The organism is Candidatus Microthrix subdominans (assembly GCA_016719385.1).
GTDB lineage: Bacteria > Actinomycetota > Acidimicrobiia > Acidimicrobiales > Microtrichaceae > Microthrix > Microthrix subdominans.
On sequence record JADJZA010000007.1, the window covers coordinates 1 to 115,343 of the forward strand.

Genomic DNA, 115,343 nt, shown 5'->3' on the forward strand with positions numbered 1-115,343 from the left:
CATTGGTGTGGACGAGGCGATCGAGCTGTCGCTCGTGGCCGGCAACGACATGGCGCTGTTCTTCGGCGGGCCCGGCGACCCTTTGAGGGTGCTCGACCGGCTGGAGGGAGCGGTCGCCGACGGCCGACTGTCAGCCGACCGGGTTGACGAGGCGCTGGAACGGGTCATCACGCTGAAGGCCTCGGGGGCCTGCCTCGGCTCGGCTTGAGGAGGATGAGATCGTTCAGCTCTCGGTCAGCCCGCCCGCAGGCCGATGCGGTCGAGCAGCCTGGTGGTCGGTGTTGCTCTCTTTCGGGGTTCTCGGCCGGGAGCAGGCGCTCGCCGTAGAAGATGCTGTCCGCGCCGCATTGCGGTGAACGCAGAGGCCTGGAGCTCGTCGCACATCGAGGTGCGGCCGGCGCTCAGGCGAACTGTCGAGGCGGGCATCATCAACCGGGCGACTGCGACACCCGTGCGCACGAACTCGAACGGGTCGAGCGTCCCGCCGTCCGGCGAGCGGCGCAGCCCGGCGACCCGGACCAGCTCGTTGATCGGCACGGACTCGGGGTGGGGGGCCATGTTGGCGAGGGTGTCTGAGCAGCTCGACGCGATCGGCCCGGGTCTCGCCCATGCCGACGATGCCGCCGCAGCACACCTTGACGCCGGCTTGGCGGACGTGGCCGAGGGTGCGCAGGCGGTCGTCGCAGGTGCGGGTGGTGATGATGTCGGCGTAGCGCTCGCGGCTGGTGTCGAGGTTGTGGTTGTAGGCGTAGAGGCCGGCGTCGGCCAGCGCCTCGGCGTGGTCGTCGCCTCAGCATGCCCAGGGTCATGCAGGTCTCCAGCTCCAGCGCCTTGACGTCCTCGGGATCATGGCGCTCACACGCTCGATGTCGCGGTCCTTGGGCGAGCGCCACGCGGCGCCTCCATGCAGAACCGCTGGGCACCGGCCTTTGCCCTGGTGGGCGGCGGTCAGCATCTTTCGGTGTCCATCAGCGTTTCAAGCTCAGGCCGGTGTTGTACTGGGCGGCCCAGGCAATAGGCGCAGTCCCCGGGCAGTTCCCGGTCTTGATCGACAGCAGCGTGCTTCCAGCTGCATGGCGTCGGGTTCGCGGCGGCGACGGTGGGTGCCTGCGCCCGCCACAGCAGGTCGGTCAGCGGCAGCTCGAACAGGGCGGTCACCTGGTCGGCGGTCCAGTCGGTGCAGGTGGTCCGCGGCGCCGGTCGGTGCGGCGCTCCTCCGACGTGGTCGCGCCGGGGACATCGTCGAGGGGTTCATCAAAGTCGGTCACCGCGAAAGTGTCGCGGTCTTTGCCTCGCCGATCCAACCCTGTGATGACATGGCCCGATGAGCGATTTATCGAAACCAGCGCCCCATCCCGACCGGCCTCACCTTCACATCATCCGAAAGAGGTCTGGGAGGCCCAGAAGGCGAGCGGTTCCTATCAGCCCAGAGGCGTCTGTCGACGAGGGTTTCGTGCATGCGACGAACGACCCGGGAGACCTTTGCTGATCCCGGCTAATGAGCACTATCTGGCCGACGATCGACCCTACGTCTGCCCTCGCCGATCGACCTGAGCCGGGTGACCGGCGAGGTGCGTTTTCGACGCCGACCCGCTGATCTACGCCCGCACATTCCACAGCCGGTGCCGGTCGATTCGATCACCGAGGTAAGAAACGCTGAGCGCGATTCCAGCGGCGCCTTCACCGGCTTTCGGCTCCGCCATGAGACAGCTGACGGCCCGATTCGTGCACTATGCGCATGACTCGAGTCACATCTCGGTTCCAGATGACGTGGCGGAGGTCATGCGAAATGCGAGAGGTTGATGTGCGCATGCCCTCTCTTCAGATTCGACGATGTTCCAGAAGACGACCATCGACGCTTGAAGGCGTGCGCAGGCCATGGAGGGCCGATCGGTGTCCGAGCATGCGCTGATGGTGCCCAGGTGACCGCTGGATCGGCCTACCGTCGATGAGTTCACTGGCTTTGAACGGCGCAACGCACTGGGCCGAACTTGGAAATGGATGCGGCCGCCTGAATTGCGAGCTGCGTGACGCCCGGTGATCGTTCTCGACGCATCGGCCGTTGTGGAGCTGGTCCGGACCGAACGGGGTCACCAGTTGGTGACGCCATTGCAAGGATCGGTCGCTCCATGTGCCCGGAGCTGATGGTCGCCGAGGTCGGGTCCGTGCCCGCCGCCTTGAGGCTCAGGGCACGTCAGCGAAGCGAGTGGGCGCCGATCACTCTGAGACGGTTTGCGGGCAAATGCCTGCCGAACGATACGGACACGATGTCCTGATGGGGCGAGCCTCGAGTTGCGTTCACAATCTCGCCACGTGCAACGACGCCGTCTACGTCGCCCTGGCGGAGTCACTGGCAGCAACGCTCCTCACCTTCGATTTCCCGGGTCTGGCCGGCGCACCTGGTCACCGTGCCGACATCGTGGTGCCGTAGTCGGAGACGGCTACAGCGGCACTTCGCTACGGCGGCGTCAAGCTCAAGGTGAGTTGGTCGCCCCCTTGCGGAGTTCCCTGACCGCTTCACTGGCCTGCGAGGTGGGCGTATGCCGCGAGCGAGGGCTCGCCGGATTTGGCGCTGGATGTTCGGGATCCTCTCGGATCATCCCGAACGGTGGTCAGCCGGCGCAAGTAACGCGTCGATGAGCTGGCGCTCGACTTCGAGTTGAGGTTGGGACGAGCAACAAGCGTCGTGGTAAGCGGGCAATGATTCGTCCCCGTTCATCGGGGACGCGACGCCGCCGAGCCAATCCCGCACGTCGGTCCAGCGCCACAGCGGTGACCGGCCTCGATGCGCCGTGCTGGTTCGGGAAATCCCCGAGCTGTTGGCATCTCGCTTGATCCAATGATTGACGGCTTATGGCTGCGGCCAGTTCGCTCGGCGATGTCGGCCTGGGAGACAAGCTCCCTCACCCTCAACTCGCAGGACCCGAATACCCGCCACCGTCTCGGCCTGAGCGGTAGCCGAAGCAATGGCCCGAGCAGGGTAGGGGCGTCACGGTCGACATCGCCGCGCCGGATGCCCGTCGAATGCTGTGACGGCGGCATCGTCGAGTCCAGCTTCAAGAGCAGGTCGCTGGTTGCCTCATCGATAGGCCGATTGAGAATCAGAACGAAGTTGTGTGTTGTCAGGGCACGTCCTCCGCTTCACCTTGAGAGGATACCCACCCAGTAGACACCGTCAACCGACCCCTTAGCGCTGGCCTACCGGCGGCTTCGTATCGGCAGCATCAAGCAGCTGCTTCTCCATGGCCATGGTGAGAAGCAGTTCCCCTTGTCTTCGAACTTGTCGTTGACGTCGCCGGCGATTGTTGAACGCCATCTGACCTGGAGGATCGCGGGCGGGTTTGGACAGCTTGGGTGAGGACGGGGTGGTCCAAGTGGAGCTGTCGTCGGTGTTGGGTGGTTGAGGCTGGTCGAGTTCTCGACCCACACCACGTTCGGACGCGCGGTCGAGGCGAACACGTACCGCTTGTTCGTCAGGTTTGAGACCGTCGGCCACAGGGGTTGTGAAGCTTCGGGCTGCGGGCTCATCCGCGCGGAACGGCTGGGCAGCGTTGCGGATGACGCTGAACATGCCTGCGACCGCCTGAAGCTCCGTTCCCGGCCGCTCCAGCCTGCTGACGTAGTACGACGCACGTGCGAACCGGTCGCTCGCCAGGGTGGGATCCCGGGATGGGCTGGTCCCCACCCAGCCCGGTAATCATCTTGGCCAGCTCGAGCTGCTTGTCGTAGGTCGTCGAGTTCGTCATGACGACGTAGTCCCGGCTGTGGAACACCTTCGGCTTGCCCTCGCGGTACTCGATGATGCACGAGTCGCCGGTGGCGTCGCCGAGGGCGAGGTGGATCGCCGGAGGCTTGCCGCCGGTGGGGTCGATCATCTGGACGACCTGGACGTCGGTGGACTGCACCCATGCGGCGACTTCGTCGACGGTGGCGAAATTGTCGGTGCTGCCCAGACTGCTGGCTGGTGCGTGCGGTCTGGAGTGCCGTAATCGGACTCCGCCAACCACACGTGCCCCGCAAGGCCAGCTTCGTTGAGACCGTGGACGGAGATCATGTCGAACGCGCCCGCCACGACGCTTCCGTACTTCGACGTCCACGTCAGCGCACCGTTTACACCGTCTCTCTCGAGATGCCGCGGCTGTGTCCACAGGTTCGTCATCAGGTCTTCGTGGAAGTCCATGTTGGGGCCAACGATGACCGCCCGTTGGCGTCGGGCCACACCACTCGCGTGCACATGTTCGTTGCTCTTTTCTTTAGGTTGTGACCGGTTGGCCGGTGCTGAATTCCACCTGGGCAAGGTTGTGTTTCGAGAGCTGAGCAACGGTCGTCAGCCCTCCCACTCCCGAGTTCGAACCCCGATTGGAGATTTGGCGTTGACCACTTGTGTCCGTTCCGGCTGGTCCGCTGACAGTCGCGAGATCGAGGACTTCGGCGCTGGAGTGGGCGCCCTTGCTTCCCGGGCGATGGTCGCTTGGTGTCCCCGACAGGAATCGAACCTGTGGCCTACCGCTTAGGAGGCGGTCGCTCTATCCGACTGAGCTAACGGGGCGAGGATGGGGCCGGTTGGGAACGTGGGGAGTAGACCCCGCACGTGCTTGCCGGTCCGGCTGAACGCTCAATCCTACGGTGCGCGGTTCAGGCGGTTGGTAGCCCGTCCCATGGCCGGCCCTTCGATTGGCTCTCCGTAGTCGGACAGGAGAATGATGCACGCGTCGGAATACGCATAACGGATCGGGAGTTTATGAAAACTTCACCAGTTGGTCTGACCGTGCCTCGACTGGCGGCGGTGGTCCTTGCCGCCGTGATGGCACTCTCCGGTTGCGGCGGTGACAACGAGAGCGCCGACGAAACCGTGGCCCCGGCGTCCGAGACCCCGGAACAGTCCGAGGCGCTCGACACCGATGTGCCCGACCTCCTGCAGCCTCTTCACACCCGAGGATTTCCAGGCGCTCACGGGCGAGAAGGCGGGGGAACCCGAGGTCGACGAGGCGATGGGCGCTCTCCGCGGCACCTGCACCACCAGCGCCGAAACTGGGCTTCCACTGGTGCTGATCGCCGCCTACAACGAGCCCGACCGGCACTCCACGCTGGACATGGTCGACGCCGAACCGGTCGATGACCTCGCGACGGAGGCGTACTGGAACGACACCCTCGGCCTCGTCATCCCGCAGGAGGGCAAGGACTGGTACCTGCAGGTGGCGGTTAAGGGCGAGGACGACGACCGGGCAGCCTCGGTACAGGTCGCCGAGATCGCCCTCGACCGGCTCAATGGGTGACGCTGGCGTCACATCGACCTGAGCGCTCCGGCCATCGTTCCTCGACGACCTGAGCGGCCTAGCGCTACTCCGGTTCGAGGACGTGGAAGCGCCGGCCGGAGATCTCGTCGGCAGTGATGGCGACGTAGCGGTGCTTCCCCCCGGTCTCCCACGGGAACAGGGGCAGATCCTCGGCGTGGATCAGATCGTCGACCGTGTGGTACTCGCGGGCTTGGCCTTTCACGACGACGCTCCAGGCAACGCCGCTCTCGGCGTCGACGTGGTCCACCTCGTAGGCGACACCGGTGCCCAGCACCGCTGCGGCCAACTTGGTGCCTGGGTCGGTGCGAAACACGATCTTGCGCTTCTCGATCACATGGTTGACCGGGAAGATGTCGGGATGCTTGCCGATCGCCACAGCAAGGCGGCCGGTCCGCTCCCTGGCGAGCAGCTCCCAGCACTTCTCCTCGCTCAGCTCTTCGGTTCCTTCGGCCACGTTGCCAGTCATCTGGGCGGTCCCCTCGCTCGTTGCTTGATCGGCTCCCCCTTTGGTCTACCAGCAACGACGGCGCCGCGGCGCCGCAGGTGTCGGTCGGGCCAAGATGGGAGCCATGCACGTCGAGCCCGGCATCGCCGAACGCCGTATCCGCAACCTGTTGGACCAGCGCATCCGTCCTGCCATCTACGGTCCGGGCTCGCCGCTGAGCGTCACCGCTCACCACGTCGAGGGCGAACCCATCGGTGTGGCGGAGGCAGAGCGGGCCGACTATCTCCCTTTTGCGGTGGGCGACCCGTGGGGGCCGCCGTGGGGCACCTCGTGGTTTCGGTTCTCTGGCACGGTGCCCAAACACCTGGCCGGCCGCCGGGTGGAGGCGATCATCGACCTCGGGTTCATCCGTGGTCAGGTCGGCTTCAACGCCGAAGGGTTGATCTGGCGAGCTGGGGCCCCGCTTCACGGGCTGCATCCGGAGCGTCAGTGGAGCTTGATCAGCCAGGAGGCCCGGGGCGGAGAGCGGGTCGACCTGCTGGTGGAGGCGGCCGCCAACCCGTTCGTCAACCTCAACGTGGTGACCGACCTGGGCGACCTGGCGACCGCCCCGACCTCGCCCCAGTACCGGCTGGCCCGTGCCGAGGTGGCTCCCCTCAACACCGAGGTGTGGCACCTGGTGTTGGAGATCGACTTTCTGCTTCGCCTCGGCTGGCAGCTGGACGCCGGCGCCGGCTCGCGGAAGCTGCGGATGCTCCACTCCTTGGGGCGGGCGGCAGATGCCCTCGACCTGGCCGACATCCCCGGGTCGGCGGCGGATGCACGGGCCGAACTGGCTGAGTTTCTCAGCCTCCCGGCGTCGGCATCGGAGCACCGGGTGACCGCCATCGGCCACGCCCACATCGACACCGCCTGGCTGTGGCCGCTGCGCGAGACCCGCCGCAAGTGCGCCCGGTCGTTCTCCAACTCACTCGACCTGATCGCCAACAACCCGGACTACCGCTTCGGCTGCTCGCAGGCGGTTCAGTACCAGTGGATGATCGACGAGTATCCGTCGGTGGCCGACGGCATCTCCGATGCGGTCGAGGCCGGACGGTGGGTGCCCCTCGGCGGCATGTGGGTGGAGGCCGACGGCAACCTGCCCAGCGGCGAGGCGATGGCCCGCCAGTTTCTGCACGGCCAGCGGTTCTTCCGCGAGCACTACGGCGTCACCTGTCGCGAGGCGTGGATCCCCGACGTGTTCGGGTACCCGGCGTCGCTGCCGCAGATCTTCGCCCTCGGTGGGGCCGACACCTTCGTCACCCAGAAGATCTCCTGGAACCGCACCAACACGTTCCCCCATCACACGTTCCTGTGGGAGGGGCTGGACGGCACCACGATGCCCACCCACTTCCCGCCCGCCGACACCTACAACTCCGAGATCGACCCGGGCGAACTGGTGCCCGCCGCACGCCGGTTTGCCGAGCGTTCGGTGGCCAACCGGTCGCTGCTGCCCTTCGGCCACGGCGACGGCGGTGGCGGGCCCACCCGGGAGATGATGGCCCGCATCAACCTGGCGTCCGACCTGGAGTCGGTGCCGCGGGTGCAGGTGGGCTCGCCCGAGGAGTTCTTCGTCGACGCACTCGCCGAGCTACCCGATCCGCCCCGCTGGGTGGGCGAGCTGTACCTGGAGATGCACCGGGCCACCTACACCGCCCAGGCCAAGACCAAGGCGGGCAACCGTCGAAGTGAGGCGTTGCTGCGCGAGGTGGAGTGGTGGGCGATCGCCGCCGCCGGTGGGCGCCCCGACGCCACCTACCCGTACGAGGAGCTGACCGCACTGTGGCGGGAGGTGCTGACCCTCCAGTTTCACGACATTCTGCCCGGCAGTTCGATCGCCTGGGTCCATCACGAGGCCGAGGAGAGCTACCAGCGGATCATCGGAAGATGCGAGGAGATGATCGCCGGCTCGTTGGCCAGGATCGCCGGGAATGGTGCGGCCACCATGGCGCAGGCCGACAGCCGGCGGGTCGACGGTGGTACGAGTGCGGACTCGGTGGGCGTGCTGCTGGCCAACCCCGCCCCACATGTTCGGTCCGGAGTGCAGGTGGTCGACTGGCCCGACGACGTGACCGTCCCAGCCCTGGCGCAGGGCCTGGCCGACGGGCGGGTTGCCGTCGAGGCGGACCTCCCGGCCGGTGGCTGGGCGTTGGCCCCGGCCGCAAGCGATGTCGAAGTGGCTGCACCTGCGACGGGTCCCGGCAGCGGCGCAACAGGCGCTGACGGTTCCTCGGGCGACCCGGTAGCTGTTTCCTTGACCGCCGCAGCGGACGGCGGCGGGGTGATGACCAACGGTCTGCTCACGCTGAGCTGGGACGGCGACGGTCTGGTCACCTCGTTGCTCGACCACCGGGTGCCCGGCGACCGGGAGGCGCTGTTGGCGGGGGGGCGGGGCAACGTGTTGGAGCTGTCCGACGACGTGCCGCTGGACTACGATGCCTGGGATCTGGAGGCGTACTACGCCAACTCGACCGTTGCCCTCACGGACGCCGACCGGGTGGAGGTGACCGACAGCGGGCCGCTGGTCGCCTCGCTGACGGTGACCCGTCGCCACGGCGACTCGACGTTCACCCAGACCCTCTCGATGACGGCGGGCTCAGCCCGCATCGATATCGCTTACGACATCGGCTGGGCCGAGACCCAGAAGGTGTTGAAGGTGGCCTGGCCCGTCGACGTGCACACCCACGACGTGGCCTCCGAGATCCAGTTTGGGCACGTCGTGCGGCCGGTTCACCAGAACACCAGCTGGGACGCGGCCCGCTTCGAGTTCTGCGCCCACCGCTGGATCGACGCCTCCGAGCGCGGCTACGGCGTGGCGCTGCTCAACGACGCCAAGTACGGTCACGACGCGCTGGGCGGCACGCTGCGCCAGACGCTGCTGACCGCCTCGACCTACCCGGACCCGGCCGCTGACAAGGGGCGTCACCGGTTTACCCTGGCGGTGCTGCCCCACCTGGGCGACCTGGTCGACGGCGAGGTGGTCGCCGAGGGCTGGCGCCTCAACAACCCGGTGCGGGCAATCCCGGTTGGGATCGGTACGGATGGCCTCGGCGGCGACGGACCGCTGGTGCCGGTGACCTGTGAGATCCCGGGCGTGACGATCGAGGCGGCGAAGGCCGCCGAGGATGGCTCCGGCGACCTGATCGTCCGTCTGGCCGAGGTGCACGGCGCCCGCTCGGCCGCCACGCTGACCCTGGGCGCCTCGGCCGCATCGGTGCTGGTGTGTGACCTGTTGGAGGACGAGATGGCCGCCGACGACCCTCGCCGAACGGGCACCTCGGCCCACCTGGTCGACGACACCACCGTCGAGGTGGCGTTGCACCCGTTCAAGGTGCTGACCCTGCGCCTGCCGGGATGACTGCGGCCGTTTCGGCGGCACAGCCGCACCCGCACCCGGGCGGGGGTCAGTAGGTCGACCCGGCCTCTGCCGTTTCCAAGGCGCCATCGACGATGCGGACGGTGCGGTCGCCGTAGCCGAGCACCCGCTCGTCGTGGGTGACGATGATGGCTGCCACCCCGCGTCCCTTGATCTCCCGTTCGAGCAGGTCCATCACCTGCTTGCCCAGCTCCGAGTCGAGCGACGACGTCGGCTCGTCCACCAGCACCAGCGAAGGGTCGTTCATCAACGCCCGGCCAATGGCCACACGCTGCTGCTGACCGCCCGAGAGCTGACCGGGCATGCTGTCGCCCCGTTTGCCCAGGCCGAGCTCGTCCAGCAGCTCGGCGGCGCGGTCCTTGGCGTCGCCGTCGATGCGGGACCCGCCAAACTGGCGGACGACCAGCAGGTTCTCTCTGGCGGTCAGGAACGGCACCAGGTTGACCGACTGGAAGACGAAGCCCACCTGATCCCGCCGGAAGTTGGCCAGTTCCTTGTCGTTCAGGTCGGTGATCTCGGTGCCGCCCACCCGCACGCTGCCCGACGTTGGGCGAAGCAATGCGCCGGCGACAGTAAGCAGCGTGGTCTTGCCCGATCCCGATGGGCCGACGAGCAGCATCATCTCGTCGTCCTCGACGGTCAGGCTGACGTCGTCGAGTGCAACAACCTGGGCCTCGTCGGTCCCGTAGACCTTGCGGGCCTTGTCCAGTTCCAGTGCGGGCATAGCGCTATCCAATCGCTTCAGCAGGATCGATACGGAGGACTCGGCGCAGCGTGAAGAGGCTTCCGAGCAGTGCGCTCAACAACACGCCTACGCCCGTTTGGAGCATGCGGTTGGGGACCAACCTCACGGGCAGCGTGGCGGGGAGCAGGTTGACGAAGACGACGCTCAACGCAAAGCCCAGCGTTACCGCGATGACGCTGACGCACACCGCTTGCAGCGAGATGCCGGCGAGCAGATCGCGCGTGCGGGCGCCGAGTGCCTTGAGCACGGCGTAGAGGCCGACCCGCTCAAGCGTGATCAAGGTGAAGAACAGCGCAACCACCATCAGCGTGACCACGAAGGTGACGCCGATGATGCCCTCGAACGTCGACGACTGCTGCTGGACGACGGGCAGCGCCAAGACCACCTCGTCCGGCGTGGCCACGTCGAGGCCCTCCTGGTCGCCGAGGTGGGCGGCCAGCTTGGTGAGCCGAGTCTGATCCAACCCTGCATCACTGGGCTGGACGACCAACGCCTGGTTAACCCCCGCCGGCAGCAGCGAGGCAGGGTTGGCCGCTCCGACCACCTCTCGCCAGCGTTTGGAGGACAACCACACCGTCGGGGACCCCTGGGAGAGGTCGTCGACGATCCTTGCCACCTTGACCGGCTCCGACGTGGCGCCGAGTAGCAGCGTGTCGCCGACCCCAACGTCGTTGCGGTTTGCCAGGGCGCTGTCGATCACCGCTGCGCCGTCCGCGGGCGGGGCCGGCAGCACATCGGTCGCCAGGTCGTAGCCGAACAACACGATGTCGACGATCCGGCCGTCGGGATCTTCGGCGGTAGAGGCGATCTGGTTGAGCGCACCCACCTTGGTCACGCCGTCGGCCTTCGCCAGCGCGTCGGCCTGCTTTGTGTCGACGCGGGACCGCTGAATCAGCAGGTCGCTCTGCTGAGAAAAGACGAGCAACCGCCCCTCGTGGGCGCGGTACGGGCCGGTCTGGTTGAGCTCCAGCCCGTCGAGAAAGCCGCCCAGCACGACCAGCAGCACCACGAGCATGGTGAGCGCGCCGCCGACCGGAAGGAATCGCCCGGGCCGACGCATCAGCTCCCTGATGAAGATCCTCATGTCCGGATCCCCCGGTTGGTGGTCGCGTTGATCGGGTCGATGGCGAGCACCCGTCGCACCGCTCCGACCGAGGCCACCAGCCCGAGCACCAGGATCACGCCGACGGTGAGCGCAGCGGTCGACAGCTGGAGGCCCGCCCCGAACACGTCGCGGGTGAGGGCCAACAGCCCGGCGGTGACCGCGGAGCCGATCAACGCACCGAGCCCGACCACCACCAACACCTGGATGAGCACCGACGCAATCACGTCGCGGCTGCTGGCGCCGACTGCCCGCAGAAGGACGAGGGCATCCTCCTTCTGAACGGTGAGGATGAGGAAGAACACGCCGGTGACGAGCGCGACGACGATGTACAGCAGCAGATACAGGATGGAAAACGACTGCGTGATCTGGCCGACGCCCGGCAGCGCAGCGACCGCCTCGCTTCGATCCAACGCCTCGATCCCGTCGATCGATTTGGTCAACGACCGGGCAACCTTGGCCGGGTCGGCACCCTTCGCCACCTTGACCCCGATGAGGGAGGGCGCCACGTCGACCGGCCTGCTGGCCCGTGCCTGCGACGCCGCGACGTAGTCCTCGTAGGGCACGTACAGGGTGGGCAGCACGTTGAAGGCCGCATCGTCTGCGGTGCCGACCACCTTGAAGCTGACGCCTTCCACCTTGACCCGCTGGTCGATCTCGACCGGGCTGTCGAAGGACGAGCCGCTGAACAGTGCCTCGCCCTGCGCCGACGGAAGCCGTCCATCGGCGATGTTGGCCGGCACCGACGGGCCGGAGGGATCGCCGCCGACCAGTTGCACGTCGATCTCGGCATCGGCCGAGGAGGAGCCCTCGACCGTTCCCGTAAACACGCTCAGGCCGATCGGCGAGGTGGCCGCCACGTCCGGCGCCGCTGCCACCTCGGCTTCGACCTTGGGCGACAGGATGCTCGTCGCCGGGTTGCTCCGCGCCTGAACGTCGTAGACGAACACATCGGCCGACGACGACTCCAGGCCACCGGTCAATCCGCTCGTCAGAGTTCCGGCCACGGCCTGGAAGAACAGCAACAGCAGCACGAGCAGGGCCACGGCCATCGTCAAGAGCGAGAACCTGCCGAAAGATCGACGGATCTCCTTGAACGCTACGAACATGGGGTCGGATCACTCACGGGGTCTCGCATCGCTCCAGGGTGTCGTAAGGCCGACGTCGGATTTGGCTTCATATGGGTCTACACGACGCCAGGGCGGCTCGAAGACACAGTTGAAGAAACCAGACCTCCAGCGGGGGCGCTCACCGATGATCGAGGTCCGCTCCATGATGCGTACGTCGGGAAGTAGTCCGACGACGCGTCGTGCCGCACGGCCCGGTCGTGGCTGACGAAGAGTCGGTTGAACTGCACCAGCTTGCGCCCGGTGTTGGGGTGGGTGCGCACCACCGGGTGCTTGACGGCCGGGTACTGCTCGCGCATCTCGTCGTCGTCGGGGTCGGCGGTCAGGTCGAGGCCGGACAGCTCGGCGTCGATCGTGACGCCGACCGGCGTGGCATCGAACACGCGGCGTCCAGCCGAGCAGTTCACGTGCCTTGGTGGTGTCGACGATCGACGGTTGCGCAACCGCCTCCACCCAGTCGGTGATCGGCGGGAGCAGCGAGCTTCCCGGGAGCGCCGTCAGCCCCCGAGCCACGGTTCTGGCCACGACACCGGGGATCGGCACCGGGGTGAGGCCGAGCTCGCGGACGAAGTCGGCACCGGTCACCACGCCGTCGCCGGCGATGTTGTAGGCCCCGGGTTGGCGGCGCCCACGATGCATCGCACCAGCGCGGTGCCCACGTCGGTTTCGTGGATCAGCTGCATCGGGATGGTCGGGACGGGGATTGGCAGGGGCACGCTGGCGCGGTCGAGCGCAGCGGTGCCCACGCGGCCGAGGGCGGCGACCAGGCCGGGCAACTCCTTGGCCCCCAGCGTGTGAGGCCCAACGACGATCGGCGGACGCAGCAGGTAGAGGGCCAGCTCGGGGTGTGCGGCCGCCTCCTCGCCGATCAGGTGCTCCAGCTCCGCCTTCTCCTGGGCGTAGAACAGCCGGTCGGCCGGGCGCACCGGCCAGTCCTCGGTCATCGGCGTGGGGTTGTCGTGGTGGAACCCGTACGCCGCCACCGACGAGGCGTAGACGAACCGCCTGGCGCCGGCGGCGGCCGCCGCTCGAAAAGCGTTGAGGGTGCCATCGACGTTGATGGCGCGGATCGCCTCCCGGGAGGCGGATCCGGTGATCATGAAGGCCAGGTGGACCACCACGTCGGCCCCGCCGAAGGCCTCCTCCAGCGCGCTCGCGTCCCGCACATCGCCCCGCCGGTAGGCCATCTTCGTCCAGTGGTGCGCCGCCGGATCGAAGGGCCGGCGTGCCACGCCGACAACCGCCTCGATGCGGTCGTCCGCCTCGAGCAACGGCATCAACCCAAAGCCGAACGTGCCGGTCGGCCCGGTGACCGCCACGGTCAGCCCGGGCTGGGTCGATTCTGATGTCCGGGCGCCGTTGGCCTTCGACCCGCTACCCGGTGGGCGACTGGCCATGTGGGCACCCTACCGAGCTGGCGGCGGGGGCGATCGGCGAAACCGACGTGTTCAGTGAGCTGTCACTACTCCAGAAGGAAGCGAAGGGCTCGGTCGAGTGCTCCCACTGAGGACGTATCTAGAGCGCCCTCGACAGCGATCGACGTAACAGCCACGCCCCCAGCGGCAAGAGCACAGCGGTCATGGCGAGCAGCACGCCGAGCTGGGGCAGCACATCGCTGATGGTGCCGCCGCGCCGCTGGATCTCGGAGTAGGCCTCGTAGGCCCAGTGGTGAGGGGTCAGCGCCGAGACCTTCATCAGACCATCGGAGAACAACTCGAGCGGAAGCATCGACCCGCCGAGCGCAGCGACGACCAGCCCCAACCCGATCCCAACACCGTTGGCGGCGTTGGCGTTGTCCATCAACGAGCCCAGCACCATCGCCGCCGATGCGCTGACCGCAGCGAACGCCGCGACCACGCAGGTGGTGGCGAACGGATCGCCCCAGTCGACACCGAAGAGGACGGCGGTGCCGATGACCATGTAGATGCCCTGCCCGAACGCGATGCCGAATCGGCCCAGGGTTTCGCCCCCGATGACCTGCACCGAACTGACCGGGGCCGACAACTGGCGACGGGTGACGCCCAACTCGCGGGACTGGATCAGCATCCCCGAGCCGGTCAACGCGGTAAGAAAGATGAACAGCGACAACTGCTGGGCGGCACCCAGGTCGAACTGCCCAAGGCCGGAGAACTCCTCACCCAGGTCGCCGTCGACCAGGTCGACGCTCAACGTCGGTCCTGCGTCCTCGGCCGCCGTCAGGGCCCGCTCGACCTCTTCCGGCTCGACCTGCTGGGCTTGAAGGGCGTCGCTCGCAGCCCGGCGCAACGAGAGCGAATCGAGCACCGACCTGACCGTGGCCGTCGTTGCCTGGCCACCGGCCTGGCTGCCGGGGATGATCGTGATCTCCACGGGTTGTTGCGCCGACCAGCGGGTCTCATCGTCGGGGTCGACGATCACGGCGGCGTCGGAGCGCCCGCGGGCGACAACCTCCTTAGCCCGAGCTGCGTCGTCGCTGCGCTCCACCGCAATTCGCTGGTCGTCCAGCGCCGAGGCGAGGCGGTCGGACAGCGGCCCGGAGCCGGTCAAGATCAGGCGTCCCGCAGCTCCGGAGTCGCCGAACTGCAGGCCGATCGCAACGACGAGGAGCATCGGGAGGACGAGCACGAAGAAGTAGTTGGAACGATCCCGGAAGTACCGCTTCAGCGCGATGCCGGCGATGGCGACGACCGGCCTCATGTCAGCATCCGGTGCAGGTGGCGATCGCGCTGACGGGAACGAGCGCTCATGTGAGCGCCGTGTCATCGCCGAGGGCCATCGAGATCGCCAGCGCACCCACCCCAAAGGCGGCGAACACCGCCAGCGGCCCACCGAGGTCGGCGACCTGTCCGCCACCGCTGGTGATGCCCAGGCCCCGGATGAACGCGGCTGTCGGCGTCAGGTCGGAGATTCGGCCCAGCAGGCCAGATCCGGTGATCGGGAAGAACGACCCGCCGAGCACGCCCATCAGGATGCCGATCATCGCATTGGCCCCTTGTGCCTGCTCAGAGGTTCGCGCCACCCGGGTGATCACCAGCACCAGGCTGGTGACGGCGACGACCGCAGCGACGATGACCACGCCCACCGGGATGATGTCGCCAAAGCGCACACCGAAGAACAGCGAACCGGCGCCGAGCAGTACCGACGTGGCGACCACCCCGAGGATGAGGCTGACCAGCACCTTGGACAGGATGATCGAGCGGGGTGGAAGCGGCATCGAAACCAGCCGCACCAGCGTGCCCTGCTCGCGTTCGGCGATGTAGGCGATCACACCGAACCCGACCGTGAAGAACATGAACAGTGCCGCCTGGCCAGCGACCAGATAGCCCTCCATCGTGAGTTGTTCGTCGGACGCGGCGCCTTCCTTGGCGGTCAACACCGCTGGGGCCTGTGCGACAGCCTGAGCCACCTCGGGCAGCTGGGAGGTGGAAAGCCCCACCGCCGAGCCGGCGCTCGCCGCCTGGGCGCTGGCGGCCACCCGCTTGAGGTAGCTCGACACGATCGAGTCGACCACGCTGGCCTCCAGGCCGCCTTGGCCGAGCTGCAGGACCTTCACCTCCGGCGATCCGCCGGTACCCACAGCTTCGACGAACCCGGTCGGAAACACCACCCCGGCGGTGATCGACCCCGATTCCACTTTGGCTGACAGCCCGTCGGCCTTGGCCGGCGGCACCAAGGTTGCGGCGATGTCGAGGTCGTCGATGCTCGACAGCACACCCACCAGGCCCTCGGCGATCTGATCGCCGGGTTCGGCTGCCACGATCACCGTGATCTTTCCCAGCGACTCGGAGGATCCCAGCCCAGAGAACAACAGGTTGAACACGAACATCAAGATGATGGGCACCGCAAGGCCAAAGATGAGCACCGACCGGTCGCGCACCCGCTGTCGCAGGTCGCTGAGCGCCATCGTCCATACAGCCGATGCGTCCAAGGTCAGTTTCGCAGTGCTCGGCCGGTGAGGTTCAAGAACACCGATTCGAGGTCGGGGCGAGCCACCTCGACGTCGGTGATCGACATCCCCGACGCGCTGGCGATTCCGACGATCTCCGCCAGCGCGGCCGGGGCATCGAGGACGATGAGGTCGATGCTTCGACGGTCGTTGGCGACCGAGCGCACCGGATCAAGTGATGCGAGCGCGTTGGTCACCCCGTCGAGGTCGCCGGTGCCCTCGAGGTGCACCCGATCTGTCTCGCCGGTCAGCGCCAGCAGCTCATCGCGTGTTCCCTCGGCCATCATGGCGCCATGGTCCAGGATGCCGATGCGGTCGCACAGCCGTTCGGCCTCCTCCATGTAGTGGGTGGTGTACAGCACGGACATACCCTCGCCGGCGAGCGCCTCCACCGCTTCGAGGATGGAGTTGCGCGACTGCGGGTCGACCCCGACCGTGGGCTCGTCGAGGATCAGGAGCTTTGGCTGGTGCAGCAGCCCGATGCCGATGTTGAGCCGCCGCTTCATGCCACCCGAGTACTCCTTGGTGAGGTCACCGGCCCGATCGGCCAGGCCGATCACCTCGAGCACCTCGTCGGTGCGTCGCTTCAGCTCGGCTCCCCTCAGCTTCTCCAGCCGCCCGAAGAAGTTGAGGTTCTCCCGGCCGGTCAGGTCGGGGTAGATGGCCAGCTCCTGGGGCACCAGCCCGGTCATCGCCTTGACAGCCACCTGTTTGGGGCCGACGCGCTGGCCCCCGAGGCGAATCTCGCCGCCATCGCACGACAGCAGTCCGGCGACCACGGAGATAGCAGTGGTCTTGCCGGCGCCGTTGGGGCCGAGCAGGCCGTAGGTCTCGCCCTCCTCGATGCGAAACGAGACGTCGTCGACCGCAACCAGGTCGCCAAATCGACGTACCAAGCCATCGACGCTGAGTACCGGTTCGGGCATGCGAGCAGCCTTTCTCGCGTGTGAACGCCACATGTTGTCAGACGGAACGCCGGTCGGGGCGCGAGAAGCCGGTTGCCCACCGCTAGGGTCATCGAGGTGAACGACAATCCAGGGCCGGGGACGGGGCGGAGCACGGGGCAAAATGGGAGGGACCACGACGCTCTGGTTCGGGCTCCCATTATCGTGGTGCGGGTACTGGGCTACCTCACCTACGCCTACCTGATCGTCGTCGAAGTGATACTCGGGCTTGCTTTCATCCTGCGCCTGCTCGGGGCCAACCCGACGAGTGACTTCGTGACCTGGATCTACCGGAGCGCCGACCGGGCGATGAACCCTTTCCGCGGCATCTTCGAACCGATTCAGCTCGGAACCAGCAGGCAGGCGGTCCCGGCGGTCTTCGACACCTCGTTCTTGTTTGCAATGCTGATCTACGGGATCGTCGCCATCGTCATCCATATGGGGCTGACCTGGCTCGGCGGTCAGATGCATCGCCTCGACGCCAACCGAGTGCGACAGGAACGCCTGGACGCCTACAGCGACGCTGCGGAGAGCTACCGCAGTGAGCGGCCCGACGTCATGTCCCAACGGCCCGACGTCATGTCCCAGCCCGCCGATGACCCCAACCCGACCACCCCCTACCAACGGTGAGCGGCCTGTCCAGCGGTGCAGTGCGCACCGCCACCATTGTGGTCCTGGCGGTCGTCGGCGCACTGGCGCTGACGTCGTGTGGCGAAGATGGTCCCGTCGACAGTGCTCTTCAGTCGGCGTCGAGCCTGGCGGCCGATGTCAGCATTCCCGATGTGAGTGCACCCGACGTCTCGCTGCCCGACGTGACCGTGCCGGCCGTGACGACCCCGAACAATCCGCAGACCACGTCGGCTCCGCTCAACGACGCCCCTGCAGCTGACCCCGACCAGAGCGATGACGGGCTCGGCGCGCTGGCCATTGCGCTGTTGGTACTCCTCGCCCTCGGAATCGTCGGCACCGTCGTTGCGCTGATGCGCAGTGGCAGAGACTCGTCCGATGACGAGGCGCAGAAGACCAGCCGGCTCTACGCCAACCTGAACCGACTGATCGATGACGGCAACTGGGCGATGCGCCAAGCAGCCGAGGCCGTGCAGGCCACCGACCTCGACCGGGTGGCAGCCGTCTGGCCCACAGCCCGTGCCCACTTCATCGACATTGAGCACAGCGCGGCCGACCTCCACCCGGATTCGCCGGCAATCACCGAAGCCGTCCAGCGGGCCGGGCTTGCCTTCGCCGAATTGCGCGGCGCCCTCGATGCCTACACCGACGCGATTCGGCGAGGGTCGCTGGGGCAGCTCGACGCGCTCGGCCCGCTGCAAACGCGGGTGACCGAGCGACAGAATCACCTGGCCGTTCAGCTGCAAGCGCTGGTCAGCACCAGCAGCGCCACCCCTGACTAGTGAGATCGACGCGCCACTGCGACGGGCCAGCGTCTCGGTGGTGGAGTTGCCGACGGTGTGTTTGTGACGGGGGTCCGCCGGGGACCTGGGGAGAGTGACCGACATTCGACCAGCCGATGCCACGCCCACCCAATCACCCGAGGTTGTGTACACGATCGGCCACGGCACGCTGAGCGCCGATGAGCTGGTGACGTTGCTGTCCGACCAGGGCGTCGATCGGCTGGTCGACATCCGGTCCTTTCCCGGTAGCCGACACAACCCGCAGTTTGGCCGCGAGGAGATGGAGCGTTGGGTGCCCGAGGCCGGGATCGACTACCGCTGGTTGCGGGGCCTGGGCGGTCGGCGCAAGCCGACGGACGACTCGCCTCACGTGGCGCTACGACACCAGGCTTTTCGCTCCTACGCCGACTACATGGAGGGTGACGATTTCGCTGCAGCTCTGACGGAACTGCTCGCACTGGCAGCGGAACGGCCGACGGCGATCATGTGCAGCGAGTCGGTGTGGTGGAAGTGCCACCGTCGGCTGGTGTCCGACCATTTGGTCCTGGTGGAGGGGGTTCCGGTGCGCCACATCATGCACACCGGCAAGCTGATCGACCATCCTCCCCTCGCCGAGGCCAGGATCGAGGGTTCAGAGCTCGTCTACGACCAACAGGTCGAGTGAACCATCGATGTGGGGCGCCGGATGCCGGATGCCGGATGCTGGATTGCTCCGATGGCCTGAGCCGCCGCACGGTCGGAGGCTCAGGGCCTCACGGTTAGTCAGGGTGGCGAAGGACGACGGCAGCGTCGTCACCGTCGAGGCGGAAGCCGATCGTCTCGGTGAGAAACAGCTCCACGCTGTCGCCATCGTGATGGCGGTAGCCCAGAGCGAGGTCCTCGGAGGCCTCCAGGTGGTGGTCGCCTCCCTGCATCGAGATGACCAGCGCGCCGTTGACCGTCGGCGCCCACACCAGTGGACCGCCAGTGATCTTCCGCAGGTGGTCGAGCACGAAGCCACCCTGATCGGTCGTCTCCATGACACCCCGATAGCAGCGTGGGCCGAGGGCCAGGCCGTAGGGGCCGCCGACGCCAGCGTCCCGCAGGATCGCCACCGCATTGGCGACGACGCTGGGGTACTGGGTGTAGTCCGGCGAAATGTCGAGCGCCTCGTGCGGCGTGGCGGTGGCGATGCCGACGGTGGACACGCCGTCGATGCCCTGGAACACCAGACCGTCCTCGGCCGCAGCGATGTGTCGGGCGGCCTCCCGCAACGGATCGAAGTCGACGTCGACGGCGCCCCGTTCGAGGGCCTCGATCTCTGCTCGGGCCATCGTGAAGCGGCTGTTGAGCTCGAACATCGGCATGGTGACCACGCGGGCCACGCTGGCGTCGTCGCCGCCAACCCGCTCGATGCGGCCGGTCGGCAGGCAGGTGGCCCCGGTGGGGCCATAAAAATCCATCAGACGTCGGGCGGCCAGGAAGATTTTCAGGTTCTCGGAGGCCTCCTCGTCCAGCGCCGCCCAGGCGGCGGCGGAGATGGGGGCAAGCTCTCGGTGCAGGCGGTTCACAGTGAATCGGTTCCTTTCAGTCCACCGATACCGAGGCCCGACAGACCTGCGGGGCTCGATGGGGCGTCGGGTGTGGTGTCGGCGGCGTCGCCGCCATCGCTGGCCTCCTCGACCGCCAGCAGCGGCCGGTCGGTGAAGAGGTACGTTCGCAACTGCTCGTCGAAGCCAGCGTCGCGGCGGCGCAGCCACTCCAGGTTCATCGCAGCGTGCTCCTTTTCCTCGTCGCGATTGTGGGCGAGAAGCTCGGCGAGCGACTCGTCGTTGGTGGCCTCCACCCGCTGGTCATACCAATCGACCGCTTCGAGTTCCTCCATCAGCGAGACGATCGCCCGATGCCGATCGACCGTGGCCTCCGACAGCTTGTCGGGGTCTTCGTGAAGCTCAGCACTCGATCCAGCCACGTGTACACCTTTCGGGTTCGTCGTGTCGGCGGTCAGCGCCGCCTTCTCACGTTCTACCCGCTCCGCCGACGACGTACGCATCGACTCGGAGAAATCCACGTGTCCGGGCTCTAACCTGCCTCGATGGATCAGAACGCTCTGACGCCGGAGACTCCCCGATGCCGGTGAACGGTCCGACGAGCCACATCGTGGCGGCGAGCGTCGGGACTGCGGCCTTGACCGGTCGTCGGGTGATCATCACCGGTGCCTCATCGGGGATTGGGGAGGCGATCGCTCGTTCGCTCAGTGCCTCGGGCGCCGCCGTCGGGCTACTGGCCCGGCGGGTGGAGCCGCTCGCGCGGCTGGCGGGGGAGCTCGGCGGGCCGTACCGCAGCGCCGACGTGGCCGACCTCGGTGCGGCGGCCGTCGCAGTCGAGGAGCTGGCTGATGAGCTCGGGGGCGTGGACGGCCTGATCAACAATGCCGGGCGCATGGACCTGGGATCGCCCAGTGCCACCGATCCGGAGGTATGGCGAGCGGCCTACGAGGTGAACGTGCTCGGCCTGTTGGCCACTACCCATGCCGCCGTTCCGCACCTGCGCCGCAGCGCCCATCCCAACATCGTCAACATCTCGTCGATGTCGGGGCGCAGGGTCGCCAGCGTTGACGGCGGGGTGTACGCCTCCACCAAGTTTGCCGTCCATGCGCTGGGCGACGCGCTGCGCATGGAACTCCAAGGCGACGGGATCGCCGTGACCACCGTGTCGCCGGGTTTCGTGCGCACCGGCCTGGCCGACGGCCTCGATGATGAGCACCGCCGTAGCTGGCAGGCCCGCGCCGCCGAACGCGGGCTTGACCCCGAAGTGATCAGTGATGTCGCCGCCCACCTGTTGTCGCTGCCCGCCGGCGTGTGCCCGGTCGAGTACGCTGACCGCCACCGCCCAGGTGCCGGGCAACTAGCGCCGCACGTTCGCCCTCAGGCGAGGTAGAGATCGAACGCGTCGCTGATCCGGGGTCGGCCCTGTGGGGGGGGGGGGTGCGTGGGGGGGGGGGGGGGGGGGGGGGGGGGCGCCTCCTGTCGACGTGCCCAGCAAGGTGTCATCGGGCTCACCGGGACGGACAGGGTTCCGATGCGCGTTAGGTTGGGAAACTTCGCTCGTGCCCATCTCGGGGTTTGGGCACAACAGGAAAGTCCCCCGCAATGAACACCCCCACTTCCTCGTTCCGCGCGCTTGGCGTGCCCGACGAGCTCGCCGCCGTGCTCGAGCGCGCCGGCATCTCCACTCCCTTTGATATTCAGGTCGCTGCAATTCCCGATGCGCTCGCCGGACGTGACGTCCTCGCCCGTGCCCCAACCGGCTCCGGCAAAACGCTTGCCTTCGGCCTTCCGCTGGTGGCCCAGGTCGGCCGTGGCACCAGCCGTCGCCCCCGTGCCTTGATCCTTTCGCCCACCCGCGAGCTGGCCGAGCAGATTCGCCGCGAGCTCGAGCCCTTGGCCACTGCCACCGGGCGCAATGTGCTCGCCGTGTACGGCGGCGTCGGTATGAACCCGCAGCGCTCGGCGCTTCAGCGGGGCGTCGACATCCTCGTCGCATGCCCCGGCCGCCTGACCGACCTGATCGAACAGGGCTGCGTCAGCCTGGGCGACGTCGACCAGGTGGTGATCGACGAGGCCGACCGCATGGCCGACATGGGCTTTCTGCCCACCGTGCGCAAGCTGCTCGACATGACCGCCAAGCGCCGCCAGACCCAGCTGTACTCGGCGACGCTCGACAACGACGTCAAGGTGCTCATCGACCGCTACCAGCACAAGCCGGTGCGCCATCAGGTCGGCGAGACCGAGCCCGACCTGTCCAACGTCAGCCACCGCTTCATCGAGGCTGATCGGCCTCAGAAGCTGGCCCTGTCGGCCGACCTGATCGAAGACGCCGGCCCCACCGTCGTGTTCTGTCGCACCCGCCACGGCGCCGACCGGGTGGCCAAGCAGCTCAAGCGGGTGGGCATCAAGGCCGCCCCGATCCATGGTGGCCGCTCGCAGGGACAGCGCACCCGTGCGCTCGAGGCCTTCGCCGACGGCAAGGTGACCGCTCTGGTCGCCACCGACGTCGCCGCCCGCGGTATCCATGTCGACGGCGTCCAGTGCGTGTTGCACTTCGACCTGCCGCCCGACCCCAAGGACTACGTGCACCGCTCGGGCCGCACCGCCCGCGCCGGGGCCGACGGCCAGGTGGTGTCCCTCGTGCAGCCCGATCAGCGCAAGGACCTCCGGAAGCTGCAGCGCGACGTTGGGCTCCCCCAGGCCGAGTGCGAGCCGGCCTTCGTGCCGACCGTGCGCGCCCAGGTGCCGGTGCACGAACCGAAGCAGTCCAACAACCAGCGTCGCAACCCGCGCAGCGGTGGCGGTGGTGGCGGCGGTCGCTCCGGTCCGGGCGGGCGTTCCGCCGGCGCCGGGCGAAGCGGTCGGGCACGTTCGGGCGGCGGCAGCCGCTCCGGCCAGCGCTAGACCACACGAGCGGCCTCCCGATCAGCCCCCGGCGGGGGCTGACGGGTCGGCCTCGAGGGTGCCGGGTTCGATCAGCCCGGGCTCGATCTCGGGGTCGTCCTCGGCACCGACGCGGCTCGTCGTACTCGTCGACCCCTCGCGGGTGGTCAGGGCCGAGTAACACATCTCATCCTCGGTGCCCTCCGCCCAGCTGATCCAGCGGGGCTCGGCCTGGGGGTTGATCAGGCTTCGGTCCCAGGAGCACTCGACCCTGATGAGGTCGCCGGGCTTGATCACGGTCGCCTTCGCGGGCGTGTAGTTGAGCTGCCAGTTGAAGTCCCAGCGGTCGATGTCGAGCAGGATCTGCTCGGTCGGCGTGTCGGGGTTGAGTGTCATGCGGAAGGTTCGCCCCAGCTCGTGCATGTGCCCGAATATCGACACGATCGTGCCCTCGCCAACCGCCCAGTGGTCGCACCACGAGACTGACACGCCGTCCTCGTCGACGTTGGCGCTCATCTCCGGGGTGGTGGAGCACAGTGCGTTCAACCCGTCGGCGATCGCCGGACCCGAGTCGCCGTACCGCTCGGCCAGATCGACCATCATGGCGTCCCGGTCGCAAAGCGGGCCTTTTTCGTCGGCCATGCAGGGGATCTCGGCGGGGGCCAGGTACTGGGTGACGTCAATGTTGTCGTAGTCCTCGGCTGGACCATCGCCGAACTCGAGGGCGAGCTGGGAATGATCGGGTGGTGCCGCGTGGACGAAGTGGTAGTGCACCTGGATCACGAAGAAGTCACCGGCGTTCAGGGCCATGCCCGACCCGTCCGGGAACCGCTCGCCGCTTTGCCCCGGCGCCCAGGCGCTCACCAGGTCGGTGCCGCCGCCCCGGCCGGTCGGGCTGGGTATCGACCCTTCGGCGCCGACGCCTCCGAAGCATCCGTATCCGGTGCCGGGGTCCGCCGCGTCTCGGGCATTGATGGTGTCTCGCTGGTCGGCCGTCATACGAAAGATCAGCGCATGGTGGACGAACTCGTTCGTGTCGGGGATGAACTCGTATCCGGTCAGCGCTGCGTCCTCCTTCAACCCGGGGTCCATCACCAGGCAGCGATAGTCGTTGATCTGCTCGGTCGAGCCTTGATAGGGGGCATCGGCCCGGAGGGTGACGTCGGGGTCGATCCTGTTGGCGGGCTCACTGGTGGCCTTGATGGGGGTGGTTGTGGGGGTGTCGAGTGGGGCGCCGGCGTTGGCCCAGTCTTCGATGGTGGTGATTTGTTTGTTGGTGAGGCGGGGGTCGTGTTTGAGGGGGATGCCGGCGTCGGTGGCGAGGAAGGGGGCATGTAGCGGGATTTGGTGATGAGGGCGAGGCCGTCGGCGATGCGGGTGGCGTCGGAGGCGTCGGTGAGTTCCCAGAAGGGGGCGCCTGCTTCGCCGGTTTGGTGGCAGGAGGCGCAACTGTTTTCGAGGATGGGTTGGACGGCGTTGGTGAATGAGGGGCTGGTGCCGGTGGGTTTGGTGTTGGTGGTGGCTGCTGAGGCGACGCGGTTGGTGTCGGTGAAGTCGGCTGTGTCGATGGCGGTCAGGTTGAAGTCGAGCCGGGCGTTGTCGTCGGCTTAGGCGAAGCCGACCATGTTGATGGGGCCGATGCCGTAGTTGGTGAGGGAGATGGTGGTGGTGGCGTTGAGGTGGAGTTCGTTGCCGGTGAGGGTGCCGGTGGCTTTCAGGGTGGCGGGTTTGGTGGTTTCTTTGACGGTGAGGTCGCCGGTGATCGTGAACTTGTAGGGGGTGTCTTCGGAGATTTTGGTGGGGAGTCCGTCGAGTGTGGTGGGGGAGAAGGTGGCGGTTTGGTAGTCGTTGGATTGGAGGTAGTCGTGGCGGAGGCGTTCGTCGCGGAGTTGTTGGTCGGAGGTGAGTTGTTGGACGTTGATGACGATGTCGCCGATGCGGGAGTCGGCTGGTTTGGTGGTGTTGAGGGCGATGTCGCCGGCGATGCCTCGGGTGGTGCCGGTGGCGGTGTGGGTGGTGCCGGCGAGTTTTCGGTGACGTTGTAGGTGATGGTGGAGCGGGAGGCGTCGAGTCGGTAGATGGTTTCGTTGTTGGTGGCGGTGAGGGGTGGGGGCGTCGGGGACGCCGAAGTAGACGACTGTTGGTTCGAGGCCGAACATTGAGTTCCAGACGATCCCGCCGACCACGGCGGATACGACGATGAGCATGCCCATGCCGGCCAACACCGGATGACGACCAACCACACCCTTCACCTTGTGAACCATCAGGGTGCGCTCACTTCGTTCGACGGAAAACGTCCACAGCCGGGCCGACCCGACGAGCGCCCAAGGCTACCGATCGGTTCCCGCTGATCGGGAGCAGGAGCACGCTGGACATGTGCGACGGCGGCTCAGGTCACTTCGATCCGGACCGCCCCGCGGGGGTGCACGGTGCAGGCGCCATCGAAAACGCCTGGGCTTGGGAATGTATAGGTGACCGTCTCCCCGGCGGGGATCTGCGTGACGCTGACGAAGTGATCGGCGCTGTCATGGTTGACGACGGTGAGGGTGTCGCCCGCTTTGAAGTTCAGCTCGTTGGGGATGATGTCGATCAGTTGACCGTTGTCGATGCGGGCGGCGCTGCCGTTCGGAATCACGTAGCGGTGATCGGTTGGTCGAGCGTCCAGCACCAGCCAGGCCCCGCCGACGGCGACGGTCACAGCGAGGGCAGCCAGCGCCAGGCCCAACCGGGTGGCGGTTCGGCTGGGTCGGCCGGCCGGGTCGGTCTGTTCCAGCCCCTCGGCGTCACCCGTGGCGGTTGAGCCTGCCGCCGAGGTCGGATCGATCTCGGCGGTCACTCCCGGGGCTCGATCGTGGCGACGGTCGAGAAGCACATCTCGTCCTCGGTGCCCTCCGACCAGCTGATCCAGCGGGGTTCGGCCTGAGGGTTGATCAGGTTTCGGTCCCAGGAGCACTCAACCTTGATCGTGTCGTCACTGGTCAACACGATGTCCTCGACAGGCACGTAACTGAACTGCCAGTTGAAGTCCCAGCGGTCGATGTCGAGGAGGACCTTCTCCCCGGGGGTGTCGGGGTTGAGGGTCATGCGGAAGGTTCGTCCCAGCTCGTGCATGTGGCCGTTGACCGACAACAGCTTGCCAACGGACGACACGCCGTGTTCGCAGCTGCTCGTCGAGATGCCCTCCGCGTCAACGTTCGCGGTCTCCTCGGGGGTGGACCCGCAGACGGCGTTGAGCCCGTTGGCGATCACCGGCGCCGCCGGACCGAACTCGTCGGTAAGCGCCTGGATCGACGCAGCCCGGTCGCAGAGCGGGCCTTTTTCGTCGGGCATGCAGGGGATCTCGGCTGGGGCCAGGTATTGGCTGACCGCCACGTCGGCGTAGTTCTCGGTGGGCTCGGAACCCAACTGCAGGATCAACTGGCTCTGGTCGGGGGGTGCGGCGTGGACGTAGTGGTAGTGGACCTGAGTGACGAAGAAGTCACCCGGCTGCATCTTCAGCCCGGCTCCGTCCGGATAGATCCCCGGCTTGGCGCCCGGTGCCCATCCGGCCACCAGCTCGGAGCCCCGCCCCCGACCCGATGGGCTCAGTCCGCCTGGGCCGGCGCCGACGCCGCCGAAGCATTCGTATCCGGTGCCGGGATCATCGGCGTCGCGCTGATCGACGCCCTCGCGCTGGTCGGCGGTCATGCGGTAGGTGAGGGCGTGGTGGACGAACTCGTTTTTGTCGGGCACGAACTCATATCCGGTGGCCACCGCCGGCGTGTCGAGTTCGGGATCCATGATCAAGCAGCGGTAGTCGTTGGTCTTGTTGGTGGAACCCTCGTACGGCGCCGCTGCGGTCAGCGTCATATCGGCGCGGGGGTGCAGCACGGGCTCGTTGGTGACCTTGATGGGGGTGGTTGTGGGGGTGTCGAGTGGGGCGCCGGCGTTGGCCCAGTCTTCGATGGTGGTGATTTGTTTGTTGGTGAGGCGGGGGTCGTGTTTGAGGGGGATGCCGGCGTCGGTGGCGAGGAAGGGGGGCATGTAGCGGGATTTGGTGATGAGGGCGAGGCCGTCGGCGATGCGGGTGGCGTCGGAGGCGTCGGTGAGTTCCCAGAAGGGGGCTCCTGCTTCGCCGGTTTGGTGGCAGGAGGCGCAACTGTTTTCGAGGATGGGTTGGACGGCGTTGGTGAATGAGGGGCTGGTGCCGGTGGGTTTGGTGTTGGTGGTGGCTGCTGAGGCGACGCGGTTGGTGTCGGTGAAGTCGGCTGTGTCGATGGCGGTCAGGTTGAAGTCGAGCCGGGCGTTGTCGTCGGCTTGGGCGAAGCCGACCATGTTGATGGGGCCGATGCCGTAGTTGGTGAGGGAGATGGTGGTGGTGGCGTTGAGGTGGAGTTCGTTGCCGGTGAGGGTGCCGGTGGCTTTCAGGGTGGCGGGTTTGGTGGTTTCTTTGACGGTGAGGTCGCCGGTGATCGTGAACTTGTAGGGGGGTGTCTTCGGAGATTTTGGTGGGGAGTCCGTCGAGTGTGGTGGGGAGAAGGTGGCGGTTTGGTAGTCGTTGGATTGGAGGTAGTCGTGGCGGAGGCGTTCGTCGCGGAGTTGTTGGTCGGAGGTGAGTTGTTGGACGTTGATGACGATGTCGCCGATGCGGGAGTCGGCTGGTTTGGTGGTGTTGAGGGCGATGTCGCCGGCGATGCCTCGGGTGGTGCCGGTGGCGGTGTGGGTGGTGCCGGCGAGTTTTTCGGTGACGGTGTAGGTGATGGTGGAGCGGGAGGCGTCGAGTCGGTAGATGGTTTCGTTGTTGGTGGCGGTGAGGGTGGGGGCGTCGGGGACGCCGAAGTAGACGACTGTTGGTTCGAGGCCGAACATTGAGTTCCAGACGATCCCGCCGACCACGGCGGATACGACGATGAGCATGCCCATGCCGGCCAACACCGGATGACGACCAACCACACCCTTCACCTTGTTGCCCATCGCCGTGTCCCCCTCGATCTTGATGCCCGCCCCGCTCGCACGGCCGGTGAGCCACCGTCCCGACGGTGACCTCGCTCAAGCTACAGGGCTTGGCAACCAGCACCCCGTGAGAAACCCGGCGGTCGACCCCATTGCGAGCGTTGGCCGGCGTCATCGGCGGATCGTCGTCATCGGCGGGTGGTCGTTGGTCCACCCGTTGCTCGCACGCGGTCCCGACGGCACTAGGTTGCTCTCCCGTGATCCTCGCCGATGCCTCGATCCGCGCCCTTGTCGAGTCGGGTGTGCTCGTGATCGACCCCTACGAGCCACAGCACGTTCAACCGGCGTCGGTCGATGTGCGCCTCGGTCACCAGTTCCGGGTGATGCGCAACACCCGCCTGACCCACATCGACCCGGTCACGGTGGACGAGTCCCTCATGGAGTCGGTCGAGGTGCCCGACGGCGGGCAGTTCGTCTTGCACCCGGGGGAGTTTGCGCTCGGCCACACCTCGGAAACCCTGGCGCTGCCCGACAACATCGTGGGCGTGGTGAACGGCAAGTCCAGCCTGGGCCGCCTCGGCGTGCAGGTCCATGCCACCGCCGGCTTCGTCGACCCCGGTTTCGAGGGAGTCATCGTCTTGGAGCTGTCCAACGTGGCCACGCTTCCCATCCTGTTGCGCCCGGGGATGAAGGTGGCACAGATGGTGTTCCAGCACCTGGACCGCTCGGCCGAGCGCCCCTATGGGCACCCCGACCTGGGTTCGAAGTATCAGGGACAGCGGGGCGCGGTCAGCTCGCGATACGCCGCCAACTACCCCGGCGACACCACCGCCGCCCCGTAAGCCACCCCGCCACGGGCAACCCCCGGCGAAGTGGGGAGCCCAAAGCGCGCTCTGGCGGCACTCTCGGCTCCCGAGTTGCGGCAGGGGCCCGAAGTGGGGAGCCCAAAGCGCGCTCTGGCGGCACTCTCGGCTCCCGAGTTGCGGGAATTTTGCTGGTTGAAGGTGAGGCCGGAGCGGTCAGCCGGTGGAGAGTGAGACCCGGGCGTCGCGGCCGTGGAACTGCCCGTAGCGTTCGGCGGCGGCGTCGATACCGCCACGCACAGCAGAGGGGAGCGGTGCAAACGGATCGAGGTCGATATCGACCGTCGACGTTTTCACGGTGCGCTTCCAGGTGCCGAGCACCGTGCCGCCGCCGACGATGGTCGGCTTGAACATGCCGTTGTTGCCGGGACAGATGCGCTGGTTGAACGCCGGGTCCAACATGGCCGAGCGGTCGCCGTAACCCAGCATGTACTCGTCGAAGCCGGGCAACAGTACGACCGGCTCCGGGTCGTCGAGACCGGGTCGACCGTCGACGTCGAGCGCAGCCTCCAGTGCGTCGTCGGTGACCCACATCGCTGTGGGTCCGTCGGATGTGGCGCAGTCCACTTCGGTGAGCACGTCCGACGCGGCCGCCAAACCGGCCTTGGCGTCGGTCATCGTCAGCCCGGTCCAACGGGCCAGGTCGTGACGCGTGACCGGGCCGTGGCTGCGCACGAAGCGCACCGCCAGCTCAGCCAGCGCCTCGTCGCGGTCGAGCTGTCGAGGCTTGGGCACCCATTCGTCGAGCAGCACGAAGGTCTGCTCCTTGCCCACCTGTGGGCCGATGCAGGTCACCCCGATCTGCGAGATGTACCAGAGGAAGTGATAGCCGTGATCGGCCGCTTCGGGAACGCCGCCGTCGACCAGTGCGGCGATGCATTCGGCCCGCGTCAGGCGACGACCCCCGGCGAGCGCCGACCCCAGCACGTCGGCCGCGCGGTCGACCGTCGTCTCGCTCAGGCCGAGGAACTCGCGCCGGCGGGCAGCGCCGCGCAGCGCACGAGCGCCGGTCACCTCGAGCATCCAGCGGGCGTCGGCGGGCGGGACGAAGTGGACCGTCCCCCGCATGGGCCAGGTGCGCAGGATCTCGCGGTTTTCGGTGGCTGCGTGGATGTCGTCGTCGGTCAGGCCGTCACAACGCGCGCCGAACGACCAATGTCCGCTGTTGAGGTCCTGGGCCTGCATCGCCCCGAACCAGGTGACGACCTCGCCCGGCGAGCGAGGGCGGATTGCGTCGAGCAACTGGGCGGCCAAGCGCAACCGCAGCACCTCGGTTGGGCTGAGTTGGGACGGGGCTCGCTGGGACATGCAGCCAGTGTCGCACCGGTCAGAGGCCGTCGCCGCCGTGTCGTGGCGAAGCGGGTCCGGACTCGCACCTCGGGTGGGTCATGTTGCGGCGGCTGGAGTCCGTCGTTGCGACGCTCAGCCGACGCTGTGACTAGTCCTGCACAGCGCTGAGCGGCAGGCCAACCGGGGTCTCGGCGTCTTCGAGTGCCTCGAGCAGGTGCAGTGCGATGTCGCCCACCTTCACTTGGTCCTCGTCGACACCCTCACCCTTCACGCCGTCGTCGATCATGATGTAGCAGAACGGACAGGCGGTGGCGATGCGGGTGGCGCCGGTGGCGAGCAGTTCCTGGCTGCGGTCGACGTTGATCTGCTTGCCGGTGTGCTCCTCCATCCACATGCGGGCACCGCCGGCGCCACAGCACATGCCTTCGGTGCCGTTGCGGGGCGCCTCGACCACTTCGACGCCCCCGAGGGAGGCGATGATGTTGCGCGGCGACATGTAGATGTCGTTGTGGCGGCCCAGGTAGCAGCTGTCGTGGTAGACGACCTTCTCGGCGAAGTTGGTGCCGGTCGTGTCGATCGAGCCGTCGTCGATGAGGCGCTCGAGCAGCTCGGTGTGGTGGATGACCTCGTAGTGGCCGCCCAGCTGGGGGTACTCGTTGGCGATCGTGTTAAAGCAGTGCGGGCACTGGGCAATGATCTTCTTCACGCCCATCGAGTCGAGCGTCTCGATGTTCTGCATGGCCAGCATCTGGAAGATGTACTCGTTGCCGGCGCGGCGGGCCGGGTCGCCGGTGCAGTTCTCGGACGGGCCGAGGATGGCGAAGCTGACCTCGGCGCGCTGGAGCAGCTTGGCCACCGCCTGGGTGACCTTCTGGTTCTTGTCGTCGAAGCTGCCTGCGCAGCCGACCCAGTACAGGTACTCGGCCTCGAGCGGGTCGCCGCCCTCGAGCACGTTGATGCCGTCGAGCTTGTCGGCCCACTTGCCGCGATCGCTCTGGCTCATCTTCCAGGGGTTCCCCTGGTTCTCCATGCCCTGGAACGCCTGGCCCAGTTCGGTCGGGAAGTCGGACTCCATCAGGGTGAGGTAGCGGCGCATGTCGAGGATCTTGTCGAGGATCTCGATGTTGACCGGGCAGATCTCGTCGCACGCCTTGCAGGAGGTGCAGGCCCACACCTCTTCGGGGGTGATGCGCTCGAACAGGCTGTTGGCGCCGATGGTGATTTCGCCGTCGAGAGCGATCGGCGGGCTGACCTGCGGGTCGCCGGTGGCGGCCATGACCTCACCGGTCTTCAGGACGATCTCGCGAGGGTCGAGGGGCTTGCCGGTGCCCGAAGCCGGGCACACCGAGGTGCAGCGGCCGCACATGGTGCAGGCGTCGGTGTCGAGCAGCTGCTTCCAGGTGAAGTCCTCGACAACCGAAGCGCCGAAGGTCTCCAGCTCGGTCTCCATCAGGTTGGGCATCGCCTTCATGGCGCCCTTGGGACGGTCCCGGTCCTTGAGATACATGTTCATCGGCGAGGTGAACATGTGGCGCAGCATCGTGGTCGGCAGAACGATCAGGAAGGCGACGAACGTCAGAATGTGCACGATCCAGAAGCTGCGGTGCCACCACTCGAGCCCGCCCATGTTTTCCATCGCCTTGGCCATCGGCCAGCCGATGAAGGCCCAGTTGTCGGCCTCGGGCATGCCCTCAAGGGCGATGCGGAAGCCCTCGGCGATGAACCCGGTGACCCCGATGGCCAGCAGGACGCCCAAGCCGATCGCGTGGTCGGCCTTGGTCTTGATGCGGATGCGGTAGGGCTTTTGTACGTAGCGGCGAACGATGGCCCAGACGAGCCCGACGACGAAGAACACGCCGGCCAGATCAGCGATGAAGGCGTAGGCGCGGTACACGTCGCCGTGAAGAAACTTCAGGGCCACCGGCAGCTGCAGGTTGATCTCACCGATGGTGGTGATCGCCAACAGCACGAGGAATGCGAAGTAGATGAAGCTGTGCATCACGCCGGCGGCCGGGTCGCGCAGCAGGGTCTGCATGTACAGGCCCGAGCGCATGTTCTCCAGGCGCTTCTTGAAGTTCTTCGGCGTGGTGCGTCGGTTGTCGGGGGCGCCGCGCTCCCAGTTGCGCACCCGATTGGAGAAGTTGAAGGCGCCGTACAGGATGGCGGCGACCACCATCACGTAGAACGCCAAACGCAACCAGCCCGGGATGTTGGCGAACATCAGGCGAGAGATCGGCTGCTCTTCGTAGGCGGTCTCTGCCCAGTGCTCCGCCCACAACTGCTCGGCGACATAGGAGGCCGCGGTGAGGGCGGCGAAGCCGCCGCCGACGACGAGTGCGATCTGGTAGGGACGGAACCGGCGCTTGGCCTTGGTTTCGGTCCCGCTGGGAGTCTCGGTGGAGGTCGCCATAGCAGTCATGAATCTACCGTCCGGAGGCGGCCCCGGGGAACTCCGAGCGTCGCGCCGCCGCCACGTCGCCTACCGTGGAACCCTGAAACCGGCGTTTGTCGTCGTCGGCACGAGGGGGACGTGATGGATGCTTACTTGGAACGCCTGGGTGCATTGCCGATGTTCGGCGGTTGCACCAACAAGGAACTGCGTGACATTGCGCGCATCGTCGACGAACTGCAGGTGGAATCCGGCCGGGTACTGATGTCGCAGGGCGACGCCGGTCAGGAGGCCTTCGTCATCGAGGAGGGCACCGCCGAGGTGGTGCGCGACGGCCAGTTGCTGGCCACGGTCGGCCCGGGATCCTACGTTGGCGAACTCGCCCTGATCGACGCCGGGCCCCGCTCGGCCACGGTGACCGCCACGACGCCCATGCGGGTGTTGGTGATCGGCACCCGCGAGTTCTCCACGCTGCTCGACGAGGTGCCAGGCCTGGCCCGGCGGGTGCTGGTCAGCACCGCCCGCCGCCTGCGCGCCGCCAACGAGGGCGCCCACCAGCCGATCCACTGACGGGCGCGCCGGGGGGGGGGGGGGGGGGGGGGGGGGGGGGGGGGGGGGGGGGGGGGGGGGGGGGGGGGGGGGGGGGGGGGGGGGGGGGGTTAGCGGAGGGTACGGGCGAACGCCCGGAGGTCGCCGATCAGCAGATCCGGCTCTTCCAGCGCTGCGAAGTGCCCGCCCCGGTCGAAGCGGGTATAGCGGACCAGGTTGTAGCCCGCCTCCACCCAGGAGCGGGGCGGCCGGGTGATCTCGGCGGGAAACTGCGCCACCGCTGTCGGCACCTCCACCTTGGCGTCGTGGGTGGCGAAGCGGCCGGTGCGCATCGTTTCGAAGTAGATGCGCGTCGAGCTGCCGATCGTGCCGGTCACCCAATAGCTGGTGAGGTTGTCGAGGATCGCCTGCTCGCTGACCGCGTCGAACAGGTTGCCGTCGTGGTCGGTCCAGGCCCAGAACTTCTCGAGAATCCAGCCGGCCAGGCCGGCGGGGGAGTCGGCGAGGCCGTACGCCAGTGTTTGGGGGTTCTTGCCTTGGATCTCCTGGTAGGCGCAGCCGTTGGCGAGAAACTCGCCCATCTCGGCCAGGTCGACGCCCTCGGACTCGGTGAGCTCGCCGTCGCCGGGAAACCCGACCGCCATGTTGAGGTGGATGCCGGCGAGGTGTTCGGGGTCGACGAGACCCAGCCAGGTGGAGACGAAGCTGCCCCAGTCGCCCCCCTGGGCCAGGTAGCGGTCGAACCCGAGCCGGGACATCAGCTCGGCCCAGGCCTCGGCCACCGCCTTGACGTCCCAGCCGGGGCCGGTCGTGGGCCCGGAGAACCCGAAGCCGGGCAGCGAGGGGACGACGACGTGAAACGCGTCGGCAGCATCGCCCCCGTGGGCGACCGGATCGCGCAGCGGCTCGATCACGTCGAGGAACTCGGTGACCGACCCGGGCCAGCCGTGGGTCAACAACAGCGGCATCGCGTCGGGCTCGGGGGAACGGGCGACGATCACGTGGATAGGCGTGCCGCCGATCGTCGTGCGGTACTGCGGCCAGGCGTTGAGGCGGGCCTCGGTCGGGCGCCAGTCGTAGGTGTCGCGCCAAGTGCGACAGAGTGCCTGGAGCGTCGACATGTCGGTGCCGTAGTCCCAGCCGACGTCCGGGAGTTCGTCGGGCCAGCGGGTGTGCCCCAATCGCAGGCGCAGATCGTCCAAGAGCTCGTCCGGGATGGCGATCGATGTCGCCTCAAACCCGTCGGGCACCGGATGGTCGGCCGATGGGCCCTCGACCGCCGCATCACCGACCCACTCGTCGGCCGGTGGTGCGCCATCGCCGCTTTCGGATCCAGTCATCGTTTCCCCTTGGGTTGGCCGCCGTCGCGATGATGGCGCCTGTCGCAGCCCGAAACTACCGTCGAGCCGCTCGGCGGGTCGCCCGATCTGGCCTGGCGAGCGCCGGCGACTTCGGTCCGGCTATGCCGCCGAGCGTTGTTCTGCCCTAGGGTGCGAAAACGAGAACGTGTTCTTATTACGTTGTCATTTCATCGAACGAACAGCCATCGAGGTGGCTACGAGCCTTGACGGGGGATCCGATCGTGACCCAGCGTGTGCAGCCTGATTTCGTCGACGTGTTGGACTTGGATCGCTTCGTGCGCGGCGACCATCACGCGATGTTCCGCCGAATGCGCGAAGAGGCTCCGGTGTCGTGGCACGAGGAGAAGGTCCGCGAGGGCGGCTTCTGGAACATCGTCATGCACCCGCACCTGCAGACGGTCAATCGGGACACGGAGCTGTTCTCCTCCCAGAAGGCCGGCTCGCTCATGTTCGAGAACCCGGCCCCGTCAGGGTTCGACAGCCGGGGCAAGCTGCTGATCGACACCGACCCCCCGCTGCACACCCGGTATCGGCGCCTGATCAACAAGGGCTTCACACCACGCATGATCGGCCTGTTGGAGCAATACCTGCAGTACCGGGCCGAGCTGATCGTCGACAACGTGATCGAAAAGGGCGAGTGCGACTTCGTCAGCGGCCTGGCGATGGAGCTGCCGCTGCAGGCGATCGCCGAGATCATGGGTGTCCCCCAAGAGGACCGTCGCCTGATCTTCGACTGGACCAACAAGATGATCGGGGCGCAGGACCCGGACTACAACGACAGCGGCGAGATCGAGGACATGGAGGAGGCCACCCAGGCCGCCGCCGAGCTGTACCTCTACGTCGACCAGTTGCGCGCCCAGCGGCGCAGCGATCCCAAGGACGACATCGTCACCAAGCTGATCAACGCTGAGATCGATGGCGACAACCTCAGCGAAGAAGAGTTCGAGATGTTCATGTTGTTGCTGTCGGTCGCCGGCAACGAGACCACCCGTAACGCCACCACCCATGGCATGTATGGGTTGTCGAGCACGCCCGGCCAGTGGGACCTGCTCAAGGGCAACCTGCCCGAGCTGATGCCCAACGCCATCGAGGAGATGGTGCGCTGGGGCTCCCCGGTGCTGCACTTCCGTCGCCAGACCACCGCCCCGACCGAGATCGGCGGGGTCGAGCTTGATGCCGACGACAAGGTCGTCATGTGGCACGTCTCGGCGAACCGTGACGAGAACGTCTTTGACGATCCGGACACGTTCGACATCGAGCGGTCCAACGCCAACGAGCAGGTCGGCTTCGGCGGCGGCGGCGCCCACTACTGCCTGGGCGCCAACCTGGCCAAGGCCGAGCTGCGCATCATCTACACCGAGATCGCCACCCGCATGCCCGACATCAAGGTGGTGGGCGAGCCCGAGCGACTGCGCAGCAACTTCATCTCGGGCATCAAGTCGATGCCGGTGAGCTTCACCCCGGGCAAGCGCAAGCACCCGGCGGACGCCACCTAAGGCTCCCGCCGAGCTTCGGGAACTCGACGTGATTACCGGGTCAGCAGTGCGAAGCCAGACGCTTCCCAACGCGGCGCACGCGTGAGCGGTGCAGGCGATGACCAGTTGCCGTTTCGCCAGCCCCAGGTATGCCGTGCTGTGGGGGTCCTTCTTGGTCGCCGTGATCGCAGCCTGCTCCTCCCCCGAGACGGGCGAGCGTCCCGTTCCCAGCACCACACGCAACGACACTGAAGAAACCAAAAACACCGCGTCGGCTGTTCCCGGCAGCGAGTGGGAGACGATCTCCCCGAGCGAGGCCGGGCTGAACGAAGAGGCGCTCGACCAAATCGCCGAGGGTGCCGAGGCCACCGGTTCCTACTGCCTCTCGGTGGTGCGCGACGGAAAGATGGCGTACCAGCGCACGTTCGGCGACTACACGGCGTCGACCCCTCAGGAGGCCTACTCGGTCACCAAGTCGTTCACCTCGACGCTGGTGGGCATGGCGGCCGAGGACGGCGACCTGGACGTGGGCCAAGCCGCTTCGGACTTCCTCCCCGAGTGGCAAGGAACCGACTCGGCCGACGTGACGATCAGAAACCTGATCCAAAATGACTCGGGGCGGTTCTGGAGCCTCAAGTCCGACTATCTCGACATGATGAGGGCCACCGACCTCACCCAGTTCGCGTTGGACCTCGATCAGGCAGAGCCGCCGGGCACGGTCTGGCGCTACAACAACGCCGCCATCCAGACACTGCCGGCCGTCATGTTTCAGGCCACCGGTCAGAGCATGGGCGATTTCGGCGCCGGACGACTCCTGAAACCCCTGGGCATGGCCCACAGTTCCTTCACCGCCGACCAGGCCGGCAACACCCTTGCGTTCATGGGTTTGCAGAGCACCTGTGATGACCTGGCCCGGTTTGGGTTGTTGTTCGACCGAGGTGGGGTTTGGGGTGATGACCGGCTCGTCAGCGCCGACTGGGTGCAGGCCGCCACCACCCCCGGCGAGCTCAACCCGGCGTACGGCTACCTGTGGTGGCTCCAGACCGACGGCGCGTTCACCGGAGGCGAGGGCAAGCAGCTGACCGGCCACTACCCCGATGCGCCACCGGACACCTTCGCCGCCGAGGGCCTGGGGGGCCAGGTCGTGGTGGTCGTCCCGTCGGAGGACCTGGTGATCACCCGCATGGCGGCGGTCGCCGCCCCGAACCCGGCCGGTGACCCCTTTGCCGAGAGCCTGCCCGCCGATGTGGTGGCGGCCATCAACGATGCGGAGTCTTCGAACGGCTAACCCGGACGCGGGTTAGCGGGTTGGCTGGAAGCGGCGCAGCCGCAGGCTGTTCAACACGACCAACACCGACGAGGCGGCCATGGCCAGCCCGCCGATCAGCGGGGTGAGCAGGCCGACCGCAGCCAGCGGGATCGCCGCCACGTTGTAGCCGAAGGCCCAAAACAGGTTGGCTTTGATCGTGGACAGGGTCGACCGCGACAGGCGGATCGCATCGACCGCCCCCATCAGGGCCCCCGACACGATCGTCAGGTCGGAGGCCTCCATTGCAACGTCGGCGCCGGAGCCCATGGCGATACCCAGCTCGGCGGTGGCCAGCGCAGCGGCGTCGTTGACGCCGTCGCCCACCATCGCCACCCGCTGACCCTCGGCCTGGAGCCGGGCAACGATGTCAACCTTGTCCTCCGGCATGACACCGGCGATCACCCGCTCCGGGGCGATGCCAACCTGTCGGGCAACCGCACGCGCCACCTGCTTGGAGTCACCGGTGACCATCCACGGGGTGATGTCATGGTCGATCAGCGCAGCGATCGCTCGCTGGCTGTCGGGGCGGACCGTGTCGGCCACCGAGAGCAGACCCCGAACCTGGCCGTCCCAGCCGGCGGCCACCACGGTGATGCCCTTCGCTCCGAGCGTCTCTGCCTGATCGAGTAGGCCGTCGGGCCACGCGAGTGCCTCGTCGGAGAGCAGGCTGGGCCGACCTACCAGCACCCGGGTCGGTTCGGGGCCCGAGGGTGCGGAGTTGGCGGTCGAGGCCCGACCGATCATCGCATCGGCAGCGACGTTGACGACCGCCTCGACGCCCAGCCCGGGGCGGTTGGTGAGCGATTTCACCTCAGGCAGCTCGCCCAGTTCCTCCCGGGCGCCGGCGGCGATGGCTGCGGCAATCGGGTGCTCGCTGCCCGACTCGGCCGCACCAACCAAGGCCAGCAGCCGGCCCCGGTCGGTTCCGGGGGCGGCAACGACCTCTGCAAGCGCCATCTTGCCCTCGGTGATCGTGCCGGTCTTGTCCAGCACGATCGTGTCGATGTTGCGGGTAGCCTCGAGCACCTGCGGGCCGCTGATCAGCAACCCCAGCTGGGAGCCACGACCGGTACCGACCAGAAGCGCGGTGGGAGTTGCCAGGCCGAGCGCGCACGGACAGGCGATCACCAGGACAGCCACGGCTGCGGCGATGGCGGCGTCCACCGGCTGGCCGAGCGCCAGCCAGGCGATCAGCGTCACCGACGCGATGGCGAGCACGATCGGCACGAACACCGCCGACACCCGATCGGCCAGGCGCTGCACGTCGGCCTTGCCGGCCTGAGCCTCGCTGACCAGCCGGGCGATACGTGCCAGCTGGGTGTCCGAGCCCACCTCGGTGGCGATCATCTCGATGCGGCCGGACATGTTGACCGTCGCTCCCGTGACGTGGTCGCCGGCCACCACCTCGACCGGCACCGACTCGCCGGTGAGCAGGCTGGCGTCGATCGTGCTCGTTCCGACCGTGACCTCGCCGTCGGTCGGGATGCGCTCGCCGGGACGGACGATCAGGCTCTGGCCGACCTTGACGGCGCTCGCCGGTACGGTCATTTCGCTGCCGTCGTCGGTGAGCACGTTGGCATGCTGGGCGCCGAGGCGAAGCAGCGAGCGCAATGCCGATCCGGCGCGCCGCTTGGCGCGGGCCTCGGCCCATCGTCCGCCGAGCAGGAAGGTGGGCACGACGGCCGCCACCTCGAAGTACAGCTCGTGGTGCCCGGCCCCGGCGTCAGCCGGCAGCCAGCTCATGTTCATCGTCATGCCCAACATGCCGGCCCCGCCGAAGAACAGCGCCCAGACCGACCAGGCGTACGCGGCGATGACCCCGAGCGAGACCAGGGTGTCCATCGTCGTGGCCCGGTGGCGGAGGTTGATGATCGTGGCCCGGTGGAAGGGCAGCGCACCCCACACCACCACCGGTGTGGTCAGGGCGAACACGACCCATTGCCAGCCGCGAAACTGCCAGGCGGGAATCATCGAGATGAGCATGACCGGCAAGGCGAGCGCCGCCGAGACCCAGAAGCGCAGCTTCAGGTCGGCGACGTGAGCGGCTGCCTCGGCGTCCTGCGCCTCGGCTGCGGCTTCGAGGTCGTCGCCGGCCGCCGGGGCCGGGTTGGCGCCGTAACCGAGCCCCTCGACGACGGCGATCAGCTCGTCGACCGCCGGACCGTCCGGGCCGCGGCTGATGTAGGCGGACGACGTGGCGTAGTTGACCGTTGCTGTCACGCCATCGCGGTCGTTCAGCGCGCTCTCGACCCTGGCGGCGCAGCTGGCACACGACATGCCGGTGACCGCCAGCTCGGTGGGCGCATCGGTGCCCGAGCGGGAGGCGCCGGTGTCGGTAGTAACGGTAGGGGCCGTCATGTCGGGTCCTTTCGTCAGAGCTGGTTGTGATGAAGAGGTCGAAGAGGGGCGGTGGCTTCGTCGCCGCCGATGCGAACTAGGCCGGGCTGGCGCCGTATCCGAGACCCTCGATGACGGTGATCAGCTCATCGACGTCGGGGGCGTCGGGGCCCCGGCTGACGCTGGCGGAGGACGCCGCGTGGTCGACCGTTGCGGTGACGCCCGGCTGGTCGTTCAGCGCGCTCTCCACCCTGGCGGCGCAGCTGGTGCACGACATGCCGGTCACTGTCAGCTCGGTGGTCGAGCCTGAGGTGTCGCTGCCGGTGGAAACGGTTGGGTTGGTCATATCGGGTCCTTTCGGGGAAACGCGTCCGACGGGGACGGTTGTGGGGGTGGTCAGCTGCGGATCAGTCGGGCGATGGCAGCCGATGCTTCGTCGAGCTTGGCGGTGGCCTCGTCGCCGCCGGCTTCGACCGCCTGGACCACGCAGTGGTGCAGGTGTTCGTCGAGCAGCCCCATCGCCACCGACTGAAGGGCCCGGTTGGCGGCGGAGATCTGTGTCAGCACGTCGATGCAGTACTTGTCGTCCTCGATCATGCGCTGGAGGCCGCGCACCTGGCCCTCGATGCGTCGCAACCGTCGCAGGTGGTCGGCCTTGGTGTCCGAATAGCCCGGCGGCGGCGTGTCGATGGCGACCATGGGGTCACCATACCCCCATGGGGTATCAATGTACACCCCCAGGGGGTATCACTTCGTCATCGGATCGCATTGGACGTGTCAGGCTGCCTCCGATGGTGGACACGCTGGCAGCGGGCAACGCACGGTCGACGGAGACCGCCTCCGAACAACGGGTGTTGCGGGTCTCGATGTTGGTCGGCGTGGCGTTGTGCATCCTCGGGATCGGCTGGGGGATCGTCGGCGGTTCGCAGATGATCCTCTTCGACGGCGTGTATGCGCTGGTGGGGATCAGCCTGACCTGGGTTTCGCTGTGGGCGTCCCGGATCGTGGAGGCCGGACCGACCGCCCGCTACCCCTGGGGGCGCGAGGCGCTCACCCCGATGGTGATCGCGTTTCAGGGCATCCCCCTGTTCGCCACGTGCGTCTACGCGGTGGTCGATGCGGTCGCGACGATCCGCGACGGGGGCAGCGAGGTCACCGGTGCCTCCGGCGTCGGCTACGGGCTGATCTCGTTGGCCGCAGCGGTGGTCGCCTACCTGTGGATCCGGCGTCACGCCGCGCACTCCGACCTGATGTCAGCCGAGGCCACGCAATGGATGGCGGGTGCGGCCTTGAGCGTGGGCATGGTGGTGGGCTTCGGAGCGGTCATCGCCTTGAACGGCACCGCCTGGGCCGGGGCCGGACGGTACATCGACCCGGCGATGGTCATCGCCGCGTGCGTGGTGCTGGTCCCGGCACCGTTTGGCATGGTCCGCTCCACCCTGGTCGAGCTGCTCGAGGGTGCCCCCGGCGAGCAGGTTCAGCAACCGGTTCGCTCGGCGGTCGATGACGTGAAGCGGCGCTTTGGGCTGGGGGACCATCACCTGCGCCTGGCCAAGGCTGGACGGAAGCTGTACGTCGAGGTCGACTTTGTGGTGCCCGAGGATTACGTGGTGCGCGACGAGGACACGGTTCGCCACAACCTGCTCGCCCGGTTGGAGCAACTGCCCCACGATATGTGGCTCAGCGTGGAGTTCACGGCGGACCCAACCTGGGGCGAGTAGTCGATCAGCCGCGGGCCGCCTGCTTGCGGCCCTTGGATGAGCGCTGCGAGGCCACGGACTTCCTGGACACCGGGGTCTTGGCCTTGCCCTTGGTGTTCTGGTGGGCCGGCTTGCCGCCCTTGCCCTTCTTCCCCCTCACCTTGCCTTGCCCTTCTTGCCCTTCTTGCCCTGATCGGACGAGCCACTTTTCCAGGACCGGGCCGCCTCCAGCCGTTCCTGCTTGAGCTCCTCGGCGCTGTCACGGGCGGCCCTGGCGAGCTTGTCGGACACGATGGCGAGCGCATCCTCGAACGCCTCGGCCTTGGTCACCGTCCGCGCATGCTGCTGGTGCGCCTTCTTGCGGGAGGCGTCCTTGTCCACCTGTTCGGAGGCCCGGCGCCGGTAGAGCTTGGTGTACTTGCGCCGAGCGCGTCGGATCCGGTCGTGCAGCTCGGCGAGCCCGTCCTCGTCCAGCTTGTTGAGCCGCTTCGGCTCAACCTCGCGAAGCAGCGCCTTCTCCGTCTCGTTCAACATGCCCCAAATGGCGTTTTTCATCGTCGACAACCCCCGGTCCGAGTGACGCTGCGACCCTACTCGGGAGCCAATGGGACGGAGACCGGGTCGCCCTGGCGCCCTCGGCCGCTGCACCACCGATTCCGAAACCGACCCGATCAGCACCACCGACGCAGCCACCTCGGGCCGGAGGCCGACTCGGTCAGAGCAGCCCTTGCTTGAGCCCCGCATTCAGGAATGTCTGGCGGGCGTCCGCAACCGAGATGCCGTTGAGCAGCAACTTGTAGTTCTTTCCGGTGGTCTTAATCGACAGCCGATTTTCAGAGGTCTCGTAGTTCTCGACCCGCTTCAACTTCAGCTTGGTCACGGTGGCCCGGTCGATGGCGAAGTTCTTGGGGTGCCTGGCCAACAGGTCCGCGGGAGCCATCGCAGCACACTCCTGGGCGAGCACGTGCTGGGCACGTTGTTGCGCTCCCCACTGTCCGATTCGACCCTTGCCGGCATCCCGTGCCTGTTGTTTCAGTTCGGCGGCGATGCGCCTGAAATCGGCCGTGGTACTGCGGACGAAAAGCAGGCGGTAGTTGGTGATCACGATCGTGTGCAGACGAGCGTTCAGTCCCAGCGGTCCCGCCTTGACGGTGGCGCCGGGGATCGTGGCCTGGACGTACTCGGCGGGCGGTGTGCTCATGGGATTGGACATGGGGACACCTTGGCTTCGACCTCGCCCGTCGAGCAAGCCTGGAGCCCGCGCTCGGAGAGCCTCGCCACGAAAAACTGGAGGTGGCGGTCGCCCAGCCTTGTCGACGGAAAGCTCCGGGGGCGGCGAACAGCGGGTGGAGGCGCTTCAGCGGCGGACCGACGGGTCGCTCTGGGTAACCCGGGCGCGCAGCGTGAACACCGAATCGCCGGAGAGCACGCCGCCGCGTCCGAACAGTCGGCCCTGTTCCCAGTTGGACAGGCCCAGCTCGGGGCGGTCGAACGCATATTGGCCGTCGACCCAGCGGGTGAAGCCGTTGCCGACGAACGGCGCATCGAAGCCCTGGTAGGCGGCCTCGGCCTCGACCGAGTCCTCGGCGACGATCGACACCACAAAGTGGGGTGAATAGGCGTTGAACCAGTGGATCGCTTGGGTGAGGTCGTCGGCGATCGCCAGCGAAATCTCGGGGGAGTCCTCCCACTCCCACTCCCGGCCCAGGTCGGCCTCGCCGAGCGCCTCGGCTCCCGGTTCGGTCGTCGGCCCGTCGGCGCGTGCGATCGTCGTGTCGCCCCAGCGCTCCTCCGGGACGAACTCACGGGCCGAGTCGTGCACCCACAACTTGGGGTTGGTCCCCAGTTCGGCGGCGGCTGCGTCCAGGCCGGCGAGGACCGCCGGCACCTGCTCGGCGGCCCGGCTTCGGGCCACCATCGCGGTGTTGAGGGTGTTGCACACCTTCCGGTCAAGCGAGGCGGTTACCGACGCCTCCAAGCGGTCCACGTCGGCTGAGTCGCCGGCGACGATCCAAGCGCCGCCGGTGCCGTGCAGGCTGACCGGTACCCCGGCGCCCTGGGCGACCGCCCCCAGCTGGGCGACCGCGGCGCCCGACCCGCGTGCAACCGCCAGCGCCAGGCGCGGGTCAGCGAACAGCGCGTACCCCGCCGAGCGTTCCGCCGCCGCCACCAGGGTAGCCGACCCCTCGGGAAGGCCGGCCGCAGCCAGGGCGGGATCGAGGGCGTGGGCGACGATCGCCGCGGCCGAGCCCAGCGCATCCGAGCCGATGCGGAACACGACCGTGTTGCCCGAGCGGATCACGCCGCAGGCATCGGCGAACACGTTGGGCCGGCCCTCGAACACAAAGCCGACCACGCCCAGGCCGGCCCGGCGCAGCTCGACCGCCCAGCCGTCATGGTCCACGCGGTCGACCACCTCGTCGCGGCCCGAGGGCGCCTTGGCCCAGGTCCGCAGGCCGTCGATCATGTCGGCGCGCATCACATCGGAGAGGACCAACCGGGTGGTGGTGCGACCCCTGGCTTTGGCGGCGGCTACGTCGGCGGCGTTGGCCTCGGCGATCGGCGCAAACGTGGCGTCGTCGGCCAGGCGGTCGGCGAACGTTTCGAAGAAGGTGGTCACCGCCTCGTCGGAGACGGCACCCATGCGGGCGAACGCGGTTGCGGCCCGGTCGACCGCCCTCTCGGTGACTTGCCCGACCGAGGCGGGGACATGCAGCAGCGCCCCGGTGGCCGGCACGGTCAGCAGGCGGTCACCCTCGACGAAGGCGGCGGCGAGCTCGGCGGTGACCCGCACCACCCGGTCGCCGCCGACCACGATCGGCATGCCCTCGGTGAGCTGGCGGAGTGGCTGGGGCGAGCGGTCGACCGTGTTCATGGGCCTCGATCGTACCGGCCCTCCGAGGCGTTCAAGCTCGAACCACATCCCATCCTGTGAGGCAACCGAGCCGAGGTGTCCGCACGCTCGATTCGTGCCGTTCGGGTGCTTTGGGATGATTACGGGTCAGGGGGTGACCCGTAATCATCCCAAAGCAGAGCCTGGGCCGTCTGGTTTGACCCGGTCGGGGCCTAGTGGTCGATGGCGAAGCGGGTTTGGCGTTCCATCGGGTCGGCCTCGACGAGCCGCACCGTCACCGCCTGTCCGTCGTCGGCTGCGCCCGAAGCGTCGGCGATCACCGGCGGCTCGGTCACCTGGACCCGAACGCCGTCCCGCCCGTGCGACAGAACAACGGCGGCGAACTCGTCGCCGACCTGGGGTGCCAACACCGCCGCCTCCAGGAGGTCGACCACGGCCCGATCGACGGCGGAGGAGCGTCGGTTGCCGTCGTTGAGGATCTGAGGCAGGTCGTCGAGCACGTCGAGCACCCAGGCCGGGGCCGGACGGGTTTCGTAGGCCGCCAAGGCCAGCTCGGCGGCGTATCGGTCACCGAGGCGCCGCAACGGCGCAGTGACGTGGGCGTAGGGGGCGGCCACCGCAGCGTGCGTGGTCAGCTCCGGCAACTCGCCGTGAAACGCGCTGTACCCGGAGCCACGAAGCCCCTTGGCGGCGGTCAGCATGAGCGCAGCGCCGATGGGGGTGGACGGGTCGAGCGAGCGAACCCATTCGGCGTAGACGTGGGTGGGAGATTGATCTGCGTTGGGCCAGGGCTGACCCAACGCAGTGGATGCCCGCTCGAGTTCCTCGAGGATCTCGGGTTCGGCGTCGGGAAGCGTGCGCAGCAGCCCGGTCTCGGCCCGCAGCATCAGTTGGGCTGCGGCGATGCCGGTGGCCAACGACATCTGGGCGTTCCACTCTTCGGCGGGCAGCGACGGCCTGGCCACCAGTTGCACCTCGCCCGAGCCGGACACCTCGACGTCCTGTTCGGGCAGCTGGAGGCTGACGCCGCCGCGCTGGGCTTGGAGTGCCAGCCGTTGGCTGCCGAAGTCGCGGAGCACCGTGGCCACCTCCAACAGGTCGATCCCTCGGCTGGCGGCGACCTCGAGCGCGTCGCCATTTGGGGCCTGCAAATCGATGGCGTGTCCCGGGGCGGCTGGAGCCTCCGGAGCCGATGCGGTGTACGAGTCGGCGTCAGCGCCCGTGGTGACGTTGTCGCCATCGCTGCCTCCGCCGTCGAGGGTGTCGCTGTCGCTGTCGCCAGCGTGGTCGGCGTCGGCGTCGTCGAGGATGGCTGTGATCACCGAATAGCTCGTGGCTACGCGCACCCGGACGGTGGCTCGCGTCACCTCGGTTTCGCTCAACTCGGCTTCCGCGTCGAAGGTCAGCCGCCACCACATGGCCGGGCGGGCTTCGCCAGGCAGCAGGCTGGCGGCCCCCTCGGACAGGGTTCGGGGGTGGAGGGGGGCCGAGCCGTCGGGCAGGTACAGGGTGCTGCCACGTGCTCGGGAAGCCAGGTCCACTGCGTCGCCGGGCACGATGAACGCGGCCACGTCGGCGATGGCGTAATGCAACACCCAGCCATCCGAGGCGCGCTCCAACGCAAATGCCTGGTCCAGGTCGCGGGCTCCGGGCGGGTCGATGGCAACCAGCGGCAGGTGGGTGGCGTCGACGCGTCCCCCTGCGAACCGGTCGTGAGCCCGTCCGGCCATCTCGGACACCTCGGCGGGGAACTCACCGGGAACGTCGAGATCGCGGCGCAGCTTGGACAGCGCGGAGATCAGCGGTTCGTCATCGATGAGGAGGCGCCGTCGGGGGATGGGCATGGCTCAGTCCTTGGCTTCGACGAAGGTGGCGACCTGCGGCCCGGCCTTGTCGACGAGGTCGTCCAGGCGACGCTCGCCTGCCGGGTCGTCCTTCAGCGTGGCGTCGAAGAAGTTGAGGGTGCCCTTCGTGACCACGGCGGAGTACGGGTCGTCCAGTCCTTGAATGTAGGGGGGAATGTGTTCGCCACCGACCAGGGTGATCAGCCCCCACGGCGGGCCGATCGCCGCAGCGGTGGCCAGAGCAGCGCCGTAGCTCACCGTTTCGTCGGCGTCACCGTGGACGATCAACAGCGGCGGCCCGTCCTCGATCGGCGGACCGCCGTCGGCCAAGACGTCCAAGTACGACCCGGCCCACTCGGCCACAGCGCCGATCCGATCGTCGCGAAGCTTCGGGTTGTAAGCGGCGGCCAGCGAGGTGAAGCCGCCGAGGGAGTGCCCGGCGAGGCCGATCCGTTCGGGGTCGATCATGCCCGCCAGTGGGTTGTCAGCGTCGAAGGCAAGGGCCCAGTCGACCAGAAACGACACGTCGGCAGGTTGGTTGACCAGATCCTCGGTCTTGGGCTGGCCGGGGGACAGGGCGCTGGTCAGCGGGAAGGTGGGCACGACGACGACGTAGCCCGCCGACGCCCACAGCTTGAGAGTGTTGACGTAGGCGGGGCCGGTGCCGCCTCTGCCGTGAGAGAAGACGATCAACGGCCAGGGGCCGGGCTGCGGCTCGGCCTGATGGACGACCTCCACAGCGTCGTTCGCTGTCTTGGAGCTTGTGTCGCCGGCACCGTCGGCCGCCGGGTAGAGGACCAGCGTGGGCAGTGTCCGTTCGGGCAACTCGTTTTGCCCTCCCCACGCGTCGGTCGTGCGGCTGGTGTCGACGACATCGAAGTTGTCGGAGCCGACCGCATAGGTCCCGATCCGGGCGACCGTGTCGACGGTGGTGGTCGCAGTGGTCTCACCGGGAAGGGCCTCCGGTTCGGGCGAGGCGGCCGAAGGCGTGGTCGCCGGCTGGGTCGAACCTGCTGCGGGGGAGGCGCAGCCGTATGCTCCGACGACCAACGCCGCGGCGGCGATCGACCGCCGGACGCCCCGGCGCCATGGCGCCGGCAACCGGGAAACCGCTCGGGGTTCCTCGGCGAGGTCATGGCGGGGGCATTGCAACATGGGCGACAGCGTATGGTCGCCTTGGTCGTCGGCAACGCCAGGTACGCTCGATTTTTATGGTTGGGGTTCAACGAGTTGGGGGTCGGGTTGCTGAGCGATCGAAGTCGAGCCTCCCGATGTTCCGTGCTTCGATGACGCTCCTCAGCCTGCCCGGATGACCAGCGCTCTCAACCGCCGCTTGGTCACTGTTCCAGCCACCTGGTTCATCACGTTGGCCTTGATCGTGCTGGCCCCGCTGGCGTTGCCCGTTCTCGTCGTGGTCGATCTGCTTCGGGCGCGACCCCGCCTGCCCCTCGCCCGGGGTTGGGTGTTCGGCCTCGCCTACGGGCTGCTCGAGTCGGCGATGCTGGTGGTCGTCGCCGGGCTGTGGGTGCTCACCGGATTCGGGTTGGCGATGTCCACCCGATGGGCCCAGCGGCTGCACTACTCGCTGCAGCGTTGGTGGGTGGGGCGCCTCCTCCGCCTGCTCGAAGCCGTGCTCGGGCTTCGCTTCTCGATCGAGGGAATCGAGGCGCTGCGCCCCGGCCCGGTGATCGTCTTCGGCCGGCACGTCAGCTTGGTCGATACCTTGTTTCCGGCTCTGGCTCTGGCCGATTCCGGTCTCTCGCTGCGCTATGTACTCAAGCGTGAGCTGGAGATCGTGCCGCTGCTGGACGTGGTCGGACACCGCCTGCCCAACTATTTCGCCGATCGCTCCGGCACCGACACCGAGCGCGAGTTGGCGGCGCTCTCGGCGCTGGCGACCGATCTGGGCCCCGACGACTCGGTCGTGATCTTTCCCGAGGGAACCCGAGGCACCGCCGACAAGCGGGCCCGGGCGGTCGAACGTCTCGGCGAGCGTCACCCCGAGTTGGCCGAGCAGGCTGCCTCGTTGAGGCATACGATGCCGCCGCGCTGGGGCGGGGCATTCGCCCTGCTGGACGCTGCACCGGACGCCGATGTCGTCGTGTTCGTGCACCACGGGTTGGATGGCCTGAGCGGGCTGCGGACGATCTTGGCGGCTCTGCCCTTTCGGCACCCGGTCACCGTTGAGCTGTGGCGGATCCCGCGAGCGGGGATCCCCGAGGACCGCGACGAACGTCGCCGGTGGCTCTTCGACCTGTGGACCCGCATGGACGCCTGGGTCGACTCGGCTGTCCAGGCCCGGCTGTAACCTTCGATCGTGACTGGGCGGTCGGTATTTCGGGTGGCGTGTTGGAACATCCACCACGGCGCCCCAGGCTCGAAGTGGTTGGCCAACCACGTCAGCCTGACCTCCGGCATCGCTCAGCTCGATGCCGATGTGGTCGTGCTGTGCGAGGTGGACCTGCGGGTGTGGCGGTCCTGGTTTCGTGATCAGGCCCAGCTGGTGGGGCAGCGTCTGGGCTACCACGTGCTCTTTGCTCCGGCGCGCCGCCTGTCGCCGGGTTTGTATGGAAACGCGTTGCTCAGCCGCACCCCTCCGTGCCGGACCGAGGTGCTGGCGCTGCCGGCCCGCCGAGGCGTCGAAACCCGATCGGCGGTGCTCACCTCGATCCCGGTCGCCGGTGCTTCGGTGACCGTCGTCGGCACCCATCTGCAGAATGCTGGCTCAGATGGTCGGGGCCACGCCGACGCGCTCGCCCAGCTCGGCGTCGTGAACGACGCAATGAAGTCGCGTCCGTCGCCGGCCGTGCTCACCGGCGACCTCAACCTGCTCGCATCCGACGTCGAGCCGGCCTTCGAGCAGGCGGGCCTCAGCGCCGTCCCGACCGGGCCGACCTTCCCGTTTCCGTCGCCTCGCCGGCGGATCGACTGGATGGGGGTGCGCGGGCTGGAGGTGGTGTCCTCGGGCACCGTGCCGGTCTACGGCAGTGATCACCTGGCGATCAGCGCCGACCTGAAGCCGAGCGACGACCTTGGCTGAGCAGCCCCCAGCGCGTTACTGAGAACCGCTCCAGGCTGGATCGATCCGGTGCCATGACCGTCCGGGCCGCGGGTACCTTTCGTTGACGACCCAGGGAGAGCTATGAAAAACCGACTGATCATGCTGATCGTCCTGACAGCGATGGTTGGCGCCGCCTGCTCCACCGGCCTCGTCGCTGAGAGCGCGGACGTCAAACCTGGCGCGATCGTCATCGACCGCACCGATCGGCCCGAGCAGCCCACCCGGCCAGCCGAAGGCGAGAATGCCCGGCCCTACCTGGAGACGGTCGACCTGTCGATCGCCGACATTCAGGACTTTTGGTCCAACCAGATGCCGAAGGCCTTTGGCCAGGAGTTCCAGAAGATCCCCAGCTCGAAGATCTTCGCCTACAACAGCTCCACCCCGCCGCCGGCGTGCGGGACTGGAGAGCAGCCCTCCTACGAGGCCTTGGCGGGTAATGCGTTCTATTGCAGCGAAGAGCAGTTCATCGCCTTCGACGACGAGAACCTGTTTCCACAGCTGTACGAAAAGTACGGCAGCTATGCGGTGGCGATGGTGCTGGCCCACGAATGGGGTCACGCGGTGCAGGACCAGCTGGGCATGGCCGATGGCAGCGTGCCCACCGTGTACCTCGAGCAGCAGTCCGACTGCTTCGCCGGCGCGTGGACCAAGTGGGTCGACGACGGCAAGAGCGACAACCTCAGCCTGTCCGAGGGCAGCCTCGACGCCGCCCTCGGAGGCATGCTTGCGTTTCGGGACGAGCCGGGCACCCGCCCGGACGACCCGGCCGCCCACGGCTCCGGCTTCGATCGGGTGCGCGCTTTTCGGGACGGCTTCACCTCCGGCGTCAAGGCCTGCGCCGACTATGTGACCAACCCGCCCGAGCTAACGCAGCTGCCGTTTCGGACCGAGGGAGAGTACCGGAGCGGCGGAAACCTGGACTACGGCCAACTCATCGAGCTGCTCGTCCCCGACTTCGATCTGTGGATGACGCGTGAGTTTCCCTCCTTTGAGGCACTCAGCACCGCCGTGGGATTCGACCCGTCGGCCGGGGACGTCAGCTGTGGCGACACCACGCTCAGCGGAGCGGATGCGACCGGCAAGATCTTCTACTGCGCCAGCGACAACTCGATCCGCTGGGACGAACCGTGGCTCGCCGGCATCAACGATGAGTCCGGCGACTTCGCCACCGGGTTACTGCTCGGCATGCAGTACGGCGTGGCGCTGCAATCCCAGACGGGAATGAGCGACGACGACATTGGCTCGGAGGACAGCATCAAGCAGCGGGCGTGCCTCGTTGGCGCCTATTCCGGCTCGCTGATCGACGAATTGACCAACCCGACCGAAGGCCGCGACCTCTCGATCTCGGGCGGCGACCTGGACGAGGCCCTGGCATCGTTGATCAGCTTCACTGCGCCCGATCACGTTGACGAGTCCGGGTCCAGCCTGGCCTTCGACCGCATCGAGGCCTTCCAGAACGGGGTGTTGGACGGCGTGAGCTCGTGCGGCATCGGCGGCTGAGCCGCTTCCGCCACACTGCGTTCTCCCTCAGGCCAACGCGGCCCGGACCTCCGGCAGGTCGTCACGATGGGTCAGCCCGATCCATCGGCCCGACGATCGGACCACCCGAATGCTGAGGCCGTCGTCGGCCATCATGCGGGCGATCTCGGTCGGCAGCAGAAACTCGTCGTCGGGGTCCGGGTGTCCGGCGAGGAACTGCTCGAATCGCTCGGCCATGAGGCCGGCGGTCCAGGCGGGCAGCCCCCACAGGTTCATCGAAGCAGGGGTATCGTCGGGATACGTCGCGCCGTCGTCGTCGCTGACGCCGATCCCGCTGGGGTGGGCGAACAACCCGTGGGTCTCGACCACCGACTTCAGTCGGGCATCGGTGACCTCGCAGATCCCCCGGGAGACGCCGCCGTGGTCGCTGAGCGTCCCGGCGAGTTCGAAGCTGACCAGCACCCCGTCGTTGGGCTGTTCGGCAAGGCTGGTCGCCAACAGCTGCAACGACGGGTCGCCGTACAGGTCGTCGCCGTTCGCCACCCCGTACGGTCCGTCGAGCACATCGGCACACGCTCCGACCGCGTGAGCGGTACCCCAGGGGCGCTCGCGAGTCGGGCCGGCGAGATCCTGGCGGACCGACACCACCTCGAGCCCGCTGACGTACTGGTCGGCGGCCTCGAGTAACCGCTGTTCGACCTCTGCGCGGGAGACCAGGATCAGGCGCTCGATCCCGGCGCGTTGGGCCTGAGCAGCGGTGATGGCGAAGATCGGCTCGTCGTTCGGGCCGACCGGCTCCAGCTGCTTGGGCCCGCCAAAGCGACTGCCCAGCCCGCCCGCGAGGAGGATGAGTGAGTGTGCGATCAGGTTTCCTTTCGGGTTCGGCTGCGCTCGAGTTCGGCGGAAACGCCCTCCAGCATGCACTGCACGCCCAGGCCAAATTCAGCGGCACGGTCCTCGGGCGTCGTCCCGATTGACGAGGCGACCAGCGGCAGATCCTCGTCGCTGATCGAGGTGCGAAACTCGGCCACCGCGTTGGGATCGTAGCCATCGAACATCAGCGGCGATGCCCCCACTTCGGTGAGTGCGTGGCCGATGGCGAAGGCCACGAACACGTTGATCACCTGACGGGAGCGGTCGAGGGTGAAGCCTGCGTCGACCAGCGTGGCGAGCCCGAGCTCGACCAGCGCCATCGTGTTGCTGCTCATCACCGGACGGGTGGCGATGACCGGTAGCAGGTTGGGGTGGGACAACAGCGCCGATCGCAGGGCATCCATGGCGCCGACCACTTGGTCTTGCCACCGCTCGGCTGCCAGGTCGAGCACCATTTCGCCGTAGACCCGTTCGACCATCAGGTCGAGCAGCGCCGCCTTGGACTTCACGTGGTGATACAACGACATCGCCTCTACCCCGAGCCGCCGCGCCAGCTTGCGCATCGACAAGGCGTCGAGGCCTTCGTCGTCGACCAGCTCGACGGCGGCCCACACGATGCGGTCGGGGGTGAGAGGCTCGCTGGGGCTCATCGTGCGGAGGCTACCTACCCAGGCCCGGCGCACCGGTAACGAGGCTACCTACCCAGGCCCAGCGCGCCTGTAATGAGGGAGGTGCCTCAGATGTCTTCACACAGCGAAGCCGGATCGTCGCTCGGCCCTTCGACGAGCACCCAGCCGAGCTCCGGGTCGGAGCGCAGTAGCCACCAGCGGCCTCGCCGATCGATGCGAAGCTGGCGGCCGGTTGGGCCCGAAGTGATCAAGTTGGCGCGTTGGCGGACGCGGCCGCCCAGAGCGGTGGCCCCGTCGGCCAGATCATCAGGGTCGGCCTCGAACCGGTCGAGCAGCACCGCCACCCCTGCCTCCCCGGCCAGCACCCGCGCTCGGCGTCGGACCTCGAGCTCTTCGTTGCTCAGGCCGCTGCGCTTGGCGACGGTAGTTGGCGCCAGCCCCCGCTCAACCAGCCGCTCGGCCAGTACGCCCAGGCCTCCGTCCGCCTCCGGAGGGGCATCGTCGAGGAGGGCGGCGGCACGGTGGGCGGCCAGGTCGGCCAGCGCTCCGAGCCCGGCCCGGCTCAGACCGCTGTCGGCCGGCGGTGCATCCACCCGGACACGCTCGCTCGGTGGCCGGTGGGATGCGAGCGCCGGGGCCTGACGGTGCCGGCTCCAGGCGGTGGCTGCGGCGATCCCGGGATCGCGCGCCCGGGGCCATCCGGCCGGGGTTTCGTCCAGCTGGGCCCCGCCCCCCAGCTCCACCCGATCGACGCCGCGGAGCATCAAAAGGAGCAGCGGGTCGGAGGCGATCTCGTCGGCAAGGGCGACGAGCAAGGCGGCGAGGTGCTTACAGGATTCGCGCCCGCAGCTGCACTCGGCCGACAGGTCGTGCTGTGAAGGCATTGGGTCAGCCTGCATCTCGATGAGCGCCTGGCGAAGACGGATGTGAGCGCGCCCCGACATGAGCGACCGCTCCAACTCGGCGTCGCCGGACAACGAGGCGCGGGCACGAGCCCAGCGGGCCGGGCCCCATCTGCGCACGGTGAGGACCGTGCGTCTGCCCGATGAGCGATCCTCGGCAACCACCTGGCCGGGTTCCATCGACAACGGGAGCGGCGGGTCGGCAGTGGCCGGCTCGCCGGTGGGCTCGTCGCCGAACAGGGCCGAGGCGGCGCTGTCGTCGCCGTCGAGCGACCCCTGGGCGCCAGCGCCTCGATTGCGCGCCAGGCTGACCGACCGGGGGGCCACGCCCAGGCATTCGGCGGCGGCTTGCAGCCATTGGCCGTGCCAGCCGAGGTGGTTCGGTGAGCCGGCGGCCGAGCCCGGTGCGTTCTCCGGTGGTGTGGTCATCGTGGGTTCCTCGAACCGGTTCTCGTCATCGCCACTCCTGCAGCGTTGCTGACGCCTTGGTCCGCCGATGGATCATGCCGCGTCCTCCGAGGATGCTGCGCCCCCCGGGCGCTGGCGGCGCAGCAACTCGCCGAGCTCGCCGTCGTTGAGCCCTCCGATCCATCCGTCGACCCCGGTGCCCATCACCGCTCCCGCCAGCTGTCGCTTCTGGCCGAGCACCTCGGCGACCCGTTCCTCGAGGGTTCCCTCGGAGATGAGTCGGTGCACCGACACCGTGGCCGTCTGGCCGATCCGGTGGGCCCGATCGGTCGCCTGATCCTCGACGGCGGGGTTCCACCAGCGGTCGTAGTGGATCACCTGGGTGGCCCGGGTGAGGGTCAACCCGGTGCCGGCCGCCCGAAGCGAGCAGACCAACACGTCGATGTGACCGGCCTGAAATTCATCGGTGAGCCGCTGTCGCTCGGTGGGGCTCAACGAACCGTGGAGGATGGCGTGGCTGATGCCCCGCTCGCTGAGATGCGAGGCGAGCAGCTTGGCCATCACCACGTACTGGGTGAAGACCAGGGTGGGCTCGGAGCGGTCGTCGCTGCGGGCCTCGCTGGCCGAGTCGATCAGGTCGTCGAACGCTTCGAGCTTGGCTGAGCGGCCGTCGAGGGCGCTGCCGTCGTCCAGATAATGGGCCGGGTGGTTGCAGATCTGCTTGAGCGACGTCAACAACGCCAGCACCAGGCCCCGTCGGACGATCCCCTCGGCGTGGGCGATGCGGTCGAGCGCTTCGCCCACGGCGGCGTCGTACAGGGCCCCCTGTTCGGTGGTGAGGCCGACGACGACGTCGCGCTCGATCTTGTTGGGCAGCTCCGGTGCGATCAGCGGGTCGGCCTTGGTGCGGCGCAGCACCAGTGGAGCGATGCGCTGGCGCAGCTCGGCGTTGCTGGCCTGGCTGCCGTGCCGTTCGATCGGGTCGGCGAATCGGTTGCGGAAGTCGGCGTAGGTGCCGAGCAGCCCGGGGGTGACCCAGTCGATCAGTGACCACAGATCGCCGAGCTGGTTCTCGACCGGGGTGCCGGTGAGGGCCAGACGAAACCGTCCGGGCACACGCCGAAGCGAACGGGCTGCGCGGGAGACCGGGTTTTTCACCGCTTGGGCCTCGTCGGCGACGATCATCCCCCAGGCGCGTTGTCCCAGCTCGCCGTGGTCGCGTCGCAGCACGCCGTAGGTGGTGATCACCACCTCGTCATCGCGCAGGGCTTCCAGGTCGCGTCGGGTGCCGTGATAGCGGCGCACCGGCGTGTCGGGGGCGAAGCGTTGGAACTCCCGTTCCCAGGTGCCGAGCAGGGAGGTGGGTGCCACCACCAGCGTGGGGCCAAGCGGCTGCGATCGGCCCGAACCGGTGGGTGGCGTGGCGGAGGCGTCGACGGCAGCTTCGTCGGCGGCGGGATCGCCGCCGGCGACATGGCCGACGCTGCCGACAGCTGGGTCGGCAGCTGGGTCGGTGGTTCCGGCGTGGCCCGGGGGGCGGGCGAGCGGGGGTACCTCGGGCGCGTTCGGGCCGTGGAGCAAGGCGTGGACGGCGATGGTCTGGAGGGTTTTGCCCAGACCCATGTCGTCGGCGAGCACACCGCCCATGCCCAGTTCCGCCAACCCCGCCATCCACGCCACGCCTCGCGTTTGATAGTGGCGCAGCTCCGCTTCGAGGCCGGGAATGTCGAGCGGGACGGCCGGTTGCTCCTCGGCCAGCGCAACTAGCCGGCGGGCGCGAGCGACCAGCTCCGGCGATGCCACCACCTGAGGATCGGCCGCATGGGCATCGTCGAGGGCGAGGGTGCCCAGCCCGGCGTCCAGTGCGGCAGCTTCAGGTTGGTCGGCGTTGCCGACGGCCGAAAGACCGGCCATCAGCTGGGCCATCGCCGCTCCGACGGTGGTCTCCGGACCCCGGCCTTGGACCTTCCTCGCCAGCTGGTCGGGAACGCGCACCCATCCGTCCGGCGTGCGGATCAACGGTCGGCGTGCCGACAACAGCTGATCGAGCTCGTCGGCGCTCAGCTGCCGACCCCCGACGTGGGCCCGCCAGCGGGTATCGCACAGCTCCTCCAGGCCGAAGGCCCCGGAGGTGGGCGGGCGTAGCTCCACCCGCACGTCGACGGTGCCCAACGACGCGTCCTCGGGCCAAAACAACTTGATGCCGGCGCGCTTGAGATCATCGGTGGCGTCGATCAGCGCATCGAGCTGATCGTCGGTCAGCTCGGTGTCGGTCGGGTGGTCGACTGCAGCCAGCTCGGGGGGGACCACCCAATGACGTCCGGCGCGCGCCAGCTCGCTGCGCAGATCCTCCCAGGGGGTCGGCCCCAGGCGGTGGCGTTCGTCGCTCCCGAGTAACTGACCGGCCGGCACCGCAACGCTGGGGTGGGCCCGGCTGCGCAGGCGCAGGTGAAGATGCCAGGGCCCGCCGGGCGAGTCCTTGGTCGGCGGCGCCAAGCACAGCTCGAGAGCGGCACCCCGGCATCGGGTCGAGATCGACTTGGCCGCCCAGGTGCGCAGGTGGGGCACGCGGGTGGGGGAGTCGGCGGCGTAGACGTGGCTGGCGGTGAGCGCCTCCGACGATGCACCTCGTGGCAGCGAGTCGGCCAAGGCATCCCAGACCGCAGCCACCGTGGCCTCGGGGCTCGCCACGCGTTGGCCGCTGCGGGTGCCCGGTAGCGGGGTGGCGAGGAGCTCGGGCGGAAGACAGGTTGCCAGGGCGCTCATGGTGGCCTGGTCCTCCGGCCCGAGTGGAGCCACGGTCCAGGCATCCCATCCCACCGGAGTGACGCAGGGGAGCACGCGTCCGGCGGCGATCAAGGCCAAGCCGGCCCGTACGGTCTCGCTCAGGGCGCGCTGGGAGCTGCTGGCGCCGGCGGAGGTTGCCAGCAGCTGGGGTACCAGATCGATCAGCGGCACCAGGTGAACGATCGTGTCGGTGGCCGATGGTTTGTCGCCGCCCCGGGCGGGGAGCACCAGGGTGAACAGCGTGGGCTCGCCCGGGAGCGCCGGAGCTTCGCTGGGCAGGGTGAAGAGGTCCTCCTGGGCGCGTTCGGTCCCGGGCAGCCAGCAGGCAACCATCGAGCGACGCGGGGGGTCGGCCGCGCTCAACGTCACCTCGGCGGCGGGAGGGAGGGCTGGGCGCTGGACGGCTGAGCGTGAGGGTGGGGGCGTATCCACCATGGCTCCAGGGTAACCGATCGACGTACAGGTGTTCGACCCCTGTCAGCGGGTGCCGCTCCCCGGTGCGGCCGGATCGCCGCCGACCTCCGGATCGTCTGACTAATGTCAGGTCTGCCATGAATGAACGCTTCAGGAGTAAAGGTCCTCTGACCGAGTTGCCCGCCGACCGCGCCCCAGCTGCCCGCACCTCCCGCCGACCCGGTCGCCGAACGGGGCTGAGGTCGCTCGTCCGCGCCCGCACGCTGGCCGTCGCCGGCCTCGCAGGGATGCTCGTGCTGGCCGGATGCACCGACGATGGCGAGGACGAGAAGGCCAAGGATGCCGAGGGCAAGGTCATCGGGTCCGGCGACGCCTACTCGGCCACGATCACCCGCACGGAGGGTGGGGTTCCCCACATCACGGGGAAGACGCTCGACGACGTCACTTTCGGCCAGGGGTACGCCTCGGGCCAGGACCACGCATGCAGCCTGGCCGACCAGGTGCTGAAGGTGCGGGGACGCAAAGCCGAGTTCATGGGCCCCGGCGAGGACGACGCCAACATCAACTCCGACTTCGCATGGCGGGCCATCGGCATCGCCGACATTGCCGATGCTGACTTCGAGAAGGCGCCCGAGGACGTGAAAGACCTGATGGGGTCCTTCGTGGCCGGTTGGAACGCCCACCTCGACGAGGTGGGCGCGGACGGGGTGACCGGCTGGTGCGCCGGCGAGCCGTGGGTGGTTCCTCTCGAGCCCAAGGATCTCTACGCCTACGCTCGCTCCGTGGCCCTCAACGCCTCCGGCGCGCGTCTGGCCGACTTCATCGCCACCGCCCAGCCGCCCAATGCCGAGGGTGCGGACGACGTCACGACCACGACGGCAGCGGCCGGCGCCAGCACGTCGGCGGCCGAGGACACGACCACGACGGCAGCGGCCGGCGCAGTCGCGACCGAGGGAGAGGCGAACACGACGATGACCGGGCCCACCGAGGAGCAGGGCTCCAACGGCTGGGCGATCGGATCGAAGAACTCCGAGGAGGGTGGCGGCATGTTGCTCGCCAACCCGCACTTCCCCTGGCAGGGCGAGCTGCGCTTCTGGGAGAGCCACCTCACGGTGACCGGCGATGACCCTTCCGACATCTACGGGGCTCAGCTGCTTGGCCTACCCGGCGTGGGCATTGGCGCCACCGACGAGTTCGCATGGACCCACACCGTGTCGGACGGCAACCGCTTCACCGCCTACAAGCTGACCCTGGCCCCCGACGATCCGACCGCCTACGTCGTCGATGGTGAGACCGTCCAGATGACGTCGAAGGACGTCACGATCGAGGTGGCGGACGCTTCGGGGGAGACCACCGAACAGAGTCGCACGATGTGGAGTACCGAGTTCGGGCCGGTCATCGACTTCCCGGGTGTCGGCTGGACCGACGAGACCGCCATCACCTACCGGGATGCCAACATCGACAACGACGAGTTCGTCGAGCAGTACCGGGCGATCGACACGGCCCAGAGCTTTGATGAGTTCGTCGACGCCCACGCAGACATTCAGGGCGTCCCCCTGTTCAACACGGTCGCAGTCAGCAAGGACGGCCGAGCCTGGTACGCCGACACCTCCGCCACGCCGAACCTGTCCGACGAGGCGATCGACGCCTACGAGGATGCATTGGAGAACGACCCCATCACCCGGGCGGCGGCCGACTCTGGCGCCGTACTGCTCGACGGGTCCAAGGGTTACAACCGTTGGGAAGAGGTCGACGGCGCTCGGGACCCCGGGTTGGTCCCCTACTCAAAAATGCCTCAACTGGAGCGCGATGACTACGTGTTCAACGCCAACGACAGCTTTTGGCTGGCCAACCGTGATCAGCTGATCGAGGGCGACTACTCGCCGCTACACGGCACCCAGGACACCGAACGGTCGGTACGCACCCTGCAGAACCTGTCAGTGCTGGACGGCGCCGACACCGAACGCCTCGCCGGCGATGACAACAAGTTCGGCCTGGAGGAGTTGCAGGTCGCCGCTCTGGACGACAACGCCTACACGGCAGCCCAACTGCGCACCGACGTCGTCGCTCGCTGCGAGGCCGCATCGGACCCGGTGAAGGTGGAGGCGATCCTGGGCCCGGAAGGCGGCGACGGCCAGCCCGGCGAGGAGATCGCCCCCGCCGGAGAGATCGACCTCACCGACGCCTGCCGGGTGCTCGACGAGTGGGACGGGCACTTCGATCCCGACTCGGAGGGCGCTCCGCTGTGGCGGGAGTTTCTCAACGGCTTTGGCGACGAGTCGATCTGGGCCAACGGGTTCGACCCGGCCAAGCCGCTGGAGACGCCCAACGGTCTGGTCGAGTCCGGGGCCGACGGCGACCCGGTGCTGATCAACCTGGCCACGGCCCAGCAGCTGCTCGAGTCTCAAGACCTGAAGGTCAACGTGTCGCTCGGCGAGCTGCAAACGGATGGACGGGTCGATGACGGCTCTGCGATCCCGGGCGGGCTGGGCGACGAGGGCGTCACCAACGTGGTCGGTCGCGGCGGTCTGGGTGGGACCAGCGAGCCGGTGCGAGATCTTCTCGACCCCCTCACCAACGACACCGGGCTGACCGAGGAGGGATACCCGGTCACCAACGGGTCGAGCTTCATCATGACGGTCGAGTACGGCCCGAACGGCCCCGAGATCCGCACGATCCTCACCTACGGACAGACCGGGGATCAGAACTCCCCACTGTTCACCGAGCAGACCGAGATGTTCTCCGAGAAGCAGTGGAAGACCGTCTCCCTCGATTCCGACGTGATCGCCGAGGAGGCGATCAGCGACCCGATCACCGTCAAGGGCTGAGTCAGAGCCGCACGACCTCGATCATCCCCTCGAGGGCCTCGAAGTCGTCGTCCCGGGTGAGTGTCGGGACGATGGTCGCCGCTTACACGTCGAAGGCGTCGTACAACTCGTTGCGCACCTGATCGAAGCTAGCCACAACCCGGCTGCCAGGGCGACGGCGGCGAGCCGTCGCACCGTCCGGTGACGAACCGGGTCGGTTGGGCGGGATGCTGCCATGGGCCCCGACGATATTGCCGACGCAGCTGGTGATCGAGGGTTGTTCCGGAGAGACCGTTGAGATCGTCCGATGCCGGCCGACTGTCGGCCGAGCGCCGTCAGCGGGGAGCCCGGACCAGCCGCGTGGCCCACGCCGCTCGGACCATCTTCCACTGGAACTCCACGCCGTCCTCGCCGGGTGCCTGGAGCTCCTTGGTGACCTCCCGCTCCAAGGTGAACCCCAGCCGTCGAGGCACTGCGCCGCTGGCGACGTTGGCCCGATCGTGGTGGATGGCCACCCGTTCGATGCCAGGTTGTTCGAAGGCCAGGGTGGTCAGCGCCTCGCTGGCCTCGGTGATGTAGCCGTGGCCGGTGTGGTCGACGTGCAGCCAGTAGCCGATCTCGATGGAGTCGGCGATGCGGCGCCGGTGCAGCCCGATGTTGCCAATGTGCGCACCGTCGAGAAAAACGCCGCAGTACAGGTCGCCACCGGCACGCCACTCCTGCTCCCAGGTCGCGATCCGCTGCCGTCGCTGTTCCGGGCTGACCGGCTCGTGATCCGCCCAGGGAAACCAGGGGAGGAGGTGCTCCAGACTGGCGGTCACGCTCGCCCCCAAGACCGGTTCGTCCTCGGGCGTCAGCCGTCGCAGCACCAGCCGTTGGGTCTGGGTGCGCTCGGGCAGCCGCTCCATGGCCCGAGCCTCGCTCACCTGGGCGTGATCCGCCACCCATTTTCGAGCCTGACACCACCGTTCCCGCTCGGGGTTGCAGCCTGGTCAGGTCGGCTTCGATTCTCGAGGGAGCTCGTCACGTGCGAAAGGCCGAGGTGCAGCGAGGTTGGCCGCCGGAATTTCAAACCGGCCCCCCCCCGGGTTGTTGGGGGGGGGCCCCCCCGGGGCGGCCCCCCCCCCCCCCCCCCCCCGGGGCGGGGGGGGGGGGGGGGGGGGGGGGGGCCCCCCGGGGGGGGGGGGGGGGGGGGGGGGGGGCGGGCCCCCGGTCGAGGTGGTTGAACATGACACGGTCACCGACGAGTACATCGTGTGTGCCGGCCTCGGCCGGAGCTCCGACTGGTATCGCAACCTGGTCGCTCGTCCGGCACTCCGAGTGCAGGTGGGCAACCGCTCTTGGGAGCCGAGGCAGCGGTTACTCGATGTCACCGAGGCGGCCGATCGCTTCGCCCGCTACGAGCATCGACATCCACGAACCGCCAAGCGACTCTTGGCATGGATGGAGCGTTCCTACGACGGCTCCGACGCCGGGCGTCTGGCCATGATGGACGAGATGCCGATGGTGGCCTTCGGGCGCAGGTGAGCACCTGGCTGGTGGTGGGCCGCCCGAGACTCGAACTCGGCACCTTGGGATTAAAAGTCCCCTGCTCTAACCCGATGAGCTAGCGGCCCGCCGGACATCGTACCGGGCCGCACGTTCACCATCGAAGGCCGCCCCGGACCGACCTCGGCCCCGGGGGCCGTTGCGGTCGCGGGATGTGACCGACTTGGGCAACGCTGAGCCGGGTCAATCATGGGGTGGGCGAGGCTCACATTCCAGCACCCTGCCCAGCTCGTCGGGTACCTCGCCGGCCACCACCCACCCCGACCGGCCGAGGGCATCTCGCACCAGGGTGTCGGCCAACGGCGGGGAAAGCTCGCGTCCCTGCGACGTGAGGTGGCGGTGCACGAGCACGAAGGCACGCCCGGCGCGGTCGCCCTCCAAGGCCCGGATGGCGTCGATCAGGTCCTCGAGACGAGCCTCGTCGGTCTCCTCCGGCACGTCCTCGGGGGCATCATCGGTGGTCGCATCATCGACAGCGCCGCCCCGTCGACCCCAGGTGCCAGCGCGGACCTTGCGCACGGTCCGCACCGCAAAAGGGGCGGTGACCGCCAGCGCCAACACGAACATCAACACCAGCCGTCCAAGACCCTCGGGTGGACGTTCGGGGTCGAGCTGCGCCACGGCGCCGGCAAGCGTCCCGGTCAACACGTCTGCCCAGTTGGTCACGGGCCAAGACGCTACCCGTGCGACCAACGGCGCCCGGAGTGCCTACGCTGAGCGGGGTGAGCGAACGCCTGGCAACCCAACGGCTTGAGCGGCTGGAACAAGACATCGCCGATGTGGACCGTGCGTTGGCGACGCTGGAAGAGCTGCACGCCCAGAGCAAGGGCCGCGGTGGTGCCGAGGCAGCCGAGCGCATCCGGGCGGTCGTCGGGGCCGAGCGGTTCCCCGCCGAGCCGCAGCTTCCCGCCGAGCCGCAGCGCTCCACCGAGTTCTCGGCCGGGCCTCAGCGCTCTACCGAGGTCCCGACCGAGCCTCGGGTGTCGGCTCCCTGAAACAGCACAGCGCCCGAGGTGATGCCGGCGCTGACCGCTGACATCTCCGGCATCGACGCCATGCAGAAGTCTCACCGCCGACTTTGGCATGGTGGCCATGCAGAAGTCGGCGGGGAGACTTCTGCAGGTTCAGTCGCAGGGTGCAACTGCTACTCCAACACGCCCGAGCTGGTTGCTGCGTCGATCAACTGCACTCGGGGGCCAAGCTGCCAACGGTCGGGACCGGCGCCACGCAGCCACCGGCCGCCCAGGTTGGGCATGCGGCCAGAGTGCTGGCCGAGGTGTCGTTCCACCGCCATGATCAGGCCGGAGTGGGTGACGATCGCCACCTGGGCGTCGGCCATTTCGGCCCACAGGTCGGTGAGCGCCCCCTGCGCACGCGCCATCAGCAGATCGTCGTCCTCCCAGTTGTCGGGACGCTTCCCGTCGGCGAGGTAGCCGGGCCAGCCGGCTTCGATCTCGGACCGGGTGAGCCCTTCCCAGGAGCCGGCGCTGCGTTCCATCCACCGATCATCGGTGAGCACGGGTCCCACCCCGATTCCCTCGGCGATGGCAGCCGCCGTCTCGGCCGCCCGCAGCAGCGGAGAGGACATGACGGCATCGAAGGTGCCGAGCCCGGCAGCGGCACGTCGAGCATCGTTTCGGCCCGTGTCGGTGAGCGGTGGATCCTGCTGGCCCTGCCACCGTCCCGACGCGTTCCATTCCGACTGTCCGTGGCGGATGAGGAGTACTTCCAGCGGCATGGCTCGACCTTAGGGGGGCGGCCCCGGTGCGCTCGACACCACCTGAGAGGGGCAGGCGGTTCGCTCCACGCCGGGCTGCAGCTCGCACGGGTCGCCTCCGATCGCCGGAGGCGCTCGTAACCGAGGGAGGTCCCAGGCGGGTAGCCTGGCCACATGGCTGTTCTGCGCCTCTTCGCTCAGGCACGCGAGGCCGCTGGAACTCCTTCGATGGAGCTGACCGGCGCGTCAGTCGGCGATGTGCTCGATGCCGCGTCCCGACAGCTGGGCCCGGCTTTCGATGAGGTGCTCGCCAGCTCGAAGCTGTGGCTCAACGGCGAGCCGACCGATCGAAACGCCACGGTGAGTGATGCCGACGAGGTTGCGGTGCTCCCCCCGATCTCGGGCGGCGACGCGTGAGCGGAGATTTGGGAACGGACGACGACGCCGATCTGCCCGGTCATTCCCGGCGACGCCGTGAGGTTGTCATCCCATGGGAGGACGCAGCGCCGGTAGCGGTCAGCGACCACCAGGCGGAACGCAACGGACACGACTCCCCAGCCGCCGGTCGGCGTGGCGAGCGGCTGGCCGAGGCCCCGGGCAAGTGGTTCGTCGACGCACCCGGCGACGAGGCGGACCCTCGGGCCGGCGCCACACCCGCCGATGGCGTGGACGAGCCGCGCGACGACGGCAGCGGCCTTGCCGAGGCGGACCTCTCCGATGGTCGCTCAGGATTCGACGATTTCGCTCACTTCGGTGGCGACCCGGGGGTTGGTTCAGGGTTGGATGATCTCGGGTACGTCGACGGCGGGAGCGACGTCGGCTACCTCGATGGCGACCATGCGGTCGGGGACTACCACGAGGGTGGAGAGCCCGACGGTGCCTATGCCGAGGACGGCTATGCCGAGGACGGCTACGCCGGGGATGGTCGCTACGCCGAGGGAGGCCATGGCGAGCACGAGTACCCGGAGGGTCACTACGCGGGGGAGGACACCTCCGGGGACGCGGCGTACCCCGAGGAGGAGTGGGACGAGGGCGAGTACGGGGCCGGTGGCTACGTCGACGGCACCTGGAACGCCCCCGCTGCTGTTCCACCCGCCGATGAGGTCGTCGAACCCGAGGGCCCGCCCCTCACCCCGCTGGAGGAGCGGCTCGAGCGGCGCGCTTCCAAGCTGTCCTATCGGGGCAGCCGCATCGAGCCCGTCTACGACGTCGGTGGCCCGAAAGTCCGCCTCGGTGTGCTGTGGTTTCTGTTGGCCTGGGCCGGCTTTGCGCTCGGGTCGCTCGGTGTGGGCGCCGTGTTCGTCACCGCTGCAACCGTCGCCTCCCTCCAGGTGGCCGCCCACCTGATGATCGAGGAGGACACCAACAGCCGCGTCACCGCTGCGGTGATCACCGCTGCGGTCGGTACCTCGGCCATCTTCGATGCCCGCGTGGTGGGCATCGTGATCCTCGTCGCGGTTGTCGTGGCGTTCGTCGTGGCCTCCCAGACGATCGACCGGTCGATGCTGGTGCAGGTGGCCGGCCTCACCCTTCGGGCGGCGCTGCCGCTGGGCATTGCGGTGGCGGCGCTGCTGTACCTGCACCGCGTCGATGCCTGGGTGTTCATGATCCTGTTTGGTGTCGTGTCGATCTATGACGCCGGCAACTTCCTGGTCGGGACAGGGTCGCGCCGGGCGTGGGTGGGCCCGCTGGCCGGTCTTCTGGGTGCGGCCGCGGTCGTGTTCGGCGCCGCCGGTTTCGAAGCGCCGCCGCTGACCGAGCAGACCACCTGGCTGGTGGGCGGCCTGGCTGCGTTGGCCTGTCCGTTCGGTCAGATCATTGGATCCTTCATGTTGCCTCGACCCGACGCCAGGGCCCCAGCGCTGCGCCGTCTCGACAGCTATCTCCTCGCCGCGCCGCTGACCCTGGCGGTGTTCTTGCTGCTCGGGGGTAACCGCCCGCTGCTCTAGGGGTCCGCGCTCGCGATCGTTCCTTTGGGTGCTCGCAACCGAACGCCTAGCGTGTGCGCCGTGAAGGACGAGATCGATCGCCGTTGGGATGATGTCGGCGAATTCATTCGGGAACAACGAAACCTCGGTGAACTCTCGCTGCGTCGGCTGTCCGAGATGGCCGGGATCTCCAATCCGTATCTCAGCCAGATCGAGCGCGGCCTGCGTCGCCCCTCGGCGGAGATCCTCCAGCAGATCGCCCGGGCTCTGCAGATCTCGGCGGAGACCCTGTACGTGCGGGCGGGCATCCTTGACGAGCCGACCGGGGTCTTCGACCTGGTCGCTGAGATCCGTCGGGACCCGCACATGACCGAGGAACAGAAAAAGACGCTGGTCCGGATCTACGACTCGTTCCGTCGGGAGAACGGTGACCTTGCGCCCGGTGAAGCTTCGACCGACGGCTAGTGATGGCCGAGCGACGTCGTCGGGTTTCGGCCGGGCGCGGTAGACGGTGAGCGACCTCGTGCGGCGGCTGTGCGTGCTGTCGATGCACACCTCGCCGCTCGCTCAGCCTGGGTCGGCTGATGCGGGGGGTATGAACGTCTATGTGCGGGAGCTGGCCACCTCGTTGGCCCAGGCCGGTGTGGCCGTTCGCGTCTACACCCGGGCGACGCACGGCGTGCCCGCGGGGCCGCAGACGGTGGAGCCCAACCTGGTCGTCGTGCCGATCGCAGCCGGCGATCCCGATCTGTCCAAGGAGGATCTGGGCTCGGCGATCGAGGAGTTCACCGCCGGCGTGGCCCTAGACCTGGCGGCCACCGGGGGCACCGATGCCATCCACGCCAACTACTGGTTGTCGGCGGTGGCCGGCCAGACACTGGCCCATGCTCTGAGGGTGCCGCTGGCGGTGAGCTTTCACACGCTCGCCCGGGTGAAGTTGGCCCACGGCGATCCGGAGCCCGGCGGACGGGCCGCCGCCGAGGAACGGGCGGTCGCGTCGGCCGACGTGCTGTGTGCCGCCTCGGCCAGCGATGCCTCCGACCTCTCGACCCACTACGGCGCAGATCCCCGCCGCATCGTGCGCGTGCCACCGGGGGTGCAACACGCCTTCTTCTCTCCGGGTAGCCGGGCAGGGGCGCGCCGAGCACTCGGGCTGGGCGACGCCCCGCACGTGCTGTTCGTCGGTCGTATCCAGCCGCTCAAGGGGCTCGATGTGGCGGTGTGTGCCATGGCCGAACTGCAGCGCAGCGATGCGCGCCTGCTGGCGGTCGGCGGGCCCTCGGGCCCCCACGGCGCAGCAGAGCAGGCGCGGGTCAACAACCTCATCGCCGCTGCTGGGCTGGGCGACCGGGTGACGATCACCGATCCCCAGCCCCACCACATCCTCTCGACCTACTACCGGGCGGCCGACGTCGTCGTCGTGCCCAGCCGCACCGAGAGTTTCGGTTTGGTCGCCCTCGAGGCGGCGTCGTGCGGGCGTCCGGTCGTGGCCGCCGATGTCGGTGGGCTCCGCGGCCTGGTCCTGCATGGCGAGTCCGGGCTGCGGGTGCGGGGCCGAGACCCCCGGCACTGGGCGGCCGCCATCGGCGAGGTGCTCGGCGACCCGGAACGGGCGGCGGCTTTCGGCGTCGCCGGCGCGACGCTCGGGCGGTCCTACCGCTGGTCGACCACCGCCCAAGCGCTCCTCGCAGCGCTCGATCGGGCGGTGGTGGAACACGGTGAGCGCCGCTGACGCCTGGGATCGTCGGCCGCCTCGGGGCACCGGCCACCTCGAAGTACGGTGACCGCCATGGCCGATCGACCCCCTCCCGACGCCGACGTCACCCGGGCTGCGACCGATGCGTTGCACGCCTGGCTCGACGAGGCGGCGGGTTACCCGATGATCGATGCCGTCGTGCGGGACGAGACGCCGGGACGGTCCCTGGACGGTGAGCGATGGTTCTTGCGGGTGCTCGGCGAGGCCAAGGGAGTGTGGTCGCTGTGGGTGAGCGCCCATCAGCGCAGCCTGCACTTCGAGGCGTACTTCACGCCGCCGCCCGAACGGAACGCCGAGCGCTTTTACGAGCACCTGCTCCGTCGCAACCGCAGCACCGACGATGTGGCGTTCTGCATCGGCGATGAGGACGCGGTGTTTTTGCGGTCGAAGCTGTCGCTCGAGCACGTCAGCCACGACGAACTCGACCGCACCCTGGGCAGCTTTTACGGTGCCGTGGAGGACGCTTTCGGTACCGCCGTGCGGCTGAGCTTCGCCAAGGACGGCTGAGCGCCGGACGAGTAGCTTCCCGTCATGGTCGAATCGTCCGCTTCCGAGGTTGGCTCACCACCGGCAGGAATCCGCTCCTCCGGCATCGCCGTGCAGTTCGTCGGCGGGGGGCGCATGGGCGAAGCGATCATCGCTGGCCTGATCCGGTCCGGTGAGCTGCGGGCCGAGGAGATCGCCGTGGTCGAGGCGCTGCCCGCCCGACGCGAACAGCTTCGGGTGACATATCCGCAGCTGGTGCTGGGCGACGTTCCGACGGCGGCGCCGACCGTGATCGCCGTCAAGCCCGACGATGTGGCCGCAGCGGTGAGCAAAGCGGTGGCCGCCGGGGTTGACACCGTGTTGTCGGTGGCGGCGGGCGTGCCGCTCGGCCGGTTGGAGGTGGCGGCCGGCCCGGGCGTCGCCGTGGTTCGGGCCATGCCCAACACCCCGGCCCTCGTCGGTGCCGGGGTGGCCGCGCTTGCCCCCGGCTCGGAAGCCGACGAGACCGTGTTGGTCTGGGCGGAGGGCATCCTCGGCGCGGTCGGAGACGTGGTGCGGGTGAGCGAAGCGCAGCTCGACGCGGTCACCGGCATCTCCGGATCCGGGCCCGCTTACGTCTTTTTGGTGGCCGAGGCGCTCATCGAGGCTGCCGTGGCGGAGGGGCTGCCCCGTCCGGTGGCCGAGCGGCTGGTCGTCGGCACGGTGCGGGGCGCCGGAATGATGCTGGCCGAGTCCGGCCAGTCGGCCGGCGAGCTGCGCGCCGGGGTGACCTCGCCAGGTGGAACGACCGCCGCAGGGCTCCGTGCACTCGAAGATCGGGCGGTGCGCGGGGCGTTTGCTGCGGCGGTCGCCGCTGCCACCGAGCGGTCGCGTCTGCTCGGCGCCGGCTGACGCGTCCGTCGGGCCCCCGAGGGCTCGGTGACAGCGGTGCGGCGCTACCGTGCGGGCATGGCCCCGACCCCCGCAGCGGAACCCGCCCCCGTCATCACCTTGATGTCCGATCTGGGTCACGACGACGAGTTGATCGGCGTGATGCACTCTGTGCTCGCCCAGCTGGCGCCCCAGACCCTGGTGGTCGACCTCACCCACGACATCGACCCCCGGGACGTGCGCGGCGGGGCGCTGCGGCTGGCCCGAAGCGTGCAGTGGTTGGCCCCGGGGGTGGTCATCGCCCTCGTCGCACCGGAGTCGGCGGCTGGCGGCAGGCTGGTCGCCATCGAGCTGAGCGGCGGCCAGGCCTATTTTCTCGGACCGGACAACGGGTTGTTGGCGCCGGCGATGGCGATGGTGGGCGGCGCCGAGCGGGCGGTGATCCTCGACGCAGACGAGCACCATCTGGCCAGCCCGGGGCGCAGCCATCCCGGCCGCGATGTTCTCGTGCCGGTGGCGGCAGCGCTGGTCGGCGGCACCCCACTGGAGCAGCTGGGCACCCCGGTCGACCCGATGACCCTGCGCCCCGGGTTGGTGCCGCTCGCCCAGGAGGCCGAGGACGGTTCGCTGGGGGCGGAGGTGCTCAGCATCGACCGCTTTGGCGATGTGCAGCTGAACGTCGAGGCCGAGGAGCTGGCTGCGTTCGGTGAACGGTTGTCGATCACGGTCGGTGAGGCACTGCGCACGGCTCGGCTGGTCGTCGAACGCACCGACGCACAGCGCGGGCTCGGGTGGTGGACCGACCACCTGGGCATGGTGTCGCTTCTGGCCGACGGTGCCTCGGCGGCCGACGATCTCGGGGTGAGCCCGGGGGATCAGGTGACCCTCGCAGCCGGCGCGGACGAGCCCGGGGTGACAACGCCGGTAGCGTTGGGGCAACGCTCGGCTCCGGAGCCGACCGATGGGTGATCGGCTCGCTGGCGCCTCTGGCATTCTCAGAACCCAGCGTTCCGGAACCCAGCGTGCCGGAACCCCGTGTTCAGGAACCCCGTATGCAGGAAGGCAACACCGATGAGAGCCGGAACGACGATCGCAGTGGCAATTTTGTTGTTGGTGATCCTGGGGGCGGCCGGATTTCAGTTCTGGATGGCCGCCGGTCAGGGGTGAGGAGCCCGTTTCGGTAGGACCCGGGCGGATGATCTGCCCTGGACCGTACAGGTCGCTCCCGATCCCAGCGCCTGGAGCGGGTCGCCGCGGTTAGCCTGGCCGAGGGAGGTACGAGTGAACCTGGGCAGCATTATCGACGGGCACGACGACGACCGCGTAGCGGTGCTGAGCCGTGGCCGACCGACCACCTATGGGGTACTGCGCCGTCAGGTCGGGGGGCTGAGGGCGGGCCTGACCGAGCTCGGGCTGTGTCCAGGCGACCGGGTGGCGATCATCGCGTCGAACAACCGCTACTTCGTCGTCGGCTACCTGGCGGTGGTCGGCGCCGGCATGGTGGCGGTGCCGATCGATCCGACCACGCCGGCGCTGGCCGTGAAGGAGGAGCTCGACGCGGTGCAGGCTCGGGCGCTGATCGCCGGCCCGTCGGCCCGGGCGTTGGTCACCGCCAACACCGAAGGTGCCCTCGACGACGTCGAGTTCGTCATCGGGTGCGGGTTCACCCCGGAGGGCGGCACCACCTTCGAGAAGCTGATCGAGTGTGAACCCACCGACCGGGTCGAGCTCGACGGGGATGCCCCCGCCGTGCTCGCCTTCACGTCGGGCACCGCCGGGTCGCCCAAGCCGGCCATCCTCAGCCACGCTGCGCTGTCGGTGAACATCGAACAGCAGAAGGCCTCGGCCGAGGATCGGGTGCGGGCCGATGACGTCACCCTGGGGGTCGCTCCGCTCAGCCACATCATGGGTCTCAACTCGGTGCTGTCCTCGTCCCTTTCGGTCGGGGCCTCGACGCTGCTGATCGAGCGCTTCGATCCGGTGCTGGCGCTCGAGTCGATGCAGAAGCACGGGGTGACCGTGGCGGTCGGTCCGCCGACGATGTGGTCGTCGTGGCTCAACCTGCCCGACCTGCCCGCCGACGTGTTCGCCTCGGTCCGGATCGCAGTCTCCGGGGCCGCCCGGCTGCCCGAGAAGGTCTCCAGGGCGTTCGAGGAGCGCTTCGGGGTGCGCCTTTGGGAGGGCTACGGGCTCACCGAGGCGGCGCCGGTGGTGTGCAGCTCGTACGGCACCGATGCCCCGCACGGGTCGGTCGGCATTCCCGTGCCCGGGCTGGAGGTGCGCCTGGTCGACCGCGACGGCGGCGACGTACTGATCGGCGATCCCGGCGAGCTGCTGGTTCGGGGCCCCAACGTCTTCTCCGGCTACCTCGACGAGCCCGAGGCCACCGCCGATGCGCTCGACGGCGACGGCTGGCTGCACACCGGCGACATCGCGGTCGTCGACGATGACGGCTACGTGTTTCTGGTCGACCGCAGCAAGGACTTGATCATCGTGTCCGGGTTCAACGTGTTCCCCGCCGAGGTTGAGAACGCCATCCGCACGCACCCCCAGGTGGACGACTGCGTCGTCGTCGGCGTTCCCCACCCGAGCACGGGCGAATCGGTCGTTGCCTACGTGGTGGTCAGCGACGGAGCGTCGCTCGAGGAGGAGGGCGTGATCCGCTACAGCCAGACCCGCCTGGCCCGGTACAAGTGCCCCAAGAAGATCTGGTTTACCGAGGAGGTCCCCCAGGACCTCGGCGGCAAGGTGCTGCGCCGCATGCTCCCCAAGCCGCCGTCGGCGCAGGTGGGCGAATGGAAGCCTCACACGACCGACTGACCAAGTGCGAGCAGCGTTCGAGGTGACATTGTGAATTCTCGAACAAGGTGGTTACGGTCATGTGATGACCGAGGATCGCCCGGGCGGGCACGGCCCAGAGTTCCACTCCGCTCGCACCGGCGACGCCATCCCCGGAGCGACGGTCGCACGCCTGCCGGTCTACCTGAGGGCGGTGGTGGCCGAACGCGACGCCGGGGCATCGACGATCAGCTCGGACCGTCTAGCCGAGTTGGCCGGGGTCAACGCCGCCAAGGTTCGCAAAGACCTGTCGTTCCTGGGCAGCTATGGGATCCGCGGGGTCGGCTACGACGTCACCCGGCTGATGATGGAGATGAGCCGGCAACTCGGGCTCTCCCAGGACTGGCCCTGCGTCATCGTGGGGGCGGGCAACCTGGGCGCCGCGCTGGTCAACTATCTGGCGGGGGCCGGGCGGGGCTTCTCGGTGGCGGCGATCGTCGATGCCGACGACGACAAGTGGGGGACCCACATCGGCGCGGTGGCGGTCCACAGCGACGACGATCTACCCCGCTTGGTCGCCGAGGGCGCCATCGTCATCGGCATCATCACGACGCCCCCGACCGTCGCCCAGGATGTCGCCGACCAGCTGGTCGCTGCCGGCGTGAGCTCGATCCTCAACTTTGCGCCGGTCGTCTTGTCGGTCCCCGACTGGGTGTTGTTGCGCAACGTCGACCTGGCACTCGAATTGCAGGTGCTGTCGTTCTACCAGGGTCGAACTCGCCCCGGGTCGTCCCCGGAGGCGCCCCCGGACGCCGGCAGCAACCCGTTGGACGGTCCGGCGGCCTCCCTCGGCGTGTCCGCTGACACCCGCTTGGCGCGCGAGGCCTGAACCGACCAAGCTGGAGGGGTTCCGGCGAGCCTCGTCGCCGGAGTGTGAGGAGCCGGCAACGTGTCAGTGTTGCTCATCGGAGTCACACACCGCGACCTCCCCTTGGAGGTGTTTGAGCGGTTTGCCGTGACCGCAGACGACACCCCGAAGCTGTTGGCGGCCCTGACCGCGCGCGACCACGTGTCCGAGGCTGTGGTCCTCGCCACCTGCAACCGCACCGAGATCTACGTCAAAGCCGAGCGTTTCCACGGTGCGTTCGAGGACCTCCGCGACCTGCTGGTCGACCTGTCCGATGTCGCCCCGGACCGTTTTCTGCCCCACCTGACCGTCCTTTGGGACGAGGAGGCGATCGAGCATCTGTTTTCGGTTGCGGCCGGGCTGGATTCGGCCGTGCTCGGCGAGGTGGAGGTGCAGGGCCAAGTGCGCCAGGCCCAGCGCATGGCCGAGGAGGAGGGCACCCTTGGCCCGACGCTCGAGCTGGCCTTCCGCCATGCCCTCGGCGCGGGTAAGCGGGTGCGTACCGAGACGTCGATCGCCCATCACACCGCCTCGGTCGCCCAGGCAGCGATCGAGATCGCCCGCGACCGCCTGGGTGACGACGGCTCACTTGAGGGTGCGACGGTCGCCGTGGTGGGGGCCGGAAAGATGGCCACCTCGATGGCCCGTTCGTTGTCCCAGGCAGGGTCGCTCGTCGTCGTCGCCAACCGCACCGCAGCGCGGGGAGCGCAGCTGGCCGACGAGGTGGGTGGCCGGGCCTGCGCCCTGGTCGATCTGCCCGCCGAGCTGGCGACCGCCGATGCGGTGCTGTGCGGTACCTCGTCGACCGAGACCATCCTGGGCGTCGGCCAGATCGCCGGGGCGCTGGCCCACCGCCGAGCGGCCCGGACCGCAGCCGAGCTGGTGATCGTCGACATCGCCATGCCCCGCGACGTCGACCCGGCGGTTGACGAGCTGGACGGGGTGGGGCTCTTCGACATGGACGACGTCGCCCGCCGCACCGAGGCCGGGCTGGACCGTCGTCGCGACGAGGTGGCCTCGGCCACGATCATCGTCGAGGACGAGGTGCTGCGGTACCACAACGCCACCACCGCCCGAGCCGCCGGACCGATCATCGCGTCGGTTCGAACGCGGGCCGAACAGCTTCGCCTGCTCGAACTCGACCGCCATGCGTCCAAGCTCGAGGCCCTCGACGACGACACCCGGGCGCTGGTGGAACAGCTGACCAAGGGCATGCTGGCCAAGTGGCTGCACCAGCCGTCGGTGCGGCTGCGGGAGCAGGCGGGAACGCTCCGGGGCGATCGCCTCGCAGAGGCCCTTCACGACCTGTTCGACCTGCCTTGAGCGCTGCCGATCCCGTCCGCCTGGCCACGCGGGCGAGCCCGCTGGCCCGCTGGCAGGCCGAGGCAACCGCCGAGGCGATCAGCGCGGCCCACCCGGAGGTGGGAAGCGTGCTGGTCGAGGTGTCGACCGAGGGAGATCGACGAACCGACGTGCCCCTCGAGGTCATCGGCGGCAAGGGCGTGTTCGTCAAGGAGGTGCAGGCCGCGCTGCTCGATGGTCGGGCCGACGTGGCGGTTCACTCCGCGAAGGATCTCCCGGCGGCCGGTCCCGACGGCCTGGTGATCGCCGCGCTTCTGCCGCGCGGCGACCCCAGGGATGCGTTGGCCGGTTCCCGCATGATCGACCTACCCACCGGTGCCAAGGTCGGCACCGGGTCGGCTCGACGCAAGGCACAGCTGCTCGACCTGCGGCCCGACCTCGACGTGGTCGGCCTTCGGGGCAACATTGCCACGCGCCTGGGACGGGTTGGTGAGCTGGACGCCATCGTCGTCGCTGCGGCCGCCCTGGAGCGCCTGGGCATCGAGGACCGGGCCGCCGAACTGCTGTCGCCCGCCATGTTTTGCCCCCAGGTGGGCCAGGGGGCGGTGGCGGTCGAATGTCGCTCCGATGATGCCGCCACGCTGGCGGTGCTGGCCGACCTCGACGACCGGCCGACCCGGGTCTGTGTCGAGGCCGAGCGTTCATTTCTGGCCGAGCTCGGCGGCGACTGCTACATGCCGGCAGGCGCCTACGCCACCCTCGACGGATCGACGTTGTCGATCATCGGGGTGCTCGACGTCGGTGGGGCCCGTCCCGCCCGGGCGAAGCTCACCGGCGACGCCTCGGGCGATGGCCCCATCGTGCTGGGGCTCGAGCTCGCCCGAAAGCTGCTGGCGACCGGCCGGTCGTGAACCGCTCCGGCCCGGGGGAGCCGCAGGACGCTGCCCTGCCGCTGAACGGCCGCAGCATCGTCGTCACCCGGTCGGCGGAGACCGCCGAGGAGCTGTGCGAGGCGTTGGGGGCGCTTGGGGCGACGACGATCGTTGCGCCCTGCATCGCCACCGAACCACCGAGCGACGGGGGCGCAGCCTTGGCTGCTGCGGTGCGCCACCTCGAGGACTACGCCACCGTCGTGTTGACCTCTCCGACCGGCGCTCGGCGCTTTCTCGCCGAGCTCGACGCTGCCGATGCACAGACGAATGGTGTTGGTCGACCGACTGATCGCGACCAGGTTGCGCCGAATCGCGGCGGTTCGCTGCCCGCAGGCGGGGCCGTGATGCCCGCCGGAATCGCTTTGGCGGCGATCGGACCGGGCACCGAGGCGGCGTTGTCCGAGGGTGGCCTGGACGTCGACCTCGTGGCCGACCGGGCGGTCGCCGAGTCCCTGCTCGAGGCGCTGGGCGACCCGCCGAGCTCCGGGGCTCGGCTGCTGTTGGCACGAGCGGAGGTGGGTCGCGACGTGCTGCCCGAGGGCCTGATTGCTCGGGGGTGGGCGGTGGACGACGCCGCCGCCTACCGCACGGTGACGCCCCCGCCCGACCCCGACTTGGGTGCCAAGGTGGCCCAGGCGGACGCGGTCGCCTTCACGTCGTCGTCGACGGTGACCGGCTTCCTGTCACGGTTCGGCATCGATGCGATGCCTCCGGTCGTCGCATGCATCGGGCCGATCAGCGCCACGACCGCCCGGAATCTAGGGGTGGACGTTGACGCCGAGGCCGATCCGCACACCCTTCCCGGCCTCACCGCCGCCCTCATCGGCTGCCTCGGGCCGGCGTAGCCCGTCCCCTTCAGCGCTCGGACCGCCACGGTGTGCGGTTGTGCCTTGGTGCCCGCCTGCTGTCGGCGTGTGTGGCTGGGTGATGCCCAACCGGTAGCGTCCGGGCTATGCGCATTATCGAGCAGCCCGAGCTGGAACGGGTTCTCAGCGGTGAGATCCCGCGCCATGTCGGTGCGATCATGGATGGCAACGGCCGCTGGGCACTCATGCGCCAGACCGAGCGCACCGAAGGGCACCGCGCCGCCGAGGCCGCCGTCTATTCCTCCGTGCACGGCGCCCTCAACCTGGGTGTCGAATGGCTGTCGCTGTATGCGTTCTCCACCGAGAACTGGCGGCGCAATCCGGCCGAGATCAGCTTTCTGATGGACTTCTCCGAGTGGCTGTTGCACGAGACCCGCGTCGAGGAGCTTCGTGAGCTCGGCGTGCGCATCCGTTTCGTCGGTCGGCTCGATGACGAACGCATCCCGCAACGGTCGCGCGACTACCTCAACGACATCTCCGCCCGCACCGCCCACAACTCCAAGCTTCAGTTGGTGATCGCGTTCAACTACGGCGGCCGGGCCGAGATCATCGATGCTGTCCGGACGTTGATGGTTGACGCCGTCGATCCCCAGACGATGACCGAGGCCGACCTGGAGGCCCGCCTCTATCTTCCCGAGATGCCGGACGTGGACCTGGTCGTGCGGACGTCGGCCGAGCACCGCCTGTCCAACTTCTTGCTGTGGCAGGCCAGCTACGCCGAGTTCGTGTTCACCGAAACGCTCTGGCCCGACTTCCGCGCCTGGCATCTGTACTCGGCGGTGGCCGAGTACCAATCGCGCCGCCGTCGGATGGGTGCCGCGGTCACCGAGTGAGCGAGCAACGTGCGGCGTCGCCGTGAACACCGGCAGCGCTCGCTTGGCTGTGAACACGGTTGGGTGCGGTCTGGGAGCCGCCCGGCAACAACCGTAGGCTCCTGACCCATGGACCTTGACGAGCTGTCTGAGCTGCTGGCCCTGCCGTCGCTGGTCGCCGATCTCGATGCGCTCGAGTCGACGATGGTCGACGTGCTTCGCCGGGACGGGACCCTCGACGAGCTGGTCGAGCCGGGCATTCGGGTGGTGACCGGCGGCGGCAAGCGGCTGCGGCCGACGTTGACGATCGCTGCGGCTGCGGTGGGCGGCGCTCCCGCCAACGATCACGTCACCGCTGCCGGTGTTGCGGTCGAATTGGTGCAGGTGGGCTCGTTGGTGCACGACGACCTGATGGACCATGCCAAAACCCGTCGGGGCGTTGAGACGGTGAACGCCCGCGAGGGGCTGAACTGGGCGATCCTGGTGGGCGATTATCTGCTGGCTGTCGCCGGCATCCAGGCGGCGTCGGTGTCGAAGGAGGTGGCCCACAGCCTGGCCCGGACCATCGCCGACTTGGCGGCCGGCCAAGGTCGCGAGGTCGCCCGTCAGGGCGATCCGCACCGCAGTGTCGCCGACTACGAGGCGTCGATCCGGGGGAAGACCGCGGCGCTGATGCGTTGCTCGGCCACGGTGGGCGCCCAGGCGGCCGGAATGAGCCTGATGGAGGTCGACGCTCTGGCTGCGTTCGGTGAGGGCTTTGGGATGGCTTTTCAGATCGTCGACGACGTTCTGGATGTGGTGGCGAGCAGCGAGAAGTTGGGCAAGCCCGCCGGGAACGACATCGGTGAGGGCGTGTTTACGCTTCCCGTGATCTACGCGCTCGACGGTCCCGAGGGCGAGCGCTTGGCCGAACTACTCGAGCGGCGAACCGACGATGCCGCGGTGGCCGAGGCCAACGAGCTGGTGCGCCGCTCCGACGGGGTGCGGTTGGCCCTTGACGCCGCTCGGGACTGGAACGGGCGGGCGGCGGACCTGCTCGCCGGCTTCGATTCCCCGACCGCCGAGGGTTTGGCCAAGCTGCCCGATCACTACCTGGCTTGGGCGCTCGACCGGGCCGGCTACTCCCCGTCGAGATAGGCCGTTCTCGACGGCACGGGGAGGGTCCGTGGGTAACCACCTGGGCATGATCGGTGGGTTCGTCGGGGCAGCGTTGCGCACCCGGGGTATCGGTCGCCACCCCAGGCTGAGAAGCCGTGCCCGCTGGGGTGTCGAGCGTTCGCAGGCATGGGCGGATTGCGCCGGTTGGCTGGTCGGCTGCAACTTCACCCCCTCGACCGCCTCCAACCAGCTCGAGCTGTGGCAGCTGGACACGTTCGATCCGGCCACGATCGACCGGGAGCTCGGATGGGCCGCAGCGCTGGGCATGAACAGCATCCGCCTGTTTCTCCACGACCTGATGTGGGAGCTGGAGGGCGACGCATTCCTTGACCGCATCGATCGGGTGCTCAACCTGGCCGCCGGTCACGGCATTTCGGTGATGCCCGTGCTCTTCGACGGCGTCTGGGATCCCGATCCCCGGCCCGGTGAGCAGCGTCACCCTCGCCCCGGCGTGCACAATTCCACCTGGGTGCAGGGGCCGGGGGCCACCGTGCTGGCCGACCGGAGCCGCTGGCGATCTCTGCGGGCCTACGTCGAGGCGGTGGTGGGCCGCTTTGGCGACGACGATCGGGTGATCGCCTGGGACCTGTTCAACGAGCCTGATTCACCCAACCCGGCCTGGGCAGGACGCGACCCGGCGGGTAAGTCGGCGTTGGTCGCCGATCTGCTCGACCAGGTGTGGGATTGGGCCGCCGCCGTCGATCCTGCTCAGCCCCTCACCGTCGGGGTGTTCCTGTTTCCCGACCGGCACCCCGAGCGGGCCTCGCGGGTGGCTCGCATCGCGCTGGAGCGATCCGACGTCATCTCCTTTCACGCCTACGTGGGCGACGACGCACTCGAAGCGACGATCGCGGGCCTGGCCCGGTCGGGCCGGCCGCTGGTGTGCACCGAGTGGCTCGCCCGGCCCAAGTCGCCGGCGTCCCAGCTGGCCACCTTCCAACGGCACGGGGTGAGCGCCTACTGCTGGGGGTTGGTCGATGGCCGCACCCAGACCAGGTTCCCGTGGGCGTCCTGGGTTCGGTCCACCCCGGAGGGCGCACCCTGGTTTCACGACCTGCTGCACGGTGACGGCACCGCGTACGACCCTGCTGAGGTGGCGTTGTTCCGCGAGCTGACCGCACGGCAACCACGGGGATAGGCAGACCGGTGGGCCCCTGCCGGGCGTAGGGTGACCTTTCAGCGCCCTGGCCATCGACTCCTCGAACCAGCGAGCTGATCCTTCTCACAACCTGAGGTCGCACCGCGATGCCTCGTTCCTACGCTCAGCTGAAGCGGCGCCTCGTCGGACGCCCGATCCCCTCGTTCGCAGAGAGCCGCGAACGGTTGGGCAAACCGACAGCGCTGGCGGTGCTGGCCTCGGATGCGATCTCGTCGACCGCGTATGCCTCGGAGGAGATCCTGCGGGTGCTGGTGCCGGTCGTGGCGCTGGCGGCCCTCGAGGACCTCATCCCCATCGCCATCGTCGTGTGCGTGTTGCTCGTCGTCGTGATCTCCTCGTACCGCCAGACGATCCACGCTTACCCCAACGGCGGCGGTTCCTATGTGGTGTCCAGGGAGAACCTGGGCGTCACCCCGGCCCTCGTCGCCGGAGCGTCGCTGCTGGTCGACTACGTGCTCACCGCTGCCGTCTCGGTGTCGGCCGGCGTCGCCGCCATCACCTCGGCCTACCCGGCGTTGTTTGCGTTCCGCGTCGAGATCTGTGTCGGGTTCGTCGCCCTGATAGCGGTCGGCAACCTTCGGGGATTGCGCGAGTCGGGCCGGCTCTTCGCCGGGCCGACGTTCATGTACATGCTGGCCCTCGGTGCGCTGATCGCTGCCGGCCTGATCCGCTCCTACACCGGCAACCTCGCCCCGCTCCCACCCAACGTGGGTGCGCTTGCCGAGTTGACCGACAACGGCTCCACGCTGGGGATGCTCACGCCCTTTCTGTTGCTGCGGGCGTTCTCGTCCGGGGCGGTGGCGTTGACCGGTGTCGAGGCGATCTCCAACGGGGTGCCGGCGTTCAAGAAGCCGGAGTCGCGCAATGCCGCCACCACGCTCACCTGGATGGGGGTCATCCTCGGGGTCGGGTTCTTCGGCACCGCGCTGTTGGCCCACCGCCTGCAGCCGACGATCACGCCCGACGAGACGCTGCTGTCCATCCTGGGACGTGCGGTGTTCGGCAACGGAACCCCCCCGTATCTCATCCTCCAGTTCGCGACGTTCGCCATCCTGGTGCTGGCCGCCAACACCGCGTTCGCCGACTTCCCGCGGCTGGCATCGATCGTGGCCCGAGATGGGTTCCTACCTCGCCAGTTCGTCAGCCGCGGCGATCGGTTGGTCTTCTCCAACGGCATCCTGATGCTGGCCGGGCTGGCCATCGCGCTGCTCATCGTGTTTCGGGGGGACACCTCGGCCCTCATCCCGCTGTACGCGGTGGGCGTCTTCACCGGGTTCACCCTCTCCCAAACCGGCATGGTGCGCCACCACCTGAAGCTGAAGGAGCCCAACTGGAAACGCAAGGCCGTCGTCAACGGGGTGGGAGCGGTCATGACCGCCGTGGTGCTCGCGGTCGTCGTCGTCTCCAAGTTCACGATCGGCGCGTGGGTCCCGGTGGTGATGATCCCCATGGTGGTGCTCGGGTTCCGGATGGTTTCCGAGCACTACCGGCGGGTGGGCGAGGACCTGCGCCCCCCGGTGGGCTACCGCCCCGACGTGGGGGGAAACTCGGTCGTGTTGTTGGTGGGTGGCGTCCATCGCGGCACACTCGATGCGCTGGCCTATGCCCGCTCGCTCAAGCCGGACCACCTCCATGCGGTGCACGTGTCGGTCGATCCCGTGGCCACCGAGCGGGTGCGACGGGAGTGGGACAAGCGTCGGCCGGGGTTCCCACTCGAGGTGATCCCGTCGCCCTACCGGGAGCTGACCGCCCCGCTGCTGAACCACATCGAGAAGATCGAGTCGCGGGACCACAACGGGGTGACCACCGTCATCATCCCGGACTATGTCGAGGCCCATTGGTGGGACAACATGTTGCACAACCAGAGTGCCTTGGCGCTGAGCCGCCGCTTGCGCTCCCGCCCGCGCACCGTCGTCGTGACCGTCCCGGTTCACGCCAAGAGCATCAGATCGCAGAACGCTGAAAATGCGGCTGCGACGGAGGGCATGGACGAGTAGAGTACGAACATATGTTCGTGAGTGGGGGGCAAACCCTCCAACCGACGTTGTTCGACACCGGTGCGCCGGCCGTCGACCTGGGCTTCGCATCCTGTGAACAGCGGGCGCTGGACGAGTCGTCGTGGGTCGAAGTGGCGCCCGGCTGGATGAGCGGCGCCGACGAGCTGCTGGCCGAGTTGCTGGACACCGTGCGATGGCGTCAGCGCCGGGTGCGCATGTACGACCGCATGGTCGCCGAACCCCGCCTGACCGCTTGGTGGGGGCTGAGCGATGAGCTGCCGCACCCGTCGCTGAGCTCCGCCTGGGATGTGCTCGAGCGTCGCTACGAGCGCCGATTCATCTCGATGGGCGCCAACTTCTATCGCGACGGTGACGACTCGGTCGCCTGGCACGCCGATCGCAACCGTCGTGAGGTGCGTCACCCCACGATCGCCATCGTCGTGCTCGGCGAGCGTCGCAGCTTCCGGCTTCGTCCGATCGCAGCCGGGCCGGCGCCGGTCACGCTGACCGCCGGCCATGGTGATTTGTTGGTGATGGGTGGCGCCTGCCAGCACCGGTGGCAGCACTGCGTGCCCAAGACGCGTCGTCCGGTGGGCCCCCGGGTGTCGCTCACCTTTCGCCATGTCCACGACGACAACTACGACCGCCCACCAGGCTGACGCCGGCCACCGTTGGCGGCCGAGGCGGCGACCGGGAAGGCGGCGGTACCATGGTCGGCGTGGACATTGACTCGCCCGCTCTCGCCGGCCGCCGCCCTCGCCGGATGCGCACCACACCGGTGATGCGCCGCCTGGTTGCCGAGGCCCGGCTGGGCGTGGACGATCTCGTCGCACCGTTGTTCGTGCGGGAGGGCATCGAAGCCCCTTGGCCGATCGAAAGCCTGCCGGGAGTGGTTCAGCACACCCGGGATTCGCTGCGGGCCGAGGCGGTGGCCCTGGCCGAGTTGGGCGTCCCCGGGTTGATCCTGTTCGGGGTCCCCGAGCGCAAGGATGCCACCGGTTCGGGCGCATGGGATCCCGACGGCATCGTGCAGCTGGCGATCGCCGACCTGAAGGCCGAGGTGGGTGACTCGATGGTGGTGATGGCCGACCTGTGCCTCGACGAATACACCGACCATGGGCACTGTGGGGTGGTCGATCAAGCTGGTCGGGTGGACAACGACGCCACCGTCGATCTGTACCGTCGGGTGGCCAGCGCCCAGGCCGCCGCCGGGGTGGACGTCGTCGCCCCATCCGGCATGATGGACGGCCAGGTCCGAGCCATCAGGGAGGCGCTCGACGGCGACGGAGCGACCGATGTCGCCATCCTGGCCTACTCGGCCAAGTACGCCTCGGCCTTCTATGGCCCCTTCCGGGATGCGGTCGACGTGACGATCGCAGACGGTGGCGATCGGCGGGGCTACCAACAGGACCCGGCCAACGCCCGGGAGGCCGCCGAGGAGATCCGCCTCGATATCGCCGAGGGTGCCGACATGGTGATGGTGAAGCCCGCCCTCACCTACCTGGACGTGATCGCCCGAGTCCGGGAGCAGGTCGACGTGCCCCTCGCCGCTTATCAGGTGTCGGGCGAGTACGCCGCGCTGCACGCCGCTGCCGAGCGGGGCTGGCTCGACCTGAACGCCGCTGCGCTTGAACAACTGCTGGCCATCCGACGCGCCGGCGCCGACTTCATCCTCACCTATTTTGCCCGCCGCGTGGCCGAGCTGTTCGCCCAGCGTTGAGCCGCGTCGAAGAACCGGAGGCCTGATGACGACCAACCACGACCTGTTCACGCGCGGATTGAAGGTGATGCCCGGCGGCGTGAACTCGCCGGTGCGGGCCTTCCGATCGGTGGGTGGCACCCCCAACTTCATCGCCGAGGGCCAGGGCGCCTTCGTCACCGACATCGAGGGAACGGTGTTCCTCGACTACGTGCAGAGCTACGGGGCCTCGATCCTCGGCCACGCTCACCCCGTGGTGATCGCCGCCATCGAGAACGCCGCCAAGCGGGGGACGACGTTTGGGGCGCCCACCGCCGGTGAAGTGAACCTGGCCGAAGCGCTGGTCGATCGCATCGACGGCATGGAGCAGGTACGGCTGGTCTCGTCGGGCACCGAGGCGACCATGTCGGCGATCCGGCTGGCCAGAGGCGCCACCGGCCGCGACAAGATCGTCAAGTTCGTCGGCAACTATCACGGCCACTCGGACGCGCTGTTGGCATCCGCCGGGTCGGGTGTCATCGAGGGCCTTGACCTGGGCGAGACCGCAACGCCCGATTCGGCCGGTGTGACCGCCGGTGCGGTGGCGGACACGATCGTGGTGCCCTACAACGTCGTACCGACGCTCGATGAGTCCGTCGCCGTCGTCATCGTCGAGCCGGTCGCCGCCAACATGGGCCTGATCGCCCCCCGGTCCGGCTTTCTGGAAGGCCTGCGCTCCGAGTGCGACCGGGTCGGTGCACTGCTGTTGTTCGATGAGGTGATCTGCGGGTTCCGCCTGGCGCGAGGGGGCGCCAGCGAGTTCCTGTCGGTCCATCCCGACCTGTGGTGCTTCGGCAAGGTGATCGGCGGCGGGCTGCCGGTCGGCGCCTACGGCGGGTCAACGGAGCTGATGGCTCAGATCTCCCCCCTCGGGCCGGTGTACCAGGCCGGTACGCTGTCCGGTAACCCGCTGGCCACCGCCGCCGGGCTCGCAGTGCTGGATCTGTTGACCGTCGATGCCTACCAGCAGCTCGAGCGGACGGCGGAACGCCTCGCCAAAGGGCTGCGCCGGGCGTTTGCCGACGCCGGTGTGGAGGCGCGGGTGCCTCGGGTCGGGCCGCTCGTCGGCCTGTTTTTCGGGCCGGAATTGCCGCTCGATTTTGAGGGGGCGCGGGCGTCGGTGTCGCTCGGTCGATACCCGCAGTTCTTCCACGGCATGTTGGACGCCGGCATCGCCCTGGCACCCGGACCCTACGAGGTGATGTTCCCGTCGCTCGCCCATCAGGACTCCGACATCGACCGGACCACCGACGTGGCCGCCTCGGTTGCCGCAGCGATGGCCGCCGGCGCCCGCTGAGGTCGTCGGTCAGGTCCCACCCGACGGCGGGGTTGCGCCGGGGTTTGTGACCGATGACTCGTGGCCTGGCGGTGCCGGTCTTCCGACAGAAACAATGACGACAAGCTGGGCTATCATCAAGGCGTCCTAGGCGGGACAGCGGTCGTGAGCACGTAGCGGGATGGACATGGCGGAACAGGTGAGGCCGCTACGTTTGAGAGGCGGCCGCACGATGGAAACCAACGCTCACGGGCAGCCCGCAGACCCACCGCTGGCCCTGCGCCGCCCGACCGTCTCGGCGGTCATCTGCACCGTCGACCGTCCGGTGCTCTTGCGTCAGGCGATCCGTTCCATTCGAGAACAGCGATACGACGGGGTGATCGAGACCGTGGTCGTCTTCGACGGAACCGCACCGGATCAGTCGCTGAACTCCGACGATGCCGAGCGGCCGGTCACCGTGATGGCCAACACACACCGCAAGGGACTGCCCGGCGGACGCAACTGCGGTGCGGCGGCTGCGACCGGCGAGTACCTGGGCTTTTGCGACGATGACGACACCTGGCTTCCCGGCAAGACCGAGGCACAGGTGGCCCTGCTCGAGGAGCGACCCGACGCTGACGTCGTGGTGTGCGGCCTTGAGGTGGACCATCGGGGCGAGCTCATTCCCCGGCCGCTGAAGACCGACGAGATCAGCTTGGGTGATCTGCTCGATGATCGTGTGATGGAGGTGGCCTTCGTCACCGCCATGGTGCGGCGTGAGGCGTTTCTGGACCCGAACCGCCTGGGCGGTGCCGACGAGCACATCCCCGGCGGCTACGCCGAGGATTACGAGTTCGTGCTCCGGGCGGCTCGCCGCCACCCGTTGCCGACCAGCCGAGCTGCGCTGGTGCGTATTGGTTGGGGCGGACATTCTTCCTTCGCCGAGCGCTGGAGGACGATCGACAGCGCACTGGGCTACCTGCTGGATGCGTTCCCCGAGTTTGTCGAGCACCCTCGAGGCCACTCCAGGGTGCTCGGCCAGCGAGCCTTCGCCGCCGCTGCGGTGCGTGACCCGCGGGCCCGCTCGCTCATCGGTGACACCCTCAGGGCCGACTGGCGTCAGCCCCGGGCCTACTTGGCGCTCGGCGTGTGCGCCCGCCTGTTGCCGCCCGACCGCGTGGTGGCGGCGCTCAACCGTCGAGGGCGGGGCATATGACCGGCAACCTTGCAGCCGGCAGGCGTTCGTTCGCGGTCCGGACCGAACCATCCCCTTCCGCCGATGCGGCGGATGTGGACGAGGCGGTGGCCGTGCTCGGCGAACTGCTCGGCCTTCGACGGGCAGCCGCGGGCGATGCGGTGACCCACCTCGCGCTTCCCAACGCCGCCAACCCCAAGTTCTACGTGCCGGTGACCCACCGGAAGGCGGCGGTCGCCAGCTGCCTGGCCTACAACGGGCTCCGTCCCCCGTCGATCGCCCGTCGTCGCGCTGCGGTCGGTTGGGGCCTGCGGTTCGGCCTCGTGCAGCGGATGCGGGGCACCCCGATGACCAGCGGCACTCCATCCGGCCGGTTCGCAGCGTCCGAGGGCGACCCCCCGGCTTCGCTGGTCGACGAGCTCGCTCGCCGTCTCGGATACGACGAGCTCTGCGCGGCCACGTCGCCGCGAGTGGTCGACCCGTTCTGGACTCCAACGCTTCAGCTGTTCGACCGGGCCGGAAGCCCGGTGGGCTACGCCAAGGTGGGGTGGACCGACCTGACCCGAACGCAGGTGACGGCCGAGGCCGACGCCGTCACTCAGCTGGCGGGTCTCCCGGATCGCAGTTTTGTCAGCCCCTTGGCGATCGACCGCTTCAGTTGGCGCAACACCGTGGTGTCGGTGACCGCCCCGATGCCACCCGACGTGACCCGCGTGACCGAGGACGACGGACCGTTTCCGCAGGCGTTGGCCGACGTGGCCGGCCTGGACGGACCCGTGCGGATGGCGGCGTTCGGTTCCTCCGGCGGAGCCGCTTGGGCCGATCGGCTCGTCGATGACCCCGGCGGGGTGCCAAGTTGGGCGCACACGCTCTTCGCGGACGCCTGGGCGATGGTGAGCGACCAACTCGGAGCGAGCGCCGTGCTGCTCGGTCGATGGCACGGTGACTGGGTGCCGTGGAACGTCGCCCGTACCGTCAGTCAACTGTGGGTCTGGGACTGGGAGTACTCGGGGGCCGACCGTCCCGTCGGCCTCGACGCGTATCACTGGTACTACCAACAGGCCCGGATCGTCGAAGGGGCCGGCTTGGTGGCAGCGCTCGACGCAGCGTGCCTTCACGGTGCACACCACCTGGACTCGTTGGGGGTCGGCCGCGAGACCGATCCGGTGATCGCCGCCGCCCATGTGTTGGAGCTGGCGGCTCGTTCGGTGAATGCCTCCCGATTGGGGGCGCCCGGTGCCGAACGGCTGTTGGACGACCTCCCCGCCCTGTGTGAGGCGTTGGTCGCCCGCTCCAGACGAGCGGATCCGCTGCGATGAGCGAGGTCCCGCAGGGCGACGCCACAGCGCGCTCGGGTAGCGCAGAACCGGACGAGGGTTCATCCGACCAAAACCACCTCGGCGGCGTCGCCCGAGGGGGCGCACTCAACCTCGTCGGAGCGCTCGTGTACGGCGCCTCCAACTTCGCGCTGCTCTGGGTGCTCAACCGCGAGCTCGGCATCACCGCCGCCGGCGTCGCCCTCGTGGCGATCGCCGCATTCAACATCCTGGCTCGGGTGGCCGAACTGGGCGCCGCCACCGGCCTCATCCGGTGGGTCTCGCGCCTTCGGGCCGAGCGCACGCCCGACCTGATCGCCCCCACGATGTGGGTTGGCCTCGTTCCGGTCACGGTGATCAGCGTGTGCTTCGCCTGGGTGCTCGGCACCCATTCGGACAGCATTGCCCAACTGTTCGCCGACGGCGAGACGGTGGGGCAACTGTCCAAGGTCCTTGCCGCGCTGGCACCGTTTCTTCCCTTTGCTGTGTTCGAGACCGTTCTGGTGTCGGCGACGCGTGGCTATGACGTGATGTGGCCCCAGGCCGCGATCGAGAAGATCGGCCGGGCCGCGCTGTTGCCGATCGTCGTCCTGGTCACCACCCGTCTGGGTGGCGACGTGGTTGCGGTGGCCCGGGCCTGGGCGGCGACCAACCTGGTTGCCCTCGTCCCAGCGGTTATCGTCACCCGACGCCTGATGCAACGGGCCTGCCAAACGCCGATCGTTCCGGAGGAGCATGGCGCCGCGTCGGCGACCCCGGGAACGTCGGCGCACCTGGGCGCCCAGCGCCTCGATCGTGCGGCGTGGTTGGCGACCACCCGTTCCTTCTGGGCCTTCAGCGCACCGCGCGCCGCCGGACAAACGTTCGAGGTGTCGATCGCCTGGATCGACACGCTGCTGGTCAGCGCGCTCATCTCGACCAGCGCTGCGGGCATCTACGCATCGGGCACCCGCTATGTCCTCATCGGCGCGTTCGTCGGGGAGGCGCTCATGCAGGTGGTCGGCCCCAGGGTGTCCGGTCTGATGACGCGGCATCGTTATCGGGCCACCTCCCACCTGGTGCGGACCGCCGCCGGATGGCAGACGGCGATCACCTGGCCGATGTACCTGCTCGTGATCGCGTTCGCCCCGGTGCTGCTCGGCGTCTTCGGCGAGCAGGTGCTCGCCGCCGAGGGGGCGCTGCTCGCCTTGTCGCTCGGGCTGATGGTGTTCTCGCTGTTCGGTCCGGCCGCCTCGGTGATTCTGATGGGGGGTCGCAGCTCGCAAGCGATGGGCAACGCGGCGGCCGCCGTGACGTTCAACGTCGTCGGCAACCTGTTGTTGATCCCGTGGCTGGGGATCACCGGCGCCGGCGTCGTCTGGGCGTTGACGCTCGTCCTGTCCGCCGCCTTGCCGGCTTCGCAGGCCCACCGGCAGATGCAGGTCGACATGGTCAGCAGAACCGCCCTGTGGGCCGCTGGCATCGCCACGGTGACGGTCGGTGTGCCGGCCGCGTTCTTCCGGGTGGTCGCGGGCGCCACGCCGACCGGCCTGTTCCTGGCCACTCTCGTCGGTCTCGGTGCGTTTGGGGCCGGCATGTGGCGCTTCCGAAGCGAGACCGGGCTGGACGATCTGATGGCTGACCCTGCTCAACTGAGTCCGGTCGGGCCGGCGGCCAACATCGCCGGACGAGCGGAACACCCCGCCGGCAGCGCGGGCAGTGCCCCGCTACTCGACCTGAGCGACGATTCTCGTCGCCAATTCCCCACAATGCCGGGAGGCACCGATGGACGGTGACGAAACCATGACGCTGGCGGACTACCTGAGTGTGGTCCGGAGACGGCTTTGGATCATCGTGCTCGCAGCGGTGCTCGGTGCTGTGGCCGGAGGCGCCTACCTTGCCTTGGCTCAACCCAGCTACGAATCGACGGCACGCCTGGTGCTCAGACAGGTGAGCGACAGCCCGGAAGCCGTCGGTGGGGGAGCCGTCACGGCGGCCACGCTGACAGCCACCCAGAAGAGCATCCTTCGCTCGGACGAGGTGACGCGGCGGGCGGCCAACGAGCTGGACGACGGGACGACCATGAGCGGGCTGCGGGATGCCTCGACGGTCGAGGTGGTTCCCGACAGTTTGACGCTGGACGTGACCTATCAGAGTGACAAGCCGGCACGTGCCCAGGCCGGTGCCCAGGCACTGGTCGACAGCTATCTCGACGTACGAACGGATCAGGAGGAGTCTCGTAAGGCCGAGAAGGTCGACGCCCTCGACGAACAGCGCAGCAACCTCGACAAGCTGATCGAGAACACAACCGAACAACTCGAGGGGATCGACCCCCAAGGGGGTCAAGGGACCGGGTCCGTGCTCAACGCCCGGCTGACCTCACAACTTGCACAGCAGAGCAAGACACTGGCCGACCTGTCCGCATGGGAGGCGCTGGACGTGACGCCGGGTTACGTGGTCACGCCCGCCTCGCTGCCGGATGCCAGCGGCGCCCTGACCGCAGGGGTGGTGCTGATCGGGGCGGTCGCTGTTGCGACGATCCTCGGGTTTCTCGTCGCCCTCGTCTACGACTCCGCCGACCCCAAGCTCCGAAGCGCTCAGGACCTGCAACAGGTGGTCCACCCGTCGCCGATCGACATGATCGCCGACCAGAACGGTGGTGCCGGCGGACCGCGGGCTTGGCTCGGCCGGTCACATCGCGGTCGCTCCCCGGGAGAGATCAGCCAGGTCGACAGCCCAGAGGCGGAAAACTATCGCCGCCTGGCACTTCGCCTCGATGGCGGGCCAGGCCCTTGGCCTCGATATCTTCTGGTCACGTCCGCCGGAGCCAACCTGGCCGAGGAGGTGGCCGCCAACCTTTCGGTTGCGCTGGGGCGCGAGGGCGCCCGTACCCTGCTCATCTGGTCCAACCCGCGGGACGACACCTTGGACGCCTATTTTTCTGTGCCCCCCGGGCCCGGTCTGGGCGAAGTGCTGGCCGAGTCGGTCAAGATCGAGGATGCCGTGCTCGAAATCCCGGGTTGTCCGGGCCTTTCGCTCTTGCCTGTCGGGTCTCGAGACGAGGCCAGGGAGGGGTTGCACCGGTTCTCGTCGCTCAAGAAAGCGCTGGCCGACCCCGATCGTGTGCACTTCGACGAGGTCGTGATGATCGCACCCTCGGCGACGGAGTTTGCCGACGCGCTTGCGCTGGCTCCGCAGGCCGATGGGGTGCTGGTCGCTGCCGAGCTGAGGTTGACCGATCGCAACGCGCTGGCGGCGACGCTGGAAGGACTTCGCTTGGTCGATGCTCACCTCGCCGGTGTGGTGGTCCTGCGATGAACCGTCGTCGGATCGGTGGCTGATCGAGGTGGCGAAGTGGTTTGGAGCTCGCCGAGCGATCGGGGATGACCCGCTGATCATGCTGGTGGCGTCCTCGGGCGGTCACCTGTCGCATCTACTGGAGCTGAAGGATTTTTGGGGGGCCCACCGGCGGGTGTGGGTCAGCTTCGATGTCCCGGACGTGACCTCTCGGCTCGTTGGCGAGGAGGTCACCTGGGCGTATCGGCCGACGACGCGCAACCTTCGCAACCTGGTGCGAAACCTGGGCCTCGCCTGGTCGGAGTTGCGTCGGCTGCGACCCGACCTGATCGTGTCGACCGGGGCCGGGGTTGCCGTCCCCTTTTTCTGGTTGGGTCGCCTACTCGGGGCCCGTACCGCCTACCTCGAGGTGTACGACCGGATCGACTCGGCCACGGTGACAGGTCGGCTGGTGCGAAGGTTCACCGACGCGATGTGGGTGCAATGGCCGGAGCAGGCCTCGCTGTATCCCAACGCGAAGGTGATGGGCACGATCTGGCCCGATTCGCTTGATGATGCGGTAGTACCCGCCAACGAGGTGGACGAGTGCGCCGGCGAGGTCGGGGCGCCGGGCACGGTGTCGTCCGCTTCGGGGGCGCCGCTGATCGTCGTCACGGTCGGGACGGACTTCCATTCCTTCGATCGTCTGGTCGCTTGGGCGGCGCGGTGGGCCGACGACCACGCCACCGATGCCCGGATGGTGATCCAGCTCGGCACCGCTCGCGATCCGGGTGGTGCGGCCAAGCGGATCGATGGGGCACTCGGCTCGGCCGAGCTGCTCGCGCTGATCAACGAGGCGGATGCCGTCGTCTGCGGGGCGGGGCCGGGGACGGTGATCGACGCCTTGCGGGCTGGGGTCCGACCGGTGGTCGTCCCCCGTCGGGGTGGGCTGGACGAGGCGGTCGATGACCATCAAGTGGCCTTCGCCGCTCTGCTCAGCGAGCGCAGCATGGTCCGGACAGCGACGAGCGAGGCCGAACTGCGCGCCCATCTCGACCAGCTGCTGGCGCAGCCCGGGTTGTTCGCCGTACCGCCGCTGACCAGCGGCATCAGCCCGGGAGCCGCCAACCTTTCCCGCGCGCTCGAAGCGATGCTGACATGACCAGCCCACCGGTTGTCGATGACGTCGCCACGACGGACACGGGCGGTGTCGGTGCAGTCCAGGGCACCCGCCCGCTCGAGGCCGAGCTGGTCAATGGCGGCACACCACGTCGTCGATCCGCTGATGCCCGAACCCAGCGCGGTCGATTCGCTGATCGTTCGGCGCCCCTGCAAGGTGCTCGCAGGTACCTGGCGGTCGGCTGGCCGGTGTCGATCTGGGCCTACGGGCTCCCCGTCCTCTGGGTGCTCGGGCTGTACCCGTATGTGTGGATTCTGCCGGTGGTGAGCTTCGGACTGGTGATCGTCGCCCGCCCAAGTCGGTTCCGGATGCCCACCGGCGCGATTGCCCTCGCCGGTTTCCTGGTCATGGTCGGGGCATCGGGCATCCACCTGAAGAACGTCGAGGGGCTGGTGCTGTTTGGGTATCGGTGGGCGATCATGGCCTCGATGTGGTGCTGTTTGGTGTGGTTTGCCAACGTGCCCCGGCAGCGGCTGCCCACCGAGGTGGTTCACCGCTGGATGGGCCTCCTCTTCGTCGGTCTCATCGCCTTCGGGTACCTCGTCCTCGTCGCCGGAACCTTCGAGGCCCCCAGCGTGTTGCAGCTCGTGCTGCCCACTGGGATCGGCCGCGCCGGCTTCATCGACTCGGTCAGCAGCCTGCGCCTCGCCGAGGTGACCAACTATCTCGGGTACACGTTGGCCCGCCCTTCGGCGCCGATGGCCTACGCCAACGGCTGGGGTTCGACCGTCGGGTTGACGCTGCCGTTCTTCTTTTCGGCCTTCGTCCGTTCGTCGGTGCCCCGACGTCGGCGGTTCGGACACGTGATGTTGGCCTTGGCCTCGGTCCCGATGGTGCTGTCGTTCAACCGTGGCCTGTGGATGTCGATCGTCCTCATGCTGGTCTACTGGGCGGTTCGGCGAGCGGTCAGCGGCGACTGGACCGGCCTGAAGGTGGCCGCCACGGTCACCGTGGTGGCAGCGGTGACGCTGGTGGTGACACCGCTGGGCGCCTTGGCGCTCACCAAAATCGAGACCGCCACGGCGAGCAACGAGTCCCGGGGAGCCCTGTATGAGGACGCTTGGGGCGGCGCTCTGGAGTCGCCCCTGACCGGGTGGGGTGCGCCGACCCCCCGGGAGAACACCCCGCCGGTCGGTACCCACGGGCTGGTCTGGTGGATCATGTACAACCACGGGTTCATCGCCCTCGCACTGTTTTTGGTCTGGATGGTGCGGACGGCAAACATCGCGCTGCGAACGCGACGAGAGGTGGAGGTGTGGTCGGCGGTGGTCTTCCTCATCTTCGTGCTGCAGTTCGGGTTCTACGGGCTGCTCCCGCAGCTGCCGATCGTCGGGGTTGCCGCCGGGCTGGTGCAGCGGGACCGCTGGGAGCGCCTCGACGGCGAGCGCCGCACCAGGAGATCGACGCACCGAAACGGGCCGGCGATCGCCCCCGCGTCTCCCCGCGTACAGGAACGTCCTGCGGAGTTCCGGAGGCGCGAACTTGACTGACCAGCCGGCCATCACACGGTCATTGCGAGAGCGCCTCCGCGGCCATCGCTTCGGGGACCGGCTCGCCGACGGCGCCAAAGCGGCCCTGCGCGGCTACGGCGTCGCCACAGCGTCCAGGCGTCCGCCGCCCGAACTGTTGATCATCGGCGCCAAACGGGGTGGAACCACCTCGCTGTGGCACTACCTGTCTCAGCATCCCGGCCTGCTCGCCCAGTTCCCCACGCCCAACTCCAAGGGCACCTATTTCCTGTCCGATGAGTGGCACCGCGGGGAGCGGTGGTGGCGCTCGCATTTCGCCCACGAGCGCACCCGCGCCCGGGTCGGGGCAAGGTTGGGCTTTCACCCGGTCGCCGGCGAATCGTCGCCGTACGACCTGTACCATCCGCTCGCTCCCCAGCGGGCGGCTGCGGTGGCGCCCGACGCACTGGTGGTCGCAGTTTTGCGCAATCCGGTCGACCGGGCGTTCTCGCACTGGAAGGAACGCCGTCGTCACACCGAGACGCTGAACTTCGCCGCGGCGATCGAGGCCGAGGCCGAGCGCACCGCCGGGGAGGAGGCCCGCATTCTGGCCGACCCGACCTACGCATCGTTCCCGCACCGCCATCAGAGCTATGTCGACCAGGGCCGCTATGCGCCGATGCTGCGGCGGTGGTTCGATGCGTTTGGTCGGGATCGGATGCTGGTCGTGACCGCCGAGACGTTCTACGCCGATCCACAGGCGACCGTCGATCAAATAACCGACCGTTTGGGCCTGCCCCGACATGTGGTGGCCGACGTAACGCCCCGCAACGAAGCGCCGTCCGATCCGATGGACGGCGATCTACGGACCAAGCTCACCGTCGAGCTGGCCGGTGACATCGCCGCCGTCGAGGAACTGCTCGGTATCACGACCGGCTGGGGGGCATCGGGTTCGCCCGGTGGGTCGGAGGCGGGGCCGGGAGCCGAGACCGCACCTCGGTAATGGGCCGTCGCCCCCCGGAGCTTGGGGTCACCCCAGGTCGGCGAGCAGGGACTGCTTCAGCTTCCACACCGCGTCGGTGATCGACACATGGTACGTGTGAGGGTTGACCAATCGCCTCACCCCCGGGCCGAGTGCGGCCACATCGGCCACCCGCCGGGCGCCGATCTCGTCGAGGTCGTCGAGGGCCTCCTGGCCGCCATCGGAGACGATGCGCCCGCCGTCGACCACCCGAACGGTCAGCTCCTCGGCCTGCTCCCAGTCCGTAGCGCTCAGCACACGGCCGACATCCGGACGGGAGTGGTGGTGCAGCTCAACGTCCCGCCCCGGCTTGAGGGTCTCGTCCACGGTCGACAGCACGTCGGCCGTGGCCATACCCCGTCGGTCGGTCACCCGCCACAGGCGCTTCTTCCCGGGGTTGAGCACCTTCTCGGGGGTGTCGGAGCGTTTGATCGCCGGCTGCCAGGCACCGTCGCGTTGCAGGGCGACCAGCTTGTACACACCATCGAGGCTGGGGGACCCGTCGCTGGTGGTCAGTCGCGATCCGACCCCGAACACCAGGCGGTCGATCACGGCGGACGCCCGGAGACCCTCCTGGGAGGCCTCCTCCTGGATCTGGTGGGTGATCTGCCACATCGTCAGCTCGTCGAGGCGGCTCGACAACACGATCGTCGTGTCCTCGAACCCGGCCTCGTCCAGCTGGCGGGCCGCCTGAATGGCCAGATAGGCCAGGTCGCCCGAGTCGAGGCGGATGCCCACCGGCCGGTGCCCCCGCCGCCGGAGCTGCTCGAAGACGGCGATGGCATTGGGTACGCCGCTGTTCAGCGTGTCGACCGTGTCGACCAGCAACAAGCAGTCGTCCGGGTAGACGTCAGCGTAGGCCTGGAAGGCGGCCCGCTCGCCCTCGCCGAGGGCCAGGTAGGCCTGGATCATCGAATGGGCGTGGGTGCCGGAGGGGTCGATCCCGGCGGCGTACCCGGCGGCGGTGTTCGAGGTGGAGTTGGCGCCGCCGACCAGGGCGGCGCGTGTGGCGGCATCCGCACCGCGTTCGGCGGCCCGTCGCATGCCGAACTCGAGCACGGGACGCCCCAGCGCCGCCTCGGTCACCCGCGACGCCTTAGTGGCGATCAGGGTGGGGAAGTTCAGCCGGTTCAGCAGCGGGCTCTCGAGGAGTTGGGCGGCAGCTAACGGGCCCTCGACGACGGTGATCGGCGTGTTGGGGTGGACCACTCGGCCTTCGGGCACGGCGTCCACGGTGAGTGCCGAAAAGTCCAGGTCGGCGAACCAACCGAGAAAGTCGTCGCCGAAGAGTGGACCGCCGCTCGTGCTGCGATGCCCGGCCAGCGCGTCGAGGTCGGCGCCGGTCGGGCGCACCGAGTTCATCCAGCGCACGAAGGGGGCCAACCCGGCCGCTACGCAGTACCCGGCCTGGTGGCGGCCGTAGTCCGGGTAACTCCGAAAGAAGTGCTCGAAGCGAGCTGGACGATCGGCCAACCCGGCGCGAAAGTACAGCTGGGCCATGGTGAGTTGGTAGAAGTCGGTCGACAAGATCCCGTCGGTGAGCTGGGGGCCCGGGCGCTGAGGTGCCATGAGAACCAAGCTACGGGGGGACGCTCCCCGTCGGGGCGACGGTGGGGGTACCTTCCCCTCATGGGCCAGATCTTCAACATGACCAATCCCGACGACGCGCTCGGTGACCTGATTGCCGATCAGGGTGCGCCACCGCTCGACGAGCCGGTCGATGGGGCCGCCGTTCCCCGGTACGACGTCCACACGGCGCTCGTCGTTGTCGACGTGCAGAACGACTTTGCCGATGCCGAGGGCTCGTTGTTTGTCGAGGGTGGGCCCCGAGTGGTCCAACGGACCAACGAGGAGATCGCCGCAGCATCCGCCGCCGGCGCATTTGTTGTGTATGCCCAGGACTGGCACCCGCCCGCCACCCCTCACTTCGACACCGACGGGGGGACGTGGCCGGTGCACTGCGTGCGCGACACCTGGGGTGCGCAGTTCCACCCCGACCTGGTGGTGGACGGCCCGGTGGTGCGCAAGGGAACCGGGGGTGAGGACGGCTACTCCGGCTTCACGATGGCCGATCCGGAGACCGGGGCGACATCGCCGACGGGCATGGGTGACCTGCTCGGGGAGCGAGATATCGAGCGGGTCGTCGTCGTCGGGCTGGCACTGGACGTCTGCGTCAAGGCCACCGCACTCGATGCCAAGTCGCTCGGGTTCGAAACGACGGTGGTTGCCGACGCGACCGCCCCGGTGATCGCCGAGGATGGCGAGCGCACCCTCGGTCTGTTCGACAAGGTCGGCGTCGCGGTCGCCTGACCTGAAGTCGGGAGTGCGGAGTGCCGGCTGGGCGCGCTTTGGGCTCCCGACTACCAACCCTCTTCCGAAGTCGGGAGTGCGGAGTGCCGGCTGGGCGCGCTTTGGGCTCCCGACTACCCGGCGTCGACCGGATCGGTCGACCGGAGCAGGTCGACGACCGGGCCGGACGGCGCACGGTCGGAGCGACGGTAGACGGCGATGTAGTCGGTATCGGCGGCGTCGTGGCGAAGGAGCGCACGGCTGATGGCACGCGTCGCTGCCCACGCCCGCCCGTTCAGGTGGACCTTGGTGCGCACCTGGCGCTGCTTGTTGTCCTCGAAGGATTCCTCGGCGATCACGTCGAGGCCGAGGGCCGTTGCGAGGCGTCGCAGGCGCTCCGGAGCGATTGCGGGGTCGAGCACGGTGTCGAAGGGTGTGCCGTGGGCGCCGGGATCCCGGCCGAGCGCACGGCGATAGAACCACTCGTGGAAGGACTGGGGTGTGAACTTGGTGATGATCGCCTTGGGTGAGCGCACCTGTGGAACTGCGATCACCAAAACGCCGCCCGGGCGGAGCGCCCGTGCGAGCATGCCGAACACGACGTCGGGCTCCTCGACGTGTTCCAGCGTGAAGATCGAGCTGATCGCGTCGACCGATTCCGGTGCCAACTCCAACTCGTTGGCGCTGAGTATGACCGGATCGGTCACCGTCGTGTTGGCCACGAGTGCCGGCTGGTCGACGTCCACGCCGATCACACGGGTGGCCCCCTCGAACACCACGTTGGTCTGCTGACCGCAACCCACCTCAACCACGGTGAGGCCGTTGCGGCGAAGCGGTGCGAGTGCCTCGTCGGCGGCAGCCTCCATGCGGTCGAAGATCGCCCGGCTGACCGGGTTCATCTGCCAGTGGGTCTCTGCGGGTCGTCGTTGCGCCAAGGCTGCCTCCTCAGGTTCCTCCGCTGGCCGCCCCCATTCGAAGGGTTCGGCTCGGCCGTGTATCTTCGGCGTCCCTCCGCAGTGAGTGCAAGGTGTGGTACCGGTCTTGGCCGTACCTCAACTCAATACCGGCCGCGGATGTGTTCGACGGATATCTCGATGACGACGCGATCATCGCGCTCCTTGGGCTGGCGATAACGCTCGGCGTACCGGCGGACCCCTTCGGCCACCCGGTCGGGTTCGGAGGTGACGACCGCCGGGCCCTCAAGAGACAGATAGCGTCCGCCGTCCACCTGACAGACCGAGGCCCGCCCGCCTTCGGCCAGGTTGCGCGCTTTGCGGGAGGGGGCGAACGTGATCACCCGGGCCAGGCCAAGCTCGTCATCCCAGGTGAAGCCGACCGGCACCGAGTGGAACGAGCCGTTGGGCAACAGCGTGGTGAGCGTCGCCAGGTGGTAGTCGCCGAGAAACTCCAGCGCCTCGGGGGGGACGTTTGCCGGGTCGATCATGTCCAGCGGTCTACCAGGTGCCGATGCCGGGAACCGCCCGAAGCTCGCCACTCGCTCCGGGCCGCGGCGCTTCCGGCCGTCTGGCGCCCTCCGGGTCTACTCATATCCGACCGCGTCGAGGATCGGTTGCCGAGCCGCCCGACGCGCCGGCCACCACCCGGCTGCCACACCGGCCAGCGCACCACCGGCGGCCAGCACGATCAGCTGGAGCCACGGCAGGTGGATCGTGGCGGCGGCGATGTTGCCCGACAACACGGTGAACAGGCCGGCTCCGAACCACACCCCGAGCGCACCCCCGACGAGCGTGCCGATGCCGGCCATGATGACCGACTCGGCCAGCACCAGCCGGTGAACCTGGGTTCGGGTGGCGCCAACCGATCGCAGCAGACCCAGCTCGCGGGTGCGTTCGTGGATCGAGAGATACAGGGTGTTGACGATCCCGAAGAGCGACAACAGGATCGTGAACCCCAACATCACGTACACCAGGTTGAGCGCCAGCGCGAAGGTGGCGACCGTGTCGTCGAGCCAGTCGGGAACCTCTTGTGCCTTCGCCGCCGGCGCCACCTGCTTCAGCACGTCATCGATGCGATCGACGACCACTGATGGTTCGACGCCCGGGGTGACCGAGATGTAGTACAGCGCGTCCTGACGGAACGCGACGGCGGTCACGTCGTCGAGGTTGCTCATCGGCATCAGAAAGCTGGCGGTCCCGATCGGGCCTTCGAACAGCAGCGAGATCGGATAGTCGACCGAACCGAGCTGCGGGTAGAACACCGTGATCGAGTCGCCGACCGTCCAGCCGTTGGCCCGGGCGGTGTCGGCGTCGACCGCGACGGATCCAGGTACGAGGCTGGACGGGTCCCCACCGATGAGCGGGACGTCGACCAGCGAAAAGAACGGGCCAGGGTCGATCCCCGACACCGAGGAACCGCCGGTGGGGTTGCCGTCGGCGCCGGTGACGGTTGCAGGAATGAAGCGAACCCGGGCCAGGGTGTCGATGCCCTCGGTCGCCTCGACGTCGCCCAGCACGTCGCCGGGGAGTCCGCCCGCGGTCGTGCCGCTCAGCCCGGACGACACGACGATCTGGCCCCGCAGTTGGTCCTCGAAGCCGCCCTTGACGCTGCCGACCAGTGAGGCGACGAAGACGGCCAGCGCGGTGGCGATCGCCACGCCGATGGCCAAGGCTGCCGCGGTGGCGGTGGTGCGGCTGGGATTGCGCCGAGCGTTCTCAGCGGCCATTTGGCCGACCGGCCCGCCGCGCAGGCGTAACGGGGCACCGACCACCCTCCCGACCGGTCCGATCACCAGCGGACCGACGATGAGAAACGACACCAACGTGATGGCGGCGCTGACCGAGAACACGACGGTCCTCAGGCTGACCGACGTTGCGGCCGTACCCGACACCGGGTCGCCCCCGATCAGGGTCAACCGGGCGCTGGCATCGATCACCGCAAGGGCGATCAGCCCGGCGCCGATGCCGCCCACTGCCAAGGCCGCACCGATCATCCTTCGGGGGAGGGAGCCTCGGCCGCGGTCTTCGGCCACCTCGCCCATCGCCGCCACCGGTGAGATGCGGGTGGCCCGCCAGCCGGGCACCAGCGAGGCGATCACGGTGGTGACCACGCCGACCGTCACGCTGCCGAGCACGAGGAGTGGCGTCAGCGTCGGGATCACATCGGGCAGCGTGATCACATTTCCCAGCAGCGCCAGCAACGAGACAACACCCAGAAAGCCGACCCCCAACCCGAGCAGCGACCCGAGGGTTCCGACAGCGCTCGCCTCGATCATGATGCCGCCGAGGACCTGGGCGCGGCTGGCGCCGCATGCTCGCATCAGCGCCAGCTCGCGGGTGCGCTGGGTGATCAGGATCGAGAACGTATTGGCGATGATGATGCCGCCAACCAGGAGTCCCACGTAACCGAACACCGCCATCAGCTGGGTGAGTAGGCCGAGCGCTCCGCCGGCCTGATCCTGGGTGTCGGCGACGTAGCGCTCGCCGGTGACCGCTTCGAACCCGATCGGCAGCGTCGCGTTCACCCGGTCGGTGAGCACCTGCTGATCGATGTCCGGCTCGGCCCGCAAGGTGAGGAATGCGAACTGGCCTTCGGCACCGGTCAACTCCATCGCCTCTTCGGAGGTGAGAAAGACGACCCGGACGCCGATGTTGTCCTCGCCGGTCGAGCCCAGCCCGCCGATGCCGACGACCGTGTAGCTGCGCAGCCCGACCGCCCCCTGGAGGGCCGTCGTGTCGCCCAGTGCGATCGACTCATCGGTGGCGGTGCGCGGATCGAGCACAACCTCCTGTCGGCTTTCGGGGGCGCGACCCTCGATGATCGCCCCTTGGGTCAGGGCGGGGTCGGTCACCCAGTTGGTGACCAACGTGGGAATGAGGCCTGAGTCGACCGGTTCACCGGTAGCGCCGATGATCCGGGCGAAGCCCTGCACGACGCCGGACGCCCCTGCCACGCCATCGACGTCGCCGACCGCATCGACGAGTCCGGCGGGCACGGTCTGTCGCACCTCGGCGAAGGCCGACGTCTGCACCGAGGTTGAACGAACAACGGCGTCGGTGCCCTCGAGTGTCGAGGAGATCAACCCCTTGGCGGTGTCGGTCAGGGCGTTGCCCAGGAGCTGCACGCCCGACAGGAACGCCACTCCCAGGACGACCGCAAGGGCCGACAGCGCCAGTCGGGTCCGCTGCCCGCGCAGCCCGGTGAGGGCGATCCGGATCATCGCTTGGGGCGGGAGACGCCGCCGGAGGAGCGCCGATTCAGTCGATCACAAGCTGGCACCGCAGCGTCGCCGTCCGGTCGGGCGCCGCAGGCCGGTCTCAGGTGCCCAGACCCTTCATCCGGTCGAGCACGGCCTCTGCGGTGGGGCGTTGCAGGTCGCCGACCACCCGCCCGTCGACCAGAAAAATCACCTGATGGGCATAGGCGGCGGCAACCGGATCGTGGGTGACCATCACCACGGTCTGGCCGTAGTCGTCGACCGCCGAACGCATGAAGCCGAGCACCTCGGCCCCCGACGTCGAGTCGAGGTTGCCGGTCGGCTCGTCGGCGAAGATGATCTGGGGTCTGGTGGCCATCGCACGCGCCACCGCCACCCGCTGCTGCTGGCCACCGGACAGCTCGCTGGGGCGATGGGACAACCGGTCGGACAGACCGACCGTGTTGACCACCGTGTCGAGCCAGCCCTGATCAGGCTTGATCCCGCCCAGGTCGAGGGGCAGGGTGATGTTCTCGGAGGCGGTGAGCGTCGGGATCAGGTTGAACGCCTGAAAAACGAACCCCACGTGTTCGCGACGCAGCAGCGTCCGCTGCTTGTCCGACAGCGTCGAGAGGTCGGTGTCGCCGATGAACACCTGCCCCGCGGTCAGGGTGTCCAGGCCGGCCATGCAGTGCATCAGGGTGGACTTGCCGGAGCCCGACGGACCCATGATCGCTGTGAAGCGTCCGGAGGGGAAGGCCACGGTCACGTCGTTCAGTGCGAGCACCTCGGTGTCGCCGGAGCCGTACGCCTTGGTCGCACCGAGCGAGTGGGCGGCGGGTGCGCCGGCCGTCGCAACGCCGCCGGTGGCACCGGGTGGCGTCGCTGGGCCGTCGGCGGCGGGCGGCGGGGTGGCCGATGGTGGAGAGCTCATGGTGCCACGCTACCGGGCGCGAGGGACGGTCGACGTTCCGGAACGACGCCGACGCCGGTGCGAACGTAGTCTGAGCCCGTGCAGTGTCCGACGTGTGGAACCGAAGTTCCACCCGGAGCGCGTTTCTGTCCATCGTGTGGGGCGTCGGTCAGCGCTCCGACCGAGGAGCGCCGGGTGGTCAGCGTGTTGTTCGCCGACCTGGTCGGGTTCACCGGGCTGTCCGAGCAGCTCGATCACGAGCAGGTCAAACACCTCGTCGACGGCGCCTTCGAACGGTTGGTCCACGATGTCGTCAGCTTCGGTGGGCGGGTGGACAAGATCGTGGGCGATGCGATCGTCGCCTTGTTCGGAGCGCCGGTGGCCCACGAGGACGACGCCGAACGGGCTGTGCGGGCCGCGCTCCGGATGCAGGCGAGCCTCGAGGAGTACGCCACGGAGACCGGGGTCGAGGTTCGCATGCGGGTGGGGGTGAACACGGGCGAGGTGTTGGTTGGCGCCCTGCGGGCCGGCGGCGACTACACGGCGATGGGCGACGTGGTCAACGTCGCCGCCCGGCTTCAGACCTCGGCAGATCCGGGTTCGGTGTTGGTGGGTGAGCCCACCCGACATGCCACCGAGGACGCGATCCGTTACGAGTCCCGCGGCAAGTTGCTGGTGCGGGGCCGCGACCAGCCGGTCGACGCCCACCTGGCGATCGAGCCGGTTGCCCGACCCGGCGAGCGGCCGTGGTCGCCGCGCGTGCCGCTCGTCGGACGTCACGCCGAGCTGGCCCTGCTCGGCGATGCCGTGACCAACGCCATCGATCGACGCCGGGCGATGGTGCTGCTGCTCAGCGGCGATGCCGGGGTCGGCAAGAGCCGCTTGGCCGACGAGCTGGCCGACCGCGCCGCCGGGGTCAACGGAGCCCGCGTCCTCACCGGCCGGTTCATTCCCTACGGCGAGGCCAACCAGTGGTCGGCCATCGCCGAGGTGCTGCGCCAGGGGCTGGGGCTTGCCGAGGATGCGAGCGAAGCTGAGGCGAGCGAGGCCGCCACCAGCTCGATCGCTGCGCTGCTCGACCCGGTCATCGACGGCAACGATCTCGACGGCGTGGTCAACGGGGTGCTCCACCTGATGGGCTATGACAGCCCGCTGCGCGACACCGAGCCCAGCCGTGCCCGCGTCGAGGCCACCCGGGCGCTGGTCAGCTACATGTCGGCTTCCATTCGGCGGGGGCCGATCCTGGTGCGTCTGACCGACCTGCACTGGGCCGACGACTCGGTGTTGGCACTCCTCGACGAGCTGGTCGAGCGCCTGGCTGCCGCCCCGCTGGTCGTGCTGGCGACCGGTCGACGATCGCTGACCCGACGCTGGTCGCCCCGCGCCGGTCGGCACGACATCCTGGTGATGAACCTCGACCCGTTGGGGCCTGACGACGCGCTGGCGCTGTTGCGACGCCTGAGCCGGGATCAGGACCTCAGCGGCGAGGTGGCAACGGTGCTACTGGAGCGCAGCGGAGGTAATCCGCTGTTCCTTGAGGAGCTCGTGCGCTTCGTCCAGCGTCAGGCCGAACTGGAACCAGCCTCAGCCGATCGGCCGGGCGTGCGCTCTGACGGTCTGCAGTCCCTCCCCGAGCTGCCCGACACGCTGCGGGGGTTGCTCTCCGCCCGGATGGACGCGTTGGAAGGAGGGGAGGTCGAGGTGGTGGAGGACGCAGCAGTCTGGGGTCCGACCGGCTCGCTCATCGTGCTCGAGGAGATGGGCCGGGCCAGGGGGGTCGAGGCCGAGCGGATGTCGGAGACGCTCCGGCGTCTGGCCCAGAAGGATGTCCTGGTGCTCTCCGGCGGTGACTGGTGCTTTCGCAACGACGTCTTGCGCGAGGTGGCCTATGGGCGCCTGACGAAGACCGAACGGCTGCGCCGCCACCGCGACGTCGCCACCTACTTGAGTGCGCTGGCCGACACTCGCGACGCCGACGATGGCCTGGTGGAGACCGTTGCCCGCCACTACACCGAGGCGGCTCTACTGCAGCGCAGCCTGTTGGGGGCCGACCAGGTCGACCCGGAGCTGGACGAAGCGGCGCTCGCCTGGACCGAGGATGCCGCCGAACGGGCCGAGGCCGGTGCCAACTGGTTGCTGGCCGACCGGCTGTTCGGCCGGGCGATGGAGGTACTCGGCGACGAACAGGCCGATCGTCGGGTGGCCTACCTGCTCGGCCGGGCAGGCGCCCGCTTGCAGCGGTGGGCGATCGAGGAGGCCGGGGCCGACCTCGACGAGGCCGGTGCGTTGACCGACTCCCACCCGGTGGCCGAGGCGAGGGTGCACTTGTTGCGGGCCGACCTTGAGCGACGTCGGGGTCGCTTCGAGCGGGCCGAGCGTTTGGCCGAAGGAGCCCGCCGGGCGTTGCAGCGGGTGGGGGCGACCGCAGAGCTGGCGGAGGCGTTTCGGATGCTGGGGATGATCCGGTTGTTCAGCGGCGCCGTCGCCGAAGCCGAGGCACCGGCTACCCGAGCCTTGGAGCTGTACCGCAAGCTGGACAATCCGCAGGGCGAGGCCTGGGCGACCCAGCACCTGGCATGGATAGCGTTCATGTTGGGGCGGATCGGGGAGGGCGAGCGGCGCATTGAGGCCTCGGTGCGCATGTTCGAGGCGGCCGGGGACCGCGCGGGCATGATGTGGTCGCTGGGCCTCGAGGCCAACCTGTTGTTTCACAACGGGTTTATCGAGGAGGCCGCCGAGGTGGCCGAGGTTGTCTTCGAGGAGGCCCAGACCAGCGACGACATCTGGGCCCAGGGGATGATGATCTCCGTTCTCGCCCAGGTCGAGCTGTGGCGTGGCCGCACGTCGGTGGCGGTTCGGGGTGCTGAGCGGGCGGTCGAGCTGCTCGAACCGCTGGGCGATCCGTTCGGGCTCACCCAGGCACGCGTGTTGCTCGGCCGCGCCCTGGTGATGGCCGGGCGCGTCCAACATGGGCTCGCCGAGCTCGATCGGGCTGCGCGGGAGAATGGCGACAAGCTGACCAATCAGTTTGTCGCCCAGCCGTTGATCGAGGCGCTGATCGGCGATCTGGCTGCCGGTACGGCCCGGCAGCTGTTGAAGGATCAGCCGGCGGTTCGTAACGTCGGCTCGCTCGAGGTGATGACGGCGGCGGTCTTGGCGCTTATCTGCGATGGGGCCGACGAGGAGGCACGTTCGGAGTTACTGGGCTTCGCCGTGGCCGCGTCGGTCGGGTCGGGCCTCGGCGATTTGATGGGAGGTGGACGTCCGCTGGCGCCCTGGCGCAGCGACCTGGAGTTGCTGCGCAACGGCCAGCTCCACCGCGGCATGGCCCAGGGCAGCACCATTTCGTTCGACGGCGCGGGCAACGAGGGGGGCGAACTCCACGAGGTGGGTTCGGCTCGTCGATTCGGTGGCGTGCACGGGGCCCGAACCCGAGACGACATTCGTCGGGTCAGCGCCCAGATGGAGCGCCCGCCGAGTTGGTCGTTGCACCCCCAGCACCGAGTGCCGAGCGACCCCGACCCGGCGACCGTCGATCGACTGATCGAAGCCGACACGCCCTACCCGCCGGATGCCCCTCTGCTCGACCCCGACCAGGGCCATCCCGATGCCAACGACGCTGATCGCAGTGACCCCGATGTCAACGGCACCGATCCCAGCGACACGGTGCCGGCGGTCAAAGCCGCTGATTCCTTCGACTCGGTCGGGCACGACGATCGTCCGCTCGGCGAGCCCCTTTTCGCGCTCCCCCCGTCCCTTGGTTCGGTCGCCGATGACGCTGGGATGCCGGAGATCGGCCTCACGCCGGAACTGCTCCAGGTCGCCGCCCGCTATCCGGCGATCGGTGCGGTTGCTGCGTTGGCTGAAGCGGTGGGCGATCAACCCGAGCGGGCGGAGGCGTTGTGCAGGACGGTGGGCCGCTCGAAACGAGCGACCTACCACGACGGTGCGCTGGCCCTCCTGTCGGTTGGCGTGGCGGCCGCTCGAACCGACCGGCCGACCGCCGCCATCGAGGCGGTGGAGGGGGCACGGGCGCAGGTGGCTCCCACGGGCGACCGCTTGTTGGGGGCCATCGTCGCGTTGGGCGCGGCCGAGATCGCCACATCGGTGGGCGACGACCGGGCCGAAGCGTGGGCGCGGTCGGCCGATCTTGCCTGGGAGGATCTGGCGGTCAAACCCAAGGGCTGGCGTCGCCTGTGGCGTCGGGTGCTGCCCTGAAGCTGGGTGATCCGATCGACAAGCCGCTCGGATCACCACGGCTCTTCCCCCTCAGCCCCCGGCGAGTCGGCCCCGTCGAGGATGCTGACTGACGGCGGTCACGCCCGCAGGCGTGACCGCCTCAATAGTCGACCAAGTTAGTCGGGTAGTAGCTCCATCTCAATTCTTGACCAGATATGTCAACTTTCAGGCTGAGCGCCACGGTGAGGTGGCGGACTCACGTCGGAGTGTGGCGAAACCCGGTGACCCATGGCATGCTTACTTTTGCTAGCACTGAGTTGACTCCAGTTGCCACGCTAGCTATAGTTAGCATCGTTACATCGAAGAGCAAGCGGCTCGGCAAACGCCAGGGCCCGCCAGGAGGCACCAAAATGAGCACCACCATTCTCGACCGAGTTGTTGAAGTTGAAGACCAGATCGTCGACTCGATCGGCCAGGTCAAGGAGCCGGTCGTGAGCGCCACCGAAGCTGCGACCAAGTTCGTCCAGGAGCGGGTTGAGGTCGCACTGCGCCCGGTCCCGATGGCCGAGAAGCTCCCGACGCCTGAAGAGGTGCTGAACGCGCAGTTCGACTTCGCCAGCAAGCTGCTCGTCACTTCCAAGGACGTGGCCCTCGCCGTGGCCAAGGCCGCTGCGCCCGTCACCAACAAGTGGCTGGACCGCAAGCCCAAGCCCGTGCGCGCTGCCAAGAAGAGCGCCGCCTGATCGGCTGGGGTGAGTCCGAAGGGGCTTACCCCATCATTTCTGGAGTTCGGGGACCTACCCTCCCCCCCCCTCGGGTCCCCGAATCTCCATCTCGTTCGCACTCCGTTCTCCCCCCCCTTACGTGACGTGCGAGCGCTGACCGGCCCCCCTCAGTGGGGGCCGGTCGTCTTTTTGGATCGTCCTTGCCGTCTGCCGAACCGAGGAGCCCGCGCTTCGGCACACGGCCCTCCGTTCGTGTGGTCGGGGACCCCTGGGCTTGACCCGTCGCCCAGTCAGCGGAGCTCCGCCGCCACGCGTTCGCCGATGGCCAGACTCGCCGTCGCCGCCGGGGAGGGCGCATTCAGCACGTGGGTGATCCGGCCGACCGAAGCGATCACGAAGTCGTCCTCCAGGCCGCCGTCGCCGCGCAGAGCCTGGGCTCGCACCCCGGCGGGGGACGGCTCCAGATCGCCTGCCATGATGCCAGGCACCAGCTCGGCGACCGATGCGGCAAAGCGCCGGCGCGAGAGCGATCGGGCTACCTCATCGAGGCCGACCCGCCAGTACCTCCCGGCCAGGTGCCACACCGGAGGGTTGGCCAACAGGCGAGCCACCTCCAACGGATCGATTCGGCCCCAGCGGTACCCGTCTCGGGCCAGTGCCAGCACCGCGTTGGGTCCAGCGTGCACTTCGTCGTCGACCCCGCGGCTGAGGTGCACCCCCAGAAAGGGCAGCTCGGGGTCGGGCACCGGGTAGATCAGTTCCCGCACCCACCCGGCGGCACCGGGCCTCAACCGGTGGTATTCCCCCCGAAACGCCACGATGCTCAGCCGCTTCGCGGTCGAGCGGGCCTTGCCAGGCGGATGCCGGGTGGTAGCGCCCGTTCCAAGGCTGGCGTCGGCGTCGGAACCTTCGCTACCCGATGATGCCCGGCACGGTCGATGGGTCCGGCGCTCGAGGCGGTCGGCCCACAGGCCGGCGCAGGCCACCACCTGCCCGGTGCGGACCGTGCCGTGGTCGGTGTGAACGCTCACGCCGCCGCGTTCCTCGGCCAGCTCCAGCACCCTCCAGCCCAGATGCACTGCGTCCGGACCGATCTCGGCCAACGTCGCCGCCACCTGCCGGTAGTCGATCACTCCGGTTGCCGGCACGAACAGCCCGGCCTTGCCGACGGCATGGGGCTCGTGCTCGGCGATGTCGGCCGGCCCGAGCCGTTCGGCCGCCACACCGTTGGCTGCGCCCCGTCGCGCCAGCTCATCCAGGGCCGGCAGCTGTTCGTTGCGCGTGGCAAGCACCACTTTGCCGCCGATGCGATGGGCTACGCCGTGCTCGCCGGCAAAATCCACCATTGCCCGCTGGCCTCGCACCGCCAGCTCGGCCTTGGCCGAACCCGGGCGGTAGTACAGCCCGCTGTGCAGGACTCCCGAGTTGCGTCCGCTCTGATGGTGGGCCAATTCGGCCTCTTGCTCCAGCACCATGATCGTCCGAGTCGGAAACCGCTGGCGCGCAGCCCAGGCCACCGCCAGGCCCACGATTCCTCCGCCGACGACGACCATGTCGGCATCCACCGGTTCCAAGCTGGGCGTCATCTCCTCAGTCTGCCCGCCTTGGCGATGCCGGGCAGCAGGAGTTGCAGCGCTGGGTCTCCCTGTCTCCTGCTGCGCCGGGTGTGGGAGGGGATCTTCGTCGTTGCGACGACACGAAGCTGCCTTGAGGGCCAGAGCGGGGCGTGCCCGTGCAACCGGGGCACCGATGCGACACTGGTGGACATGGCCAACGGTCGGTTCGCCCCCAGCCCCTCGGGCCCGCTGCACGTCGGCAACCTGCGCACCGCGATGCTGGCCTGGTTGTTCGCCCGCAGCACTATCGGACGCTTTGGCATGCGCATGGAAGACCTGACCACCGGTGCCGCACCGGTGGCCGAGGCCGAGCAGCTGGCCGACCTCGAGGCGCTCGGGCTGGACTGGGACGGGCCGGTCACCCACCAGTCAAAGCATTCCGAGCGCTATCGGGCTGCGTTGGCCGAGCTGGAGGCAGGCGGTCGTATCTACCCCTGTTTTTGCACCAGGCGGGAGATCCGCGAGGCCGGCGCGGCACCGCACGGCGAAATTGACCTGCACCGATACCCGGGCACGTGTCGGTCCCTCGGCGCAGCCGAGCGGGCTCGCCGGGCTGAGTTCCGCTCTCCGGCACTTCGGCTGGATGCCCAAGAGGCAGAGGTGAGCGTGGTCGATCGCCTGCTCGGGCCGCTGACCAGCGTGGTCGACGACTTCGTGCTGCAGCGGGGCGACGGGGTGGCCGCCTACAACTTGGCAGTCGTCGTCGACGATGCGGCCGAGGGTGTCGAGGAGGTGGTGCGCGGTGACGACCTGTGGCCCTCCACGCCCCGACAGGTGTTGCTGGGTCGCCTGCTCGGGCTGCCCATCCCCGGCGTTTGCCCATGTGCCGCTGGTCCTGGGGCCCCTGGGTGAGCGCTTGGCCAAGCGGGACGGTGCGGTCACGCTGGCCGATCGGCGGGCGCTGGGCGAGAGCCCCGATGATGTGCGCGGGCGGCTGGCCCGCAGCCTCGGCCTGGCCGAGAGGGGGGAGTGCCCAACGATGGTCGATCTGCTCGATCGCTTCGACCCGGCTGCATTACCGGCGGAACCATGGACCTTCGATCCGAGCGGTGATCAACCCGCCGTTGACCCTTTTGCTTAATGCCATTAGGTTTCCTAGGTGGCATTGGAAACAGACCGGCGAACCCGCAAGCGGCTGGCACGACGGCGGGAGTTGCTCGACATCGCCGCAGACCTGTGGGACGAAGGTGGTCCCGAGGCGCTGACCCTGGCTGCGATTGGTGAGCGAGCCGACCTGACCGCCCCGTCGCTGTACACCTACTTCCCCTCCAAGTCCGCCATCGTCGCCGCCCTGCAGCGGGATGCGTTGGAGGTGTTGGCCCAGGCCGCCCGGGAGGCGGTCGACGCCTGGAGTGCCCCCGACGGGTCCGACCCGCACGTGGTCGCGCTGGGCCGCCTGGTCGCCTTTTCGGACCTCACCATGCGGGCACCGACCGAACACCCGCTGGAGTTCGGCCTTCAGCAACGCCTGATGGCCAGCCCCGGCCTGGAGGACCCCAACGATGCGGCCGGCGTACTGCCGGCAGCCTTCGAGGCGCTGGCGGTTCCCGCTGCTCTGATCGACCAGGCCGTCGAGGCTCGGGCCGTCGATGCCACCGATCCGGAAACGATGTTGGGGGCAGCCGATTCGTCGACGGTGCGGGCCGTGCGCTGGTTGGCGGCGCTGCACGGCGCGTTGGCGGTCGATGCGCTGCCCGTGGGGGTTCCTGCCGACGGCCACACCATGGGGCGGCTGCTCACCTGCGACCTGCTGCGGGGCTGGGGCGCCGATGCCGAACGACTCGTCGATGCGCAGGCCCTGGCCGACGACTGGAGACACCGATGACCGAGATCCTGTTGATGATCGTCGCCTTCGTCGGAGGGTGGATCGGGTGGACGCTGGCCGAATACGTCCTGCACCGCTTCGCCATGCATGCCCTGGGTGGCAAGGGCATCATGAGTCGGGAGCATCTCGAACACCACGTGACGTCGTCGTGGTCGTTCGATCCCGTCATCCTGCTTGCCTGGGCGGGCATTTTCCTTGTCGGGTGCGCCGTCTGGATACCGCTCACCCGCCTGGCCGGTGCCAGCTGGCCGGTCGCCGCGTCGGTGGCCGTCGGCTGGGGGGTGGGGTACTTCTTCTACGAGTTCTTCCACGCCCGGGCCCACCTCGTTCCACCCACCGGCACCTACAGCACCTGGCTGCGCCGCCATCACTTCCACCACCACTTTGGCCACCCCATGGCCAACCACGGGGTCAGCGTCATGTGGTGGGACCGGGCGTTCGGCACCTTGGAGCGTCCCGACACCGTCCGGGTTCCCCGCCGCCTGGCCCTGCCGTGGTTGGTCGATGACTCCGGCGAGCTGCTGCCCGAGTTCGTTGACGACTACCGGTTGGTCGGCTCGGCCGACGCGGGCGAGCGGGAGGCCATGTTGGACCGTGCCCGGGCGTTCGCCTCGGTGGCGCCGGTCGACTGAGCCGAGTGACCGGCGGTTATCGACCTTCCAGGAACTGCTGGTAGCGCCACTCCAGGCGATCCCGGTTGGGCCGATCAACCCGTTTCTTGGGAACGACGCGCAGCGGTTGGCGGTGCAGCGCCTGGATCCCGTGCTGGAGCATTGGCCCGTCCACCTCGTCGAGCAGGTCCTCGTTCACCTCAACCACGAGGTCCGGGCGGACGCCGAGGAAGCGGGCGTCGTACGCGGCGTGGTGGATCTTGCACAGCGAGAGCCCGTTGGGCGTGATTGCCAACCCGTCCGGCTGATCGTCGGGGACGATGTGGGCGGCGTCGAGCAGGGGTGAATGCCGAAGCGAGCACATCGAGCAGCGCTGGTCGTAGGCGGTGAGCACCCGGGTACGAAAGCCGTGCTGATGCAGACGGGTCTTGGCCGACCGCACGGCGTAGGAGCGGCCGTCGATCTCGGCGGGAACCCCGCGCGGAGCTGTATCGCCAGGTTCACCCGGCGCTGCCGCGATGACGAGGTCGACCCTGAGCTCCCCCGGGTGGTCCCCGCTGACGTACACCGGGAACTCAGCCAGGTACCGGCCGCTGCTGACGCCGTAGAGGTACACGAGGGGAAGTCGGTGTTCCCAGGCCCGACGGAGCGCCCGATTGGTCCACAGGTCGGGGTCCTCGCCCTGGTAGGCGTAGGACAGCCGACTCTCGTCGATCCAACGGTCGAGGTAGGGAGGGGGTTGACCTGCGGGTGGAGCGGTCGTCATGACCGAGATCGGGGCGTCGAGCGACCTGGGCTTGTGGATCCCGAGGCCGCTGGACATCACACCAATTCGGTGACCGTCGACGTCGATACCCTGCTGGAGATTCTTGGCCGGGAGCGCGTCGGGATGAGCTTTGGACAGCTCGGCCAGCCAAGCGAAGACCTGCGAACGCACCCTGTGCTCCCACTCCAGGTCCATTTTGGGACGCTACTTCGCAGCCGCAGGTGACGGCGCCCTGTTGGGGTGCCTCGCTCAGACGTCGAGGACGGCCGGGTCGACCAGCTCGGAGTTCTCGAGCAGAAACGCCTTGCGGCGGGCGACGTCGCTGCCCATCAGCACTTCGAAGCGGTCGGCCGCACGGGTGGCCTCCATGGCGTCCTCCATCGTGAGGCGACGCAGGATCCGGTTCTCGGGATCGAGACACGTTTCGAACAGCTCGTTGACGTCCATCTCCCCCAGGCCCTTGAAGCGCACCCAGTTGAGCTTTTCGGTGTTGCGGCCGCTGGAGGCCAGCTCGGTGGTCAGAGCGTCACGTTCGGCATCGCTGAAGGTGTAGCGCACCTCGTCGCCCACCTTCACCGAGTACAGCGGTGGCTGTGCGGCGAACACCCGTCCCGCCTCCAGCAGCGGTCGCATGTAGTGGTAGAAGAGCGTCAACAGCAGGCAGCGGATGTGGCTGCCGTCGACGTCGGCATCGCAGAGGATGATGATGCGGCCGTAGCGGGCATCGTCAAGGTTGAAGTCACGGCCGAACCCAGCGCCGATGGCAGTGAACAGTGCCTGGGCCTCGGCGTTCTCCACCACCTGCTTCATGGTGGCCTTGCCGGCGTTGACCACTTTGCCGCGCAGCGGCAGCACCGCCATGTTCTCGGAGTTCCGCCCCGCCTTGGCCGGGCCGGCCGCCGAGTCGCCCTCGACGATCAACAGCTCGGCGTCCATCCCGTGGGTGCGGCAATCGGCCAACTTGTCGGGCATGCCGGTTGCGCCGAGCTTGGCGGCTTTGCGCCGAGCGTCGAGCGTCTGTCGCGCGGCTACCCGGTTGATCACCGCTTGGGCCAGCTTCTCGCGCACCGCCGAGATGTGGCTCTTGGCGCCGCCGCCGTCGAACCAGGTCACCATGCCGTCCTTGGTGATCTCGTAGGCGATCGATTGCACGCCAGGCGTGCCCAGCTCGCCCTTGGTCTGGCCGCGAAACTGGGGCTCGGGCAGCGTCACCTTGAGGGCGGCCACCAGGCCCTCCTGCACGTCGCCCTTCTCGGCGCGGCCCTTGCCCTTCTTCTCGAGCGCCGCCAGCTTGCGCAGGCCGGGCAGCAGCGTGTCGTTGACCGCTTTGGTCAGCGCCCGTTCGAACCCAGCGACGTGGGTGCCGCCCTCGGCGGTGGGGATGGTGTTGACGAAGCTGACGACGCGGGTGTCGTAGCCCTTGACCCAGCGAAGCGCGAGGTCGACCTCGCAGGTGCGTTCGGTCTCGGTCAGCTTGCCGTCGACGGGGACCTTCTCGGTGAAGGTGCCCTCGCCGCGGATGGTGATCACCTCGCACAGCGGATCGCCGATCGACAGGTAGTCGACAAAGTCGGCCAGCCCGCCCTTGGCCGAGAACTCCTCGGGTTCGGGTGGGTTGGTGCCGCGCTTGTCGGTCAGGCGCACCTTGAGGGTGGGGACCAGGAAGCACACCTCGGCCACGTGGTCGCGCACCCGTTCGTGGTCGATGCGAGCATCCGGGTCGAAGATGTCGGTGTCCGGCCAGAACCGCACCCGCGTGCCGGTACGTCGGGCCGGGATCTTCTTGACCTTCTCCAGCGTGGACGAGGGGGTGAAGCCGCCGCGTGGCCCGATATGGCCCGGGCGTCGCTCGACGAAGGCCAGACGCCAGGTGGCGCCGTCGAGGTCGACCTCGACGACCAGTTTCGTCGCCAGTGCGTTGACCACCGATGCGCCCACCCCGTGCAGCCCGCCCGAGGATCCGTAGGCGCCGGAGCCAAACTTGCCGCCGGCGTGCAACTCGGTAAACACGACCTCAACGGCAGTGCGGCCGTCGGCCTTCTGGCCGGTGGGGATGCCCCGCCCGTTGTCGGACACCTCGACCGAGCCATCCCGATGCAGGGTGACCTCGATCAGGTTGGCGTGTCCGGCGGCGGCCTCGTCGACCGCGTTGTCGATCAGCTCCCACACCAGGTGGTGCAGGCCGGACGATCCGGTTCCCCCGATGTACATGCCCGGGCGCTTGCGGACCGCTTCGAGGCCCTCAAGCACCTCGATGTGAGAAGCGTCGTAACCGGATTGGGTGGTGTCGTCGGCCATCGGGGGCGAGGGTCTCCTGGGCGTGATGAGGGTGCGGTCGGGGCGAGATCGGCCCGGAGCTGGGCGCAGGCCGACGAACGGGTGTTCGTCGACGAGGCTACTCGCTTCGTTGGCGCTCAAGTCCCATCGGGTTGGGAAACGGCACCTCGCCGGAGCGCTGGATTGCGTCGGCCAGGGGCCCCAATGCCTGCTCCAGCCGGTCGAGATCGGCCGGGTCCCGGTGGGCAAAGGCTCCCCAGGCGGCCCGATCGGTGGCGGCCTCCACCCGCAGCAAGGTGTCCTGCCCCAACATCGTGGCCTGACCATTCTCATCGAGCAGTTCCATGCCGGCCAGGACAAGGATTTCGCGTTGCCACTCCTCGGGTTCCCAGGCCCGGGCGCTGCGGAGGGTCTCGGCGGGGATACGACCCACGCCTACCTGTAACAGGTTGGCCTGAATCCCGGTGAGCCCCTCGGTGACATACGCAGCGATGTGCCCGTCGCCCCGGTGCTCGCGCAGCAGGGTGGCTCCGCGCCACAGGTCCTCGATCGGCTCGCCCGTCCGATCGACGGTCAGGTTGGCGGCGAAGAGCCCGCGCCCGTCGACGGGTGCACCCTCGCCCAGGTCTGAGAGCTGATCGGCGAGCCATTCCAACGTTGAATCGTCGATCCCGGGCCCGCTGCCGTCCGTCGACCAGATGCGACGAAGAGCGGCGGCCGAGCCGGAGCGGCGCGCTGCCAACATCGCTTCCGGCGAAGTGAGGTTCCAGGCCTCGGGCAGGGCCCGGCCAATGCGTCGGGGGTGGAAGTTGGCGAACAGAGCGACCACCGGAGCGGCCGTCACCGTGCCCAGCGGAGCAGCCCGGCTGGCGACGTAACCCATCCAGAAGCCTTTGGTGCCCGCTTCGGCGTACGCAGCCAGTGGCTCGGGGGAGAAATAGGCCACGGCATGGATCGGTTCCAGCAGGTGCCACAAGCGCCGGGCGCGTTCGCGATCGGTGGGATAAAGCCGATCCTGGCGGGATGCGCTGGCCACGCAAGCACTTTACGACCCCGACGCTTTCGTGCGTCGCGTGCCCACGTTGCGCTTCGTCGGCGACGCACACAGTGAGCAACTGCGTCGGTCGTGACGTTGGTGCAGCGTCGACGCAATCGTGAGCAGTTGGAGGTCTGCGGGGTCGTCGCGTGCCATCGCAGCCGTGAGCCTTGTCGGGTGCCGCGTCGGCCCGGTCCGGGCCGCCTTGCCGAGCGACCACGGCAGTGCCAATTGACCATGAGTAGCGTCACGGTGGTGATGGAACTGACGTGGTGCCGTGGGGTGTACCCCGATTCAGCCAACCGGATGGTCGTGGCGGTTACCCGGCCGGACGGTTCGGTGCTGCCGGACCCACGCTGCGATCCCGATCGTCGGGCGTTCGTGCGTTCGGCGGCCAAGCCCGCCCAGGCGGTGGGGCCGGTGCTCGACGGCACGCTCGAACGCTTCGGCCTCGACGAACGTCATTTGGCCGTCGCCTGCGGTTCGCACAACGGCAGCGAGGTGCACACCTCCTTGGTCGTCGAGATCCTCGATGCCGCATCGGTACCCCACGATGCCCTGACCCCGGGCGACGACGGCCAGGGCGGGCCCTTACAACACCAGTGCTCCGGCAACCATGCCCTGGTGCTGGCCTGGTGCGCCGCAAACGGTTGGCCGGTCGACGGCTACCTCCAGTCCGACCATCCGGCGCAGGCGACGATGGACCGATGGGTGACCTGGTGGCTGGGGGTTGAGCCTGAGCGAGCGCCCGACGGGTGCGGCATGGTGGCCTACCGGGTCGCGCTCGCTGATTCTGCCCGTGCCTTCGGACGTTTGGCTCGTGCCGCCGCGGAAACCGTCGACGACGTGCGGGCGACGTTTGTGCTGCCTTCTGAACACACGACCACTCGGTCGGATAGGGCGGAGCCTTCCAGCAGCACCGGTCGGGGGGGAGCTCACCGCTCTTCTGTAGTGGGCGACGAGGCCGAAGCGTTGGTGGCCCTGGGGCGCTGCGGAGCGGCGATGGCGGCGCACCCTGAGTTGGTGCGCTGGCCAGGACAGCTGGATACCGAACTGATGTTGGCCGCTGGTGACGAAGGCCTCGTTGCCAAATGCGGCGCCGAGGGTTTCTGGGCCTGCGGCACCGCTGGCGGTTGGGGCCTGGCGCTGCGGGTCCTCGATGGCGCTGTCCGGGCCTGGCCTCCGGCCGGCATGTGGGCGGTTCGAACTCTCTTAGCCGACGTTCTGGATTCGGACCTGGCCACGCCGGCCCTCGATGCGATCGCCGATCCACCAGTGCTCGACGGCAAGGGCGCAACCGTCGGTGGCCTGGCGGTCACCGACGCCCAGAGGTGACTGGGCTGCGGACACCCTCTTCAAGTGGGGGTGGGGCCCGTGCACGATGGCGCATGCTGCCCGCAGCCTGTTCGTCCGCATCGCGCCCTGCGAAAGTCTGACCGCCGACCTTTGCATGAGGGCCATGCATAAGTCGGCGGGGTGCCTCTTGCATGCCGGTCCCAGGGTCGTCCGGGCCGGCTGACTCGTCGACGCCGATGGGCCGATGGGTGCAGTGGTGCCCATCCGTGGTGCCCATCCGTGGTGCCCATGAGTAGCCATGTGCCGGGGCCAGCGGCAGGTTGATGGCCTCCGGCCTGTGCCGACAAGCATTGGGGATGGCCAAGCATCAGCGGCGAGGGCCACCTACCAGCGGGGATGGCCGACCATCAGCGGCCTGGGCCACCTACCAGCGGCCTGTGCCGATTCCCAACCAGCGTCGGGTGGTCGCATGGCTGATCAGGTCGCGTCCGGTGATCTCCAGCGTGAGCGGTTCGGGGCTTGTGTCCGGACGGGAGGGGTTCTCTTCCTGGCCGACGACGACCAGGCGTCCGTTCTCGGGGCCCACCCAGGCCCAATCCAGGCGCTTCTCGCCGCGGAACTTGGTGAGGCGCACCCCGCCGGTGGCCCGGCCCTTGGCCGGGAGTGCGGCGACGTCGGTGGCCTTGGCGGTTTGGGCGTCGGTCACGCTGATCACCACCGCTCCTGGCACGACCGGACCTGCACCGACCACGGTCGCCCCGGAGGTCAGCTTCATGCCGGCCACCCCGCCGGCGGTCCGGCCCTGAATCGCAATGTTGGCAGCCGAGGTGCGCAGCGCCTGCGCATCGGAGGCCACGATGACGACGTCGGTATCGTCGTCGGCCTCGAAGGCGTCCACCAGGGAGTCGCCGTCCTTGAGCTTCATCGCCGGCTGTCCCGGGCGGGTCCCGACCAGCTCCTCGATGGTGATCCGCTTGGCTTGGCCACGGGCGCTCACCAGCAGCAGGGGTGCCGAGGCCCCGCCGAGATGGTCCCCTCGAGCGGGAGCGACGAGCCGCAACAGCACCTCCCCGCGCTCCAGGCCGAAGGCGTCGCCGACCGAGCTACCCCGTGACCTTCCGGCGACCGCATCGATCTCGGCGACGCTGGCCGAAACGGCTCGGCCGCCCGACGTGATCCCCCACACCGTCGCCTGGGTGGACGCGGTGACCCGATCGATCAGCACGTCGTGGCGGCCGAATGACGCCGCCTTGGGTCCGCCGACCGGCTCTACTCCCACCACGCCGGAACTGGACAATGCGACAACACAGGGTTCATCGGTGGCGGGCTCGTCGGAAGCGGCCGCCTCGACGGCGGTGACGTCGCTGAGCGCCTCGGGTGACACGATGCGGGTACGTCGATCCCGCCCGAAGGCGTCGACCAGCTCGCGCAGCTCCTTGAGCACCAGGGTGCGGCGGCGTTGCTCGGAACTCAGAATCAGCTCGAAGTCGGCGATCGCCTCTCGCAGCTCGGCGATCTCACCCTCCAGCTCCAGGCGGGCCAGCGCGGTCAGCCGGCGAAGCGGCATCTCAAGGATGTCGGTGGCCTGGATCTCCGACAGCGACAGCTCGGCCATCAGGCGCTCCCGCGCCTCGGGGGTGTCGTGGGAGGACCGGATGATCGACACGACCAGGTCGATCGCATCGAGGGCGATCATGCGCCCTTCGAGCAGGTGCAGCTTGGACTGGGCCCGGGCCAAGCGGTGCTCGGTGCGTCGAAAGATCACTTCGAGGCGGTGGTCGATGTAGTGCTGGGCCAGGCGGGCGACGCCCATCGTGGTGGGGACGCCGTTGACCAGCACCACGTTGTTGATGCCGAAGCTCTCCTCCAGCGGGGTCTGGCGGTACAGCTCGGTGAGCACCGCCTTCGGATTGACCCCGGCCTTGCACTCGAAGACCAGCCGCAGGCCC

The 115,343-nt window shown here is 68.6% G+C and carries 92 protein-coding genes, 2 tRNA genes and 5 pseudogenes (1 of these 99 running past the window's edge); 53 read left to right on the forward strand and 46 right to left on the reverse strand.

Going from position 1 to position 115,343, the window contains the following annotated elements; genetic code table 11:
- On the forward strand, positions 1-208 hold a 208-nt coding region (locus IPN02_10205), incomplete at its 5' end, for a glycoside hydrolase family 3 protein (protein MBK9297184.1).
- A 26-nt stretch (positions 209-234) separates the two neighbouring features.
- Here the strand turns inward: IPN02_10205 and IPN02_10210 are convergent.
- Positions 235-558, reverse strand: a complete 324-nt coding sequence (locus tag IPN02_10210; protein ID MBK9297185.1) for a hypothetical protein — start codon at positions 556-558, stop codon at positions 235-237.
- Positions 559-948: 390 nt separating this feature from the next.
- The gene (locus IPN02_10215; GenBank protein ID MBK9297186.1) at positions 949-1,158 is read right to left on the reverse strand and encodes a hypothetical protein; all 210 of its coding nucleotides are present in this window, start codon (positions 1,156-1,158) and stop codon (positions 949-951) included.
- 1,117 nt (positions 1,159-2,275) lie between these two features.
- Here IPN02_10215 and IPN02_10220 point away from each other — a divergent pair.
- Complete coding sequence (locus tag IPN02_10220) at positions 2,276-2,431, forward strand: hypothetical protein (GenBank protein MBK9297187.1); 156 nt, start codon at positions 2,276-2,278, stop codon at positions 2,429-2,431.
- 767 nt (positions 2,432-3,198) lie between these two features.
- Here IPN02_10220 and IPN02_10225 read toward each other — a convergent pair.
- Together IPN02_10225 and IPN02_10230 are read right to left on the reverse strand one after the other, a co-directional pair.
- Positions 3,199-4,236 (reverse strand): annotated as a pseudogene (locus IPN02_10225) (linear amide C-N hydrolase).
- 236 nt (positions 4,237-4,472) lie between these two features.
- Positions 4,473-4,549: transfer RNA gene (locus tag IPN02_10230), tRNA-Arg, on the reverse strand.
- A 352-nt stretch (positions 4,550-4,901) separates the two neighbouring features.
- On the opposite strand from IPN02_10230, the gene IPN02_10235 reads away from it, so the two are divergent.
- Entirely contained in the window at positions 4,902-5,276 is a 375-nt protein-coding gene (locus tag IPN02_10235; protein MBK9297188.1) for a hypothetical protein, read from the forward strand.
- A 64-nt stretch (positions 5,277-5,340) separates the two neighbouring features.
- Here IPN02_10235 and IPN02_10240 read toward each other — a convergent pair whose 3' ends face one another.
- Positions 5,341-5,763 carry a pyridoxamine 5'-phosphate oxidase family protein gene (locus IPN02_10240; protein ID MBK9297189.1) on the reverse strand — a complete coding sequence of 141 codons (423 nt, stop codon included), beginning with the start codon at positions 5,761-5,763 and terminating at the stop codon, positions 5,341-5,343.
- 103 nt (positions 5,764-5,866) lie between these two features.
- Here IPN02_10240 and IPN02_10245 point away from each other — a divergent pair, with 103 nt between their 5' ends.
- Positions 5,867-9,139, forward strand: a complete 3,273-nt coding sequence (locus IPN02_10245; GenBank protein MBK9297190.1) for an alpha-mannosidase — start codon at positions 5,867-5,869, stop codon at positions 9,137-9,139.
- Between the two features lie 46 nt (positions 9,140-9,185).
- Here IPN02_10245 and IPN02_10250 read toward each other — a convergent pair whose 3' ends face one another.
- From IPN02_10250 to IPN02_10280, 7 genes and pseudogenes are all read right to left on the reverse strand, one after another.
- Complete coding sequence (locus IPN02_10250; protein ID MBK9297191.1) at positions 9,186-9,881, reverse strand: ABC transporter ATP-binding protein; 696 nt, start codon at positions 9,879-9,881, stop codon at positions 9,186-9,188.
- A gap of 4 nt (positions 9,882-9,885) precedes the next feature.
- Positions 9,886-10,986 (reverse strand): ABC transporter permease, encoded by a 1,101-nt coding sequence (locus IPN02_10255; protein ID MBK9297192.1) that lies wholly within the window; start codon positions 10,984-10,986, stop codon positions 9,886-9,888.
- Positions 10,983-12,113: an ABC transporter permease gene (locus IPN02_10260; GenBank protein MBK9297193.1), complete on the reverse strand. Its 1,131-nt coding sequence runs from the start codon at positions 12,111-12,113 to the stop codon at positions 10,983-10,985. Before IPN02_10260 ends, IPN02_10255 begins: the two co-directional genes overlap by 4 nt.
- Before the next feature lie 9 nt (positions 12,114-12,122).
- Positions 12,123-13,528 (reverse strand): annotated as a pseudogene (locus IPN02_10265) (NAD-dependent epimerase/dehydratase family protein).
- A 118-nt stretch (positions 13,529-13,646) separates the two neighbouring features.
- Positions 13,647-14,807 carry an ABC transporter permease gene (locus tag IPN02_10270; GenBank protein ID MBK9297194.1) on the reverse strand — a complete coding sequence of 387 codons (1,161 nt, stop codon included), beginning with the start codon at positions 14,805-14,807 and terminating at the stop codon, positions 13,647-13,649.
- Between the two features lie 46 nt (positions 14,808-14,853).
- A complete protein-coding gene (locus IPN02_10275) occupies positions 14,854-16,014 on the reverse strand; it encodes an ABC transporter permease (protein MBK9297195.1) in 1,161 nt (386 codons plus the stop codon).
- 26 nt (positions 16,015-16,040) lie between these two features.
- Positions 16,041-16,982: an ABC transporter ATP-binding protein gene (locus tag IPN02_10280; protein MBK9297196.1), complete on the reverse strand. Its 942-nt coding sequence runs from the start codon at positions 16,980-16,982 to the stop codon at positions 16,041-16,043.
- 186 nt (positions 16,983-17,168) lie between these two features.
- Here IPN02_10280 and IPN02_10285 point away from each other — a divergent pair, with 186 nt between their 5' ends.
- From IPN02_10285 to IPN02_10295, 3 genes are all read left to right on the forward strand, one after another.
- Complete coding sequence (locus IPN02_10285; GenBank protein MBK9297197.1) at positions 17,169-17,630, forward strand: YggT family protein; 462 nt, start codon at positions 17,169-17,171, stop codon at positions 17,628-17,630.
- A complete protein-coding gene (locus IPN02_10290) occupies positions 17,627-18,409 on the forward strand; it encodes a hypothetical protein (protein MBK9297198.1) in 783 nt (260 codons plus the stop codon). Before IPN02_10285 ends, IPN02_10290 begins: the two co-directional genes overlap by 4 nt.
- A 103-nt stretch (positions 18,410-18,512) precedes the next feature.
- Entirely contained in the window at positions 18,513-19,073 is a 561-nt protein-coding gene (locus IPN02_10295) for a DUF488 domain-containing protein (protein ID MBK9297199.1), read from the forward strand.
- Between the two features lie 94 nt (positions 19,074-19,167).
- Here IPN02_10295 and IPN02_10300 read toward each other — a convergent pair whose 3' ends face one another.
- Both IPN02_10300 and IPN02_10305 read right to left on the reverse strand, forming a co-directional pair.
- The gene (locus IPN02_10300) at positions 19,168-19,959 is read right to left on the reverse strand and encodes a bacteriocin family protein (GenBank protein MBK9297200.1); all 792 of its coding nucleotides are present in this window, start codon (positions 19,957-19,959) and stop codon (positions 19,168-19,170) included.
- Entirely contained in the window at positions 19,956-20,360 is a 405-nt protein-coding gene (locus tag IPN02_10305) for a ferritin (GenBank protein MBK9297201.1), read from the reverse strand. Before IPN02_10305 ends, IPN02_10300 begins: the two co-directional genes overlap by 4 nt.
- 164 nt (positions 20,361-20,524) lie before the next feature.
- On the opposite strand from IPN02_10305, the gene IPN02_10310 reads away from it, so the two are divergent.
- A complete protein-coding gene (locus IPN02_10310) occupies positions 20,525-21,328 on the forward strand; it encodes an SDR family oxidoreductase (protein MBK9297202.1) in 804 nt (267 codons plus the stop codon).
- A gap of 248 nt (positions 21,329-21,576) precedes the next feature.
- A pseudogene (locus IPN02_10315) lies at positions 21,577-22,743 on the forward strand (DEAD/DEAH box helicase).
- A 120-nt stretch (positions 22,744-22,863) separates the two neighbouring features.
- On the opposite strand, the pseudogene IPN02_10320 reads toward IPN02_10315, so the two are convergent.
- The 3 genes and pseudogenes from IPN02_10320 to IPN02_10330 all read right to left on the reverse strand — a co-directional run bounded on the left by IPN02_10320 (position 22,864) and on the right by IPN02_10330 (position 27,774).
- Positions 22,864-25,085 (reverse strand): annotated as a pseudogene (locus IPN02_10320) (YceI family protein).
- A 125-nt stretch (positions 25,086-25,210) separates the two neighbouring features.
- Positions 25,211-25,657: a hypothetical protein gene (locus IPN02_10325; GenBank protein MBK9297203.1), complete on the reverse strand. Its 447-nt coding sequence runs from the start codon at positions 25,655-25,657 to the stop codon at positions 25,211-25,213.
- Positions 25,654-27,774 (reverse strand): YceI family protein, encoded by a 2,121-nt coding sequence (locus IPN02_10330; GenBank protein MBK9297204.1) that lies wholly within the window; start codon positions 27,772-27,774, stop codon positions 25,654-25,656. Before IPN02_10330 ends, IPN02_10325 begins: the two co-directional genes overlap by 4 nt.
- 236 nt (positions 27,775-28,010) lie before the next feature.
- Here IPN02_10330 and IPN02_10335 point away from each other — a divergent pair, with 236 nt between their 5' ends.
- The gene (locus tag IPN02_10335; GenBank protein MBK9297205.1) at positions 28,011-28,595 is read left to right on the forward strand and encodes a dCTP deaminase; all 585 of its coding nucleotides are present in this window, start codon (positions 28,011-28,013) and stop codon (positions 28,593-28,595) included.
- Between the two features lie 177 nt (positions 28,596-28,772).
- On the opposite strand, the gene IPN02_10340 is transcribed toward IPN02_10335, so the two are convergent.
- Positions 28,773-29,924 (reverse strand): AlkZ family DNA glycosylase, encoded by a 1,152-nt coding sequence (locus IPN02_10340; GenBank protein MBK9297206.1) that lies wholly within the window; start codon positions 29,922-29,924, stop codon positions 28,773-28,775.
- A gap of 130 nt (positions 29,925-30,054) precedes the next feature.
- Complete coding sequence (locus tag IPN02_10345; protein ID MBK9297207.1) at positions 30,055-32,316, reverse strand: 4Fe-4S dicluster domain-containing protein; 2,262 nt, start codon at positions 32,314-32,316, stop codon at positions 30,055-30,057.
- Between the two features lie 123 nt (positions 32,317-32,439).
- On the opposite strand from IPN02_10345, the gene IPN02_10350 reads away from it, so the two are divergent.
- On the forward strand, positions 32,440-32,865 hold the full coding sequence (locus tag IPN02_10350; protein MBK9297208.1) for a cyclic nucleotide-binding domain-containing protein: 426 nt from the start codon (positions 32,440-32,442) through the stop codon (positions 32,863-32,865).
- 89 nt (positions 32,866-32,954) lie between these two features.
- On the opposite strand, the gene IPN02_10355 is transcribed toward IPN02_10350, so the two are convergent.
- The gene (locus tag IPN02_10355; protein ID MBK9297209.1) at positions 32,955-34,184 is read right to left on the reverse strand and encodes an epoxide hydrolase; all 1,230 of its coding nucleotides are present in this window, start codon (positions 34,182-34,184) and stop codon (positions 32,955-32,957) included.
- A 242-nt stretch (positions 34,185-34,426) separates the two neighbouring features.
- Here IPN02_10355 and IPN02_10360 point away from each other — a divergent pair, with 242 nt between their 5' ends.
- Complete coding sequence (locus IPN02_10360) at positions 34,427-35,701, forward strand: cytochrome P450 (protein MBK9297210.1); 1,275 nt, start codon at positions 34,427-34,429, stop codon at positions 35,699-35,701.
- A gap of 97 nt (positions 35,702-35,798) precedes the next feature.
- Positions 35,799-36,968: a serine hydrolase gene (locus IPN02_10365; GenBank protein MBK9297211.1), complete on the forward strand. Its 1,170-nt coding sequence runs from the start codon at positions 35,799-35,801 to the stop codon at positions 36,966-36,968.
- Between the two features lie 12 nt (positions 36,969-36,980).
- On the opposite strand, the gene IPN02_10370 is transcribed toward IPN02_10365, so the two are convergent.
- From IPN02_10370 to IPN02_10380, 3 genes are all read right to left on the reverse strand, one after another.
- A complete protein-coding gene (locus tag IPN02_10370; GenBank protein MBK9297212.1) occupies positions 36,981-39,347 on the reverse strand; it encodes a copper-translocating P-type ATPase in 2,367 nt (788 codons plus the stop codon).
- A gap of 76 nt (positions 39,348-39,423) precedes the next feature.
- On the reverse strand, positions 39,424-39,672 hold the full coding sequence (locus IPN02_10375; protein MBK9297213.1) for a cation transporter: 249 nt from the start codon (positions 39,670-39,672) through the stop codon (positions 39,424-39,426).
- 50 nt (positions 39,673-39,722) lie between these two features.
- Entirely contained in the window at positions 39,723-40,025 is a 303-nt protein-coding gene (locus IPN02_10380; protein ID MBK9297214.1) for a metal-sensitive transcriptional regulator, read from the reverse strand.
- A gap of 92 nt (positions 40,026-40,117) precedes the next feature.
- Between IPN02_10380 and IPN02_10385 the strand changes: the two genes are divergently transcribed.
- Complete coding sequence (locus IPN02_10385) at positions 40,118-41,047, forward strand: cation transporter (protein ID MBK9297215.1); 930 nt, start codon at positions 40,118-40,120, stop codon at positions 41,045-41,047.
- 135 nt (positions 41,048-41,182) lie between these two features.
- On the opposite strand, the gene IPN02_10390 is transcribed toward IPN02_10385, so the two are convergent.
- From IPN02_10390 to IPN02_10410, 5 genes are all read right to left on the reverse strand, one after another.
- Positions 41,183-41,581: a hypothetical protein gene (locus tag IPN02_10390; GenBank protein ID MBK9297216.1), complete on the reverse strand. Its 399-nt coding sequence runs from the start codon at positions 41,579-41,581 to the stop codon at positions 41,183-41,185.
- A gap of 160 nt (positions 41,582-41,741) precedes the next feature.
- Positions 41,742-42,239, reverse strand: a complete 498-nt coding sequence (locus IPN02_10395) for a hypothetical protein (GenBank protein MBK9297217.1) — start codon at positions 42,237-42,239, stop codon at positions 41,742-41,744.
- Between the two features lie 144 nt (positions 42,240-42,383).
- Positions 42,384-43,850, reverse strand: coding sequence for an aldehyde dehydrogenase family protein (locus tag IPN02_10400; GenBank protein ID MBK9297218.1), 1,467 nt, complete (start codon positions 43,848-43,850; stop codon positions 42,384-42,386).
- Positions 43,851-44,092: 242 nt separating this feature from the next.
- Positions 44,093-45,724: an RNB domain-containing ribonuclease gene (locus tag IPN02_10405; protein MBK9297219.1), complete on the reverse strand. Its 1,632-nt coding sequence runs from the start codon at positions 45,722-45,724 to the stop codon at positions 44,093-44,095.
- Between the two features lie 3 nt (positions 45,725-45,727).
- Positions 45,728-46,879 (reverse strand): hypothetical protein, encoded by a 1,152-nt coding sequence (locus tag IPN02_10410; GenBank protein MBK9297220.1) that lies wholly within the window; start codon positions 46,877-46,879, stop codon positions 45,728-45,730.
- A 154-nt stretch (positions 46,880-47,033) separates the two neighbouring features.
- Between IPN02_10410 and IPN02_10415 the strand changes: the two genes are divergently transcribed.
- The 3 genes from IPN02_10415 (at position 47,034) to IPN02_10425 (ending at position 50,285) form a co-directional block, all read left to right on the forward strand.
- The gene (locus tag IPN02_10415) at positions 47,034-48,032 is read left to right on the forward strand and encodes a 1-acyl-sn-glycerol-3-phosphate acyltransferase (protein ID MBK9297221.1); all 999 of its coding nucleotides are present in this window, start codon (positions 47,034-47,036) and stop codon (positions 48,030-48,032) included.
- A 9-nt stretch (positions 48,033-48,041) separates the two neighbouring features.
- On the forward strand, positions 48,042-48,764 hold the full coding sequence (locus tag IPN02_10420; GenBank protein MBK9297222.1) for an endonuclease/exonuclease/phosphatase family protein: 723 nt from the start codon (positions 48,042-48,044) through the stop codon (positions 48,762-48,764).
- 102 nt (positions 48,765-48,866) lie between these two features.
- The gene (locus IPN02_10425) at positions 48,867-50,285 is read left to right on the forward strand and encodes a neutral zinc metallopeptidase (GenBank protein MBK9297223.1); all 1,419 of its coding nucleotides are present in this window, start codon (positions 48,867-48,869) and stop codon (positions 50,283-50,285) included.
- Positions 50,286-50,312: 27 nt separating this feature from the next.
- On the opposite strand, the gene IPN02_10430 is transcribed toward IPN02_10425, so the two are convergent.
- From IPN02_10430 to IPN02_10445, 4 genes are all read right to left on the reverse strand, one after another.
- Entirely contained in the window at positions 50,313-51,188 is an 876-nt protein-coding gene (locus IPN02_10430) for an NTP transferase domain-containing protein (protein ID MBK9297224.1), read from the reverse strand.
- Positions 51,128-51,787: a TetR/AcrR family transcriptional regulator C-terminal domain-containing protein gene (locus IPN02_10435; protein ID MBK9297225.1), complete on the reverse strand. Its 660-nt coding sequence runs from the start codon at positions 51,785-51,787 to the stop codon at positions 51,128-51,130. Before IPN02_10435 ends, IPN02_10430 begins: the two co-directional genes overlap by 61 nt.
- 86 nt (positions 51,788-51,873) lie before the next feature.
- Entirely contained in the window at positions 51,874-53,097 is a 1,224-nt protein-coding gene (locus IPN02_10440) for a hypothetical protein (protein ID MBK9297226.1), read from the reverse strand.
- 72 nt (positions 53,098-53,169) lie between these two features.
- Positions 53,170-56,298: a DEAD/DEAH box helicase gene (locus tag IPN02_10445; GenBank protein ID MBK9297227.1), complete on the reverse strand. Its 3,129-nt coding sequence runs from the start codon at positions 56,296-56,298 to the stop codon at positions 53,170-53,172.
- A 116-nt stretch (positions 56,299-56,414) separates the two neighbouring features.
- On the opposite strand from IPN02_10445, the gene IPN02_10450 reads away from it, so the two are divergent.
- Complete coding sequence (locus IPN02_10450) at positions 56,415-59,105, forward strand: penicillin acylase family protein (GenBank protein ID MBK9297228.1); 2,691 nt, start codon at positions 56,415-56,417, stop codon at positions 59,103-59,105.
- 314 nt (positions 59,106-59,419) lie between these two features.
- Here the strand turns inward: IPN02_10450 and IPN02_10455 are convergent, their stop codons facing one another.
- On the reverse strand, positions 59,420-60,028 hold the full coding sequence (locus tag IPN02_10455; GenBank protein MBK9297229.1) for a GNAT family N-acetyltransferase: 609 nt from the start codon (positions 60,026-60,028) through the stop codon (positions 59,420-59,422).
- A 274-nt stretch (positions 60,029-60,302) separates the two neighbouring features.
- Between IPN02_10455 and IPN02_10460 the strand changes: the two genes are divergently transcribed.
- Positions 60,303-60,611: a nitroreductase family deazaflavin-dependent oxidoreductase gene (locus IPN02_10460; GenBank protein MBK9297230.1), complete on the forward strand. Its 309-nt coding sequence runs from the start codon at positions 60,303-60,305 to the stop codon at positions 60,609-60,611.
- Between the two features lie 12 nt (positions 60,612-60,623).
- Here the strand turns inward: IPN02_10460 and IPN02_10465 are convergent.
- Positions 60,624-60,700, reverse strand: a tRNA-Lys gene (locus tag IPN02_10465).
- A 115-nt stretch (positions 60,701-60,815) separates the two neighbouring features.
- Positions 60,816-61,298 (reverse strand): hypothetical protein, encoded by a 483-nt coding sequence (locus tag IPN02_10470; GenBank protein MBK9297231.1) that lies wholly within the window; start codon positions 61,296-61,298, stop codon positions 60,816-60,818.
- A 56-nt stretch (positions 61,299-61,354) separates the two neighbouring features.
- Between IPN02_10470 and IPN02_10475 the strand changes: the two genes are divergently transcribed.
- Positions 61,355-61,627: a hypothetical protein gene (locus IPN02_10475; GenBank protein ID MBK9297232.1), complete on the forward strand. Its 273-nt coding sequence runs from the start codon at positions 61,355-61,357 to the stop codon at positions 61,625-61,627.
- Positions 61,628-61,776: 149 nt separating this feature from the next.
- On the opposite strand, the gene IPN02_10480 is transcribed toward IPN02_10475, so the two are convergent.
- Complete coding sequence (locus IPN02_10480) at positions 61,777-62,370, reverse strand: histidine phosphatase family protein (protein ID MBK9297233.1); 594 nt, start codon at positions 62,368-62,370, stop codon at positions 61,777-61,779.
- 153 nt (positions 62,371-62,523) lie between these two features.
- Between IPN02_10480 and IPN02_10485 the strand changes: the two genes are divergently transcribed.
- The 26 genes from IPN02_10485 (at position 62,524) to IPN02_10610 (ending at position 91,690) form a co-directional block, all read left to right on the forward strand.
- Complete coding sequence (locus tag IPN02_10485) at positions 62,524-62,766, forward strand: MoaD/ThiS family protein (protein ID MBK9297234.1); 243 nt, start codon at positions 62,524-62,526, stop codon at positions 62,764-62,766.
- Positions 62,763-64,298 (forward strand): hypothetical protein, encoded by a 1,536-nt coding sequence (locus tag IPN02_10490; GenBank protein ID MBK9297235.1) that lies wholly within the window; start codon positions 62,763-62,765, stop codon positions 64,296-64,298. The genes IPN02_10485 and IPN02_10490 overlap by 4 nt, the downstream gene beginning before the upstream one ends.
- Positions 64,299-64,349: 51 nt before the next feature.
- Positions 64,350-64,742, forward strand: coding sequence for a helix-turn-helix domain-containing protein (locus tag IPN02_10495; protein MBK9297236.1), 393 nt, complete (start codon positions 64,350-64,352; stop codon positions 64,740-64,742).
- A gap of 46 nt (positions 64,743-64,788) precedes the next feature.
- Positions 64,789-66,009, forward strand: a complete 1,221-nt coding sequence (locus tag IPN02_10500) for a glycosyltransferase (GenBank protein ID MBK9297237.1) — start codon at positions 64,789-64,791, stop codon at positions 66,007-66,009.
- Positions 66,010-66,066: 57 nt separating this feature from the next.
- A complete protein-coding gene (locus IPN02_10505) occupies positions 66,067-66,540 on the forward strand; it encodes a type III secretion system chaperone (protein MBK9297238.1) in 474 nt (157 codons plus the stop codon).
- 24 nt (positions 66,541-66,564) lie between these two features.
- Positions 66,565-67,410, forward strand: coding sequence for a pyrroline-5-carboxylate reductase (proC, locus tag IPN02_10510; protein MBK9297239.1), 846 nt, complete (start codon positions 66,565-66,567; stop codon positions 67,408-67,410).
- Between the two features lie 57 nt (positions 67,411-67,467).
- Positions 67,468-68,358 carry an SAM-dependent chlorinase/fluorinase gene (locus IPN02_10515; GenBank protein ID MBK9297240.1) on the forward strand — a complete coding sequence of 297 codons (891 nt, stop codon included), beginning with the start codon at positions 67,468-67,470 and terminating at the stop codon, positions 68,356-68,358.
- A gap of 312 nt (positions 68,359-68,670) precedes the next feature.
- Positions 68,671-70,209, forward strand: a complete 1,539-nt coding sequence (locus IPN02_10520; GenBank protein MBK9297241.1) for an AMP-binding protein — start codon at positions 68,671-68,673, stop codon at positions 70,207-70,209.
- A gap of 64 nt (positions 70,210-70,273) precedes the next feature.
- Positions 70,274-71,056: a redox-sensing transcriptional repressor Rex gene (locus tag IPN02_10525; GenBank protein MBK9297242.1), complete on the forward strand. Its 783-nt coding sequence runs from the start codon at positions 70,274-70,276 to the stop codon at positions 71,054-71,056.
- Between the two features lie 60 nt (positions 71,057-71,116).
- Positions 71,117-72,397 carry a glutamyl-tRNA reductase gene (locus tag IPN02_10530; protein ID MBK9297243.1) on the forward strand — a complete coding sequence of 427 codons (1,281 nt, stop codon included), beginning with the start codon at positions 71,117-71,119 and terminating at the stop codon, positions 72,395-72,397.
- Positions 72,394-73,287: a hydroxymethylbilane synthase gene (gene hemC, locus IPN02_10535; GenBank protein MBK9297244.1), complete on the forward strand. Its 894-nt coding sequence runs from the start codon at positions 72,394-72,396 to the stop codon at positions 73,285-73,287. Before IPN02_10530 ends, hemC begins: the two co-directional genes overlap by 4 nt.
- The gene (locus tag IPN02_10540) at positions 73,284-74,153 is read left to right on the forward strand and encodes a uroporphyrinogen-III synthase (GenBank protein MBK9297245.1); all 870 of its coding nucleotides are present in this window, start codon (positions 73,284-73,286) and stop codon (positions 74,151-74,153) included. Before hemC ends, IPN02_10540 begins: the two co-directional genes overlap by 4 nt.
- A gap of 107 nt (positions 74,154-74,260) precedes the next feature.
- Positions 74,261-75,007, forward strand: a complete 747-nt coding sequence (uppS, locus tag IPN02_10545) for a di-trans,poly-cis-decaprenylcistransferase (GenBank protein MBK9297246.1) — start codon at positions 74,261-74,263, stop codon at positions 75,005-75,007.
- Positions 75,008-75,115: 108 nt separating this feature from the next.
- Positions 75,116-76,123: a polyprenyl synthetase family protein gene (locus IPN02_10550; GenBank protein MBK9297247.1), complete on the forward strand. Its 1,008-nt coding sequence runs from the start codon at positions 75,116-75,118 to the stop codon at positions 76,121-76,123.
- A gap of 46 nt (positions 76,124-76,169) precedes the next feature.
- On the forward strand, positions 76,170-77,282 hold the full coding sequence (locus IPN02_10555; GenBank protein MBK9297248.1) for a cellulase family glycosylhydrolase: 1,113 nt from the start codon (positions 76,170-76,172) through the stop codon (positions 77,280-77,282).
- A gap of 107 nt (positions 77,283-77,389) precedes the next feature.
- Positions 77,390-79,300, forward strand: coding sequence for an APC family permease (locus IPN02_10560; GenBank protein MBK9297249.1), 1,911 nt, complete (start codon positions 77,390-77,392; stop codon positions 79,298-79,300).
- Between the two features lie 11 nt (positions 79,301-79,311).
- Positions 79,312-79,959 (forward strand): alpha-ketoglutarate-dependent dioxygenase AlkB, encoded by a 648-nt coding sequence (locus IPN02_10565; protein ID MBK9297250.1) that lies wholly within the window; start codon positions 79,312-79,314, stop codon positions 79,957-79,959.
- A 50-nt stretch (positions 79,960-80,009) separates the two neighbouring features.
- Positions 80,010-81,020 carry a porphobilinogen synthase gene (hemB, locus tag IPN02_10570; protein MBK9297251.1) on the forward strand — a complete coding sequence of 337 codons (1,011 nt, stop codon included), beginning with the start codon at positions 80,010-80,012 and terminating at the stop codon, positions 81,018-81,020.
- A 25-nt stretch (positions 81,021-81,045) separates the two neighbouring features.
- Positions 81,046-82,335: a glutamate-1-semialdehyde 2,1-aminomutase gene (locus tag IPN02_10575; GenBank protein ID MBK9297252.1), complete on the forward strand. Its 1,290-nt coding sequence runs from the start codon at positions 81,046-81,048 to the stop codon at positions 82,333-82,335.
- A gap of 211 nt (positions 82,336-82,546) precedes the next feature.
- Entirely contained in the window at positions 82,547-83,509 is a 963-nt protein-coding gene (locus tag IPN02_10580) for a glycosyltransferase family 2 protein (protein ID MBK9297253.1), read from the forward strand.
- Positions 83,506-84,807, forward strand: coding sequence for a hypothetical protein (locus IPN02_10585; GenBank protein ID MBK9297254.1), 1,302 nt, complete (start codon positions 83,506-83,508; stop codon positions 84,805-84,807). The genes IPN02_10580 and IPN02_10585 overlap by 4 nt, the downstream gene beginning before the upstream one ends.
- Positions 84,804-86,579 (forward strand): polysaccharide biosynthesis protein, encoded by a 1,776-nt coding sequence (locus IPN02_10590; protein ID MBK9297255.1) that lies wholly within the window; start codon positions 84,804-84,806, stop codon positions 86,577-86,579. Before IPN02_10585 ends, IPN02_10590 begins: the two co-directional genes overlap by 4 nt.
- The gene (locus tag IPN02_10595) at positions 86,569-88,101 is read left to right on the forward strand and encodes a hypothetical protein (GenBank protein MBK9297256.1); all 1,533 of its coding nucleotides are present in this window, start codon (positions 86,569-86,571) and stop codon (positions 88,099-88,101) included. The genes IPN02_10590 and IPN02_10595 overlap by 11 nt, the downstream gene beginning before the upstream one ends.
- Positions 88,067-89,221: a hypothetical protein gene (locus tag IPN02_10600; protein MBK9297257.1), complete on the forward strand. Its 1,155-nt coding sequence runs from the start codon at positions 88,067-88,069 to the stop codon at positions 89,219-89,221. Before IPN02_10595 ends, IPN02_10600 begins: the two co-directional genes overlap by 35 nt.
- A complete protein-coding gene (locus tag IPN02_10605; GenBank protein MBK9297258.1) occupies positions 89,218-90,729 on the forward strand; it encodes an O-antigen ligase family protein in 1,512 nt (503 codons plus the stop codon). Before IPN02_10600 ends, IPN02_10605 begins: the two co-directional genes overlap by 4 nt.
- A complete protein-coding gene (locus tag IPN02_10610; protein ID MBK9297259.1) occupies positions 90,722-91,690 on the forward strand; it encodes a sulfotransferase in 969 nt (322 codons plus the stop codon). The genes IPN02_10605 and IPN02_10610 overlap by 8 nt, the downstream gene beginning before the upstream one ends.
- A 27-nt stretch (positions 91,691-91,717) precedes the next feature.
- Here IPN02_10610 and IPN02_10615 read toward each other — a convergent pair whose 3' ends face one another.
- Positions 91,718-93,277, reverse strand: a complete 1,560-nt coding sequence (locus tag IPN02_10615) for a nicotinate phosphoribosyltransferase (protein MBK9297260.1) — start codon at positions 93,275-93,277, stop codon at positions 91,718-91,720.
- A gap of 60 nt (positions 93,278-93,337) precedes the next feature.
- On the opposite strand from IPN02_10615, the gene IPN02_10620 reads away from it, so the two are divergent.
- A complete protein-coding gene (locus tag IPN02_10620) occupies positions 93,338-94,018 on the forward strand; it encodes an isochorismatase family protein (protein ID MBK9297261.1) in 681 nt (226 codons plus the stop codon).
- Positions 94,019-94,131: 113 nt separating this feature from the next.
- On the opposite strand, the gene IPN02_10625 is transcribed toward IPN02_10620, so the two are convergent.
- The 4 genes from IPN02_10625 to IPN02_10640 form a co-directional block, all read right to left on the reverse strand.
- Entirely contained in the window at positions 94,132-94,932 is an 801-nt protein-coding gene (locus IPN02_10625; GenBank protein ID MBK9297262.1) for a methyltransferase domain-containing protein, read from the reverse strand.
- Between the two features lie 122 nt (positions 94,933-95,054).
- Positions 95,055-95,441 (reverse strand): pyridoxamine 5'-phosphate oxidase family protein, encoded by a 387-nt coding sequence (locus IPN02_10630; protein MBK9297263.1) that lies wholly within the window; start codon positions 95,439-95,441, stop codon positions 95,055-95,057.
- A 96-nt stretch (positions 95,442-95,537) separates the two neighbouring features.
- The gene (locus tag IPN02_10635; protein ID MBK9297264.1) at positions 95,538-98,174 is read right to left on the reverse strand and encodes an ABC transporter permease; all 2,637 of its coding nucleotides are present in this window, start codon (positions 98,172-98,174) and stop codon (positions 95,538-95,540) included.
- 97 nt (positions 98,175-98,271) lie between these two features.
- The gene (locus tag IPN02_10640) at positions 98,272-99,084 is read right to left on the reverse strand and encodes an ABC transporter ATP-binding protein (GenBank protein MBK9297265.1); all 813 of its coding nucleotides are present in this window, start codon (positions 99,082-99,084) and stop codon (positions 98,272-98,274) included.
- Positions 99,085-99,258: 174 nt separating this feature from the next.
- Here IPN02_10640 and IPN02_10645 point away from each other — a divergent pair, with 174 nt between their 5' ends.
- Together IPN02_10645 and IPN02_10650 are read left to right on the forward strand one after the other, a co-directional pair.
- Positions 99,259-103,281: an AAA family ATPase gene (locus IPN02_10645; protein MBK9297266.1), complete on the forward strand. Its 4,023-nt coding sequence runs from the start codon at positions 99,259-99,261 to the stop codon at positions 103,279-103,281.
- A 371-nt stretch (positions 103,282-103,652) separates the two neighbouring features.
- Entirely contained in the window at positions 103,653-103,985 is a 333-nt protein-coding gene (locus tag IPN02_10650; protein ID MBK9297267.1) for a hypothetical protein, read from the forward strand.
- A gap of 272 nt (positions 103,986-104,257) precedes the next feature.
- On the opposite strand, the gene IPN02_10655 is transcribed toward IPN02_10650, so the two are convergent.
- Positions 104,258-105,553, reverse strand: coding sequence for an FAD-dependent oxidoreductase (locus IPN02_10655; protein MBK9297268.1), 1,296 nt, complete (start codon positions 105,551-105,553; stop codon positions 104,258-104,260).
- A 180-nt stretch (positions 105,554-105,733) separates the two neighbouring features.
- Here IPN02_10655 and gluQRS point away from each other — a divergent pair.
- The 3 genes and pseudogenes from gluQRS (at position 105,734) to IPN02_10670 (ending at position 108,040) form a co-directional block, all read left to right on the forward strand.
- A pseudogene (gluQRS, locus tag IPN02_10660) lies at positions 105,734-106,664 on the forward strand (tRNA glutamyl-Q(34) synthetase GluQRS).
- An 18-nt stretch (positions 106,665-106,682) separates the two neighbouring features.
- Positions 106,683-107,408: a helix-turn-helix transcriptional regulator gene (locus tag IPN02_10665; protein ID MBK9297269.1), complete on the forward strand. Its 726-nt coding sequence runs from the start codon at positions 106,683-106,685 to the stop codon at positions 107,406-107,408.
- Positions 107,405-108,040: a sterol desaturase family protein gene (locus IPN02_10670; protein MBK9297270.1), complete on the forward strand. Its 636-nt coding sequence runs from the start codon at positions 107,405-107,407 to the stop codon at positions 108,038-108,040. Before IPN02_10665 ends, IPN02_10670 begins: the two co-directional genes overlap by 4 nt.
- A 16-nt stretch (positions 108,041-108,056) precedes the next feature.
- Here the strand turns inward: IPN02_10670 and IPN02_10675 are convergent, their stop codons facing one another.
- The 3 genes from IPN02_10675 to IPN02_10685 form a co-directional block, all read right to left on the reverse strand.
- Positions 108,057-108,980, reverse strand: a complete 924-nt coding sequence (locus IPN02_10675) for a hypothetical protein (protein MBK9297271.1) — start codon at positions 108,978-108,980, stop codon at positions 108,057-108,059.
- 54 nt (positions 108,981-109,034) lie between these two features.
- On the reverse strand, positions 109,035-111,083 hold the full coding sequence (locus IPN02_10680) for a type IIA DNA topoisomerase subunit B (GenBank protein MBK9297272.1): 2,049 nt from the start codon (positions 111,081-111,083) through the stop codon (positions 109,035-109,037).
- 97 nt (positions 111,084-111,180) lie between these two features.
- Positions 111,181-112,098 (reverse strand): hypothetical protein, encoded by a 918-nt coding sequence (locus IPN02_10685; protein MBK9297273.1) that lies wholly within the window; start codon positions 112,096-112,098, stop codon positions 111,181-111,183.
- Positions 112,099-112,335: 237 nt separating this feature from the next.
- Here IPN02_10685 and IPN02_10690 point away from each other — a divergent pair, with 237 nt between their 5' ends.
- Positions 112,336-113,433: an asparaginase gene (locus IPN02_10690; protein ID MBK9297274.1), complete on the forward strand. Its 1,098-nt coding sequence runs from the start codon at positions 112,336-112,338 to the stop codon at positions 113,431-113,433.
- A gap of 385 nt (positions 113,434-113,818) precedes the next feature.
- Here IPN02_10690 and IPN02_10695 read toward each other — a convergent pair whose 3' ends face one another.
- Positions 113,819-115,343, reverse strand: the 3' portion of a protein-coding gene (locus IPN02_10695; protein ID MBK9297275.1) for a DNA topoisomerase IV subunit A. It continues 926 nt past the right edge of the window; the window shows 1,525 of its 2,451 coding nt (coding positions 927-2,451); the start codon falls outside the window, past its right edge; its stop codon occupies positions 113,819-113,821.

Excerpts from the sequence above, each read along its gene's own strand:
- IPN02_10210 (MBK9297185.1), bottom strand. The coding sequence starts at position 558 with ATGGCCCCCCACCCCGAGTCCGTGCCGATCAACGAGCTGGTCCGGGTC.
- IPN02_10220 (MBK9297187.1), top strand. The coding sequence starts at position 2,276 with ATGGGGCGAGCCTCGAGTTGCGTTCACAATCTCGCCACGTGCAACGAC.
- IPN02_10235 (MBK9297188.1), top strand. The coding sequence starts at position 4,902 with ATGTGCCCGACCTCCTGCAGCCTCTTCACACCCGAGGATTTCCAGGCG.
- IPN02_10240 (MBK9297189.1), bottom strand. The coding sequence starts at position 5,763 with ATGACTGGCAACGTGGCCGAAGGAACCGAAGAGCTGAGCGAGGAGAAG.
- IPN02_10245 (MBK9297190.1), top strand. The coding sequence starts at position 5,867 with ATGCACGTCGAGCCCGGCATCGCCGAACGCCGTATCCGCAACCTGTTG.
- IPN02_10250 (MBK9297191.1), bottom strand. The coding sequence starts at position 9,881 with ATGCCCGCACTGGAACTGGACAAGGCCCGCAAGGTCTACGGGACCGAC.
- IPN02_10255 (MBK9297192.1), bottom strand. The coding sequence starts at position 10,986 with ATGAGGATCTTCATCAGGGAGCTGATGCGTCGGCCCGGGCGATTCCTT.
- IPN02_10260 (MBK9297193.1), bottom strand. The coding sequence starts at position 12,113 with ATGTTCGTAGCGTTCAAGGAGATCCGTCGATCTTTCGGCAGGTTCTCG.
- IPN02_10270 (MBK9297194.1), bottom strand. The coding sequence starts at position 14,807 with ATGAGGCCGGTCGTCGCCATCGCCGGCATCGCGCTGAAGCGGTACTTC.
- IPN02_10275 (MBK9297195.1), bottom strand. The coding sequence starts at position 16,014 with ATGGCGCTCAGCGACCTGCGACAGCGGGTGCGCGACCGGTCGGTGCTC.
- IPN02_10280 (MBK9297196.1), bottom strand. The coding sequence starts at position 16,982 with ATGCCCGAACCGGTACTCAGCGTCGATGGCTTGGTACGTCGATTTGGC.
- IPN02_10330 (MBK9297204.1), bottom strand. The coding sequence starts at position 27,774 with ATGGGCAACAAGGTGAAGGGTGTGGTTGGTCGTCATCCGGTGTTGGCC.
- IPN02_10340 (MBK9297206.1), bottom strand. The coding sequence starts at position 29,924 with ATGTCCCAGCGAGCCCCGTCCCAACTCAGCCCAACCGAGGTGCTGCGG.
- IPN02_10345 (MBK9297207.1), bottom strand. The coding sequence starts at position 32,316 with ATGGCGACCTCCACCGAGACTCCCAGCGGGACCGAAACCAAGGCCAAG.
- IPN02_10350 (MBK9297208.1), top strand. The coding sequence starts at position 32,440 with ATGGATGCTTACTTGGAACGCCTGGGTGCATTGCCGATGTTCGGCGGT.
- IPN02_10355 (MBK9297209.1), bottom strand. The coding sequence starts at position 34,184 with ATGACTGGATCCGAAAGCGGCGATGGCGCACCACCGGCCGACGAGTGG.
- IPN02_10365 (MBK9297211.1), top strand. The coding sequence starts at position 35,799 with ATGACCAGTTGCCGTTTCGCCAGCCCCAGGTATGCCGTGCTGTGGGGG.
- IPN02_10370 (MBK9297212.1), bottom strand. The coding sequence starts at position 39,347 with ATGACGGCCCCTACCGTTACTACCGACACCGGCGCCTCCCGCTCGGGC.
- IPN02_10375 (MBK9297213.1), bottom strand. The coding sequence starts at position 39,672 with ATGACCAACCCAACCGTTTCCACCGGCAGCGACACCTCAGGCTCGACC.
- IPN02_10380 (MBK9297214.1), bottom strand. The coding sequence starts at position 40,025 with ATGGTCGCCATCGACACGCCGCCGCCGGGCTATTCGGACACCAAGGCC.
- IPN02_10385 (MBK9297215.1), top strand. The coding sequence starts at position 40,118 with ATGGTGGACACGCTGGCAGCGGGCAACGCACGGTCGACGGAGACCGCC.
- IPN02_10390 (MBK9297216.1), bottom strand. The coding sequence starts at position 41,581 with ATGAAAAACGCCATTTGGGGCATGTTGAACGAGACGGAGAAGGCGCTG.
- IPN02_10395 (MBK9297217.1), bottom strand. The coding sequence starts at position 42,239 with ATGTCCAATCCCATGAGCACACCGCCCGCCGAGTACGTCCAGGCCACG.
- IPN02_10400 (MBK9297218.1), bottom strand. The coding sequence starts at position 43,850 with ATGCCGATCGTGGTCGGCGGCGACCGGGTGGTGCGGGTCACCGCCGAG.
- IPN02_10405 (MBK9297219.1), bottom strand. The coding sequence starts at position 45,724 with ATGCCCATCCCCCGACGGCGCCTCCTCATCGATGACGAACCGCTGATC.
- IPN02_10410 (MBK9297220.1), bottom strand. The coding sequence starts at position 46,879 with ATGTTGCAATGCCCCCGCCATGACCTCGCCGAGGAACCCCGAGCGGTT.
- IPN02_10415 (MBK9297221.1), top strand. The coding sequence starts at position 47,034 with ATGACCAGCGCTCTCAACCGCCGCTTGGTCACTGTTCCAGCCACCTGG.
- IPN02_10425 (MBK9297223.1), top strand. The coding sequence starts at position 48,867 with ATGAAAAACCGACTGATCATGCTGATCGTCCTGACAGCGATGGTTGGC.
- IPN02_10435 (MBK9297225.1), bottom strand. The coding sequence starts at position 51,787 with ATGAGCCCCAGCGAGCCTCTCACCCCCGACCGCATCGTGTGGGCCGCC.
- IPN02_10440 (MBK9297226.1), bottom strand. The coding sequence starts at position 53,097 with ATGACCACACCACCGGAGAACGCACCGGGCTCGGCCGCCGGCTCACCG.
- IPN02_10445 (MBK9297227.1), bottom strand. The coding sequence starts at position 56,298 with ATGGTGGATACGCCCCCACCCTCACGCTCAGCCGTCCAGCGCCCAGCC.
- IPN02_10450 (MBK9297228.1), top strand. The coding sequence starts at position 56,415 with ATGAATGAACGCTTCAGGAGTAAAGGTCCTCTGACCGAGTTGCCCGCC.
- IPN02_10480 (MBK9297233.1), bottom strand. The coding sequence starts at position 62,370 with ATGCCGCTGGAAGTACTCCTCATCCGCCACGGACAGTCGGAATGGAAC.
- IPN02_10485 (MBK9297234.1), top strand. The coding sequence starts at position 62,524 with ATGGCTGTTCTGCGCCTCTTCGCTCAGGCACGCGAGGCCGCTGGAACT.
- IPN02_10505 (MBK9297238.1), top strand. The coding sequence starts at position 66,067 with ATGGCCGATCGACCCCCTCCCGACGCCGACGTCACCCGGGCTGCGACC.
- proC (MBK9297239.1), top strand. The coding sequence starts at position 66,565 with ATGGTCGAATCGTCCGCTTCCGAGGTTGGCTCACCACCGGCAGGAATC.
- IPN02_10515 (MBK9297240.1), top strand. The coding sequence starts at position 67,468 with ATGGCCCCGACCCCCGCAGCGGAACCCGCCCCCGTCATCACCTTGATG.
- IPN02_10525 (MBK9297242.1), top strand. The coding sequence starts at position 70,274 with ATGACCGAGGATCGCCCGGGCGGGCACGGCCCAGAGTTCCACTCCGCT.
- uppS (MBK9297246.1), top strand. The coding sequence starts at position 74,261 with ATGCGCATTATCGAGCAGCCCGAGCTGGAACGGGTTCTCAGCGGTGAG.
- IPN02_10550 (MBK9297247.1), top strand. The coding sequence starts at position 75,116 with ATGGACCTTGACGAGCTGTCTGAGCTGCTGGCCCTGCCGTCGCTGGTC.
- IPN02_10555 (MBK9297248.1), top strand. The coding sequence starts at position 76,170 with ATGATCGGTGGGTTCGTCGGGGCAGCGTTGCGCACCCGGGGTATCGGT.
- IPN02_10560 (MBK9297249.1), top strand. The coding sequence starts at position 77,390 with ATGCCTCGTTCCTACGCTCAGCTGAAGCGGCGCCTCGTCGGACGCCCG.
- IPN02_10565 (MBK9297250.1), top strand. The coding sequence starts at position 79,312 with ATGTTCGTGAGTGGGGGGCAAACCCTCCAACCGACGTTGTTCGACACC.
- hemB (MBK9297251.1), top strand. The coding sequence starts at position 80,010 with ATGGTCGGCGTGGACATTGACTCGCCCGCTCTCGCCGGCCGCCGCCCT.
- IPN02_10575 (MBK9297252.1), top strand. The coding sequence starts at position 81,046 with ATGACGACCAACCACGACCTGTTCACGCGCGGATTGAAGGTGATGCCC.
- IPN02_10580 (MBK9297253.1), top strand. The coding sequence starts at position 82,547 with ATGGAAACCAACGCTCACGGGCAGCCCGCAGACCCACCGCTGGCCCTG.
- IPN02_10585 (MBK9297254.1), top strand. The coding sequence starts at position 83,506 with ATGACCGGCAACCTTGCAGCCGGCAGGCGTTCGTTCGCGGTCCGGACC.
- IPN02_10590 (MBK9297255.1), top strand. The coding sequence starts at position 84,804 with ATGAGCGAGGTCCCGCAGGGCGACGCCACAGCGCGCTCGGGTAGCGCA.
- IPN02_10595 (MBK9297256.1), top strand. The coding sequence starts at position 86,569 with ATGGACGGTGACGAAACCATGACGCTGGCGGACTACCTGAGTGTGGTC.
- IPN02_10600 (MBK9297257.1), top strand. The coding sequence starts at position 88,067 with ATGCTCACCTCGCCGGTGTGGTGGTCCTGCGATGAACCGTCGTCGGAT.
- IPN02_10605 (MBK9297258.1), top strand. The coding sequence starts at position 89,218 with ATGACCAGCCCACCGGTTGTCGATGACGTCGCCACGACGGACACGGGC.
- IPN02_10615 (MBK9297260.1), bottom strand. The coding sequence starts at position 93,277 with ATGGCACCTCAGCGCCCGGGCCCCCAGCTCACCGACGGGATCTTGTCG.
- IPN02_10620 (MBK9297261.1), top strand. The coding sequence starts at position 93,338 with ATGGGCCAGATCTTCAACATGACCAATCCCGACGACGCGCTCGGTGAC.
- IPN02_10630 (MBK9297263.1), bottom strand. The coding sequence starts at position 95,441 with ATGATCGACCCGGCAAACGTCCCCCCCGAGGCGCTGGAGTTTCTCGGC.
- IPN02_10635 (MBK9297264.1), bottom strand. The coding sequence starts at position 98,174 with ATGATCCGGATCGCCCTCACCGGGCTGCGCGGGCAGCGGACCCGACTG.
- IPN02_10640 (MBK9297265.1), bottom strand. The coding sequence starts at position 99,084 with ATGAGCTCTCCACCATCGGCCACCCCGCCGCCCGCCGCCGACGGCCCA.
- IPN02_10650 (MBK9297267.1), top strand. The coding sequence starts at position 103,653 with ATGAGCACCACCATTCTCGACCGAGTTGTTGAAGTTGAAGACCAGATC.
- IPN02_10655 (MBK9297268.1), bottom strand. The coding sequence starts at position 105,553 with ATGACGCCCAGCTTGGAACCGGTGGATGCCGACATGGTCGTCGTCGGC.
- IPN02_10670 (MBK9297270.1), top strand. The coding sequence starts at position 107,405 with ATGACCGAGATCCTGTTGATGATCGTCGCCTTCGTCGGAGGGTGGATC.
- IPN02_10675 (MBK9297271.1), bottom strand. The coding sequence starts at position 108,980 with ATGGACCTGGAGTGGGAGCACAGGGTGCGTTCGCAGGTCTTCGCTTGG.
- IPN02_10680 (MBK9297272.1), bottom strand. The coding sequence starts at position 111,083 with ATGGCCGACGACACCACCCAATCCGGTTACGACGCTTCTCACATCGAG.
- IPN02_10690 (MBK9297274.1), top strand. The coding sequence starts at position 112,336 with ATGAGTAGCGTCACGGTGGTGATGGAACTGACGTGGTGCCGTGGGGTG.